The sequence below is a fragment of the Selenomonas sp. CM52 genome, from assembly GCF_000292955.1.
Taxonomy (GTDB): Bacteria; Bacillota; Negativicutes; order Selenomonadales; family Selenomonadaceae; genus Selenomonas.
This window is the reverse complement of the sequence record NZ_ALNM01000028.1, coordinates 57,672-140,107: the sequence shown is the minus strand read 5'-3', so window position 1 is coordinate 140,107 and position 82,436 is coordinate 57,672. Positions and strand designations below refer to the sequence as shown.

General features: G+C 58.8%; 63 protein-coding genes, 1 tRNA gene, 1 pseudogene and 1 riboswitch (1 of these 66 only partly in view). Of the genes and pseudogenes, 58 read left to right on the top strand and 7 right to left on the bottom strand.

The genetic code is table 11. From position 1 onward, the window contains the following. Positions 1-363: 363 nt before the first annotated feature. Positions 364-534: riboswitch (cobalamin riboswitch) on the top strand. Positions 535-700: 166 nt separating this feature from the next. The 18 genes from HMPREF1153_RS07200 to addA all read left to right on the top strand — a co-directional run bounded on the left by HMPREF1153_RS07200 (position 701) and on the right by addA (position 28,837). Then, positions 701-2,677: a TonB-dependent receptor plug domain-containing protein gene (locus HMPREF1153_RS07200; RefSeq protein ID WP_009646271.1), complete on the top strand. Its 1,977-nt coding sequence runs from the start codon at positions 701-703 to the stop codon at positions 2,675-2,677. Continuing rightward, positions 2,661-3,659, top strand: a complete 999-nt coding sequence (locus HMPREF1153_RS07195; RefSeq protein ID WP_009646196.1) for an ABC transporter substrate-binding protein — start codon at positions 2,661-2,663, stop codon at positions 3,657-3,659. Before HMPREF1153_RS07200 ends, HMPREF1153_RS07195 begins: the two co-directional genes overlap by 17 nt. Continuing rightward, positions 3,659-4,741, top strand: coding sequence for a radical SAM/SPASM domain-containing protein (locus tag HMPREF1153_RS07190; protein ID WP_009646187.1), 1,083 nt, complete (start codon positions 3,659-3,661; stop codon positions 4,739-4,741). Before HMPREF1153_RS07195 ends, HMPREF1153_RS07190 begins: the two co-directional genes overlap by 1 nt. Positions 4,742-4,786: 45 nt before the next feature. After that, entirely contained in the window at positions 4,787-5,806 is a 1,020-nt protein-coding gene (locus HMPREF1153_RS07185) for an ATP-binding protein (protein WP_009646245.1), read from the top strand. Positions 5,807-5,816: 10 nt separating this feature from the next. After that, complete coding sequence (locus HMPREF1153_RS07180) at positions 5,817-7,781, top strand: VWA domain-containing protein (RefSeq protein WP_009646217.1); 1,965 nt, start codon at positions 5,817-5,819, stop codon at positions 7,779-7,781. Between the two features lie 9 nt (positions 7,782-7,790). Continuing rightward, entirely contained in the window at positions 7,791-8,936 is a 1,146-nt protein-coding gene (locus tag HMPREF1153_RS07175; RefSeq protein ID WP_009646265.1) for an adenosylcobinamide amidohydrolase, read from the top strand. A gap of 28 nt (positions 8,937-8,964) precedes the next feature. Next, positions 8,965-12,657, top strand: a complete 3,693-nt coding sequence (cobN, locus tag HMPREF1153_RS07170; protein WP_009646274.1) for a cobaltochelatase subunit CobN — start codon at positions 8,965-8,967, stop codon at positions 12,655-12,657. Continuing rightward, positions 12,650-13,651 carry an ABC transporter substrate-binding protein gene (locus HMPREF1153_RS07165; RefSeq protein WP_009646178.1) on the top strand — a complete coding sequence of 334 codons (1,002 nt, stop codon included), beginning with the start codon at positions 12,650-12,652 and terminating at the stop codon, positions 13,649-13,651. The genes cobN and HMPREF1153_RS07165 overlap by 8 nt, the downstream gene beginning before the upstream one ends. 26 nt (positions 13,652-13,677) lie before the next feature. Then, positions 13,678-14,490: a nucleotide-binding protein gene (locus tag HMPREF1153_RS07160; protein ID WP_009646275.1), complete on the top strand. Its 813-nt coding sequence runs from the start codon at positions 13,678-13,680 to the stop codon at positions 14,488-14,490. After that, positions 14,480-15,781, top strand: coding sequence for a nitrogenase component 1 (locus HMPREF1153_RS07155; protein WP_037370163.1), 1,302 nt, complete (start codon positions 14,480-14,482; stop codon positions 15,779-15,781). The genes HMPREF1153_RS07160 and HMPREF1153_RS07155 overlap by 11 nt, the downstream gene beginning before the upstream one ends. Continuing rightward, positions 15,774-17,042 (top strand): nitrogenase component 1, encoded by a 1,269-nt coding sequence (locus tag HMPREF1153_RS07150; RefSeq protein ID WP_009646186.1) that lies wholly within the window; start codon positions 15,774-15,776, stop codon positions 17,040-17,042. The genes HMPREF1153_RS07155 and HMPREF1153_RS07150 overlap by 8 nt, the downstream gene beginning before the upstream one ends. A 106-nt stretch (positions 17,043-17,148) precedes the next feature. Beyond that, entirely contained in the window at positions 17,149-17,982 is an 834-nt protein-coding gene (locus HMPREF1153_RS07145) for an ABC transporter ATP-binding protein (protein WP_198003328.1), read from the top strand. After that, on the top strand, positions 17,979-19,019 hold the full coding sequence (locus HMPREF1153_RS07140; protein WP_009646233.1) for a FecCD family ABC transporter permease: 1,041 nt from the start codon (positions 17,979-17,981) through the stop codon (positions 19,017-19,019). Before HMPREF1153_RS07145 ends, HMPREF1153_RS07140 begins: the two co-directional genes overlap by 4 nt. A 102-nt stretch (positions 19,020-19,121) precedes the next feature. After that, a complete protein-coding gene (locus HMPREF1153_RS07135; protein WP_006192295.1) occupies positions 19,122-19,568 on the top strand; it encodes an Hsp20 family protein in 447 nt (148 codons plus the stop codon). 202 nt (positions 19,569-19,770) lie between these two features. Then, positions 19,771-20,559: a CheR family methyltransferase gene (locus HMPREF1153_RS07130; protein WP_009646228.1), complete on the top strand. Its 789-nt coding sequence runs from the start codon at positions 19,771-19,773 to the stop codon at positions 20,557-20,559. Positions 20,560-20,595: 36 nt separating this feature from the next. Beyond that, the gene (locus HMPREF1153_RS07125; protein ID WP_009646259.1) at positions 20,596-21,564 is read left to right on the top strand and encodes a phenylacetate--CoA ligase family protein; all 969 of its coding nucleotides are present in this window, start codon (positions 20,596-20,598) and stop codon (positions 21,562-21,564) included. Between the two features lie 86 nt (positions 21,565-21,650). Then, positions 21,651-25,085 (top strand): helicase-exonuclease AddAB subunit AddB, encoded by a 3,435-nt coding sequence (addB, locus tag HMPREF1153_RS07120; RefSeq protein ID WP_037370167.1) that lies wholly within the window; start codon positions 21,651-21,653, stop codon positions 25,083-25,085. Then, positions 25,082-28,837, top strand: a complete 3,756-nt coding sequence (addA, locus tag HMPREF1153_RS07115) for a helicase-exonuclease AddAB subunit AddA (RefSeq protein WP_009646202.1) — start codon at positions 25,082-25,084, stop codon at positions 28,835-28,837. The genes addB and addA overlap by 4 nt, the downstream gene beginning before the upstream one ends. Positions 28,838-28,935: 98 nt before the next feature. Here the strand turns inward: addA and HMPREF1153_RS07110 are convergent, their stop codons facing one another. Genes HMPREF1153_RS07110 through HMPREF1153_RS07100 form a run of 3 tightly spaced genes read right to left on the bottom strand, consistent with a single transcriptional unit; the run spans position 28,936 to position 31,613 of the window. Further along, positions 28,936-30,396, bottom strand: a complete 1,461-nt coding sequence (locus tag HMPREF1153_RS07110) for an MATE family efflux transporter (RefSeq protein ID WP_009646269.1) — start codon at positions 30,394-30,396, stop codon at positions 28,936-28,938. Positions 30,397-30,407: 11 nt separating this feature from the next. Next, on the bottom strand, positions 30,408-30,638 hold the full coding sequence (locus HMPREF1153_RS07105; RefSeq protein ID WP_006190798.1) for a hypothetical protein: 231 nt from the start codon (positions 30,636-30,638) through the stop codon (positions 30,408-30,410). Between the two features lie 21 nt (positions 30,639-30,659). Next, positions 30,660-31,613 (bottom strand): magnesium transporter CorA family protein, encoded by a 954-nt coding sequence (locus tag HMPREF1153_RS07100; RefSeq protein ID WP_009646203.1) that lies wholly within the window; start codon positions 31,611-31,613, stop codon positions 30,660-30,662. 364 nt (positions 31,614-31,977) lie between these two features. On the opposite strand from HMPREF1153_RS07100, the gene HMPREF1153_RS07095 reads away from it, so the two are divergent. The 4 genes from HMPREF1153_RS07095 to HMPREF1153_RS07080 are packed head-to-tail and all read left to right on the top strand — an operon-like array spanning position 31,978 to position 40,342. Then, positions 31,978-36,231, top strand: a complete 4,254-nt coding sequence (locus HMPREF1153_RS07095) for an acyl-CoA dehydratase activase-related protein (RefSeq protein WP_009646266.1) — start codon at positions 31,978-31,980, stop codon at positions 36,229-36,231. A gap of 17 nt (positions 36,232-36,248) precedes the next feature. Next, positions 36,249-37,490 carry a DUF445 domain-containing protein gene (locus tag HMPREF1153_RS07090; protein ID WP_009646218.1) on the top strand — a complete coding sequence of 414 codons (1,242 nt, stop codon included), beginning with the start codon at positions 36,249-36,251 and terminating at the stop codon, positions 37,488-37,490. Next, positions 37,490-38,785 (top strand): DUF445 family protein, encoded by a 1,296-nt coding sequence (locus tag HMPREF1153_RS07085; protein WP_009646184.1) that lies wholly within the window; start codon positions 37,490-37,492, stop codon positions 38,783-38,785. The genes HMPREF1153_RS07090 and HMPREF1153_RS07085 overlap by 1 nt, the downstream gene beginning before the upstream one ends. A gap of 18 nt (positions 38,786-38,803) precedes the next feature. Further along, on the top strand, positions 38,804-40,342 hold the full coding sequence (locus HMPREF1153_RS07080) for a tetratricopeptide repeat protein (RefSeq protein WP_009646191.1): 1,539 nt from the start codon (positions 38,804-38,806) through the stop codon (positions 40,340-40,342). Positions 40,343-40,379: 37 nt separating this feature from the next. Here the strand turns inward: HMPREF1153_RS07080 and speD are convergent, their stop codons facing one another. Continuing rightward, entirely contained in the window at positions 40,380-40,847 is a 468-nt protein-coding gene (gene speD / locus HMPREF1153_RS07075; RefSeq protein WP_009646234.1) for an adenosylmethionine decarboxylase, read from the bottom strand. A gap of 136 nt (positions 40,848-40,983) precedes the next feature. On the opposite strand from speD, the gene HMPREF1153_RS07070 reads away from it, so the two are divergent. The 27 genes and pseudogenes from HMPREF1153_RS07070 to ilvB all read left to right on the top strand — a co-directional run bounded on the left by HMPREF1153_RS07070 (position 40,984) and on the right by ilvB (position 69,774). Beyond that, the gene (locus HMPREF1153_RS07070) at positions 40,984-41,778 is read left to right on the top strand and encodes a 5'-methylthioadenosine/S-adenosylhomocysteine nucleosidase (RefSeq protein ID WP_009646193.1); all 795 of its coding nucleotides are present in this window, start codon (positions 40,984-40,986) and stop codon (positions 41,776-41,778) included. A 66-nt stretch (positions 41,779-41,844) separates the two neighbouring features. Then, positions 41,845-45,240, top strand: a complete 3,396-nt coding sequence (locus HMPREF1153_RS07065) for a DNA polymerase III subunit alpha (protein ID WP_009646224.1) — start codon at positions 41,845-41,847, stop codon at positions 45,238-45,240. 20 nt (positions 45,241-45,260) lie between these two features. Further along, positions 45,261-45,452 (top strand): hypothetical protein, encoded by a 192-nt coding sequence (locus tag HMPREF1153_RS07060; RefSeq protein ID WP_006192211.1) that lies wholly within the window; start codon positions 45,261-45,263, stop codon positions 45,450-45,452. A gap of 52 nt (positions 45,453-45,504) precedes the next feature. Then, complete coding sequence (locus tag HMPREF1153_RS07055; protein WP_009646192.1) at positions 45,505-46,233, top strand: pseudouridine synthase; 729 nt, start codon at positions 45,505-45,507, stop codon at positions 46,231-46,233. Next, complete coding sequence (locus tag HMPREF1153_RS07050; RefSeq protein WP_009646188.1) at positions 46,230-47,492, top strand: NAD(P)/FAD-dependent oxidoreductase; 1,263 nt, start codon at positions 46,230-46,232, stop codon at positions 47,490-47,492. The genes HMPREF1153_RS07055 and HMPREF1153_RS07050 overlap by 4 nt, the downstream gene beginning before the upstream one ends. A gap of 27 nt (positions 47,493-47,519) precedes the next feature. After that, positions 47,520-48,836, top strand: coding sequence for a 3-phosphoshikimate 1-carboxyvinyltransferase (gene aroA, locus HMPREF1153_RS07045; RefSeq protein WP_009646278.1), 1,317 nt, complete (start codon positions 47,520-47,522; stop codon positions 48,834-48,836). Further along, entirely contained in the window at positions 48,833-49,498 is a 666-nt protein-coding gene (gene cmk / locus HMPREF1153_RS07040) for a (d)CMP kinase (protein WP_009646209.1), read from the top strand. The genes aroA and cmk overlap by 4 nt, the downstream gene beginning before the upstream one ends. Further along, a complete protein-coding gene (locus HMPREF1153_RS07035; protein WP_009646232.1) occupies positions 49,495-50,100 on the top strand; it encodes a lysophospholipid acyltransferase family protein in 606 nt (201 codons plus the stop codon). The genes cmk and HMPREF1153_RS07035 overlap by 4 nt, the downstream gene beginning before the upstream one ends. Positions 50,101-50,183: 83 nt before the next feature. Continuing rightward, positions 50,184-51,014 (top strand): 4-hydroxy-3-methylbut-2-enyl diphosphate reductase, encoded by an 831-nt coding sequence (gene ispH, locus HMPREF1153_RS07030; protein ID WP_009646236.1) that lies wholly within the window; start codon positions 50,184-50,186, stop codon positions 51,012-51,014. After that, complete coding sequence (gene rpsA / locus HMPREF1153_RS07025; protein ID WP_198003329.1) at positions 51,011-52,132, top strand: 30S ribosomal protein S1; 1,122 nt, start codon at positions 51,011-51,013, stop codon at positions 52,130-52,132. Before ispH ends, rpsA begins: the two co-directional genes overlap by 4 nt. 110 nt (positions 52,133-52,242) lie before the next feature. Further along, the gene (locus HMPREF1153_RS07020) at positions 52,243-53,655 is read left to right on the top strand and encodes a DUF512 domain-containing protein (RefSeq protein WP_009646261.1); all 1,413 of its coding nucleotides are present in this window, start codon (positions 52,243-52,245) and stop codon (positions 53,653-53,655) included. Then, positions 53,652-54,980 carry a ribosome biogenesis GTPase Der gene (der, locus tag HMPREF1153_RS07015; protein WP_009646260.1) on the top strand — a complete coding sequence of 443 codons (1,329 nt, stop codon included), beginning with the start codon at positions 53,652-53,654 and terminating at the stop codon, positions 54,978-54,980. The genes HMPREF1153_RS07020 and der overlap by 4 nt, the downstream gene beginning before the upstream one ends. After that, positions 54,977-55,567, top strand: coding sequence for a glycerol-3-phosphate 1-O-acyltransferase PlsY (plsY, locus tag HMPREF1153_RS07010; RefSeq protein WP_009646247.1), 591 nt, complete (start codon positions 54,977-54,979; stop codon positions 55,565-55,567). The genes der and plsY overlap by 4 nt, the downstream gene beginning before the upstream one ends. 111 nt (positions 55,568-55,678) lie before the next feature. Further along, positions 55,679-56,152 carry an ACT domain-containing protein gene (locus tag HMPREF1153_RS07005; RefSeq protein ID WP_006192226.1) on the top strand — a complete coding sequence of 158 codons (474 nt, stop codon included), beginning with the start codon at positions 55,679-55,681 and terminating at the stop codon, positions 56,150-56,152. Then, positions 56,149-57,471: pseudogene (locus tag HMPREF1153_RS07000) on the top strand (homoserine dehydrogenase). Before HMPREF1153_RS07005 ends, HMPREF1153_RS07000 begins: the two are co-directional and overlap by 4 nt. Further along, positions 57,465-58,388, top strand: coding sequence for a homoserine kinase (gene thrB / locus HMPREF1153_RS06995; protein WP_009646276.1), 924 nt, complete (start codon positions 57,465-57,467; stop codon positions 58,386-58,388). Before HMPREF1153_RS07000 ends, thrB begins: the two are co-directional and overlap by 7 nt. A 34-nt stretch (positions 58,389-58,422) precedes the next feature. Continuing rightward, positions 58,423-59,649 (top strand): HD domain-containing protein, encoded by a 1,227-nt coding sequence (locus HMPREF1153_RS06990; protein ID WP_009646230.1) that lies wholly within the window; start codon positions 58,423-58,425, stop codon positions 59,647-59,649. A 142-nt stretch (positions 59,650-59,791) separates the two neighbouring features. After that, positions 59,792-60,331: a gamma carbonic anhydrase family protein gene (locus tag HMPREF1153_RS06985; protein ID WP_006192234.1), complete on the top strand. Its 540-nt coding sequence runs from the start codon at positions 59,792-59,794 to the stop codon at positions 60,329-60,331. Positions 60,332-60,345: 14 nt separating this feature from the next. Further along, positions 60,346-60,765 (top strand): nucleoside-diphosphate kinase, encoded by a 420-nt coding sequence (gene ndk, locus HMPREF1153_RS06980; RefSeq protein ID WP_009646237.1) that lies wholly within the window; start codon positions 60,346-60,348, stop codon positions 60,763-60,765. A 52-nt stretch (positions 60,766-60,817) separates the two neighbouring features. Then, positions 60,818-61,318, top strand: a complete 501-nt coding sequence (locus HMPREF1153_RS06975; protein ID WP_009646207.1) for a cob(I)yrinic acid a,c-diamide adenosyltransferase — start codon at positions 60,818-60,820, stop codon at positions 61,316-61,318. A 151-nt stretch (positions 61,319-61,469) separates the two neighbouring features. After that, the gene (fusA, locus tag HMPREF1153_RS06970; protein ID WP_009646270.1) at positions 61,470-63,548 is read left to right on the top strand and encodes an elongation factor G; all 2,079 of its coding nucleotides are present in this window, start codon (positions 61,470-61,472) and stop codon (positions 63,546-63,548) included. Between the two features lie 85 nt (positions 63,549-63,633). Further along, entirely contained in the window at positions 63,634-64,164 is a 531-nt protein-coding gene (gene ilvN / locus HMPREF1153_RS06965) for an acetolactate synthase small subunit (RefSeq protein ID WP_006192239.1), read from the top strand. Then, positions 64,145-65,158 carry a ketol-acid reductoisomerase gene (gene ilvC, locus HMPREF1153_RS06960; protein ID WP_009646190.1) on the top strand — a complete coding sequence of 338 codons (1,014 nt, stop codon included), beginning with the start codon at positions 64,145-64,147 and terminating at the stop codon, positions 65,156-65,158. Before ilvN ends, ilvC begins: the two co-directional genes overlap by 20 nt. Positions 65,159-65,259: 101 nt before the next feature. Beyond that, on the top strand, positions 65,260-66,522 hold the full coding sequence (gene leuC / locus HMPREF1153_RS06955; RefSeq protein ID WP_006192241.1) for a 3-isopropylmalate dehydratase large subunit: 1,263 nt from the start codon (positions 65,260-65,262) through the stop codon (positions 66,520-66,522). A gap of 1 nt (position 66,523) precedes the next feature. Next, a complete protein-coding gene (locus HMPREF1153_RS06950; protein ID WP_006192243.1) occupies positions 66,524-67,018 on the top strand; it encodes a 3-isopropylmalate dehydratase small subunit in 495 nt (164 codons plus the stop codon). Then, positions 67,018-68,085, top strand: a complete 1,068-nt coding sequence (gene leuB / locus HMPREF1153_RS06945; RefSeq protein WP_009646210.1) for a 3-isopropylmalate dehydrogenase — start codon at positions 67,018-67,020, stop codon at positions 68,083-68,085. Before HMPREF1153_RS06950 ends, leuB begins: the two co-directional genes overlap by 1 nt. A 27-nt stretch (positions 68,086-68,112) precedes the next feature. After that, a complete protein-coding gene (gene ilvB / locus HMPREF1153_RS06940) occupies positions 68,113-69,774 on the top strand; it encodes a biosynthetic-type acetolactate synthase large subunit (RefSeq protein WP_009646199.1) in 1,662 nt (553 codons plus the stop codon). Positions 69,775-70,117: 343 nt separating this feature from the next. On the opposite strand, the gene HMPREF1153_RS06935 is transcribed toward ilvB, so the two are convergent. From HMPREF1153_RS06935 to dat, 3 genes are all read right to left on the bottom strand, one after another. After that, positions 70,118-70,194: transfer RNA gene (locus tag HMPREF1153_RS06935), tRNA-Pro, on the bottom strand. Between the two features lie 206 nt (positions 70,195-70,400). Next, the gene (locus HMPREF1153_RS06930; protein WP_009646254.1) at positions 70,401-71,795 is read right to left on the bottom strand and encodes a pyruvate carboxylase subunit B; all 1,395 of its coding nucleotides are present in this window, start codon (positions 71,793-71,795) and stop codon (positions 70,401-70,403) included. A 187-nt stretch (positions 71,796-71,982) separates the two neighbouring features. Further along, positions 71,983-72,885 (bottom strand): D-amino-acid transaminase, encoded by a 903-nt coding sequence (gene dat / locus HMPREF1153_RS06925; RefSeq protein ID WP_009646251.1) that lies wholly within the window; start codon positions 72,883-72,885, stop codon positions 71,983-71,985. Between the two features lie 172 nt (positions 72,886-73,057). Here dat and HMPREF1153_RS06920 point away from each other — a divergent pair, with 172 nt between their 5' ends. The 9 genes from HMPREF1153_RS06920 to rpoC all read left to right on the top strand — a co-directional run. Further along, positions 73,058-73,327 (top strand): ACT domain-containing protein, encoded by a 270-nt coding sequence (locus HMPREF1153_RS06920; RefSeq protein ID WP_006190881.1) that lies wholly within the window; start codon positions 73,058-73,060, stop codon positions 73,325-73,327. Positions 73,328-73,368: 41 nt separating this feature from the next. Further along, positions 73,369-74,730: a PFL family protein gene (locus HMPREF1153_RS06915; protein WP_009646239.1), complete on the top strand. Its 1,362-nt coding sequence runs from the start codon at positions 73,369-73,371 to the stop codon at positions 74,728-74,730. A gap of 7 nt (positions 74,731-74,737) precedes the next feature. Next, positions 74,738-75,367 (top strand): endonuclease III, encoded by a 630-nt coding sequence (gene nth, locus HMPREF1153_RS06910; protein ID WP_006190877.1) that lies wholly within the window; start codon positions 74,738-74,740, stop codon positions 75,365-75,367. Between the two features lie 21 nt (positions 75,368-75,388). Further along, positions 75,389-75,862, top strand: coding sequence for an N-acetyltransferase (locus tag HMPREF1153_RS06905; RefSeq protein WP_009646197.1), 474 nt, complete (start codon positions 75,389-75,391; stop codon positions 75,860-75,862). Between the two features lie 19 nt (positions 75,863-75,881). Next, the gene (gene aroF / locus HMPREF1153_RS06900) at positions 75,882-76,895 is read left to right on the top strand and encodes a 3-deoxy-7-phosphoheptulonate synthase (RefSeq protein ID WP_009646182.1); all 1,014 of its coding nucleotides are present in this window, start codon (positions 75,882-75,884) and stop codon (positions 76,893-76,895) included. Continuing rightward, positions 76,892-77,779, top strand: a complete 888-nt coding sequence (locus HMPREF1153_RS06895) for a prephenate dehydrogenase (RefSeq protein ID WP_009646179.1) — start codon at positions 76,892-76,894, stop codon at positions 77,777-77,779. Before aroF ends, HMPREF1153_RS06895 begins: the two co-directional genes overlap by 4 nt. Positions 77,780-77,794: 15 nt before the next feature. Then, the gene (locus HMPREF1153_RS06890) at positions 77,795-78,232 is read left to right on the top strand and encodes a UPF0158 family protein (protein WP_232208234.1); all 438 of its coding nucleotides are present in this window, start codon (positions 77,795-77,797) and stop codon (positions 78,230-78,232) included. Between the two features lie 329 nt (positions 78,233-78,561). Beyond that, complete coding sequence (rpoB, locus tag HMPREF1153_RS06885) at positions 78,562-82,299, top strand: DNA-directed RNA polymerase subunit beta (protein WP_009646256.1); 3,738 nt, start codon at positions 78,562-78,564, stop codon at positions 82,297-82,299. A gap of 44 nt (positions 82,300-82,343) precedes the next feature. Continuing rightward, on the top strand, positions 82,344-82,436 hold the 5' end (the start) of the coding sequence (rpoC, locus tag HMPREF1153_RS06880; protein WP_232208240.1) for a DNA-directed RNA polymerase subunit beta'. Its footprint extends 3,963 nt past the window's final position; the window shows 93 of its 4,056 coding nt (coding positions 1-93); it begins with the start codon at positions 82,344-82,346; its stop codon lies off the right edge, out of view.

Genomic DNA, 82,436 nt, shown 5'->3' with positions numbered 1-82,436 from the left:
ACAGCGTTCATGTGAATCCCTCCAAAACAATAGATTTGTAGCAATGGTAAACCAAACTCCTCATTGCCGATTCGATCTATTGAGGGTTGACACGAACGTGCAGAAGCGCAGTTCTACCTGCATAAAACGAACTGCTGGGAATGGGAGGATGGATGACGGACTTAATTGCGGACGTAATGTTCCAGGAATCACGCGTCAGACCAATGCACTCTCATTCTACAGCTTAGGTAATGAGGTAGACAAGGAGCGGTCGCGTACCGCTTCCCTGATCTATAAATCTATTGTAATAGGAATCACTGATAAATTCAGCCACCCATCTTTACACATCTGCGCCGTCCTCTCGTCGTCGACAAATCCTCGACGTAGCACTGCTACACCTCCGGTTTGTCTCCTCGATAGAACCGGCGCATCTGTGCAAATCCGGGCGACTTCATTTTATCAGTGCTTCCTGAGTCACTGAGGCGAATGCCTTGGGAAGGCGCAGGCGAGTGATGAGCTGAAGCCAGGAGAACTGCCTGATGGACAATCGCCATTTGACCTGCGAGTGATGGGAAGGGGATTAAGGAAGCGCCGTTTGGCGTTTCCTCGGCTGCACGAACGCAATCCTCCCGGCGAAATTGCCGGGGATTTTTTGCGCCGCCCTTATGCGCCTTTTCTGCTTCGCAGGAGGGGCGCTTTATTTTGGGAAAGGGTGATGTAGATGAAAGGCAAGAAACATCTGACATGGGCGGTGTTCGCGGCAGTTGCGGGCATGAGCTTTGCGGGCGAGGCGTATGCGGCGGAAAATGCGGCGGCAGGAAAGGCGGCAGCGAAAACGACGCAGGTGCAGGAACAAAGTGCGGAAACTGCAGAAAGCGGCGGTCATGATTTGCCCGATACGCTCGTGACGGCGCAGCGCAGGCGGAAGAGCGAGCTCGATACGCCCGCGACGACGACGATCATCACGGCGAAGGACATCGAAAAGGCAGGCTATCGCAACGTATTTGAGGCGATCGACCAGCAGATCGGCTCGACGAGCACGTCCTACGGCGAGGCAGGACAGGATTTCGGCTTCAGCGCAGGACGCATCACGCTGCGCGGCTATGACAGGGGCACGCTTGTCATGGTCAACGGCGTGCCGATGAATCTCAAGAACTATCCGAGTACGGAAAATATACCCGCCGCCATGGTCGAGCGCATCGAGATCGTCAAGGGCGCGGCATCGACGCTCTATGGCAGCGAGGCGATGGGAGGCGTCATCAACATCATTTTGAAGAAACCGAAAGCAGGCGAGGAAGCTGTCAAGGCGAGTGTGACGGCGGGGAACTACTTCAAGAAGGCAGAAGTATTTTTCCAAGGCGACCGCTTCATGCTCGATGTGAGCAGGGAGTGGTCGAAGGACATCCCCCATTCCAATGCGTTCGGACTGGATAAGGTTTCCTGGATCGATTGGTGGGTTGGCAAGGGACAGAAGAATCGCTTGGGGGCAAGCGTTGCGCTCACGGATGAGCTGTCCTTGAACTACAACTATACGGAAGGCAATATTACGCGCGGTGGCATCAAGTACAAAAAGGCCGGAAATCATCTTGTGAAGACGGCGACAAAATATGACTATCGCTTCGAAGATTATCGGCATACGGCGAATCTCGTTTATCAGGGCAAGGAAAACGGCATCCATGCAGTCCTTGGCTATAACTATCGCAAGGTTGACGGCTATGATTATGTCAAGCATGCAAAGGTCGACTCCAATGCTGTGCTGGACGGCGAAATTTTCGATGTGCAGAAGACTTGGAAGATGGGAGTCGATTCCTTGATTCTTGGGTATTCTTATAAGCGCGAGGCTGTGGATCTTATCGAGAAAAAGAAGGATGCAACGCGCACGGGCAATGCACTTTACGCTTCCTACAGCAAGCAGTTCACGCCGCGTTTCAACTTCACGCTCGGTCTGCGCGGCGAGTGGATCAACGATCCCGAAAAAGATCAAAGCGTTTTTATGCCGCAGTTCCAGACAGACTACAAGCTTGACAAGGATACGGCATGGTACATCAACGTCGGCAAGGCGTTTCAGATGCCGACGGTGGATGATGTGTTCCGTTACAAGAATATGAATCCGCAAGGATTGAGGCCGGAAAACGGCTGGACGTATGAGACAGGCATCAAGCATCGCCATGGCAACGATACATGGAAAGCGGCTGTCTATCACATGGATATGAAAAACAAGCTCGGTTGGGCAAAGGATGCGAAAGGCGATTATTATGCAGTAAATAAAGGCGATTTCCGCAATACGGGATTTGAAGCTGAATATATGAAGCGCTTCAACGATACGTGGAGCGTCACTGTTGGCGCAGGCTATTCCAATCCCCAAGTGCAGGATCCCGCCGGCAAGAAGCGGGAATGGGTGCAGGATGCAGGACGCATCGAAGGTCTTGTGCGCGTCGACTACAAGAAGGATAAATGGCAGGGGAATCTGAATCTCAAGTACCTCGGCGATCGTGAGTATTACAAGCCGTCGTCTGGAACAGCGCAGGATGTGCCCGACAAGCTGCAGCTCAATATGAATCTCATCTATACGGCGGGAAAGAACGATACCGTGACGCTCGGCGTCTACAACCTCTTGGACAGGGAAAACTACTCGAACCGCTACGGCAACCTCGATCTGCCGCTGAATTTCCGCCTGACCTATGCGCATACGTTTTGACATCGTGCGGCGCGGCGGTGCGCTGGCGCTTCTTTTGGCCGCGAGTTTTCTCCTCTGCGCCTGTGCGCGAGGAGGAACGGCGGCAGAAGAGGATGAGGGCGAGTTTTTCCGCGGCGTCGATGATATGGGGACGAAGATCGTGCTGCACGAGAAGCCGCAGCGCATCGTGTCGCTCAATCTCGGCACGGATGAAATCCTGCTCGCGCTCGCGCCGCCCGAACAGATTGCGGCGCTTTCCTCCTATGTGGACGATGCGGGACTTTCGTGCATGGCAGAGGCGGCGAAAGCCGTACCCGTCAAGCTGCACGACAAGAGTCCCGAGCGCGTGCTCGCACAGCATCCCGACCTTGTGCTCACGACGGACAGCGTGCCGAAGGAACTCGTGGCGAGTATGCGCGATCTGGGCCTGACGGTCTTTGTTTCCAAAACGCCCAGGAGCATAGATGCGGTTTTTCCGCGCATCGAGTCCATCGGCAAGGTGATCGGCAGGGAAGAGGAAGCGGCGGCCTTGACTGGAAGGCTGCATGAACGCTTGGCGGATGTGACGCGGCGCACGGAGGACATTCCCGAAGACGAGAGGCCGATCGTCGTCGCCTTCGCTTTCAGCGGCGTCTTTGGGCGGCGCGACGACCTCTTCGACGACATGTGCCGCCATGCCGCGCTCAGAAACGGCGCAGCGATGGCGGGTCTCACGAAGGACAACAGCATCTCCATGGAGCAGGTCGTCGCGCTCGACCCCGACGTGTTCCTGCTGCCGTCATGGAGCGCCGAGGGGGAAAAGACGGAAGAATTCCGTGAGAAGCTGCGCAATGACCCGTTGTTCAAGCATGTAAAGGCGGTGCGCGAGAACCGTCTCTACTGCGTGCCCGATACGTACCGCTACAGCGCCTCGCAAAATGCCGTCGAAGCCGTCTATGTGCTGGCAAAGACCGTTTATCCTGAGCGTTTTGCCGATGAAGGCGGCGCGAGTGCAGGAAATTGATGCTTGATGTGCAAACGTGCCGGAAAGGGGCGGCGATGGGGCTGAAGATGCTGGTGCTGAGCCTGACGGGAGACTGCAACCTCGCCTGTCGCTATTGCTATGCAAGCGGCCAAGCGAGGCACACGATGGCATGGGAAACGGCGCGGCGGGCTGTCGATCTGGCTGCCTCCTGCGGGGAGCCGTTTCTCCTGCAGTTTTCGGGCGGCGAACCTCTGCTTGCATTGCCTCTCCTTGCACGTATCGCCGCCTATGTGCGCGATCATCGCATCGAGGCGCACATGGCTGTTCAGACGAACGGCACGTTGCTGACGGAAGAGGCGGTGAACATCCTATGCGATTCCAATATTGGCATCGGCGTGAGCCTCGACGGCAGACCTGCGCTGCATGATCGCCAAAGGCAATATTCGGACGGCAGAGGTTCTGCCGCTGACGTGGCGGCGGGCATCGAGCGCCTTGCGCGGCGCGGCGTCGGTATCGGATTGACGTGCGTCGTGACGGCGGAGAATGTCCACAGCCTGACCGATGTCGTCGATATGGCCTATTACTTCGGCAATGTGCATCGCGTCGGTTTCGACCTCCTGCGTGCGCAGGGGCGCGGCACGAACGCCGCTTTGCCGCGAGAAAGCGATATGGCGGCGGCGATGCGCGAGGTTTTCGCTCGGCGCGAGGCGCTTTATCGCTTGACGGGACGCCGCCTCGCCATATCGCAGGAGGAGCAGGCGAGAGACATCGCAGGGCGCTGCGGGAGCGATTTTTCCCACTGCTATGCGATGAACGGCGAAGGCGTCCACGTAGATGCCGATGGCGGCATCTACGCGTGCTCCTCTTTTGTCGGTGATGAGCGCTTCTTCCTAGGCGCTGTTATACAGGGCGTGAATTTGCGTCGTCAGCAGGAAGTATCTGCCAAGATGCAGCGGAGCATGGATTTTTGCCGGCGATGCCCCGATTTTGCCGCCTGCGGAGGCGGCTGCTTCGCGCGCTGGCTGGGAATGGAACAAGAAGGGCCGTGTGGGGCGGAATGTGCGTTGAAGAGAGTGGCAGTATCGGCAGTTTTCGAAAAGGAAGGGTACCGTGCGGAGTAAGGTCTTCAAGATAGATTCCAAAATTTGGAGAAAGGGAAAACCTGCATGATGAAAAAGACGTATCCCTTTTCTGCCATCGTGGGGCAGGAAGAGATGAAGAAGGCGCTTTTGCTCAATATCGTCATGCCGTCCTTGGGCGGCGTGCTGATCAAGGGCGAGAAGGGGACGGCGAAGTCGACCGCCGTGCGCGCCGCCGCGGGGCTGCTGCCCGCCATGCGGGCGGTGGCGGGCTGTGCGTGCCGCTGTGACCCTGCGGCGCCGGAGTTTTTCTGCGACGATTGCCGCAGGAAGGCTGCGGCGGGCGCACGCATGAAGGAGGAGAGCGTCCCCATGCGCGTCGTGGAGCTTCCCGTCAGTGCGACGGAGGATCGCGTCGTGGGCACGCTCGATATCGAGGCGGCGATCCGGCATGGCAGGAAGGAGTTTGAGGCGGGCATCCTCGCGGAGGCAAACCGCAGCATTCTCTATGTCGATGAAATCAATTTGCTCGACGATCACATCGTTGACATCCTGCTCGATTCAGCGGCGATGGGCGTCAATACGGTGGAGCGCGAGGGCATTTCCTATGCGCATCCTGCACGCTTCGTGCTCGTGGGCACGATGAATCCCGAAGAGGGCGACATACGTCCGCAGCTGCTTGACCGGTTCGCCCTTTCGGTGATGGTGAAGGGCGAGCGCGAGGCGAAGGATCGCATCGAGGTGGTGAAGAGGCGCATCGCTTATGAGCAGGATGCGGAGGACTTTGCAGCGTCCTACGAGGGGCGGCAGGAGGCATTGCGCGAGCGAATCGAAAGGGCGCGCTCTCTCCTCAAAAGCGTCGCCGTGGCAGATAGAATGCTGGAAAAGGCGGCGCACATCTCGCTCGCGCTCGGCGTTGACGGGCATCGCGCCGACATTACGCTCATCAAGGCGGCGATGGCGAATGCCGCCTTCTCGGGGCGCACGGAGGTCGCAAAGGAAGATATGAAGGCCGTCAGCCGCCTCGTGCTCGCGCATCGCCTACGCCGCCGCCCCTTCGAGGAGGGCGAGGTCGACTGGTCTGCCGTGGATGATGTACTGGCTTGAGGAGATGGGCATGGAATATCCGCGCTATCCGTTTACCGCTGTCGTCGGTCAGGAGCAGGCGAAGAGGGCGCTTCTTCTCGCGCTCGTGAATCCGCGCACGGGCGGCTTGCTCATTTCAGGCAACCGCGGCACGGCGAAATCTGTCCTCGTGCGTGCGGCAGCGCCGTTCACGCCGACGGGGAGTCTCGTCGAACTGCCGCTCGGCGCGACGGACGATATGGTCTTCGGCAGCCTCGATGTGGATGCGGCCGTGCGGAACGGCGAGCGTCGTCTGCGCCATGGACTCCTGCATCGTGCGGCGCATACGCTCATTTACATGGACGAGGTGAACCTCCTGCGCGAGGAGGTCTTGAAGTCTGTCTTAGAGAGCGCGTCGGCGGGGATGTTTTCCTTGGAACGCGACGGCATATCAGCGGTCGAGGAGATAAGTTGCATCCCTGTCGGGACGATGGATCCCGCAGAAGGCGTGCTCTCGCCCGTGCTGCTCGACAGCTTCGGCATGTTCGCAGCGATGGATGATGTGGAAGAGACGGAGCAGCGTGCTGAGATCGCGCGGCGCGTGCTCGCCTTTGAGCGTGCGCCAAAAGCTTTCTACCGCATGTATGCGCAGCAGGAAGCCGAGCTGCAGCAGAAGACGGCACGAGCGCGAGAGATGCTTCCTGCTGTGGAAGTTTCCCGTGCCATCCTGCATCTCGCTGCGCAGTACGCCGCACGTGCCCTTTGCGTGGGAAATCGCGCCGAAATCTATCTCGTGGAAGCGGCGCGCGCCTTGGCGGCGCTCGCCGGGCGCATCTATGTGATGCCGCAGGACATCGAGGAGGCTGCTCTCTTCGTGCTCGCGCATCGCATGAGCCGAAAAAAGGAACAGCGCGAAGAGAGAAGCAGACAGCAGAAAGAGCCGCAGGAACAGGAACAACCGCAGGAACAGCAAGCTGAGCCGCAGGAAGAGTCGGAAGATGAGGCGGATGATGCGGCGGAGGATGAACGCCCGGACGATAATTTGACGAGAGATGCGATGGGCGGAGAATCGAAAGAGCAGGAAGCCGATACAGGAGGAACGCAGGAAAAAGCGGCGCAGACCGACGAGGAGCGAACGTCGCCTGCAGATGGCGATTCGGGCGGCGAAAATAGAGATGAGACGCACTCCATAGAAACGGTTATGGCGCGGCTTTCTCTCCTGCGCGAGGCGGTGTGCGGGAGGAAGGGCAAGAGCGGCAGACGCGCAATCGTGCAGCTTGACGTGCCGACGGGACGTCCTTGGCGCACATCGCTGCCGCGCAGCGGACGGCGCATCGACCTCGCCTTTGCCGCTACGCTTCGCGCGGCGGCGCCTTATCAGCGGCAGAGGCATGGCGAGCAGGCCGTCGTCATACGCGCCGAGGATCTGCGCGTATGGATTCGGGCGCGTCGTGCCGCCGCGAACATCCTCTTCCTCGTCGATGCAAGCGGCTCTATGGGCGCGAAGGAGCGCATGAAGATGGTGAAGGGCGCGGTGCTCGCCCTCCTGCGCGAAGCGTACCAAAAGCGTGACCGCGTGGGACTGATCGCCTTTCGGCGCACGAGCGCCGAAACGCTCTTGCCGATGACGCGAAGCGTGGAGCTGGCGGAAAAGGCGCTGCGTTCTTTGCCGACGGGCGGCAAGACGCCGCTCGCGGAGGGACTTGCCGCCGCGCTTAAGATGATGGATGAGCTCGGTCGCAAGGAAGGCGCGGAGACGGTGCTCGTGCTCGTGACAGACGGCAGGACGAATGTTTCTGTAGCGGGGAAGGCGAAGGAGGAGGCGCTGCGCGCAGCGGAGGAGATCGCGCGAAGAGACGCGCACTGTATCGTGCTCGATACGGAGAAGAGCTTTCCGAAGGTGGGACTGGCGCCTGAGATCGCGCAGCGCATGAATGCGGGATATGCCACGTTGGAACGTCTTTGTGCCGAAGGTGTATTGGAAGTCATGCGGCGTTTTCGCGATATGCAAGAGTGATGGTGCGTGATGGAGGAGCAAAAGCAGATGGAATTGGCAAGACTGACGACGGGCGACATCGCTTATCGCTATGACAAGAGCATCGTTTTGGTTTTCAGCGGGCCGCGCAAGGTACTGAGCACTTCGCTTTACAATGGCGGCTACCATGAGGATTTCGAGGCGGTGTTCAACCGCGATATGACGCAGGGATCGGGAATGCCCTGCGAGTCCTTCGCACCGACGTACGTCGAGAGCATGAAGATCGTGGCGGAGCGGCTTGGTCTTGCGCCGGAATTGACCTCGGGCATGGGTACGGCGGCGCACATGGAAAACGCCTCTATCGTGTCGCGAAGCTACAAGGAACTGACCGTAACGGCGATCGTAACGGGCGGCGTGGAAACGAACGGCGGGCGCGTCGGCGATCCTGCATCCTACTACAAGACGGCGGAGAAAAAATGCGGCACGATCAACATCATGCTCGTCATCGACGCCGATCTGCCGCCCGGCATCCTTGCGCGTGCTCTCGTGACCTGCACGGAGGCGAAGACGGCGGCGCTGCAGGAACTCATGGCGCCGAGCCGCTATTCCACAGGACTCGCCACGGGTTCGGGCACGGATCAGACGATCGTCGTCGCCAACAGCGAATCGCCGCTCTTCTTCGAGGGTGCGGGCAAACATTCCAAGCTCGGCGAGCTCATCGGTCTCGCCGTCATGGCGGCAGTCAAGGAAGCGCTCAAAAGGCAGTCGGGTCTTACGCCCGCGCAGCAGCACGACCTGCTGCGCCGCCTGCGCCGCTTCGGCGTCACGGAAGAAGCGCTGTGGCAGCGATATAGGGAAGAGGCGGGTGCCGATCCCTTGATCAAGGCGCAATTCATCACTGCTTTGGAAAAAGTGACCGCCGTGCCGGCGCTTTTTCCCTTGGGCGTGCTCTTCATCCATCTTTACGACGAGTATCTTTGGGGGCTTTTGGAAAAAGAAGAAACTTGGGAAGCAGCGGAAACACTGCTGAAAGAGATGGCAGAGGTTCTTTTTCTTTCGTTGAAAGAAAGCGTGTCCATGCAGGACGACTATATGAAGTCGATGGAGCATCTCCTCGTGTATGCCGTCATCGAGCGCGGCCGCGAAACTTTAGGGGAAACGGCGTCGAAGGAAACACATGCCGATGTCGGTGCATGAACGAGGGGAAAGCAGGAGGTGCAGCGAAATGAAAATGACGGTCTATACGAATATTCAGCGCGTGTCTGCGCTCGTCTGCCGCGCATGGGAAAAGTGTGCGGCGGCGCTGCCTGCGCTTGAACTTGTCGTTCGTACGGCAGACGGTATGGAAGCATGGCGCAGTTTCGAGGAAAAGGCTGATCTTTGTCTATTCTTCTGGATGGGCACAGGGTTGGATAACCCCTTCCTGCAGCAGGCGTCGCGCACTTTGCAGAAGAGTCGTGCGCCGCATTTGATTCTCGTGGACAATGCCGAGCATGACAAGGTCAGCTATGGCTTCTCGGCAGAGGAAATCGCTCTCGCCTGGCAGTATTTCCGCTGCGACGGCGAGGAGAATATGAAAAACTTCCTGCTATATCTTGCGCGGAAAATGGGGTTTTCCTGTGCGCCGGAACCGCCGCGCATACTGCCTTGGCACGGCATATACCACCCCGATTGGCACGGCGATTGTCAGGACATTGAGGGCTATCATGCCGCGCATTGTCGTGACGACCGGAGGACGATCGGCGTCATCTTCTATCGTTCGGAGTGGATTGCAGGGGACTTCACCTATCACACGGCATTGATTCGTGCGATAGAGGCGCAGGGACTCAATGCCGTCGCAGTCTTTTCCAATTCCTATCGCGACGAGCGCGTGGAGTCGCCGACGCTCTTTGACGCCATGAAGCGATACTTCTGTCGCGACGGGAAGACCGTCGTCGACGCCATCATCACGACGATGAAGTTTTCCATCAAAGCGGGCGGTACGCGCATAGAAGACCTCTATGCGCTCGGCGTGCCGCTTCTTGAGGCGTATACGGTGCTTGCGCCCAAGGAAGAATGGGAAAGGTCGCCTGCGGGTCTCGACCCGATGGAGGTGTCCTTCAGCGTCTGTATGCCGGAGTTCGACGGCGTCCTTCATGCCGTGCCGATTGCGGCGAAGGTGCTCGATGAGACGGGAACGCCTCGCTATGCGCCGCTTGAGGAGCGCATGGAGCGTCTGGCGCGAAAGGCGAAGAAGTGGGCGAATCTGCGCCATAAGGCGAACGGCGAGAAGAAGATAGCCATCGTCTTTCACAACTATCCGCCGACGAATGCGAACATCGGCAGTGCGGCGGGGCTTGACTCGCCAGAGAGCGTGCGCCGCCTGCTCGCGAGGATGCGTGAGGCGTGCTATCGCGTCGATTTCGTGCCGGAGAGCAGCCAAGAGCTCATGGATATTCTTACGAATCACGCGACGAATGACCGCCGCTTCATGAGTGAAGAGCGGGTAAAGAATGCCGACGGACAGCTTACGGCGGCGCAGTATGAAAGATTCTTCAAGGAGCTGCCGCAAAAGGTCAAGGAACATCTGAGAAAGGATTGGGGCGAAGCGCCGGGCGAGGTGTTCAACTACGACGGCACGCTGCTCGTGCCCGGCACGCTCAACGGCAATATCTTTCTCACGGTGCAGCCGCCGCGCGGCTTCGGCGAGGATCCAGGCAAGCTGCTGCATTCGCCGGACGCCGCGCCCACGCATCACTACATCGGCTTTTATCACTGGCTGCGCGATCTGTGGCAGGCGGACGCCGTCGTCCACGTCGGCACGCACGGCTCCTTGGAGTGGCTGCCGGGCAAGAGTACGGCGCTCTCGAACGAATGCTATCCCGACGTCTCGCTCGGCGATCTGCCCGACGTATATCCCTACTGGATCACGATTGTAGGCGAGGGCATACAGGCAAAAAGGCGCGGCGCAGCGTGCCTCATCAGCCATCTTTCGCCGCCGATGCAGCTCGCGGGCGCTTTCGACGAGCTGCAGGAGCTTGAGCAGGCGCTCGACGAGTACGTTCATTTCCGTGCGGCTCAGCCTGACAATCTGGCAGCGGTACAGGAAATCGTGCGCGAGAAGGCGGCGCTCTGCCATTTCGAGGATTCCATCGAGGAAGGCGAGGACTTCGACGCCTATGTCGCTGCTTTGCACAATTATGTGACGGACATCAAGAACATGCAGATCCGCACGGGACTTCATATCCTCGGGCAAGTTCCGGAAGCTGAAAAACTCTTAGACCTCGTGCTCGCGCTCGTGCGCGTCGAGCATGGCGGCGAGCCGTCGCTCCTGCGTCTCATCGCCAAGGAAGAGGGCTACGATTACGAAGAGCTTTTGGAGCATAGCGAACGCATGACGGAGGACGGCATGACGTACGGCAGAAAGCTCGATGCGGTGGAAGACCTCATGCGCCTGCTTCTCGTGCGCCTCGCCGCGCGCGCCTACATGCCGCAGGCGGCGAGAGAAGCGTTGGCTTTGGAACCGTTCGCCTCGTACAGTGCAGCGGGCAGGGAAGGACTTCTGGCGGCGCTCGGCGAAGTTACGGAGAAGATCGTGCCGCGTCTCCTGCGCACGGAGGAGGAGTTGACGGGCACGCTCCGCGCCCTTTCGGGCGGCTATATCGAGCCGGGACCAGCGGGAGCGCCGACGACGAACGGCGCAGACGTCCTGCCGACGGGACGCAACTTCTACGGACTCGATCCGCGCTGTCTGCCGACGCCCGCGGCGTGGGAGTACGGCAAGGAACTGGGCGATGCGCTCGTCGAGCAGTATATCAGCGAGGAGGGACGCTACCCGGAGGCGGTCGGCATCGTCTTCTGGGCAGGCTCAAACATGCGCAGTCATGGACAGTGCATAGCCGAGCTGTTCTACCTCATGGGCGTGCGCCCCGTCTGGCAGAGACCGTCGCAGCGCGTCGTCGGGCTTGAGGTCATCCCTCTCGCCAAGCTCAAGCGGCCGCGCATCGACGTGACGGCGCGCATCAGCGGTCTCTTCCGCGATGCCGTGCCGAACGCCATTCGCTGGGTCGACGAGGCTGTGAAGCTTGCAGCAGCGCAGGATGAGAACGAAGATGAAAATTTCGTACGCAAGCACATCCTCGCGGACACGGCATGGCTCGAAGAGCAGGGCGAAGAGCATACTCTCGCTTGGGAACGCGCCTCGTGCCGTATCTTCGGCGACCCGCCGGGCGCTTACGGCGCGGGCGTCGGCGACCTTTTGGAGTCGAAGGCATGGCAGACGCTCGACGATCTTGCGGCTGTCTACACGCGCTTTTCGGGCACGGCTTACGGTGCGGACGGCATGGCGCGCGGCTACGATCCCGAGCTTTTCCAGCGGCGCATGAAGGAGCTTGATGTCACGGTCAAGAACGAGGACACGCGCGAGACGCACATGTTCAGCTCGGACGATTATAACGCCTACCACGGCGGCATGATCGCCACCGTGCGTGCGCTCACGGGCAAGGCGCCGCGTTCCTACAGCGGCGATACAAGCGACCGTCAGCGCATCGTCGTGCGCACCGTCGCCGCAGAAGCCGAGCGGCTGTTCCGCGGCGAGGCGATGAATCCGAAATTCATCGAGGGCATGAAAGAGCATGGCTACAAGGGAGCGTCCGACCTTGCGAATTATCTCGCGCACAGCTATCAATGGGATGCGACGAGCGCCGTCATGGAGGATTGGATGTACGAAGGATATGCGCGCAAGTATGTGCTCGATGCGTCGATGCAGGAGTGGCTGCAGGAGGTCAACCCCTGGGCGCTGCACCGCATGGCGGAAACGCTCTTAGAAGCAGAGCAGCGCGGCTTGTGGAAAGCGCGTGAGGAGACGAAAGAGGAATTGCGTGAGCTGTTCCTCTCCATCGAGGGCGATTTGGAAGAGAGGGCGGAACAAATTGTATAAGGCAAAGAAGTATCCGCGATTTGCCGCAGTCGTCACATGCGCCACGCTCCTTTTTGCGCTCTTTCTGACGGGCTGCATGGGCGAAAAGGAGGAGGCGTCGAGCGCGTACCGTGTGACCGATGCGGAGGGAACTGTCGTCGAGATTCCGCATAAGCCCCGGCGCATCTTGACGATCAGCGCGGGCACGGATGAAATGATGCTCGGTCTTGTCGAGCCGGAGCGCATGGCGGCAGTCAACGACTCGCTCGCGGACGAGAAGCATACGAATGTGCCGTGGGTGCGCGGGAAAATTCCCACGGTCATCACGCGCAGTCCGTCTGTCGAGCAGGTCGCCGCGCTCTCGCCCGACCTCATCATCGTCACGCCGTGGCTTCCCCGCGAGAACGCTGATGCCATGCGCGAGCTTGGCGTGCCGGTCGTCGTCTGCCGTGCGGCGGCGACGATGGAGGACATCCATGCCAACATCCGCCTCTTTGCAGCAGCCGTCGATGAGAAGGAGCGCGGCGAACGGCTGATCGCGAAGATGGAGGAAAAGCTCGCGGAGATCGAAGAGAAGATGAAGGATGTTCCCGAGGAAAAGAAGCACAAGAGCATCGCGCTCATCTCCATCATGCCCAACTACGGCGGCGCCGGCTGTACCTTCGACGAGCTTTGCAGCCATACGGCGTCGATCAACGCAAAGGCCGCTGCAGGAAACCGCATGGGACAGGAGATGACGAAGGAGCAGCTCGTCGCGGCGAATCCCGACTACATCTTCCTTCCGAGTTACGAAGACGCAGAAACGCGTGAAGAGAATTACGGCAGGCAGTACATGGAAGATCCGTCTCTTCAGCAGATGACAGCCGTGCGGGAAAAGCAGATCGGCCATCCGTGGGCGCGTTACGTCTACAATCTTTCACAGAACATCGTCTTCGGCGTGCAGGAAACGGCATGGATTCTTTACGGTGACGCTTTTCGCCAATCGCGTCAGGAATTTCTCTCGGCGGTGGAGTAAAGATGTAAAGAAAGGCGGCTTTGAGATTGAAAAAGATTGCGTTTTACGGCAAGGGCGGCATCGGCAAATCGACGACTGCCGCCAATGTATCGGCGGCGTTTTCGCGCGGGGGAAAGAAGGTCTGTCAGATCGGCTGCGACCCGAAGAACGATTCGACGCGGCTTCTCCTGGGGCGCATTGCGCCGCTCACTGTGCTCGATGCAGAGCGCAGCAAGAAGGGCGCGGCACTCTCTCTTGCAGAAATCGCGCATGAGGGATACGGCGGTGTGCGCTGCATTGAGGCGGGCGGCCCCGAGCCGGGCGTCGGATGCGCGGGGCGCGGCATCATCGTGGCGCTCGAAAGGCTCAAGGCGCTCCATGCGTTTGACGATGTCGATGTCGCCATCTACGATGTACTCGGCGACGTCGTCTGCGGTGGTTTCGCCGTGCCGATACGAGAGGGCTATGCCGAGGAAATCTACATCGTTTCCTCGGGGGAGCTCATGTCGCTCTACGCGGCGAACAACATCGCCAAGGGCGTGCGCCGCTTCGCTGCGCGAGGCGTCGTGAAGCTCGGCGGCATCATCGGCAACGGGCGCGATGTCGCACGCGAGAAGGAGCTTTTGGAAGCCTTTGCCGCACGCCTCGGCACAAAGCTCATCGCCTACATCCCGCGCTCTGCCGCCGTACACGAGGCGGAGATCCATCGGCAGACGCTCATCGCCTACGCGCCGGATTCCGCACAGGCGAAGGTTTACGAAGAACTTGCGGCGGCGATTGAGGGAAATAAAAACCTAGTCATCCCCAAGCCGATGGCGTTTGAAGAGTTGGAAGATCTGGTGGAAAGCTATGGGAACTGAAGCGAAACGTGTGGTGATGCGCCGCACGAATTGCAGCTGCAGCATGCCGGGCGTCTGGCGTGCGCTTTCCTTCGTGCGCGGCGCTCTCGTCATCTTCCACAGCCCGCGTCCGTGCGCTCACATCGCCCATGGCATGGATGTGGGAAGTTTCCATCGCCTTCGTGCGGCGGGAACGAAGGTGCGCCTCTCGCCTGTGCCGCTTCTGACAAGCTCGTTGTCGGACGCAGAGGCGATTTTTGGCGGCGAGGGTCGTCTGCGCGAGTGCATACGCTTCGCCGCAGAAAAATATCAGCCGCAAGCGATATTTATCGCCAATTCCTGTGTGAGCGGCGTCATCGGCGACGATACGTACGCCGTGGCTGAGGAGATGGAGCAAGAGCTTGGCCTGCCCGTCAGCGCCGTCTCGGCGCACGGCTTTCTTGACGGCGAGTATTATGCAGGCTACCTTGACGCTGCACGCGTGCTCGTCGATCGCTTCATGAAGCCGGCAGAGCGCCGTGCGGGAAGCGTCGTGCTGCTCGGCGACTGCGGCGGCGTCCACGGCGAGTACGTGAAGGAATTGTGCCGCTTGCTCGGGTTTCTTTCCCTGCGCGTCGAGGGGCAGTTTCCGTCGTATCTCGCCCTGTCTGAGATGGATGTCGTGCCGGCAGCGGAGCTTCTCATCGTGCTCGGGCGGCGAAGCGACGAGAAGCAGGCGCTTCTCGTCGACTTGGCGCGGCACATTCATGAGCGTTTCGGCACGCCGTACCTTGCCGATGTCTATGCGGTCGGCTCGGAGGAAACGAAGGAGTGGCTGCGTGCGGTCGGCAGGCTTTGCGGCAGGGAAAGGGAAGCGGAAGAAGCGATTCGCGCGGAAGAAGCGGCGTTTCAACGCGCCGTGGACGAGGTGCGGCCGACTCTCGCAGAAAGGCGCGTGACATTCGCCATCGGGCGCGACCTCGACTGGTTTCAGCCGAAGATCATCATGCGCCTTCTGAAGAAGGCGGGCGTAGAACTGGCGGGCGTCGTCCTCCTTGATTCGTTCCTGCCCGGGCGGCGCGAGGTCATGGAAGAAGAGGTCGCGCGTCTGACGGATGCGCCGATCGCCCATGAGGGAAGCCGCGAGGCGGAGGCGCTTTTCAAAGCGGCGGATTTCGTCCTGACGACGCACGAGCTTACCGACGCAAGGCTGCGGCAGATCTTCCTCGCGCTCATGCCATCCGTCGGCTGGTCGATGGAAAAGAAGCTCCTGCGCGATATGGTTCATATCGTCTGTCGTCACGAAAGCCGGGGAGGTCTGATCTATGGCTGAGCAGGAAAGGCGTTTCGATGATGTCTGCGCTTGGACGGACAGCTGTGCGCTCGCGGGCGCGATGGCATTTTTTGCCGCCTGGCAAGACGCCGCCGTCATCGTCAACGGCCCCATGTGGTGCCATTACTTCGCGCTGCGCCACGTCGAGCATGGCGTGAGCGATGCCGTGCGACGCACAGGCTGCACGCAGCTCGACAACGATGCCATCGTCTTCGGCGCGGAGGACTATCTGCTGGAAGCCCTGCAGCCCTATATCGCTGAGCCGCCGCGCCTTTTGGCCATCGTCAGCAGCTGTGCCGCAGGACTGATCGGCGACGATGTAGCCGCCATCGCGCGGTCGGCGGGCATTGCAGCGCCCGTCGTCGCCGTCGACAGCAGCGGCCTTGCGGGCAGCTTCGCCGTAGGCTGGAGCAAGGCTGCATGTGCGGCAATCGAAGCGCTTCTGCCCGAGAAGAAGGAGGAGAAGCCGCATGGCGTGAACCTTCTCGGCATGACGGCGAGCTACTGCAACGGGGCGAACGACGCGCGAGAACTCGTGCGCCTTTTGCATCTGGCGGGCTATGAGGTGAACGCCGTCCTCGGCTGCGGCGAGACGGCGGAGGAGCTGCAGCATCTGCCCGCCGCCGCGCTCAACATCGTCGTGCACAGGGAGTTGGGACTCGCTCCGGCAGAGATGCTATTGGAGCGCAGCGGCACGCCGTTTGTCGCGCCGCTGCCGCCTTACGGCAGGGCGGGCACGCGGCATTGGCTCGAAGAGATCGCTGGCGCTTTGCCCGCGCCGCGTGAAAAGGAGGTGCAGGAAGAACTTTCGCGTGTGGAAACGGAAGATTTCCTGCGCCTGAACGAAATAAAGAGCATGTGGGGCGAGCTTTGGTTCGACGAGGCTCTTGTGCGTGCGCCTGAATCTATGGCTTGGGGCTTGGCAAGAGCCTTGCGCACGGAGTGGGCGGACGTGCGCCGCCTCGCCGTGGCGGCGGAGGCAGAGGCAGATGCCGCAGGGATCGCCGACGAGGTTTTTTCTGAGACGCGTACGGCAGAGCTGGCGCAGTTCCTCGCCTCCATGAAGAACGGGCTGCTGCTCGCGAGCAGCAACGAAGCGGCGCAGGTCGCACCGCAGCACGCGCAGTTCCTACCCGTCGCCTATCCTGTGCTCGACCGCATTCAGCTGACGGATGCGCCGTTCATGGGACTGCGCGGCTCGCGCTCCATCGAGGAGCAGCTCTGGAATGGTCACATTCTGCGACGACAATGGATGTTATAGATGTCATAAAGGAAGCACGGATAAATAAATTCGCCCGAATGTGTGAAGACGGGCGACTGGATTTATCCGTGCTTTCCGAGCAAGGGAGCGGTGGAATTTGCAGGAAATGATACGGGTTGCGGGCCTTTATGCGGGCTATGAGCGGCAGGTGATCTTGGAGAACGTCTCGTTCGGTATTGCAGCGGGCGAGATGGTCGGCCTCATCGGGCCGAACGGCGCGGGCAAGAGCACGCTTTTGAAGACGATGCGTGGCATCTTGGCGCCGCTCGCCGGCGAGATCTCTGTCATGGGACGGAGAATCGGCGATTTGCCGGCGAAGGAGTTTGCGAAGAGCGCCGCCTATTTGCAGCAGCATTTGGAGATGACGTTCGATTACTCGGCGCGCGAGGTCGTGCTCTCGGGGCGCTATCCGTATCTCTCGTGGTGGCGGCAGGAGCAGGCGCACGATATCGCCATCGCCGAGGCGTGCATGGCGTACACGGGCGTCGCAGAACTGGCGGAGAAGCCGCTTCAGGCCATGTCGGGCGGACAGCGCCAGCGCGTGCTGCTCGCCAAGGTGCTCGCACAGCAGACCCCCGTGCTCTTTCTCGATGAGCCGGCAACGGGGCTGGACATCATCTATCAGGAGGAGATCTTCCGCTTTTGCCGCGAGCTTTGTGCAGCGGGCAAGACCGTCGTGCTCGTCGCGCATGAGCTTTCCCTCGCCGCACGCTTCTGCTCGCGCCTCCTGCTCATCGGGCGCGGTGCGCTCCTCGCCGACGGCCTGCCGCGCGAGGTGCTGACGGCAGAGCTTCTGACACGCGCCTACGGTGCGCCTGTCAAGGTCGTGGAGAATCCGCTGACGAATCATGCGGAGGTCTTCACGGAGGCGGAGAAGGGTGCAGGAAAGAAATCACATCTCCTGCAGGTCATCTTGGGAAGGGAGGAGGCAGCGTCGTGAAAAGATTCTGCGAGAAGAAAAACTTCTTTCTTTGGCTTCTTCTGCCGTGTCTCGTCATCTTCGCCGTCGTCCTGTCGATGAGCTCAGGGCAGTACGACATCTCAATGGAGTGCGTGCTCGCAGCTTTCTCCCATGCGGCGGGTCTGCCATTCTTTTCCGATGTCACGGTTACGCCCGAGCAGCAGGCGGTGCTCTGGCACATCCGTCTGCCGCGCACGCTCGTCGGCCTCATGGTGGGGGCGGGGCTGGGCATCTCCGGTGCAGTGCTGCAGGGCATCTTCAGCAACCCGCTCGCCGATCCCGGCATCATCGGCGTATCGAGCGGCGCTTCCGTCGGAGCTGTGCTCGCCATCGCGCTCGGCGTCTCCGCTGTCAGCGTCTTTTCGCTGCCTGCTTTCGCCTTCACGGGCTCCATGCTCGCCGTGGGGCTTACCGTGTCGCTTTCCATGCGCCACGGGCGCATTCCTGTCATGACGCTCCTGCTCTCGGGCGTCGTCGTCGGCATGTTCCTCGGCGCGTGCACGGCAGCGATTCTCACGGTCATGAACGAGCAGAAGATGCAGCAGTACCTTTTCTGGACGATCGGCGGCCTCGACTATCGCCGCTGGGATCATGTCCTTCTGGGAATCGCGCCGATCAGCGGCGGCGTCTTCCTCATGCTGCTCCTCTCACGCCATCTGAACCTCCTCGCATTCGGCGAGGTCGAGGCGCGTGCCGCAGGCATGCCCGTGACCTTCTTCCGCCTGCTGTTTCTGGCGCTCGCGTCGCTGACGACGGCGGCGGGCGTCTGCATCAGCGGCAACATCGGCTTCGTCGGACTCGTCGTGCCGCACATGATGCGCCTCCTGATCGGCCCTGACCATCGGAAGCTGCTGCCTGCAAGCCTCCTGGCCGGCGGCATATTCCTCGTCGTCTGCGACTCCTTGGGGCGCATCCTGCTTCAAGGCATGGAGATCCGCGTGGGCATCATGACGGCATTTATCGGTACGCCGTACTTTCTCTATCTGCTGCGCCGCCACATGAAGCTGACCTCTTGATTTTTCCTCGACCACCTTGTCCGTCGCTTGAATTTTTTAGCAAAACACCGTATAATATAAGAAATGAGAATAGGACGTGAGTGTTGATCGGAGGAAAACGTCATGATTCGCAGCATACCTTTCAATTTCCGAAACAATGCGGAGAAGACGCGCGATACGGTGGAGCGCGTGGTGGACTTCATCATGGAGCAGCCGCTCAATCCCATTGGCAAGGTGACGGGGGCGCTCGCTTCTTTTCGCTGCGACATCCTCGATGAAGAAAATTACTATGAGATTGAAGCGGAACTGCCCGGCGTCCTCAAGGAAGACGTCTCTCTGACCTACGAGGACGACAAGTATCTGACGATTGCCGTGGAAGTTCCTGAGCGCGAGAACCACTTGAAGTATCTGATGCGCGAGCGCCGCACGGGTCGCTTCGAGCGTTCCTTCGCCGTCGACGGCATCAAGTGGGAGGAAAGTGCGGCTTCGATGGAGAATGGCATCCTCAAGGTTGTCCTGCCGAAGCTCGGCGTTGAGGACATCAAAAAGAACAGCATAGAGATCAAGTAGGCTGAGGGTCATCATGGGCTGCTGCTCAGTGCAGCAGCCTTTTAGCGCGTTCATGAGAAAAACAGGATTCTTTCCCTTTGTGTAGAATTAAAAAGAGTAAGGTGTGTCATCTCGCTTTGAAAAGCGGCTTGGCACTTTTCGTAGAACGAAATGAGAGGCGGCGGCGTACGCGATGTCCCCGCCGGCAGGAGGTAAAAGGAATATGTTGGACGATCAGGATTGGGGCGCATTTAAGCGGAAGCTCAAGGCGAAGACGGAGATCGACCTTGATCTCTACAAGGAGCCGCAGATGAAGCGGCGTATCGGCAGTCTTGTGACGCGCAAGGGCTACGATTCGTATACGAAGTATTTCGATATGGCGACGCAGGACAAGACGGAGTTTGACGCCTTCATCGAATATCTGACGATCAACGTCTCGGAGTTCTTCCGCACGCCGGAGAAGTTCTCGAAGCTTGAGACGGACGTCATTCCCGATTTGTTGACGCGCTCGCCCAAGCTCAATATCTGGAGCGCGGGCTGCTCCATTGGCGCTGAGCCGTATTCTCTGGCGATGATCTTGAAAGAGATGACGCCGGGCAAGCAGCATCGCATCCTCGCGACGGATCTCGACGTCGAGATCATTGCCAAGGCGAAGAGGGGCGTCTACACGGACAACGAGCTCAAGTGCGTCGAGAGTCCGCGCCTCAACAAATATTTCACGAAGGGAAGCGACGGTACGTTTGCCGTGCATGAGGACATCAAGAAGCTCATCGAGTTCAAGCGTCACAACCTTTTGAAGGATCCCTTTGAGACGGGCTTCGATCTGATTCTCTGCCGCAACGTTGTCATCTATTTCACGGAGGAAGCGAAGTTCGACCTCTACACGAACTTCTTCCGCGCACTGAAGCCCGGAGGCATCCTCTTCGTCGGCGCGACGGAGGCAATTTTGAATTTCCGCAAGATCGGCTACACAAGTTACCAGCCTTTCTTTTATCAGAGACCGCTGGCGTGAGCGAGGCGACATCTTTGAGGAAAGGGGGCGGGGCAGGTGTTTGCAAACGAGAAGATCGAGTGCATGAGCCGTGATGATTTGCGGGATTTGCAGCTTGTGCGCCTGAAGAAGGCGGTTTCTTGGGCGAGTGAGAAGAGCGCCTTTTACCGCACGAAGTTTGCAAACGGCTGCGCGTCGCAGATTGAGAAGCTGGAAGACATCGAGAAATTGCCGTTCACTTCTCTGCCCGACATCCTCGCGACATCGCCGTTCGATTTCCTCACGCTTCCTTTGAGCGGTGTCCTGCGCATCAGCTGCCGCAATCATACGGGCGCTGTCGTCAAGATGTATACGAACGGCGACATTGCGAGAAACGTCGACATGTTGACGCGTGCTCTCGCAGCGACGGGCGTCCATCGCGCTTCTGTCGTCGGCATTCTCGGCGACATGTCGGACGGACAGCTGCTCGATTTGCAGATGGCGGCGGAGGTGATCGGCGCGACGACCGTGCTGCTCGGCGAGGACATGCAGTCGGCGGTCGAACTCGTGCGCCTGACGGGTATGGATACGCTCTTGGCGAGCCAGCCGCTCGTCATGCAGCTCATCGTGCACGCGCAGATGAAAAACATCGAGCCGTCGACCTTGCCCATAAAGACGGTCGTCTGTCTGAACGAGGCGATCTCGAATCCGATGAGACGCCATATCTCGGATCGGCTGCAGACTGAGGTGCATGATCTCTTCGCTTCGACGGAGCTGGGCACGGCGGGACTTTTCTATCCGTGCGGCAAGGGGCAGGGGCATCATGTGCAGGAGGATTACTGCTACACGGAGCTCATTGAGTTCAGCGGCGCGAAAGTCATTCATGAGCCAGGACGCATGGGCGAGCTTGTCGTCACGATGCTTGCCGCAGAGGCGATGCCGCTCATACGCTACCGCACGGGGCAGGCGGTCATGCGGCTCGACGAGCCGTGCGGCTGCGGCCGTGCGTTCGTGCGCCTTGCGACGCCGTTCGGCTTGACGCGCTGAGCCGTTTGTATGACAAAAATGCCGCGGGCATCTTTTATGCCGCGCGGCATTTTTCTTTGGCACGAATGGGAAACGAGGGAGAAGATATGATCGAGTTCATCCTGGGGCGTGCGGGAACGGGAAAGACGCACGCCTGCCTCTCCGGCATGGCGGAGCGCATGAAGGCAGAGCCTATGGGCAGCGCCCTCGTGCTTCTCCTGCCCGAACATGCGACGTATCGCGCAGAGCGCCGCCTCGCCGCCATGATGGCGGGTGCGGGCGAGGGATTCGTGCGCGGTCTCGTGTTTGGCTTCAAGCGCTTTGCGCGTCATGTGCTGCAGGAGACGGGCGGTGCGGCAGCCGCACGCATCACGAGCGTGGGCAGACGGCTTCTGCTGAAGCGTATCCTCGCCGAAGAAGGCGACAGCCTGCAGGCATTCGCGCGTGCGGCGAAGCAGCGCGGCTTTACGGAGACGCTGGAAAGAGCCATGGAGGAGATGCGCAGCTACGGCATCGACGGCGACGCCCTGCTGCAGGCGAAATCTGCGCTCGCTGACGATGATCTGTGCCGAAAGCTCGTGGATCTCGCGCTCATCTACAGCCGTTATCGCGAGAAGATGGCGGGGCGCTACAACGATACGGGCGACATGCTCGACGCGCTTGCCGAGAAGATTCCTTCCTCGCGCCTTTTGGAGGGGGCGGAGGTATGGGTTGACGGCCTCTCCTTCTTCAACCCGCAGGAAAGAAAGATTCTTGCGGCGCTCTTCCAAAAGACGAAGAATGTGCATATCACGCTGACATTCGATCCGACGGACGAGACGGCCATGCAGCGCGAGGGCAGCCTCTTCTATCGGCAGGCGCAGACCTTGCAGCAACTGCGGCGGTTGGCGCAGGAGATGCAGATTCCTGTGCGCGTGCGTAGTTTGGAGGAGAGGCAGCGCTTTCAAAGCGATGCGCTTGCCGCCATCGAGCGCACGGCGTTTTCCTTCCCCCTTGTACCGCAGGCAGGGGCGGTGGGCGTCGCGCTCGTCGAGGCGGCGACGAGGCGGCTGGAAATGGAGGCGGCGGCTGCCGACATCGTGCGCCTGTGCCGCGAGAAGGGGCTGCGCTGGCGCGACATCGCCATCTTGACGCGCGACGAGGCCGCCTACGGCGACATGCTCGCCCTGACGCTTGAGGACTGCGGCATCCCGTACTTTCGCGACAACAAGCGTGCGGGCGTCCATCATCCGCTCGCCGAACTTGTGCGCTCGGCTTTCGAGGTGCTGCGCGGCTGGCGCTACGATGCCATGTTCCGCGCACTGAAGACGGGATTTTTCCAAAAGACGCGCGAGTGGATCGACCTGCTCGAAAACTATGTGCTGGAGTTCGGCATTCGCGGCTCGCGCTGGACGATGGAAGAGGATTGGCATTGGCATCGCCGCCGCAGTTTGGACGAGGAAGAAGAGGGCGCGACGCAGAAGGAAGCGGAGCGCCTCTGTCAGATCAATTCCTGCCGCCGCGCCGTGGCAGAGCCCCTGCAGGAGTTTGCGGCTCAGGTGAAGGCGGCATCGACGGTGCGCGGCTACGCTGAAGCGCTCTATCGTCTGCTGCTCGCGCTCGACGTGCCGCAGACGTTGGAGCGGTGGGCGGACGAGGCGGAGAAGGCGGGTCGCCTCGCTGAGTCGCGCGAGCATCGTCAAATCTGGGACGACGTCATCTCCCTGTTGGAACAGATGGCAGAGACGAGCGGCGACGAGACGATCAAGGTGCGCGAATTTGAGGACGTCTTGGGCGACGGGCTTGACGCCCTGCAGATTTCCTTGATTCCGCCGGGACTCGACTATGTGACCGTCGCCGATTTCGACTGGAACAGTGTAGAAAATGCACGTGCCATCTACATTCTCGGCGCGAACGAGGGCGTCATGCCGCGCCGCAGCCAGGAGAAGGGGCTGCTCTCCGATGCTGACCGGCTGCATTTGAAGGAGGCTGGGCTGGAGCTTCCGCAAGGCTCCGCCGAGGGAAGTTTCAACGAGAGATTCCTGCTCTACAAAGGATTCACGGAAGCGCGTGACTATCTGTGGGTTTCCTACGCGCTTGCCGATACGGAAGGAAAGGCTCTCCTGCCCGCCTCTCTGCTCGGGCAGATCCGCGCCGTCCTGCCCGCTGTTCCTTTGCAGACCGTTCCGTTGGAGGGGGCGGAGCGCCGCCTCTTTGCGGGCGGTCGTCAGGCGGTGACGGCTCTAGCGGCGGCGCTGCGCAGCTACCGTGAGAAGGGGACGCTTGATCCTTTTTGGTGCGACGTCTACAACTGGGCGTTGGGGGAGAAAAAGATGAGCATTGTCCTGCAGAAAGTGCTGCAGGGCATATTTTCGCGTGCTGCGGCGGAGCTTTTGCCCAAGGAGCTGGCAGCGGCGCTCTACACGAAGAATCGCCGTCTGCGCGGCAGCGTCACGCGCTTTGAGTCATTTCGCGCCTGTCCGTTCCAGCACTTCGCACGCTATGGCCTGCATCTGGCGGAGCGCCCCGAGCATGGCTTTCGCACGCTTGACCTCGGCGTGCTACTTCATGCGGCCCTGCGCGAATTTGGCGAGCGGCTGAAAAAGGACGGCAGACGCTGGCGCGACGTAGGAGAAGAGGAGTGCGGCGAGATCCTGCATGAGATCCTTGGCCTGCTTGCGCCGCGGCTGCAGAATGAAATCCTCCTGAGCTCGAAGCAGTACGAGAATCTCCTCGTGCGCATCGAGGAGACGGCGAAAAAGGCGCTCGTGCGCCTCATCGAACTCGATGCGGCCAGCGAGTTCCGCCCCGTCGCCTTCGAGCGTTCCTTCGGACGCGGCGCGGGCAGCCTGCCGCCGCTGACGTATGCGCTCGCTGACGGCTCTTCGCTTGAAATCACGGGGCAGATCGACCGCATCGATATGGACGAGGCGGGGCGCTACTTCCTCATCCTCGACTACAAGACGGGTGTAGCGTACATCAACCTCATCGAGGTGTACTACGGTCTGAGACTGCAGCTTCTGACCTATCTGCTTGTCGCCAGAAATCTCCTCGCGCACACCGAGGAAAGGGAACTTCTGCCCGCAGCGATGCTCTACTGCTTCTTGAAGAATCCGCTCGTCACAGCGCCTCATCGCATAGATGAGGCGGAGGCGAAGAAGCTTTTGCAGGGGCAGCTCAAGATGCCCGGCTGGGTGCTTGCGGACGCCGACGTCATACGCGCACTCGACAGCACCTTCAGCTTCACGAAGGTCGCCCTGACGAAGAAAGGCGAGATCGACAAGCGGAAGCTCGATTACGTCAAGACGGAAGAGGAGTTCGCCATCCTGCTCGACTACATCGCCTACATTCTCAAGGATACGGGAAGGCAGATCCTCTCGGGCGAGGTGCGCGCCCTGCCGTACCGCCTCAAGGACAGGACGGCATGTCGCTTCTGCCCATACATCGCCGTCTGCGGCTTCGACCCGCTCGTGCCGGGCTTTTCCTATCGGCGGTTGCAAAGCCACGAGGATGCGGAATTGATGGACAGCATGGAATTGAAAGGACAGGAGGATGCCGAATGAGCGACGCACGCAAATGGTCTGCGGCACAACTGCGGGCGATCGAGGAACGGGGAAAGAATCTGCTCGTCGCGGCGGCGGCCGGCTCAGGCAAGACCTCGGTGCTCGTCGAGCGCATCATCCGCCGCATCCTGCAAGGGGAGACGGACGTCGACCGGCTTCTCGTCGTCACCTTCACGAACGCCGCTGCCGCTGAGATGCGCGAGCGCATCGAAGCGGCTCTCGCACAGGAAATCGCCAAGGGCACGGTGTCGCCGAAGCTTGAGCGGCAGCTTGCGCTCCTTTCCAACGCCTCGATTTCGACGCTTCACGCCTTCTGCCAGAACGTCATTCGGCGCAACTTTTCCGTCATCGACCTCGATCCGAAGTTCCGCCTTGCAAACGAGCAGGAGAAGCGTCTGTTGCAGCAGGATGCGCTCGAAGAAGTCTTTGAAAAAAAGTATGACGAAGCGCAGGAGGACTTCCTTTCCTTTGCCGCCGCCTACGGTACGGAGCGCGGCGACGAAGCGCTCTATGCCATGGTATTGCGCCTCCACGCCTTTTCGTGCAGTCAGCCCTTTCCCACGCTCTGGCTCGACGCGCTTGCCGAGAGTTTCGACCTCGCAGAGCAGCAGCGTCTTCTCGCTACGCCGTGGGCGCAGTCCGTGCTCGCGCAGATTTCCTTTGAGCTTGCCGCCGGTCTCGCCGCTATCGGACGGCTCGTCGAGAAGGCGGCGGCGCTCGGCTATGAAACGTGCCATGCCGCATTGGAGGGAGACGAGAAAATCCTTAAAGACCTGCTCGACGCCTTGGCGGCAAGGGATTGGGAAGGACTGCGGCAGGCGTTCTCTTCGTATGCTCATGCGAGGATGAGCTTCCCCAAAGGCATGGACGAGGAGGAAAAGGAGGAGGCGAAGCGTCTCTTTACGCAGCCGCGCGATCGCGTGAAACAGCGTCTCAAAAAGCTCAGGGACACGTATTTTCATGCGACGGAAGAGGAGCTTCTCGACGATCTTCGCGCCCTTTCGGGCATGGCTCATGCCATCGTCGATGTCGTCAAGGATTTCACCGCCTCTTTTCAGGCGGCGAAGAAGGAGCGCGGCATCGTCGATTTCAACGACTTGGAGCATTTCGCGCTCGCCGTCCTCTGCGACAAGGATGCGCCGGAGGGAGAGCTTCGCCCCTCGGCGCAGGCGCTCGCCCTGCGCGAGAAGTATGAGGAAGTCATGGTTGACGAGTATCAGGACACGAACGGTGTGCAGGAGGCGATTCTCTCTCTCGTCGCGCGTGCGGACAACCTCTTCGCCGTCGGCGACGTCAAGCAGAGCATCTATCGCTTCCGTCTTGCCGACCCGCAGCTTTTCCTCAAGAAGCAGCGCGAGTATCCGGCCTTGGGCGAGAAGTATGCACGCATTGACCTCTCGGAGAACTACCGCAGCCGCGCGGGCGTGCTCGCGGCGGTGAACTGGATCTTCTCGCAGCTCATGACGCCCGAGGCGATGGAGCTTACATACGATGATGCCGCGGCGCTGCACTTTGCGGCGCACTATCCCGAGGATTCGCCAAAGAGCCTTGCGGGTGCGACCGAGTTGCATATCATCGAGAGCGACGCTGAATCGTCTGTTGAGCCTGAGGAAGAGGACGAGGAAAAGGCGGAAACTTCGGCTGTGGCAGATGGCGGTGCAGAGATGCCGGATGGCGAAGAGGAAGAAGAACTCAAGGGCTTCGCCCTGGAGGCGGCATTCATCGCACGGCGCGTGCGGGAACTAATGGAGAGCGGTGCTCTCGTCGCCGACAAGGACAGCTATCGTCCGCTGCGCTGGCGTGACATCGTGATCCTTCTGCGTGCCGTGCGCAGCAAGGCGGACATCCTCCTCGAAGCGCTGCGCGACGCCGACATCCCCGCGTATGCGACGCTCGATGCCGGCTATTTCCAAGCGACGGAGGTGCGCGTCGTGCTCGCCGTGCTCGCCGTCATCGATAATGCGCGTCAGGACGTGCCGCTCGCGGCGGTGCTCTGCTCGCCGATCGTCGGACTGTCGGTCAGCGAACTGGCGGAACTTCGGCTCGCCGCGCCCGAAGAGGACATCTTCGGCGCGCTCCTCGTCGTCAATGACCCTGCAGCGAAATTCTCCGCATCTTTGCGAGAAAAGGTCGATGCCTTCCTGCGCGTCCTGTGTGATTGGCGCGACCTCGTGCGGCGCGTCAGCGTGCCCGAACTCATCTGGCAGATCTATCGTGACACGGGCTACTACGACTACGTCGGCGGCATGGCGGGCGGGCTTCTGCGCCAAGCGAACCTGCGCATGCTCGCCGACCGCGCGCGCGACTACGAGGAGACGAACTTTCGCGGACTCTTCCGCTTCCTGCGCTTCATCGAGAAGATGCAGCAGATGGAAACCGACCTCTCCGCCGCACGCACGCTCGGTGAAGGAGAGGACGTCGTGCGCATCATGACGATTCATAAGAGCAAGGGGCTGGAATTTCCCGTCGTCATCGTCGCGGGACTCGGCTCGAAATTCAACATGCAGGACGCTTCGCAAGACCTCCTCATGCACCGTGAACTGGGGCTTGGACTCTATCGCACGGAACGCGAGAAGTCGCTCCGCTACTCGACGTTTGCGCGGGAGGCGGTCGCCGAGCGCATCCGGCGCGAGAGCAAGGCGGAGGAACTGCGCGTCCTCTATGTGGCGATGACGCGTGCGAGGGAAAAGCTCATCCTCGTCGGCTCGACGAAGAAGCTCGCTGCATGCGCAGAGGGCTGGTGCAGTTTCGTCACGCAGACGGAGCGTGCGCTTCCCGCCCATGCGGCGCTTGCGGCAAACTCCTTCCTCGACTGGCTCGGCATGACCGTTGCACGTCATGCGGACGGCGCCCCCCTGCGGGAGAAGGCCGCGCTCCTCGAAAAGCGCGTCGCGCCCAAAGGCGAGGACGACTCGCGCTGGCAGGTGGAAATCGTGCCGTCCGCCGTCGTCAAGAGCGTCAGCGCCGCCGTCGCCGAAGACGACGAATTATTCGAGAAACTGCGCAGGGGAGAGCCGCTGGAAGCGAGCGCGGAAAGGGACGCTGTCGAGCGGATGCTCGCTTGGCAGTACGCGCCGCACGGCGTCGATAACGTACCGGCGAAGCTCTCCGTCACGGAACTCAAGCGTCGCTTCTCCGTCGAAGATGCGGCGGAGGAGAAGGTCTATATACCGTTGAAGGAAGTGCATGGCAGTTCCAAGAATGTGTTCAAACGCCCCGATTTCATGCAGGAAAAGGCAGGGTTTTCTGCGGCGGAATACGGCACGCTTATGCACGCAGTATTGCAGCATATCGACCTCGCGGGAGACACTGGCCGCGAGGGTTTGGAAAAGCAGCTGGCGAATATGGTGGAAAAGGAGCTGCTTCTGCCCGAACAGGCGAAAGCCGTCCGTCTGGATGCCGTCGCGTCCTTCCTGCAGTCGCCGCTCGGCACGCGCATGAAGAAGGCACGGCGTCTCTGGCGCGAGCTCCCCTTCAGCCGCCGCCTCGAAGCGCACCGCTTCTATCCTGAAGCTGAGCCCGAGGCACGAATCTTCGTCCAGGGTGTCATCGACGTGCTCTTCGAGGACGAAGCCGGCGCACTCGTGCTCTTGGACTACAAGACGGACAAGAACACGCGTCCCGCAGCCGTGCGAGAGAAGTACCGCCTGCAGATCGAGATCTACACGGAAGCCGTGGAAGCGATCTTGGGTCGCAAGGTGGCGGAGCGTTGCCTCTATTTGCTGCAGGACGGCAGCATTGTGCAGTTGTAGGGAAGAGGATGCAGCAAGAGCTGGGAGTCAAAAAGCAAACAGCCCGACGAAAATCCGTCGGGCTGTTTGCTTTTTGATAGAAAGGCAGCGTTCGCTCTTCATGAGACGCGGCACAACGCTCTTCGGCAGCCGAACCACAGCAATCCTGCCATGACGAAGAAGCTGACGCTGTAGGCGCTGTAGACGATGTGCATGGAGTGGATGCCGATCATGTCCCAGCCCCAGCACCATGCGACGCGGAAGAAGCAGTAGGCGGCGAGTGCGGTCAACATGGGATAGAGGGTGTCCCCCAAACCGCGGATCGCGCCGATGTAGATCTGATTGATGCCATAGAGCCAGTAGAAGGGGAATGTGTAGTAAACGGCGTCAAGCGCATTCGCAGCGACGGCGGGATCGTCTGTGAAGAGCGCGATGAGCGCGGGCGCAGCAAGACCTGCGATGAGCGCCATGCCCATTGCCCCGCCCGCCGCGAGACGAAGGCTTATGCGAAGCCCTGTACACACGCGAGCAAGGTCGTGTGCACCGACATTCTGTCCGATGAAACTTGTGAGCGCGATGCCGAACGCAAAGAGCGGATAGTAGAGGAATCCCTCGATGCGTGCATAGACGGTCATGCCCGCCATCGCCGCGTAGCCGAAGGAGTTGATGTATGTCTGGATGACGAGGGAGGAAAGGCTCATAAAGACGGCCTGGAGGCCGGCGGGAATGCTTGTGCTGAGGATGGGCAGGAGATGCCCCAAAGCGAAGAAGGGGCGGCTAAAGCGCAGTTTCCATGTGCCGTGGAGATGGAACAGTTTCCACAGGGCGAGCAGCGCCGCTGCATACTGCGCGAGGACGGTCGCGGCTGCCGCGCCTGCAATGCCGCAGGGAATGATGATGAGCAGCACGACGTCGAGCGCGATGTTGAGCACGACAGCGGCGGCGAGATAGTGGAGAGCGCTCGTCGTATTGCCGAGCGCTCGCAGGATGGCGCTCGCTGTATTGTAGAGAAGCTGTGCAAGCATACCGTAGAGCACGGTTCGCAGATAGAGGCTCGCTGCCGGGATGAGTTCGGTGGGCGTGGAGAGTGCCGCGAGCAGCTGCTCGGTCAGAACGATGCCGGCCGCCGTAAAGAGAGCGGCGAACAACGCGACGGTGATGAAGATGCTCTGTACGAGTGCGCTGAGACGCGAATAATCCTTTTCCCCGTAGAGGTGGGAGACGAGGACGCTGAGTCCCGCCGAGAAGCCGATGAAGAAATTGACGATGACGGATAGGACGAGGCTCGCCGTGCCCACGGCGGCAAGTGCCTGTGCGCCGAGCACCTGTCCGACAAGGGCGGTGTCCGCAATCGTGTAGAACTGCTGCAGGAGCTGCGAGAGCAGGATCGGCAGCATGAAGACGAGCAGCTGACGCGGGATCGCCCCGCATGTAAAATCCTGCTGATCGGCACTATGGAAGAGCAGGACGTGGAGATGGTGCAGATTGTGATGAAGAAAGTCATAAGTGAGCGGATTGTGCATGCCGTAAATCCGCTCGCGATACCGCAAAGTACGAAGTTTGCCAAGAATCTTGTCCATAAAATTCGATTCTAGCACGAGCTTTTTCCGAGCCTTGGATGTGTGCTCGGGCGCAGGCTGCGGATTCTTATGAGCCGCAGTGCTTCTTTGATGTCTACATCGTCCCGCATATCACCCATTTCGTAGACGCAGACAGGATCTTTGACGCCGATCTCGCTCGCGGGCATGTAGACGTATTCGGCGTTTTCTGCATCACCGAAGATGAGGCCGCTCTTTAGCTCGGATTCAATGAGGGATGCCATACTTGCCTCCGATTCGTAGCTTCAAAACATATTCTTGCGCCATAGGACATACGATGACGCTCCGGCGATGACGGCGGCGAGGATGGCGATGGAGAGGAATGCCGTCGAGTCGTCTGCCAGCGGGACGGGGACGTTCATGCCGAAGAAGCTCGATATGACCGTCGGAATCGCGAGGATGATCGTCATGGCAGCGAGGAATTTCATCACGAGGTTCTGATTGTTCGAGATGATGGAAGAGAAAGTATCCGACATGCGCGCGAGGATCTTGTTATAAAGTTCGACCATCTCGCGTGCCTGCTTGTTCTCAATGATGACGTCTTCCAAAAGGTCCTCGTCCTCTTCGTAGATTTTGATGATGGGCGTCAGACTTTGGTTGGAGCGCAGACGCAGAAGCTTATCGAGAACGGCGCCGTTGGAGCGCAGCGCCGCGCTGAAATAGGTCAAGCCTTTCTGTAGTTCGAGAAGGCGCAGGATGTCGCTGTTTTCCATCGAACGGCGCAGGTTCAGCTCGATTTCGTCCGAGTGTTTGTTGATCTGCCTGAGATAGCGCAAGTAGAAGGTCGCCGACTTGTAGAGGATTTGAAAAAGGAAGCGCGTCTTCTTGAATGTGCGGAAGAGCTTCGCCGTGTTCTCATTGAACTCTGAAAGAACCGGCGTGTCCTCCAAGCAGACCGTGATGAAGTAGTCCGCCGTCAGAATGATGGCGAGCGGCAGCGTATCGTAGCTGTCCTGGCCGCGCATGACAGGGACATTGGTCAGGACCATGACCGAGTTGTCCTCGACGTCCGTATGGGAACGCTCTTCGTCGTCGAGCGCGGAACGCAGAAAGTCCGGCTCGACTTCTGTGAGGTTACTGACAACCTTGAGTTCGTAGGGCGTGGGGTCGATGATGTTGATCCATGCGCCCTTTTCGAGCGTCTTGAGCGTCAGAGTCTGCAGGGGACCGCTCTCAAGGGACTTGAAGATTTTGAGCATAGACAGGGAGTCTCCTTTCGCGGAAGCTCCCCAAAGTCAAATGCAGGATGCTTTGAGAAAAAGGAGGCTTCCGAGCGTTTTCTTTTTATTTGTCGTGCAACTAGGGTGATCTCCGTCCATTTCCTCACCAGCTTTCCTTAAGACAAATACGAACAACGATTATTCTTTTAGCTTACTCCAGAGAAGAGCTTTCGTCAACTGTTTAAGTACGTTTTTGGCGTTTTTGGGAAACAATTATCCTTGAATCCAGAGAGAAAAAGCGTTAAAATACAAGAATAAGTTTGAGACTGAATCATACGTTACGGCAGGTTTTTCTGTCAGATATTTTCAGCATATACTATCCTAGATTTTAGGCGGTGAGTTCATGAATTCTATATTTGATGTGGGGATCGACATCGGCTCGACGACGATCAAGCTCGTCGTCCTCGATCATGAGAAGAAGATCGTGTTCAAAAACTACGCACGCCATTTTTCCGAGATCGGCGCTTCCCTCTGCGAGAATCTGGCAAGCCTCAAGAAGATCGTCGGCGGTGAGAAGTTTTCTTTTGCACTGACCGGCTCGGCGGGCATGGGCGTCGCACAGCATATCGGGCTGCCTTTCGTGCAGGAGGTCATCGCGTGCGCTTCAGCTGTGAGGTCGCTGATTCCCGAGACGGATACAGTCGTTGAGCTTGGCGGCGAGGACGCCAAGGTGACGTACTTCGGCGATGCGCCTGAACAGCGCATGAACGGCGTCTGTGCAGGCGGCACGGGTTCTTTCATCGATCACATGGCGTCGCTTCTTTCGACGGATGCGGCAGGACTCAATGCACTCGCGGAGAAGGGGAAGCAGATCTATACGATTGCTTCTCGCTGCGGCGTCTTTGCCAAGACAGATATCCAGGCTCTGATGAACGACGGTGCGGAAAAGGCGGACATTGCCCTTTCCGTTTTTCAGGCTGTCGTCAATCAGACGATCAGCAATCTCGCGCAGGGGCGTCCGATTGCGGGCAATGTCGCGTTTCTCGGCGGACCGCTGCACTTCCTTCCCGTTCTCAGACAACGCTTCATCGAGACGCTGCAGCTTGCCCCCGAGAACGTCGTCGATGCACCCGATGGGAATTTTTTTGTCGCGCTCGGTGCGGCACTCTCGGAGGAGACTGAGGTCGTCGATATGGCGCGCCTGGAAGAGAGCATGGAGAAGGCGCGCGACGTGGCGGCGAAGGAGACGAGGCAGGCGGACTTCACGCTCTTTTCCAATGCGGCGGACTATGCGGCGTTCAAGGAGCGCCATGACCGCGCGAAGGTGCGGCGCGGCGATCTTGCCGCGTATGAAGGGCCGATCTACATCGGCATCGACGCCGGATCGACGACGACGAAGCTCGCGGCGATTGGTACGGAGCGCGAGCTTCTCTACACGTCGTACGGCAGCAACCAAGGGTCGCCGCTTCATACGGTCATTCGTGAGCTAAAGGGGCTTTACGCTGCGATGAACGAAAGGACGTACATCGCGGGCGCACTTACGACGGGTTACGGTGAGGCGATCGTCAAGGCGGCGATTCACGCGGATGCGGGCGAGGTTGAGACGTTCGCCCATCTGCGTGCGGCGCAGGAGTTTTGCCCCGAGGTCACGTTCGTCATGGACATCGGCGGGCAGGACATGAAATGCTTCTTCGTCAAGGACGGCAGCATCGGCAACATCACGCTCAACGAGGCCTGTTCGGCGGGATGCGGCTCCTTCATCGAGAATTTCGCGCAGGGACTCAACATGACGGCGGGGGAGTTCGCCGCCATGGCGATGGAGTCGAAAGCGCCCGTCGATCTCGGTACGCGCTGCACGGTCTTCATGAATTCCAAGGTCAAGCAGGCGCAGAAGGACGGCGCGGCGGTCAGCGACATATCGGCAGGCATCGCTTTTTCCGTCATCAAGAATGCGCTCTTTAAGGTCATGCAGCTCAAGGATGTCAAGGAGCTTGGCGAGCATATCGTCGTGCAGGGCGGCACGTTCTACAACGATGCTGTCCTGCGCTCGATGGAAAAGCTCATCGAGCGCGATGTCGTGCGCCCCGATATCTCGGGCCTCATGGGCGCGTATGGCGCGGCTATTCTCGCACAGGAGGAGGGGCTTGAGCACTCTTCGATACTCGCTGCCGATGCGCTGGAAGGCTTTTCTGTATCGACGAGTTCGTACCGTTGCAGGCATTGCGGCAATCAATGCCTGATCACCATGCAGAAGTTCAGCGACGGCGGCAAGTACTTCACGGGCAACCGCTGTGAGCGCGGCATTGGCAAGGCGAAGCGCGAGAATCGGGAGACGGCGAACATCTACGATTACAAGTACAAGCGCCTCTTCGCCTACTACAAGCCGCTGACGGGCGCCGCCGCACCGCGCGGTGCAATCGGATTGCCGCGCGGACTCAACATGTACGAGGACTATCCTTTCTGGTTTACATTCTTCACGCAACTTGGCTACGAGGTCGTGCTGTCGGACAAGTCGTCGGCGGCGCTCTACTACAAGGGCATGGCGACGGTGCCGTCGGATTCCCTCTGCTATCCGGCGAAGCTTGTGCACGGGCATATCATGGATCTCGTGGAAAAGGGCGTCCGAAAGATTTTTTATCCGTGCATCCCTTTCAATGTCATCGACGAGCAGCATCCGGGCGACAATCACTACAATTGCCCGGTTGTTGCATCCTATGCAGAGAATATCCGTGCCAATATGGACGTGCTGCGCGAAAAGAACATTGAATTTCTGCAGCCTTTTTTGCCGCTTGACGACAAGAAGCGCATGGTTGAACGCCTTTTTGAGGAACTCGGCGCTTCCGAAGGTCTTTCCGAGGGCGAGATCAAGGAGGCGGCACTCGCTGCCTACGCGGAACTTGAGAACTACAAGCAGGACGTGCGTGATTACGGCGTGAGCATCCTGCGCGAGATCGAGCGCACGAAGCAGCCTGCCGTCATGCTCGTCGGCAGGCCGTACCACATCGATCCTGAGATTCATCATGGCATATCCGACATGATCGCTTCCTACGGCCTTGCCATCCTGTCGGAGGACGCCGTCTATCATCTGCCGGTCAAGGGTGCGGGACTCAACATCGTCAATCAATGGAGCTATCACGCACGCCTTTACCACGCGGCGCATTTCGTCGCCGAGCACGAAAACTTGACGCTCATCCAGCTCAGTTCCTTCGGCTGCGGACTCGATGCCGTGACGACGGGACAGGTCAAGTCGATTCTGGAAAGCCATCATCATATCTACACGATGATCAAGCTCGACGAGGTCAGCAACCTCGGTGCGGCTCGCATACGCCTGCGCTCTTTGATCGCGGCTCTCGCACGCCGCAGGAAGACGCCGTTTCAGCCAACGGCCGCCGAGGAGCGTCCGCGCTTCACGGAGGAGTGCCGCCGCACGCATACGATTCTCGCGCCGCAGCTTGCGCCGATTCATTTCAGCCTCGTGCGTCCCGTGCTCGAAAAGCATGGCTATAAGGTTGTCGTGCCGGCTCTGCCGGACAAGGCAGCGATCGATCTCGGGCTGCGCTATGTGAACAACGACATGTGCTATCCCGCCATCGTCGTCATCGGCCAGCTGCTCGCTGCGCTGAAATCGGGCGAGTACGATCCCGATCACACGTCGATCCTGCTGTTTCAGACGTGTGGACCGTGCCGTGCGACGAACTATATGGCACTGATGCGCCAGGCTCTGAAGTATGCGGGCTATCCGCAGGTGCCTGTATTCGCGTGCTGGGGACTCGAAACGGATGCGTTCTCCCTCGACCGAAGCTGCTTTGTCGATGCGATCAAGGCGTTCCTTTACGGCGACCTGCTGCAAAAGCTGAGAAATGCGACACTGCCGTACGAGAAGGAGCGGGGAGCGGCGGAACGGCTGTATGAAAAGTGGCATGAAAAATGCCTTGCCGAGCTTATGGATGGAAGTTATTTCAAGTATGCGGACACGGTCAGGCGCATGGTGCAGGAGTTTGATGCGCTGCCTCTTGTCGAGGGGATCTGGAAGCCGAAAGTCGGCATTGTCGGTGAGATTCTCGTCAAGTATCATCCCGTGGCGAACAACCACATCGAGGAGGTCTTGATCGAGGAGGGCGCCGAGGTCGTCATGCCGGACTTTGCGGACTTCTTCCTCTACATGGCGTACGATTCCATCGTCGAGCGCGAGCTTTTTGCGGGCAGGCTCAAGGACAAGCTGTTTGCGCAGATGTTCATCAGCCTCGTCGAGTTCTTCCGCCGCCCTATGCGAAAGGCGCTGAAGAAGAGTCGTCGCTTCACGCCGCCGTACAAGATCAGCGAAACGGCACATCTCGCGAAGAAGCATGTGTCGCTCGGCAATATGGCGGGTGAGGGCTGGTTCCTCACGGGCGAGATGGTCAAACTCATCCATGAGGGCGTGCCAAATGTCGTCTGCCTGCAGCCCTTCGGCTGCCTGCCGAACCACATCACGGGCAAGGGCGTCATTCACAGTCTCCGAAGTGATTACAAAGGGGCAAATATCGTGGCGATTGACTGTGACCCCGGTTCTTCGGAGGTCAATCAGCTCAACCGCATCAAGTTGATGCTGGCCGTCGCCAAGGAGCGGAATCCGCATCGCGACTCTGCTTCAGCGAATGATGCTGAGCGGCGCTGACGGTTTCGGTGAGCGATATGGTCTTGCAGAAAAAGTATAAGGCGACGCTCGCGCTTTCTGTCAGCGTCATCGGCACGCTCGCCGTCCTGCCTATGGTCGGCAGCGGTTTCCTCTGGGATCTTCTGGAGGCGGCTTTTCTCGCCTCGACAGTCGGCGGACTTGCCGACTGGTTCGCTGTCACGGCGATCTTCCGAAAGCCCTTGGGCATATCCTACCGTACGGACATCCTGCGCCGGAATCGCACGCGCATCATGCAGGCGCTCGTCGATTATGCTGCCAACGATCTTCTGAGTGCGGCGAACATCATGGCTGTAGCGAGGAAGATTGACATGGCGCAGATGTTCGTCGCCTATCTTGAAGAACGCGGCGGGCGCGAGCGGATCAAGGACATCTCCTTCGCAGTGCTTTTGCGTGCGGCTGAGACGATGGATGCGATGCATGTAGCCGAGCGCATTTGGCCGGCGATTCGCGAGAGCTTCAAGAGTTTTCCTTTGGAAAAATTCCTGCCGCGCTTCTTCGACATGCTTGCTGAAGAGATGAATAGCGCACGCATCCTGCATGTGGCACTTCGCGCTGTGCGCCGAACGCTGCACGACGCGAAGATGCAGGAGGTGCTGCTGGAAAACATTCGTGAGCTGCGCGAGCGGTATGAAAGACAGGCGTCGCTTCGAGCGACGGTCATTCAGGCGATGGATTTGAGTGATGAGCGCTTGCGGGAAATCGCTGTGAGGCACATGGACGCCTATATCACAGCCATGCTCAAGGGTGAGGGAGAGGCGTATGAGCGCCTGGCAGCAGAATTCCGTTCACTGCTGCATTCCCTCGGCAAAAACGATTCGCTGAAACAGGCTATTGCAAAGTGGAAGGAAACGTCCTTCGAACGGATCGATCTTTCGGAACAGTTCGCCCTTTGGCTGGAGCGCAACGCCAAGGGGGAGACGCCCTTTTGGCGCGAACCGTTCTTTCTTCTTGTAGACGGCAAGATTGATGAGTTCATCAAGAGGAAGAGTCTGCAGAGGCGTGCGGACACCATGTTCAAGAATCTTCTTGAAGCGGAGCTGAACGATCATCACGCCTTCATCACGCAGATGGTCAAGGCACGGCTGGAGGATTTCTCCGATGACGAGCTCATCGCCTTCGTGGAGAGCCGCGTCGATGACGATCTGCAGATGATTCGCATCAATGGTTCCGTCGTTGGAGCGATGGCGGGCATGGCGCTTTTCCTCATCGCATACTTTGTGGAAAAGGCGGTGGGCTGATGTTTTGGCGTTCTTGGAACAAGGCGGACAAGACGCTGCTCTTTGCCGCTGTCGTATTCTTCTTGGCGCTCGCGTTGGTCATCGCATATCCGAAGAGTCTCCTGGCGCGCGGCTTTCTCGCCTGTGCCGACGCTGCGCTCGTCGGCGGCATTGCCGATTGGTTCGCCGTGACGGCGCTCTTCAAGAAGCCGTTGGGCTTCCCATGGCATACGGCGCTTTTGCCGCGCCGCCGCGAGTCCTTCATCGAAGCGTCGGTCACGCTTGTGCAGAAGGAGTTTTTTTCACGCCGCAAGATTTTCCAAGCCTTGCAGCACATCGACCTCGTCGCTCGCTTGCTTGAGTTTCTTCGGCGAGAGGATGTGCAGGAAAAACTCGTCGCGCAGTTCCTGCACTATGTGCGCAGTTTCGCCATGCACATCGATCGCGAGAAGCAGGCGAATGCCTTTGCGGACGAGATGCGCAGCGAACTGAAGCGGTCGCGTCCCGAAGAAATTTTTTCTTTGATCGGACGCTGGATGCGCGACGACGAGCGCGACCATGTGCTCGTCGCGCGGGCGGCGCAGTTTCTCGCTGAGAAGGCTGCTGCCCCGGAGTTTTCCCGAAAGGTCGAGGATCTGCTCTTCAACTATGCGAAGGAAAATGCCAGGAGCACTTGGGACAAGTTCCTGCTCGGCATCGGGCAGATCGCGGACGTCGTGAACTTCGCCGATCTCGCTCACCTCGTGCGTCATCAGGCCTTGACCGTACTGACGGAATTGGCCGAAAAGGATTCAGCGCTGCAGAGGGAATTTCTTGCAGTATGCTATGAGAAGGCGGAGGAGCTTTGTGCCGACGAGGAGTTTCGTTCCTTCTCGCTGGAGCTGCGCGACGCCATGCTCAGAGGGCTGCCGCTTGAAGAAGCGATCGAGCGAAGTTTGGCGTTTGTGCAGAAGCATTTCTTCTTGGCGCGGGGCAGGCATAGATTCGACACAGTATTGCCGCTCTTACGCGAGAAATTTTCTGCCGTCCTCGTCGAAGAGCTGCGGCGTGCGCTTGCGCTCGTCGGCAGGGATGAGAAGATGCAGCGTGCGATCGACCGGCTGCTCTACGATCTCGCGGCGCGTTCGGCGCTCGCCGCGCAGGATCTCGTCGCCGTCATCGTGCGCGACGTGCTCGCGCGTCTGACGGACGAGCAGCTCAACCATCTTGTCTACGACAAGGTGGAGCCTGATCTCCTGTGGATTCGCATGAATGGATCTATCGTCGGCGCGGGTCTGGGGCTTGTCATCTTCGTTTTGCTGCAGCTTGTCCATTGAATATAATGAGGTGATTTTGTGAAAAAAGGGATGAAGACGGCAGCTTTGGCTGCTATTCTTGCGGGTTCTGCCGCTTGGTGCGGCTGTTTGCCGGCTGCGGCTTCTGCAGTGGACGATGCGCTCGCGCGTACCCTGGGGACGTTCGCGCCTGCAGCGCCTGTCGAACCGCAGAAGCCGAAAGCGGAGCAGACGGAAGAACAGAAGCAGGTGCAGGAAACGCAGCCGAAGAAAACGCATGAGCAAGAGCAAGAATCCGTGCGTGAGGAACACCGTGAGCAAAAGCCTGCATCTAATGCTGCTGCTTCGCGCGATGCAGCAAAGCCGGCGCAGACGCTGCCGAAGCCGGATGCGGGCAAGATGGCGCAGGAACTTCCGAAAAGGCAGGGGGAAGTTGCCGGACAGTCGCCGGACTTCGCCGCAATTCAGAGCGGCATTGACAGCTACCAAAAGCGCGATCTCGATGCTGCCTACAGAGAATTCAGCAGGGCGATTGCAATCAATGGAGAAAATCCGACGGCTTTCGTCAATCGCGGCATCGTCTTGCGCGATATGAAGCGCTATGGGGATGCGCAGAAAGATTTTCTTACGGCGCAGTCCTTCGATCCTCGGAATGCGCTTATTGAATTCGAGATGGGATTGACTGCGCTTGCTCAAAATGACAGTGGCACGGCGTTCGCGCACATGGATCGAGCCGTTGCCTTACAACCGGACGATATGGGGGCGCAGATGTATCGCGCTTCCTTGCTCTATCGTCTGGGGCGCTTCGATGATGCCATAGATGGCTATACGCATGTGCTCGAAAAAGCCGATGACGTTCTCAAACTGCGCGCCTATATTGAGCGCGGCTTGGCGAAGGAACAGAAGCAGGATCTTGCTTCTGCCGTGGACGATTATACGGCGGCATTGACGCTCGAAAAGGAAAATGTTCCAGCCTTGAGCCGGCGTGGTGTTTGCCTCGAGCGTTTGGGCAAGCACGAAGAGGCAATTGCAGATTTCACGCATCTTTTGGAAGGCGTGCCCGCCGATCAGGCATCGCTCATTTATTTCAATCGTGCGGGAAGTTATCGTGCGCTCGGTCAGCTCAATGAAGCCATTGCCGATTATACGCATGCATTGGAGCATACGTCGGATGTACTTCCCATCTACATCGAGCGCTCGATTTCTTATCGTTTGATGGATCGGAACGAAGAGGCGCTTCTCGATATTGAGAGGGCGCTGGCGATCGAGCCAAAGAATGCGGATCTTCTCAACTTGCGTGCGATTGAAAAGATCCAGCTCAATGATGTTCATGGAGCGCTCGCTGACCTTGATGCAGCAATCGATCTCGAGCCGAAGAATGCCGCGTTCTTTGGTAATCGTGCGGGTGTATTGGAGAATATGGGCGAGAAGGCGAAGGCCATCGACGACTATACGGCGGCGCTTCGGTTGGAGCCGGGCAATGCCAAATTCTATTATCGCCGCGGTTATCTGTATCGTTTGTCGGGTAAGACGGCGGAGTCCGAGAGCGACTACAAGGCGGCGACGGCGATTGAGCCGGATCTTCCCGCCTATAAGTGAAGGTGAAATAGAAAAGGCTGCCGATGGCAGCCTTTTTTCAAAAGTTCTTCTTGCGGTTGCGACGCGCGAGAAGTCGGATAACCTTTGCGCCTGTGTTGTGGATGCGCCGAAGCGGCGCGACGCGCGACTTGATCTTTGGCTTCATATCCTTGGCCTTGCCGAAGTCGCCGCGCTTGAGGAAGGTCGTGCGAATCTTTTCAGGTTTGAAGAAACTCCTAAGCCCTTTGAAGAGCGTTTCAGGCTCGGCATTCGCGTCACAGAGGAAGATATCGCCCGCCGCGTAGCGGAGTTCCGTGTAGGTGTGCAGTGCGAGATGTCCCTCCTTGAGGGCGAGGAGGACGACGAAATGACCCTTTTCAATCACCTGCGTGTCGACCTGCAGAATGTGAAGGCCCGCTTCCTCGGTGAGACGCCTCAAGGAGGCGACGGTCATCTCCATGTCGAGCAGCTTGTTTTCTTTACAGTTGTATAAGTCGGCCGTGAGATGCCGTGCGATGATCTTCAAGAGGGAATCGCTCCTTTGCGGTAAAGTCGAAAAGTTAGTCATTTCCATTATAGAGGATTTAGTTGACAATGTAAAGTTAGAGGCGTATACTATTTCGCATTTGCAGAATTTGAGAGAATTTTACGGAGGGAAGAGGATGGTAGGAGGATTGTCAGATCGGTCGGGCAAGACATACAAGGGGGAGCCGCCCTTGCTCATCCAAGGTGCGATGAGGGTGGAGACGAGCCATATAGTCGAGCAGCTCGACGCTCTGGAGGAATACCGGCTCGGCGAGTGGTACTTCGCCTCGGGCACTTATCATGGCGTGCCTCTTGCCGTTTCGCGCACGCAGTGGGGCTTGGCGAATGCGGCGGCGACGACGGCGCTTGCCATGGAGTTCTTTCACCCCTGCGCCGTCATCAATCAGGGGACGGCGGGAGCGCATGATCCGGTTCTAAAGAATTTCGATATTGTCATAGGCAGAGAGACGGTCAATATATCGGCATGGAAATCTCACTTTCGCGCACGCGGTGAGGGTGTCGATGAAGAGGCACTCGACCAGCTCGGCGTCTTTGCCTACGACAAGGAAGCGCGTCGCTTCACGCAGAAGGTCTTTCACAGAGCAGACGAGGGTCTCTTTCGGACGGCGCTCGCGCTCAAGAACTCCTACAAGAAAGGAAGCGTGACGGAGGGCATCATCGGTACGGCGGACAGCTGGAACTGCCAAGTCGACCGCGTGCTCTTCCTGCATGATTTCTACGGCACTGCGGTTGAGGAGATGGAGGGTGACGCCGTCGCGCAAATTTGCCAGACGTACGATGTGCCGTTCCTCACGATCCGCGTCGTTTCCAATACGGTCTTTGCGGGTGACGTTGATTGGGATCTCGCTGTCGGTACCGCGCTGCAGGAATATGTTCTCGCTGTTGCCGAAGCGTATATGAAGAAGCGTTGAAGGTTCGCTCGTTTTCCTTTATAATAGGAAGAAGCGAAACATAAAAGAGTGATAGAGGAGGCTGCCATGACGAAGATTCCCTTTGCACATTTGCACGTTCATACATGCTACAGCCTTCTCGACGGCGCGAGCCGCATTCCCGAGCTTATCGCACGCACGAAGGAGCTTGGCATGGATTCCGTCGCGATCACCGATCACGGGGCGATGTACGGTGTCATTGACTTTTATAAGGAAGCAAAGAAGCAGGGAATTCGTCCGATCATCGGCTGTGAGGCGTATCTTGCACCTGAGTCGCGCTTTGACCGCACCGAGGTGCGCGGCACGCGCTACTATCATCTGATTCTTCTTGCGGAGAATGAGGAAGGATATCGAAGCCTGGTGAAACTCGTCTCGTTCGCCAATACAGAGGGCATGTACTACAAGCCGCGCGTCGACAAGGACATCCTGCGCAAGTATCATAAGGGCCTCATCTGCCTCAGCGCCTGCGTCGCGGGAGAGATCCCGCAGGCGATCCTGCGTGGCGAGCGCGAGCGCGCGGAAAAGCTCGTCGAGGAGTATATCGACATCTTTGGACGAGAGAATTTCTTCCTTGAGATTCAAGACCATGGAATCCCCGATGAAAAGACAGCATTCGCGGGTGTCATCGAGCTGGCGGAGAAGTTCGGCGTCGGACTCGTGGCGACGAACGACATCCACTATGTGCATAAAGAGGACACGGAGGCGCACGATGTCCTGCTCGCGATTCAGACGGGCAAGGGCGTCCATGATCCGACGCGCATGCGCTATGCCGAAGGGGAGTTCTACATGCGCTCGCCCGAGGAGATGCAGGCGCTTTTTCACGATCACCCGGAGGCGCTCGCCAATACGCAGAAGATCGCCGAGCGATGCAAGGTCGACTTTGAGTTCGGGCATCTTCATCTGCCGAATTTTCCGTTGCCGGAGGGAATGTCGGACGAGGCCTACCTAAAGCAGCTCTGCGAGGAGAATCTGCCCCTTCGCTACGAAAAGATCACGCCCGCTGTGCGCGAAAGGCTCGATTACGAGCTTTCCATCATCCATCGCATGGGCTATGACAGCTACTTTCTCATCGTCTGGGATTTCATCAAGTATGCGCGCGGCGAGGGAATCGCCGTCGGTCCGGGGCGCGGCTCGGCGGCGGGCAGCATCGTCGCCTATCTCCTGGGCATCACGAATCTTGATCCTTTGAAGTACGAATTGCTCTTTGAGCGGTTTTTGAATCCGGAGCGCGTGACGATGCCTGATATCGACATCGACTTCTGCTACATCCGCCGTGAGGAGGTTATCGACTATGTGAAGCGCCGCTACGGCGCCGATCATGTCGCGCAGATCATCACCTTCGGCACGATGGCGGCGAAGGGCGCGATTCGTGACGTCGGGCGTGCGCTCGAAATGACGTATGCGAGCGTCGATCGCGTGGCGAAGGCTGTGCCGTCAGAGCTCGGCATCACGCTCGACCGTGCGCTCGCCGATTCGCAGGATTTTCGCAGCATCTATGAGGAGAGCGACGAGACGAAGCGGCTCATCGACTTCGCGCGCGACCTGGAGGGGCTGCCGCGCCACTCGTCGACCCATGCGGCGGGCGTCGTGATCGCGCGAAATCCCTTGACCGACTATGTGCCCGTGCAGGTCTCCGACGGCACGCTTGTGACGGAGTACGACAAGGATCACGTGGAAGAGCTCGGTCTTTTGAAGATGGATTTCCTCGGCCTGCGCACGCTCACGGTCATCGCCGACGCTTTGAAGAACATCAAGAAGAGCCGCGGCGTCACGATCGACATCGACAAGATACCGCTCGAAGATGAGAAGACGGCAGAGATGCTCTGCCGCGGCGATACGGGCGCGGTCTTTCAGATGGAATCGGCGGGCATGACGAATCTCGTCAAGGATCTGCAGCCAAAAAGCTTCCAAGACCTCATTCCGACGGTCGCACTCTATCGGCCAGGGCCTCTGGGCAGCGGCATGGTGGCGGACTTCATCGCGGGCAGGCACGGCAAGAAGAAGGTGGCGTACCTGCATCCTTTGCTCGAGCCGATCCTTAAGGAGACGTTCGGCGTCGTGCTCTATCAGGAGCAGGTTATGCAGGTCGTGCAGGTGCTCGCGAACTTCACGCTCGGGCAGGCGGACATCCTGCGCCGCGCCATGGGCAAGAAGAAGCATGAAGTCCTGATGTCGCAACGCGAGACGTACATGAAGGGAACGCGAGAGAACGGCATTGATGACGCTTTGGCGGAAAAGATCTTTGATCTTCTGACGCATTTCGCCGACTACGGCTTCAACAAGTCGCACAGCGCGGCATACGCGCTCGTGGCGTGGCAGACGGCGTACTTGAAGGCGCATTATCCGCAGGAGTTCATGGCGGCGATGCTCACGAGCATCATGGATACGAACGACAAGGTCGGCGTCTACATCGAGCTTTGCCGCCGCATGGGCATCAAGATCCTGCCGCCCGACGTCAACGCGAGCGAGGCGAATTTCAGCGTCGACGGTGCGGCCATCCGCTTCGGTCTCGCCGCCGTGCGAAATGTCGGCGAGGCGGCAATCAAGAGTCTCGCCGCCGTGCGCGAGGAAGGCGGCGCTTTCACGTCGCTCCTGGACTTCTGCACGCGCGTCGATATGCGCACGGCAAACAAGCGCGTGCTTGAAAGTCTCATCAAATGCGGTGCGTTCGACTCTCTCGGCGCGCACCGCTCGCAGCTTCTTGCCGTCTTGGAGCGCGTCATCGACGTCGCTGCACGAAAGCATGCGGATGCAGCGAGCGGGCAGATCGGCCTCTTCGGCGAGGCGGCGATGCAGGAGGCCGAGGACGTCGCGCTTCCTGACATCGCTGAGGCAGACGCCGTGCAGCGGCTCGCGTGGGAGAAGGAGAATACAGGCTTCTTCATTACAGGACATCCGCTCGATCGCCATGAGAAGAAGATCAAGAATCTCGTGCCCATCGGGGATATCTTAGACGGCAAGAAGAAGGAGCGCCAGCTCGTGCGCATCGGCGGCCTCGTCTCCTCGGCGAAGCGGATCGCGACGAAGAAGGGCGACACGATGTGCTTCTTGGAATTGGAGGACTACACGCATTCCGTTGAAGTCGTCGTCTTCCCCGCGGTCTTCTACCCGCATGTGAACCTCCTTGTTCCCGATGCGGCCATCGTCGTGCAGGGGCGCGTGAATTTCACGGACGACGGCGTCAAGGTGCTTGCTGACACAATTACTGCGCTCGACGATTATCGGCAGGATTATTACATCACGCTTACCGCAGAGCACGAGGAAGCGGCTGCGCTCGATGCGCTCTACGGCATTTTCGCGATGCACAGGGGCGATCATGTCGTCTTTTTGAATCGGAAGGGACGTTGGCAGAAGTTGGAGCCGCAGTATTGGCTCGACGCATCTCCTGCCGTCGTGCAGGAAATCGAGGCCTTGCTCGGCAAAAACTCGGTGCTGCAGAGATAGCGCCGAAGGAGGAAATTTTCATGTGGACATCGATCTTTGTGGCTGCAACAAAGGGGCAGGCGGAGAAGATCTGCGAAAGGCTGGAGGCGGAAGGCATATTGACGGATCGGAAATCCGTCGGCAGCCAGCGCAAGGCGAACTTCGAGATACGCGTCCTCGCCTCGGAAGTGGAAGAGGCGCGCGACATCGTCTGCAATATGGCGAATCTCTGAGCGCGGTGTGCGTCGGATGCGTCTAATAAGAGTTTACGGGTAAGGGTGAAGTATGGAAGAACGATTGCAAAAAATCATCAGCCGCGCGGGCGTGGCGTCACGCCGCAAGGCGGAGGAACTCATTGCGGCGGGGCGCGTGACAGTGGACGGCGCGGTGGTGCGTGAGCCGGGAACGAAGGCGGACGCGGCGACCGCATGTATTGCGGTGGACGGCGAGCCGCTTCCCGCAGAGGAGCGTCTCGTCTATTTCTTGCTGAACAAGCCCAAGGGCTGCGTCTCGACCGTTTCCGACGAGCGCGGCAGGCGCACGGTGCTCGACCTTCTGCCCGTGAAGGACGTGCGCGTCTATCCGGTGGGAAGGCTCGACCAGAATACGGAAGGGCTGCTCCTCCTTACGAATGACGGTACACTGACGCAGGCTCTTCTTCATCCGCGCTTTCTCGTGCACAAGACGTACCGTGCGAAGGTGGCGGGCGACCTTACGCCAGAAGCCCTGAAGAAGCTCCGAGGCGGCATCGAACTGGCAGACGGCATGACGGCGCCGGCGGAGGTGCGCGTCTACGGCGTGACGGAAAAGGGGCTCAGTGACGTCGAGGTCACGCTGCACGAGGGCAGGAATCGGCAGGTGCGTCGCATGTTCGAGGCCGTGGGGTGCGACGTGCGCGCCCTGAAGCGCACGCGTTTTGCGCAGCTCACGCTGGACGGCGTCAAGCGCGGCGCTTCGCGCCCGCTGACGAAGGCGGAGGTCGAGGCGCTCTATCGCCTCGCAGAAGAGCGATGAGTGCGCGGCGCGTCCTCGTCGTCGGCGCGGGACCGGCAGGCCTCATGGCGGCGGCCAAGGCGGCGGAAGCAGGCGCTTCCGTGCTCCTTTTGGAGAAAATGAAACAGCCCGGCCGCAAGATGATGATCACGGGCAAGGGGCGTTGCAATATCACGAATGTCGCGCCCGTCGCCGAGATCGTCAAGAATATTCCGGGCAACGGTTCTTTTCTCTACAGCGCCCTGCACGCCTTTGACAATGAGGATGTGCGGGACTTTTTCCGAGAACTTGGCGTGGAGACGAAGGTGGAGCGCGGCGGGCGTGTCTTTCCCGTCAGCGACTGTGCCGCCGATGCGGTAGCGGCACTCGTCCGGCACCTTCATGAGCTTGGCGTGAAGATCGAGACGGAGGCGCGCGTCGCTGAGATCCTCGTGGAAGAGGGACATGCGGTGGGCGTCGTGCTCGCGAGCGGTGCGAAGATGCGTGCCGATGCCGTCGTGCTCGCGGTGGGCGGCGCTTCGTATCCGGGCACAGGATCGTCGGGCGACGGCTATGCAATGGCGCGCGCGTTGGGGCATACGATCACGGATGTCTTGCCGTCGCTCGTGCCGCTTGTCACGGAGGAGGACTGGGTCAAAGAGGCGCAGGGGCTGTCCCTGCGCAACGTGCGCGTGACGCTTCTCGCCGACGGAAGGAGAATCGGCGAGGAATTCGGCGAGATGATGTTCACGCACTTCGGCGTGACAGGGCCCATCGTTCTGTCTTTGAGCCGCATGACGGCGCAGGCGCTTGCGGCGGGGAAATTCGTGGAGCTTGTACTCGACTTGAAGCCCGCCCTGACGCCTGAAGTCTTTGCGGCGCGAGTGCAGCGCGACTTTGAAAAATACCGGAACAAGGCGCTGAAGAATGGCATGCGCGATCTTTTGCCCGGGAAACTCATCGCGCCCGTGCTCGATGCGGCGTATTTGTCTCCTGAAAAGCCCGTGCACGACTTGCGTCGTGAAGAGCGCATGAGAATCTCCGAGGTGATCAAGCATCTCGTGCTCACGATTGAGAAGACGCGGCCTCTCGCCGAGGCCATCGTGACGGCGGGCGGCGTTTCGACGAAGGAGATCGATCCCAAGACGATGGAATCAAAGCTTGTGCCGGGGCTTTACCTTGCCGGCGAGGTCGTCGACGTCGACGGCTTCACGGGCGGATACAACTTGCAGGCAGCGTTTTCCATGGGGGCGGCAGCGGGACGCTGGAGCGCCGCTCGTGCGGGAGAGGCAGAAATTTGAAAGCATGATTTTGAGGGGAAGATGTATATGGCTGAAGGAAGAGAAATCCGTCCGGCAAAGAGAGGGCTGACGGGGAAGATCCGCGTGCCCGGAGACAAGTCCGTTTCACATCGCAGCGTGATGTTTTCTGCCATAGCGAAGGGGAAGGTGCACGTCCGAAACTTCCTCGAAGCGGCGGACTGCCTTTCGACAGCGGCGTGCATGAGGGCGCTCGGCGCAGGCGTCGAGCGGCAGGCGGACGCCTCCTTCCTCGTCACGGGTGTCGGCCTGCATGGCTTGAAAGAGCCGCAGGGCATCCTCGATGCGGGAAATTCCGGCACGACGCTGCGTCTTCTGTTGGGGATTCTCGCGGGGCAGCCGTTCTTCTCGGCGCTCTCGGGCGATGCGTCGCTCTCGCGCCGTCCCATGGGGCGCGTCGTCGAGCCGCTCACGCGCATGGGCGCGACGATCCGAGGGCGCGGTGCGGATCGCTTCCTGCCGCTCGCCGTACTGCCGCATGAGGGATCGCTTCGTGCGATGGACTACGAGAGTCCCGTCGCGAGTGCGCAGGTGAAGTCGGCGGTGCTTCTTGCGGGTCTTTATGCGGAAAGAGAGACTTGTCTGACGGAGCCGGCGCTTTCGCGCGACCATACGGAACGCATGCTCAGCGCCTTCGGTGCAAGGATTGAGCGCGAGGGGACGAAGGTGACGATCGAGCCGGCCGACGAACTATTTGCGCCCGAAGAGATCCGTGTACCTGGCGACATCAGCTCTGCCGCGTACTGGCTCGTTGCAGCGTCTCTGATTGAGGGCAGCGACATCATCCTGCAGGATGTTGGCGTCAATCCGACACGCACGGGCATTCTCGATGTATTGTCCGACATGGGTGCGAACATCACGATCGACAACGAGCGTGAGAGCGGCGGCGAGGCGCTTGCTGACATCCGCGTGCGGGCGGCGTCGCTTCGTGGTACATCGTTTGGCGGCGAGATCATTCCGCGCCTCATTGACGAGATCCCAATCCTTGCCGTCGCGGCGCTTTTCGCAGACGGCGACACCGTGATTTCGGGTGCGGCGGAACTGCGCGTCAAGGAGACCGACCGGCTTGCAGCGGTGACGACGGAGCTCAATCGCCTCGCCCCGGGTGCTGTCGAGGCGAAGGAGGACGGCATGGTCATCCATGGCGGGCGCATGCTTTCGCCCGCTTCCTGCCGCACCTACGACGATCATCGCATGGCGATGTCGCTCGCCGTGGCAGGCGCCGCAGGAGTGGGCGTGACGCTCGATGCGCCATCTTGCGTCAATATCTCATATCCGTCTTTTTATCAGACGTTGGATGGACTTGTGCAACAGGGGGAAAGATGATGGCAAAGAAACTCGTGGTGGCGATCGACGGGCCGGCGGGTGCGGGCAAGAGCACGGTAGCTCAACTCGCGGCGAAGGAACTCGGCTACACTTACATCGACACGGGCGCGATGTACCGTGCCGTTGCGTGGAAGGCACTCAAGGCCGGAGAGCCTCTGACGGATGAGAAGATTCTCACAGCCGTCGCCGACATCGTGGTCAGTCTGCGCTATGATGGGAAGCGGACGCAGGTTTTCGTCGACGGTGAAGAGGTTACGAGCGAAATCCGCACGCCTGCGATCAGCGCCGTCGTATCGCAAGTGGCGCGCTTGGGTTCCGTGCGCGAGAAGATGGTCGAGCAGCAAAGGCGCATGGCAGACGCGGGCGGCGTGCTCATGGACGGCAGGGACATTGCCACGCATGTTCTGCCGAACGCTGACGTGAAGATTTTCCTCACGGCCTCCTTGGCGGAGCGTGCAAAACGCCGCTGGAAGGAGATGCAGGAAAAGGGCTACGACATGACGCTCGCAGAGCTTGAAGCGGACATCGCACGGCGCGACAAGGCGGACAGCGAGCGCGAGATCTCGCCGCTCGTGCAGGCGCCGGATGCAGACCTGCTCGATACGACGGGCATGGACATCGCCGCCGTCGTGCGTGCTATCGTAGAAAGGTGCGGCAAATGATTTACGCTCTATTGAAAATCACGTTTGCCATGCTCTTTTCCCTTGTTTTTCGCGCCAAAATCGAGGGCAGGGAAAACATGCCGAAAGAAGGGCCTGTGATCTTGGCGGCGAATCACATGAGCAACTGGGATCCGCCGCTCTTGGCGACGTTTCTTGCGCGCCCCGTCAGCTACATGGCGAAGCAGGAACTTTTCTTCAATTTCATCGCGGATTATATCTTAAGGAGCTGTCATTCGTTTCCCGTAAAGCGCGGTGCAGCAGACCGGGGCGCGATCAAGGCGGCTCTCGCCGAACTCAAGAAAGGACACTGTCTCGGTGTTTTTCCGCAGGGAACACGCAGCCGCCATGGGGAGAGGAAGAAGGCGGAACCGGGCGTCGCGCTGCTCGCGGCCATGGCAAAAGCTCCCGTCGTGCCGGCCGCTATCATCGGCACCGATCATGTTTTTGCCAATGGCGGCTTCCTACCGAAGCTTCGCGTCATTTATGGAAAACCTTTGATTTTTCAAGGAGAAAAGCAGGATAAGCAGGCGCTGCAGGATTTTTCGCAAAAAATAATGGATGAAATTTACGCAATGATAAAAAATGATAGCATAAGCGATTGATTTTATGCTATAATATAAAATAGATTGCAGAAATGGGGAGAAACTGCCTTTCTGCGATACATTGGATATTTGGTGGTAGATATATGGAAGTATTTCTGGCAGAATCCCTTGGCTTCTGCTATGGCGTGAAGCGTGCGATTAAACTTGCGCGCGAACAGGCCGCACCCGACGGAACTTCCTGCACGCTCGGTCCCATCATCCACAATCCTCAGATGGTTTCGCGTCTGGCGGAGGAGGGCGTCGGCATGGTCAATGCCTTGCCCGAGTTGGAGAAGGGGACAGTCATCATACGCTCGCATGGGGTTGGTCCCCTCGTCTATGATGAAGCGAAGGAGCGAGGGCTTTCTCTCGTCGATGCGACGTGTCCGCATGTGAAGAAGGCACAGTCCACGGCGCATGAGCTTTTTCAAGAAGGGTATTCTGTCGTTATCGTAGGGGAGAAGCTTCATCCGGAGGTCAGGAGCATCTTCGAATGGGCAGGCGGCGATGCCGTCATCGTGGATTCCGTCGAGGGAGCCGAAGCTGTCGCACCATGTGCGCGCTTGGGCATCGTCGCGCAGACGACGTTTTCCGGTGCGAAGTTCAAGGAGATTGTACTCCATCTGCTGGACAAGTCGAACGACGTGCGCATCGTCCGTACGATCTGCACGGCTACGGATCAGCGTCAGGAGGCAGCGGTCAAGCTTGCGCGGCAAGTGGATCTGATGCTCGTCATCGGCGGCAAGAACAGTGCGAACACGACGCGCCTCGCGCAGTTGTGCGCCAAGGAATGCCAAACCTATCATATCGAAACTGCGGCGGAGCTGCAGGACGAATGGTTTGATAAAATCAAAAAAATTGGTATTACAGCTGGGGCTTCAACTCCGGACTGGATTATCAAGGAGGTATATCAAAAGTGCAAGAACAGGACATGAAGAGTTTGCTTGAGGCTGAAGAGGAGTCCATGCAGGAGGTAAGGGAACATGATGTCGTAAAGGCTACGGTCGTCGCTGTCGATGATGGTCAGGCTTATGTCAACATCGCTGGCCTCAAGGCGGACATTCCCATCTCGAAGAGGGAGCTTGCCTCACCTGAGCCGGATTCCGCCAAGGATGTCGTGAAGGTCGACGACGAGATCGAGGTCTTTGTCGTGAGCCTCGGCGGTGAGAATGGCGCTACGGTTTCCAAGGTGCGTGCCGACCGTATGGTCGCATGGAAGGAGATCGAGGCGCTGAAAGAAGAAGGAAAGACTGTGCAGGCGCAGGTCACGCAGGTCGTCAAGGGTGGTCTCGTTGCATCCGTCAACGGTCTGCGAGGCTTCATTCCCGCGTCGCAGATGGAGCTTCACTTCGTCAAGGATCTTTCCATCTATGTCGGCCAGACGGTGGAAGCTCTGCCAATCGAGATCGACATCCGCAAGCAGCGTCTCGTTCTTTCGCGCCGCAGCCTCCTGGAGGAAGAGCGCGAGAAGAAGCAGGAAGAGGTCTTCTCGAAGCTTGAAGTCGGGCAGATCATCCGCGGTACGGTCAAGCGTCTCGTCGAGTACGGCGCCTTCATCGACATCGGTGGCGTCGACGGCCTTGCGCATATTTCGGATCTCGCATGGCATCGCGTGAAGCAGCCGTCCGACGTTCTTTCCGTCGGCGATGAGGTCGACGTCTATGTGAAGAACTTCGATCCCGAGACGAAGCGCATCTCTTTGTCCGTCAAGGACACGATGCGCGACCCGTGGCTCGACAAGGCGGAGCGTTATGCAGAGGGAACGCACATCAAGGGCAAGATCATCAAGCTCACGGATTTCGGCGCCTTCATGGAGATCGAGCCGGGCTTCGATGGCCTGATTCCGATGGGCGAGCTTGCCGACCGCCGCATTGCGCGCGCCGATGAGGCTGTGCAGCTCGGCGACATCGTGAAGGTCAAGATCCTGCACATCGACATGAAGCGCAAACGCATTTCGCTCTCCATCACGAGGGCGCAACGTGATGCCGAGGTTTCGGACGTTTCCTACTACAAGGATGAGCCTGTCACCCACGAAGAGGGCGGCGAGGACTGAAGGATCAAGCCTCATAGCTGAATAAGTAAGAAGTCGGGGAGTGATGAATATTCATCACTCCCTTATTCATCAGAGCGGGGTATGTCCCCGGGGAAAGTCAGAGGAACAGCATGTTGTCAGGGGAAATCATACGCGTAGCGCCGGGGAGTCTGGCAGAAGAATTGGAACTTGCGGTGGGAGATAAGATCCTTGCCGTCAACGGGCAGGAACTGCGCGACATCATCGATCTGAGCTTTGCTTTCGCCGAAGAGGAGATCGAGCTTCTCGTCGAACATGCAGACGGTGAGCAGGAATTGCTTGCCTTCGACAAGGACTATGATGAAGAACTTGGCGCAGAGTTCGCTTCCGCCGTTTTCGATGGCATACGCTCGTGCGGCAATCATTGCTACTTTTGCTTCGTCGATCAGGTGCCGCCTGGCATGAGAAAGAGCCTGTCGGTCAAGGATGACGATTATCGCATGTCGTTCCTCTATGGCAACTTCGTCACGCTGACGAATATGCGCGAGAAGGATTTTCAGCGGATCGAACGCTATCACTTGTCGCCGCTCTTTGTTTCCGTCCATACGATGAATCCCGATCTGCGCGCCGCCATGCTCAACACGCGGCGGGCGGCTGAGATCGCGAACCATCTCGACCGCTTGGAGGCGGCGGATGTCGAGTACCATACGCAGGTTGTGCTTTGCCCGGGACTCAACGATGGCGGGGAGCTTGACCGCACGGTGGAGGAATTGATGGCCAGGCGGCCGCACGCGCTGTCGCTCGCCATCGTGCCCGTCGGGCTCACGCGCTTTCGCGAGGGATGCTACCCGCTGCAGATGTTCGATCGTGAGGGAGCGGCTGCCGTCATTCACCAGATTGAGGTTTGGCAGCGGCGTGCGCGAGAGGAAACGGGCAAGAGTTTCGTCTATCTCGGTGATGAATTCTACTTTCTCGCAGGGCTTCCCGTGCCGCCCGTGGAGGAATACGACGGTTTTCCACAGCTCGACAATGGCATTGGGCTTGCGCGAAGTTTCATCGAGGAGTGGAAGAACACCTTGCAGAAGCTGCCTGCGCCCGAGGGATATGAAGAGCCGCTGCATCTCGTGATCCTCTCGGGCACATCTGTCGCACCGCTTTTCGAGGAGCTTGTGGCTGGGCTTTCTGTACCAGGGCTTCGCGTTCGTTGTCTCGGTGTGGAAAACGATTACTTTGGCAGGACGGTCAATGTTTCGGGACTTCTGACGGGTGAGGACATGCTGCGCGCTCTTGACACTCTGCCCGTTGTGCCGCACGGCGTCATCGTGCCTGAATGCGCCTTGCGCACGGGTGAGAACGTTCTGCTAGACGATATGACGCTCGATGCATTTCGCAGCGCCGTGCCGCACCTTCGCGTTGAGACGGCGCAGGGCGGCGGCGATCTCGCGCGCGCCCTTTTCGATTGGGAGCATTATCGAGGGGCGTCGGATGATGAGGCTTCGTATATGTGGCAGAGCAACGCAGCGTATACGAAACCGAGGAAAGAGGAAAAGGAGAGGATGGAATGAGCAAGCCGATCGTAGCGATCGTGGGACGTCCGAACGTGGGCAAGTCCACGCTCTTCAATAAATTGGGCAGGAAGCGCGTGTCCATCGTCGATGATCTGCCGGGCGTCACGCGCGACCGCATCTACCTTGATGCTGAATGGCTCGGCAAGGAATTTACGATGATCGATACGGGAGGCATCGAACTCGATACGAGCGATGCCATCCTGCGCTCGATGCGTCAGCAGGCGCAGATCGCCATGGAGGAGGCGGACGTCATCCTCTTTCTCGTCGACGGCCGTGCGGGTCTGACGCTTGCCGATGAGGAAGTCGGCAAGATGTTGCGCACGACGAAGAAGCCCGTGCTCTTGGCCGTGAACAAGATTGATTCGCCCAAGCAGGAGGCGGACGTCTACGAGTTCTACAACCTCGGCCTTGGCGATCCCGTGCCGATTTCTGCTACGAACGCCATGAACCTCGGCGATCTGCTCGATGCTCTCGTGGCGCTCTTTCCCGAAGGAGCAGAGGAAGAGAAAGAGTCGGATGAGATCAGCATCGCCGTCATCGGCCGTCCGAACGTCGGCAAGTCCTCGCTCGTCAATGCACTCTTGGGTGAGGAGCGCGTCATTGTCAGCGACGTCGCGGGCACGACGCGCGACGCCATCGACACGCACTTTATGGCGGAGGACACGAAGTTCATCCTCATCGACACGGCGGGCATGCGCCGCAAGGGAAAGATCGATGCGCCGATCGAGCGCTACAGCGTCATGCGAGCGCTTCGCGCCGTTGATCGCGCCGACGTCGTGCTCGTCGTGCTCGACGCCACGGCGGGCATCACCGAGCAGGACAAGAAGATCGCGGGCTATGCCCATGAATCGGGCAAGGCGGTCGTGCTTATCGTGAACAAGTGGGACATCTACGAAAACAAGGATGAAAAGTCTACGCTGCGCTTCACGGATGAACTGCGCATAGAACTCGGCTTCCTGCAGTACGCACCCGTCCTTTATACTTCGGCACTCACGCACCAGCGCGTCGCGCGCGTCACCGATCTCGTCAAGTATGTGGCGGATCAGGCGTCGATGCGCGTCAAGACGAGCATCCTGAACGACCTCGTGCGCGATATGATCGCCGTGAATCCGCCGCCTGCTCACAAGGGTAAGCAGCTCAAGATTCGCTACATGACGCAGGCGGACATCCGTCCGCCGAAGTTTATCGTTTTCGTGAACGAGCCTGAGCTCATGCACTTCTCGTATCTGCGCTACATCGAGAACAAGCTGCGCGAGAGCTTCGGTTTCGAGGGGACGCCGCTGCGCCTCATCGTGCGCGGCAGGGAGGAGGAAGAGATATGACGCTTTTCGCCTGCATCATCGCCTACATTCTGGGTTCTGTGCCGAACGGTCTGCTTCTTTGCCGCGCCATCTGGCACATTGACATCCGCGAACATGGCAGCCGCAACATCGGCGCGACGAATGTTTACCGCACGCTGGGCAAGGGGCCGGGGGCGCTCGTCTTCGCGCTCGATTTCCTCAAGGGATTCCTCGCCGTCTATATCGCCATGCTTCTCGTCGGCACGCCGTTTTCCATGGTCTTGGGCGGTATCGCCGCCATTCTCGGACACTCGGCGTCCGTCTTTTTGCGCTTCAAGGGAGGCAAAGGCGTCGCTACGGGGTTGGGCGTCATAGCGATGCTCATGCCGGCGGTGACGGGCGTCGTCTTCCTTGCATGGCTCGTCATCGTGCTCGTCACGCGCTACGTTTCGCTCGGCTCCATCGTCGGCGCGGCACTCGTGCCCGTGCTCGCCTTCTTCTTCGGCTGCCCAACGGAATACACGGTCTTCGGCGTCCTCGCCGCCGTTCTCGTCATCGTGCGTCACCATACGAACATCACGCGCCTCTTGAATGGCACGGAGAGCAAGATCAAGGCGGGGCATCGTTGAGAGGGAGTATTTGAGAATTCTTTTCTCGCAAAATGTCTATAGGGACTGTACAATAGTGTTGGACAATGGTATAATTCCAAGCGTGGAATTTATGCGGCAGGAGGAATTTTTATGCCAAGAGAACGCAAAGAAAACACGGAACAGAAGGCGCAGAGTGGATTCTTCCTCGTGCAGGAGCAGATCTTGCCCGAGGCGATCAAGAAGACAATCCGCGTGAAGGAGATGCTCAAGCGCGGCGACGCACGCACGATCAACGAGGCGGTCGACAGTATGGGATTGAGCCGCAGCGCTTATTACAAGTACAAGGATTATGTCTTTCCTTTCTATGAAGCGAGCCGCAACAAGATCATCTCGCTGACGCTCCTCTTGGAGCATAAGAAGGGCGTCCTTTCGAGCGTGCTCAATACGATCTCGGCGGATTCGGGTAGCGTTCTGACGATCAATCAGGGCATCCCCCTGCAGGGTGTGGCGAATGCGACGGTTTCCATTGAGACGGCGAACCTCTCGGTGGATCTTGAAGCGCTTCTCGACAAGCTGCGCATGGTGGACGGCGTGAAGCGTCTCGAAGTCCTCGGACAGGCATGATGAAAGGTGAAGAGATGAAAGAGATCAAGATCGGCATGCTGGGCTTCGGCACGGTCGGCACGGGCGTCGTGCGCGTGCTTCGCGAGAACGAGCGCGAGATCACGGCGAAGGCGGGCGTGAAGCTCACGCTGAAGTCCGTGCTCGTGCGCGATGCGAAGAAAGAGCGCCCCTATATGGAGGGGCTGCATCTGACCGAGAATGTGGATGAAATCCTAAACGATGAGGAAATCGACATCGTCATCGAACTTCTTGGCGGCATCCATCCGGCGCGCGAGTACATGTTGGTCGCGATGGAGAAGGGCAAGAACGTCGTGACGGCAAATAAGGACGTCGTGGCGCAGTTCGGCAAGGACATGTTCGAGGCGATGGAAAAATACGGCGTGGACTTCCACTTTGAAGCGAGCGTCGGCGGCGGCATCCCCATCGTCATGCCGCTGAAGCAGTGCCTGACGGCGAACCGCGTCACAGAAATCATGGGCATCATCAATGGCACGACGAACTACATGCTCTCACAGATGTCGGAGAACGGCTCAGACTACGACAGCGTGCTCAAGGAGGCTCAGGCGAAGGGCTATGCTGAGGCGAATCCTGCGGCTGACGTCGAGGGGCTCGACGCGGCGCGCAAGATTGCAATCCTCGCGTCCATCGCATTCAATACGCGCATCCGCTTCGAGGATGTCTCCGTCGAGGGAATCACGAAGGTCACGCCCGAGGACATTGAGTACGCAAAGGCTCTCGGCTATGTCGTGAAGCTTCTGGCCATCGGACGTGACTGCGGAGAGGCGGGTGTCGATGTGCGCGTGCATCCCGTATTCCTGCCGAAGGCGCATCCGCTCGCCTCCGTCAACGACGTCTACAACGCGATCTTCGTGCGCGGCAACGCCATCGGCGAGGCGATGTTCTACGGACGCGGTGCAGTCGCGATGGCAGCGAGAACGCCCGGCTCATCATCGACGAGAAGGCGCACATAGTAGGACGCTTTCGTTTCCTCCACGGGGCAAAGCGATTTGTGCGCATAGCACGTGCAGTGCAGTCGCCCGAACGTATCGAGCTGCATGTCGCGCGCGATGTCGATGACGTCGGCGACGACGGCTGAAGCTGTCGGCAAAGAGCCTGCATTCGGCAACCACAAGGTCAGTCTGAAATCCGTCATTCAGACGAGACGATATAAGGAGCGTGCGGAAATCGTTGCGGTTACGCATGTCGTCAAGCATAGAAAGATGCAGGAGGCGGCGGCGGATCTTGAGAAGCTTGCCGTCGTCAGTGAGATCCGCAGCATCATCCGCGTGGAAAATCCGCAGGAGGACGGCGCATGCTGAATCGAACGATCCGCGTTCGCGTGCCGGGTACGAGTGCGAACTGCGGGCCTGGCTTCGACGCCATAGGGGTCGCCTGTACGATCTATAACGATCTGGAGCTTACGCTGAAAGGGGAAGAGGGGCTCGTCATCGAAATCGAGGGAGAGGGTGCGGCCAATATCCCCGCTGATGAGCGCAACATTGTCCTTCGCGCCATTCGCACGATCTTGAAGCGCGCGCACCGGGAAGATGAGGTCAAGGGCTTCCATATCCGCATGACGAACCACATCCCCTTATCGCGCGGTCTTGGCAGCAGTGCGGCGGCGATCGTTGCAGGACTCAAGGCGGCGAACGCCCTCTTAGGCAACCGCTTTTCCAGGCGCGAGCTCCTGCAGATGGCGACGAATATCGAAGGTCATCCGGACAATGTGGCGCCCGCCATTTTTGGCGGCTTCACGATCAGCGTCGTCACGCGCGGCAGAGTCGAATGCTTCTCTTTGATGCCTCGCATGCCGCTGAAGCTCGTCGTCGCCGTGCCGGAGTTTCCGCTTTCGACGCGGCTTGCCAGAAGCGTTCTGCCCGAGCAGGTGAAGATGAAGGACGCCGTTTTCAATGTGAGCCGTGCGGCGCTCCTTGTCGCTGCATTGACGAAGGGACAGCCGCGTTTTTTGCGCAACGCCTTCGCCGATGCCCTGCACCAGCCGTACAGAGAAAAGCTCATCCCCGGCATGAAGGACGTCTTTCGTGCCGCATGCCGGGCAGGCGCGCTCGGTGCAAGCCTCAGCGGCGCGGGGCCGTGTCTCATCGCCTATACGCTGGAGAATGAAGAGGCGGTGGGACAGGCGATGGTTGAAGCCTTTAGAGAGCATGAAATCGAGGCGCACGCGCTGCAGCTTTCTCTCGATGCGCATGGTGCGAGAATTTTGAAACATCGCTGACGCAGAAAAGGCGTCGAAGGTGAAGGAGTCGTGTATGCGTGAGGAGGAGTTCGTCAAGGCAGTGGAAGGGGCGGGCGGTACGGTCTACCTCGTCGGCGGCTGGGTGCGCGATCATCTTAGAGGTGCGAAGCCGCGGGATAAGGATTTCGTCATCACGGGGCTGGAGAGGGAGGTTTTCGCAAAGCTTTTCCCTGCTGCATCCCTCATCGGTCACGCCTTTCCTGTCTATCTCGTAGAAATCGACGGCGTACGCTCGGAAGTTTCCTTCGCGCGTCGCGAGAGGAAGTCGGGGCATGGCTATCGCGGCTTTGCCGTAGATTTTGGGGCGGAAGTCACGATCGAAGACGATCTCTTTCGCCGCGATACGCGCATCAACAGCATGGCTTATCGCCTGCCCGCGATGGAACTCATCGATCCCTACGGTGGACGGAGTGACCTTGCGCATTGCGTGATTCGCGCGACGTCGCATCATTTTTCCGAAGATCCCGTGCGGGCTCTTCGTGCAGCGCGTCAAGCGGCAGAACTGGGATTTGTCATCGAAGATGGCACGCGGACGCTGATGGCGGATTGTGCGGCAGAGCTTGAGGAAGAACCGACAGAGCGCATCGTGCACGAGCTTTCGCGTGCGCTTGCCGCGCCGCAGCCCTCGCTTTTTTTTGAAGCTCTTGCACACGCGAGCCTCTTGGAATCGGTGTTCCCGGAAATCTTCGCCCTGAAGGGAAAGACCCAGCCGCCCCAGTATCATCCCGAGGGTGACGCTTACTGCCATACGATGCAGATCGTCGATGTCGTAGCGCGAAAGACGCAGACGATCGAAGCGCGCTTTGCCGCTCTCGTGCACGACATCGGCAAAGGAAAGACTCCCGAGGAAATGCTGCCGCATCATTACGGGCACGAGCAGCGCGGACTCCTTGTACTCGATGCGTGGAACGAGCGCATGACCTTGCCAAAATCGTGGCTTATGGCGGCGTACTTCGTCATCAAGGAGCACATGCGTGCACCGCTTTTGAAAAAGATGGGCAAGATCGCCGATCTTTTGCTTGCGGTCGAAAAATCGGGGCTTTCCTTCGCCGATTTTCGTCGTATCATCTGCGCCGACCATGGCACTTTGCCGTACTATCTGGTGCATGGGGAAGATCTGTTGCGGAAAATGCTTCAAGTGCGCGGTACGGAGGCGCCGCCCGAACTTCGCGGCGCGGACGTGGGGAAATGGCTGCGTGAAGAAAGGGTGCGACGCTTGGCGCAGCTGCTTCCAACATGAGGTCTGCTATGAAGTGCGCTTTTGAAATGGATTTGTCTGAGGTCTGAGTCGGCATGAATGCGGGCGTCTCCTTTACAAGCGCGAAAAAATTCCTTATAATAGTTCTGTCCGATAAGGGAAGAAGGAAAAGGGAGGGGTTCGCATGGCAGTCATCCTGCCTTACAAAGGCAAAGTGCCGAAGATCGACCCGACGGCGCTCATTGCACCGAACGCTACGATCGTCGGCGATGTGACGATCATGGAAGGGGCGAACATCTGGTTCAATGTGGTCATCCGCGGCGATCTGCAGCCCGTCGTCATCGGCAGGTACACGAACGTTCAGGACAATGCGACGATCCATGTCATGGGCGATGCGCCGACGATTGTCGGCGATTATGTGACGATCGGCCATAACACGCTGATTCACTGCAGCAAGATTGGCAACAACTGTCTGATCGGCATGGGATCCACCTTGCTCGGCTACACGGAGATCGGTGAAAATACGATCATCGGAGCAGCGACGCTTCTGACGCAGCACAAGAAGATTCCGCACGATTCCCTGGTCTACGGCAATCCATCGCGCATCATCCGTGCGCTGCGCGAGGACGAGGTCGAGGCGGTTCATGCCTCGGCGATGAATTACTGCAAGCTGGCCCGAGTCTATCGGGAGGAGCGCGAAGCGCGGGAACATCAAGGGAAGTAAAAGGAGATATGAAGATGCAGGAAAAGACTTTGGTACTCATCAAGCCGGACGCTTTCGAGAAGCAGCACACGGGCGATATCATCGCCATCTATGAAAAGGCGGGACTCAAGATCCTCGCGATGAAGCTCATGCAGATGACGCCGCGCGTGGCGCAGAAGCACTACGCCGAGCATATCGGACGCCCCTACTATGCGGAGCTTGAAGAATTCATGACGTCTGCACCGCTCGTTGCCATGGTGCTCGCAGGTGATGACGCCATCGCACGTGTGCGCGAAATCAACGGCAAGACGAATCCTGCAGAGGCCGCCGAAGGAACGATTCGCAAGCTCTACGCCGAAAGCGTTGGCAAGAACGCCGTCCACGCTTCCGACAGCCCTGAGAGCGCGGCGCGCGAAATCGCCATTTTCTTCAGCGCGATCGAAGTCCTCGACTGATATTTTCCTGCCGCATGATTTCTGAAAGTTTGACAGCATTGAGGTGAAAGAGATGGGCGTTTATACGAAGACAGGTGACAAGGGGCAGACGAGCCTATATACGGGCGAGCGTGTCGATAAGGATGCGTTGCGCGTCGAGACGTACGGTTCGGTCGATGAAGCGGGATCGGCGCTCGCCATGGCGCGCGCTTTTGCGACAAAGGAAGCGGTGCGGGAGAAGGTTCTCGTGCTGCTCAAGAAGCTGCCGCTTCTCATGGCAGATATCGCGAGTCTTGGTGAAAAGCCGATGATCACGCGCGAGGATTCAGAGATGATGGAGAAGGACATCGATGCCATCGATGCGAAGCTGCCGAAGCTCGCTCACTTTCTCATCCCCGGCGATACGCAGGCGGGCGCGATGCTCGATCTTGCACGCACGTCCGTGCGCCGCGCTGAGAGACGCTTCTGCGCTTTGGCGAAAGAGGCCAATCTCCATGAGGAAGACCGCGTCTTTCTCAACCGCCTCTCCGATTACTGCTTCATGCTGATGCGCTTGGAGGAAGCGGAAGATTGAGCAGAGGAACGTGAAGGAAGAAGAGATGCCGCCATCAGGCAAAGGCCGCTTGATGGCGGTATTTTTTTGGAAAATTATCTCGCTGTAAAAAGCAGGATATATCTCATTTTCAGAGAATAAAGAAAACATAAAATAACGAGGAGTTGATCAAATGAAAGAGTACGCAAGCACGAATATCCGCAATATTGCCCTTGTCGGGCACGGCAAGTCGGGGAAGACGAGCATCGCGGAGGATTGCCTTTTCAATACGGGGGCGATCAAGAGGCGCGGCAGCATCGCCGACGGGACGATGGCTTCGGACTATGAGCCGGAAGAGACGCGGCGCGAGCTTAGCATACAGACCTCGCTGCTCGCCTGTGAATGGCTCGATCATAAGCTCAATATCCTTGATACACCGGGCTATCCGGACTTCGTCGGCGAGGTGAAGAGCGCCTTACAGGCGGCGGACAGTGCTCTCGTCGTCATCTCGGCTGTCTCGGGCATCGAGGTGGAGACGGAGAAAGTCTGGCGCTATGCGGAAGCGCTGGATTTGCCGCGCGCCTTCTTCGTCAATAAGATCGATCGCGAGCACGCCGACTTCCAAAGCGTCGTCAATGAGCTGCGCCTGCGCTTCGGTACGGGCGTCGTGCCGATCCAGCTTCCTGTCGGCAAGGAAGCGGCTTTCCAGGGCGTCGTCGATCTCCTCGCCATGACGGTTCGCATCAAGGAGCGCGACAAGAACAACTGCGTGGCGCTCGATGAGATTCCCGAATATATGAAGGACGAAGTGGAAGAGGCGCGGCAGACGCTCATCGAGGGTGTTGCTGAAATAAACAATACTCTTCTTGAAAAATACATCGAGGGCGAGACGCTTGATGAGCGCGAGGTGGCAGAGGCTCTGATTGAGGGCATCGAGACGGGCAAGATTTTTCCTGTACTCTGCGGCTCGGCTTCCTTGAATGTCGGCATGCACGCGCTCCTCAACGATATGGTCGAATATTTGCCGGCGCCAACGGATCGAACGGTCATGGGAACGCTGCCCAGTGGCGAGGAATTGGCGGAGCGCACGCCAGGCGATCCTTTTTCCGCGCAGGTTTTCAAGACGATCGTCGATCCGTTTGTTGGACGCTTGAGCTTCATCCGTATCTTTTCGGGCGAGATGAAGAGTGACGCCTCGTATTGGAATATCTCGACGCAGCAGATGGAGCGCGTGAGCACGCTTTACACGATGCAGGGGAAGAAGCAAATCGCTGTTGCCAAGGCGCATGGCGGCGACATCGTCGTCGCGGCAAAGCTGCAGAATACGCGCACCTCGGATACGCTCGTGGCGAAGGAAGCGCCGCTCTCCTACGATGCCATCGAATTCCCCATGCCGATGCTTGCACAGGCCGTTTATGTGAAGAAGAAGGGCGAGGAGGATAAGGTTTTTGCGGCGCTTGCCAAGGAGTGTGAGGAAGATCCGAGCCTCAAGCTCGAAAAGGATGCGGAGACGAAGGAGACTTTGATTCGCGGCATCGGCGAGGTTCACCTTGAGGTCCTACAGGAGAGGATGAAGCGCAAGTTCGGCATCGAGGCGATATTTGCCGAGCCGCGCATCGCCTATCGCGAGACGATAAGGAAGAGCGTCAAGGCGGAAGGCAAGCACAAGAAGCAGAGCGGCGGACACGGCCAGTACGGTCACGTCATGCTGGAGATTTCGCCGCGCGATGCGGGCACGGGCAACGAGTTCACGGAGAACATCTTCGGCGGCAGCGTGCCGCGCCAATATGTGCCCGCTGTGGAGAAGGGGACAGCGGAGACGCTTGCTGCCGGCATCCTCGCAGGCTACCCCGTCGTCGATGTGCGGGTAAACCTCTACGACGGTTCGTACCATACGGTCGATTCGTCGGAAGTCGCCTTCAAGACGGCGACGGCGATCGCCCTTAGAAAGGGCATTATGGAGGCCTCGCCCGTGCTTCTTGAACCGATTTACGAGATGTGCGTCCAGGCGCCCGAATACTATATGGGTGACGTCATGGGGCAGCTCAATGCGAAGCGCGCGCGCATCCTCGGCATGGAGATGATCAGCAAGGATACGAGCGAGGTGCGCGCGCAGGTGCCGCTCGCCGCGCTGCACAAGTACGCGACGGAACTGCGCTCCCTGACGCAGGGGCGCGGCACCTATACGCTGCGCTTCTGCCACTATGAGGAAGTGCCGGAGAAGACGGCGCGCCAACTCATCGAAGCGGCAAGGGAGCGAAAGGAAAAGTAAGGAAAAAATCTTGTTGACAAACCGAAGCGATGTTGCCATAATGTATACATGTTTACACTAGGGTTATGCGTTGGGAGGATTTCAGATGCGACATGTGCTTTCCATACTCGTGAGGAATCAGTCCGGCGTACTTGTCCGTGTTGCAAGCATGTTTTCGCGGCGGGAGTTCAATATCGACAGCCTGTCTGTCGGTGTGACCGAGACTGCGGAGTTTTCCAGGATCACCGTCGTCGTGCATGGCGATGAGGAGCTGATCGACCAGATGATGAAGCAGCTCGAAAAGCTGCCCGATGTCGTCGAGGTGCAGGCGCTCCTTTCCGCTGCCTCGGTTTTCCGCGGCATGACGCTCATCAAGGTCAGAGCGGACGACACGAATCGTCTCGACGTGCTCAAGATGGCGGAGATTTTTCGCGCACGCGTCGTCGATGTGCAGCCGACAACCTTGATTTTTGAAATCACGGGAGATGATGCGAAGGTCACGGCATTCCTGCAGCTTCTTTCGCCCTACGGCATCCTGGAAACGATCCGCACGGGTCTCATCGCTCTCGAACGCGGTGAGCATACCATTTATCAAGATTGTGAGGAGAGAGAGTATTATGGCAAAAACTTATTATGATCAGGACGCGAACTGGGAGGTCATGAAGGACAAGACCGTTGCCATCATCGGCTACGGTAGCCAGGGACATGCACATGCGCTGAACCTCAAGGAGAGCGGCGTCAACGTCGTCGTCGGCCTTTACGAGGGATCGAAGTCCAAGGCTGCTGCCGAGTCCCATGGTCTCAAGGTTCTGACGGTCGCCGAGGCGGTCAAGCAGGCGGACATCACGATGGTTCTGATCCCGGATGAGAAGCAGGCGGACGTCTACAAGGAAGAGATTGGTCCCAACCTCAAGCCAGGCAGTGCTCTCGCCTTCGCGCATGGTTTCAACATCCACTTCAAGCAGATTGTTCCTCCGGCTGGCATCGACGTTTTCATGGTTGCACCGAAGGGTCCTGGTCATCTCGTTCGCCGCACTTTCGAGGAAGGGTCGGGCGTTCCGGCGGTTTTTGCTGTTGAGAAGGATGAGACGGGCAAGTGCTTTGACATCGCGCTCGCTTATGCGCGCGGGCTTGGCGCAACGCGTTCTGGCGTCCTTCAGACGACGTTCCGCGATGAGACGGAAGAGGATCTTTTTGGCGAGCAGTGCGTGCTCATGGGCGGCGTATGCCAGCTCATGCAGACGGGCTTTGAGGTTCTTGTTGAGGCAGGCTATCCGCCCGAGATGGCATATTTTGAGTGCTTCCACGAGATGAAGCTCATCGTTGACCTCTGCTATGAGGGCGGCATGACGAAGATGCGTCAGTCCTGCTCCGACACGGCTGAGTACGGCGACTACATGATCGGACCGCGCATCATCACGGAAGAAACGAAGAAGGAAATGAAGAAGGTTCTGAAGGAGATTCAGGACGGCACGTTTGCCCGCAATTGGCTGTTGGAGAACCGTGCCGCCGGTCGCGCGAACTTCCTCGCACAGCGTCGTCTTCATCAGGAGCATCCGATCGAGAAGGTCGGCGCAGAGCTCCGCAACATGATGCCTTGGCTTCGTGACAAGAAAGAGCTGAAGTTCTGATTTGAGCAACAACAAACGTTGAATCTTGGAACGGCTTACACTCCTTTATGGTATAATGAGGTGTAAGCCGTTTTCTTTCGACTTATCCAGGAGGAAATTTCATGGGAATGAATATGACGGAGAAGATTCTCGCGCGTCATGCAGGACTTTCGCATGTCGAGCCAGGACAGCTGATTACCTGTCAGCTTGACATGGTGCTCGCGAATGACATCACGGCGCCGCCGTCGATCAAGGAGTTCGAACGCATCGGCCGCCCTGTGTTCGACAACGAGAAGATTGCGCTCGTGCCCGATCACTTCCAGCCGGCGAAGGACATCAAGGCGGCGGGACTCGGCAAGATCGTGCGTGACTTCGCGAAAAAGCACAAGATCAAGAATTATTTTGAGATCGGTCGCGTGGGCATTGAGCATGTCATCCTGCCTGAGTTCGGTCTTGTGGGACCGGGCATGCTGACGATCGGCGCGGACTCGCATACCTGTACGTATGGCGCATTGAACGGCTTTTCGACGGGCGTCGGCACGACCGATCTCGCCGTCGGCATGGCGACGGGGCGGGCTTGGTTCAAAGTGCCCGAGACGATCGAGGTGCATCTGACGGGAGAGAAGCCTGCCGATGTCAATGGCAAGGACGTGATCCTAACGCTCATCGGCATGATTGGTGTCGACGGCGCACTCTACAAGTCACTGGAATTCACGGGTGAAGGAGTCGCCGCACTGACGATGACGGATCGTTTGACGATTGCCAACATGGCGATTGAAGCGGGTGCGAAAAACGGCATCTTCCCGTTCGATGAAAAGACGAAGGAGTACGTTGAAGGCCGCGTCAAAGGCGCGTATGAGCCTGTGACCTCGGACGCTGATGCGAAGTATTGCCGCACCGTCGAAATTGACCTCTCATCTCTGCGTCCCGTCGTTGCTTTCCCGCATCTGCCGGGCAACACGAAGCGCGTCATGGACATCGCTGAGCCGATCAAGATCGATCAGGTGGTCATCGGCTCCTGTACGAACGGGCGCTTGGAAGACCTTGAGATTTCCGCAGGGCTATTGAAGGGGCACGAGGTTCATCCCGATGTGCGCTGCATCGTGATTCCGGGCAGTCAGGCGGTTTATCAGGAGGCGATGCACCTCGGCTACATCGACGTCTTCATCGATGCGGGCTGCGCCGTCGCTGCGCCGACGTGCGGTCCTTGCCTCGGCGGCTATATGGGTATCTTGACGGCGGGCGAGCGCTGCGTTTCTACGACGAACCGCAATTTCCGCGGGCGCATGGGGCATGTCGACAGCGAGGTCTATCTGGCAGGCCCGCATGTGGCGGCTGCGAGTGCCATCTTGGGCAGGATCGCCGCGCCGGAGGAGGTAAAGTGAGATGAGTTTGCAAGGAAAAGTCTGGCGCTACGGCGACAATATCGATACGGACGTCATCATTCCCGCGCGCTATCTGAATAGCTTCGACCCGAAGGAGCTGGCGGAGCACTGCATGGTTGACATTGATGAGAGTTTCGCGAAAAACGTGCAGGAAGGCGACATCATGGTCGGCGGCAAGAATTTCGGCTGCGGTTCGTCGCGCGAGCACGCGCCCGTCGCCATCAAGGCCTCAGGGATCCCCGTGATCATCGCGGCAGATTTCGCGCGCATCTTCTATCGCAACGGCATCAACATCGGCTTGCCGCTCCTGGAAATCGGCGATGATGTGGAGAAGATCAGCGCGGGCGACGAGCTGCGCGTCGATACGGAAACGGGAAAGATCGAGAATCTCACGACGGGCGACGTCTTTCAGGCGCATCCTCTGCCGGGCTTCGTGCAGGAGATCGCCGAAGCGGGCGGTCTGATCAACTACATCAAGGAAAAGGGGGCGCTCTGATGGCAAAGAAGATCGTGGTGATACCGGGCGACGGCATCGGCAGAGAAATCACGGATGCAGCTGTCGCCGTGCTGAAAAAGACAGCGGAAAAGTTCCATCTGGCGCTTTCCTATGAGGAGCATGATGCGGGCGGCACGGCTTACGACAAGTGTGGCACGCCGCTGCCGGAAGCGACGCTTGCCGCCGCGCAGGCGGCGGACGGCGTGCTCTTCGGCGCTGTCGGCGGCGACAAGTGGGATGCGGTAGAGCCTGCTCTGCGCCCTGAAAAGGCGATCTTGGGTCTTCGGAAAGGTCTCGGCCTTTACGCAAACCTGCGTCCCGTGAAGGTCGCTGATGCACTCGTCGAGTATTCACCGCTGAAGCCCGAGCTTGTCAAGGGCGCTGACCTCGTCATCGTGCGCGAGCTGATCGGCGGCATCTACTTCGGCGAGAAGTGCGAGTCGGAAATCAAGGACGGCTACGAGAGAGCATGGGATCTCGAAAACTATTCCGTGCCCGAAGTCGAGCGCATCGCAAAGCTCGCGTTCGAGACGGCGAAGCTGCGCCGCAGCCATGTCACGAGCGTCGACAAGGCGAACGTGCTTGCGACCTCGCGTCTCTGGCGGCGCACGGTGGCTGAGGTCGCGAAGGACTACGCGGATGTCGAGCTTACGAATCTCTATGTCGACAACTGTGCCATGCAGCTTGCCGTGCGTCCGACGCAGTTCGACGTCATCGTCACGGGCAATCTTTTCGGCGACATTCTGTCGGACGAGGCGGCGGTCGTCGGCGGCTCCATCGGCATGATGCCGTCGGCGAGCATCGGCGAAAAGACGAGCCTCTTCGAGCCGATTCACGGCTCTGCGCCCGATATTGCGGGAAAGGGCATCGCCAATCCCGTCGGCACGATTCTCTCGGCGGCGATGCTGCTGCGCTATGCGCTCGCCGAAGAAGAAGCGGCGCAGGCGATTGAAACAGCCGTCGATGCGGCGCTCGCCGATGGCTGGCGCACGGCAGACCTCTGGAAGGACGGTTTCAAGAAGGCAACCACCGAGCAGATGGCAGAAGCGGTGCTCGCGCATATATAAGCGCGGGCAGGAAAGGAGAGGCTTTGCATGAGAGGCGCGAAAGCAGTTGTCGAATGTCTGAAGGAGCAGGGCGTCGACACGATCTTCGGCTATCCGGGCGGCATGAACTTGCCGCTCTACGATGCGCTTTACGATGAAAGAAATATTCGTCAGATCGTCACCTCGCACGAGCAGTGCGCAGCGCATGCCGCCGACGGCTATGCGCGTGCGACGGGCAAGGTCGGTGTCTGTCTTGCGACATCGGGGCCTGGCGCGACGAATCTCGTGACGGGCATCGCCACGGCGTTCATGGATTCCATCCCCATGGTAGCGATCACGGGGCAGGTCGATACGGGGCTTCTGGGGCGCGACGCCTTTCAGGAAACGGACATCCTCGGCATCACGATGCCCGTGACGAAGCACAATTTCAAGGTCAAGGACGCGGCAAAACTCATACCGACTTTGCGCGAAGCGTTTGACATCGCGCGCAGCGGCAGGCCCGGGCCTGTGCTCGTCGACATTCCGCGCGACCTCTTCTTTGCCGATGTGAAGTATGAAAGCTGCATCTATGAGGAGAAGACGCCCGGAAAGCCCGACGCGGACTTCCTCATTTGTGCGGCGGAGGCGGCGGAAGCGATCCGGCAGGCGCGAAAGCCCGTCATCATCGCGGGCGGCGGCGTCATCTATGCAGGAGCCTCAAAAGAGCTGGCCGCCCTTGCTGAGCACTACGGCATCCCTGTCGTGCAGACCTTGATGGGGCTTGGTTCTCTGCCGCAATCGCATCCCCTGTGTGTCGGCTTTGCCGGTATGCACGGACATAAGGCGGCAAATCATGCGATTGCCGAGTCCGATGTCGTCATTGCGCTCGGCAGCCGCTTCGGTGACCGCCAGACGGGCAATGTCGTCAAGTACATGAAGGGCACGACGTTCATCCACGTCGACATCGACCCGGCGGAGATCGACAAAAACATTCCAAGCTCCATCGGCCTTGCGGGCGACATGAAGACGATTTTGCATCTCTTGATGAAGCCGGAATCCCTGCATCGTACCGAGGAATGGCTCAAGAGCATCCGCCAATGGCGCACGAAATACGCCTACGACTACGACGCGGGAGATCTGAGCGTGCCGTGGGCAATGCATCATGTAGCGCTCGCTACGGCAGGCAAGCCGTACTCGTTTGCGACCGATGTCGGACAGCATCAGATGTGGGCGGCGCTTCACTTGCGGATCGAAGAGCCGAGATCGTGGCTGACCTCGGGCGGCCTCGGTACGATGGGATTCGGCCTGCCCGCCGCCATGGGGGCGCAGGCCGCCTATGGCAGGAGCCGCCGCGTCATCCACATCGCAGGCGATGGTGGCATGCGCATGACGGGAAACGAGCTGTATACGATCGCGAGGCTCAAGCTTCCCGTGATTTCACTTGTCATGGACAACTGCGCTCTCGGCATGATCCGTCAGCTGCAGAAGGTCATGTACAAGGAGCGCTACATCGCCTGCGAGTTGGCACATCCGATGGATTTTGTCGCCTACGCCAAAAGCTTCGGCATAGAAGCCGAAGCCGTGCAGACGCAGGAGGAGTTTATCCGCGCGTTCAGCCGTGCCATGCAAGCCAACGAGCCCCGTGTCATCGTGCTGAAACTTGTGAAGAGCTTCGTCGAGCCGATGATTAAGGGCGGCGCCAGACTCAACGAATTTGTGGAATTTAAATAGAAGAAGCCTCATCTCTTATGCTACACGGGATGAGGCTTTTTTGACTTGATCGAGAAATATTTCGTTTTTACTACTGCTATCTATAATGTCAAAGGAGAGAAATATGTACGAGAAGAAGTCTATCTATGTGAAGATTGTACGAGGCATTCCTATGCCGTGTAGTGTAAACTACACGCACAAACGTCCACTTCGCGGACATTGTGCGCCGCCCTTACAGAAGCCTAGCCAATCGGTCTGCACCTTCGGCTTGACCTCTTGGGGCTTCATGGTAAAAAGGGTACGAAAAAAGAGCCGTGACAAAATGCTTTCGCACTATGTCACGGCTCCTTCCTTTTCTGAAGAATGGTCGGGATGACAGGATTCGAACCTGCGACCTCATCGTCCCGAACGATGCGCTCTACCAAGCTGAGCCACATCCCGACAACAATATCTATTATACTATGAGGCTTTAAGAAATGCAATAGGAAATAGGAAAAATTTTAGGGGTAAATTTCCAAGGTGAATTTCTAAAATAAAATCAAAATTGGCAAACAAAAAAGGGGCTGTGACAGAATGTAAGAGCATTCTGCCACAGCCCCTTTTTGTTTGCCTCCCCATAGGAAGGGAGGGTTGCTTACAGTTTTGGCTTATGCCTTGTGGGACATATCGTAAGCGTTCATCGGTGCATAGTGCTTCTTGAAGAACTCTTCTGCGACCTGCGGGAAGAGAGCGTAGGAGAGGATATCCTCTTCCGTTGGGTTGAGGAAGCCCTTTGCCTTCATTTCCTTCTCGAAATCTGCAAGCTTCGGAGCCTTCGCATCCTCGGCAACGATGTCCGTGATGATCTCGCTCTCGGGGATGCCGAGCGTCTTCGTGAGATACTCGTGGCTGACTTCCACCGGCGGCTTGCCGAACTTGCCGCGTGCGAGGTCTTTAAATTCCTTCGGAACGATCTTATAGCGCTCGCCCGTCATGACATTGAACGTGGCCATCGTGCCGACGATCTGGCTGGACGGCGTGACGAGCGGCGGATAGCCGACATCGGCGCGCACGCGCGGCATCTCGTCGAGGAGATCCTGGAACTTGTCTTCCATGCCCTGCTCCTTGAGCTGGTTCGCAAGGTTCGAGAGCATACCACCCGGAATCTGGAAGTCGATGACGTTCGGGTTGACGTCGAAGTAGCCCTTGAGGTTGAATTCCTTGATGAGATCCTGCTTGACCTGCAGGAAGTGCTTGGCGATCGGCGTCATGGCCTGACGGTCAAGACCCGTGTCATACGGCGTGCCTTCCAAGGCGGCGACCATCGTCTCCGTGCAGGGCTGGGACGTATCGAGAGCGAACGGCGAGAGCGCGCAGTCAACGGTGTCGACGCCTGCCTCGATCGCCTTGAGGTACGTCATGCTGCCGAAGCCAGACGTATAGTGCGTGTGGAGCTGGATGGGGATGTCGAGCGCAGCCTTGAGCTTCTTCACGAGGTCTTCTGCGACATACGGCTTCAGAAGGCCGGACATGTCCTTGATGCAGACGGAATGGCAACCCATTTCCTGCAGCTTCTTGGAAAGGTCGACGAAGACTTCGTTCGTATGATAGGGGCTGAGCGTGTAGACGAGGCAGCCCTGTACATGCGGCTTTTCCTTGCAGCCGAGAGCAGCGTTGATCGCCGTCTTGAGGTTGCGAACGTCGTTCAGCGCATCGAAGATGCGGAATACGCCCATGCCGTGCTCGGAAGCCTTCTCGACGAACTTCTTGACGACATCGTCCGAATAGTGGTTGTAGCCAAGGAGGTTCTGACCGCGAAGCAGCATCTGGATCGGGGTCTTGAGACGAGCCTTGAGCTTGTCGAGCCTCTCCCACGGATCTTCGTCGAGGAAGCGGAGGCACGTATCAAAGGTCGCACCGCCCCAAGCTTCCAACGAGTTGTAGCCGATCTTGTCGAGCGCTGCAAGCATGGGTTCCATCTGGGAGTAATGCATGCGCGTCGCACACAGGGACTGATGCCCGTCGCGAAGTACTGTTTCGGTGATCTTTACCTTTTTTGCCATAAAAAAACACACTCCTTCGGGTTATACTACCATAAACATGATGTATTTGCTTCACTACAAGTATAGGTACTATTTTGGATATTGTCAATGAAAAGTTACGATTTTTGCAGGTTTTTTCCAATACGCGAAAAATTCTGCCAACACGAGACAAAACGGCTGACGTACAGCCGCTTTTGTCTCGTGCGTTTCAGTTGAAGCATTCTTTTTTTATCAATCCTTGGAAGGATTCCATGATCTTTTTCGTGATCTCGCCGGGGGCGCCCGAGCCGATCTTCTTGCCGCCGATCTTTATGACGGGCGTGACTTCGAGGCTTGTGCTCGTTTCAAATGCTTCGTCCGCCTTCTGAGCGAACTCCGGCGTGAAGGTCTTTTCGATGACGGTCAGACCGAGTTCCTTGGCGCATTCCTCGACGACGACGGCACGCGTGACGCCCGGCAGTACGAGATGGTCAAGCGGATGCGTCCAGACGACGCCGTCCTTGATGAGGAAGAAGGTGCTGCTCGCGCCCTCGGTGACGAGTCCCGTGTCCCTGCGGTAGAGAAGAGCCTCTTCGCATCCTTCCGCCTTCGCCTTTTCCTTGGCAAAGACGGCGCCGAGGAGGTTCAGAGACTTGATGTCGCAGCGCAGCCAGCGGATGTCTTCGGCGAGCGTGAGCGAGATGCCGCGTTCTTGCTGCTCGCGGTTCGGCGTGCTCTCACGGATCGTCATCGAGAGGTTCGGCGTGGCACGGCCGGGGAAGGGGAAGGCGCGCGCTGCCGTGCCGCGTGTGACTTGGAAGTAGATCGCGCCGCTCTTGATGCCGCTCTTTTCGATGAGGTCGTTGTGAATGGCGGTAAGTTCTTCGTCCATATAGGTGATGGGGATGTGCATCTCGCGCATGGAGCGGCGGAAGCGTGCGAGATGGCGGTCGAAGGCGAAGAGTTTGCCGTTGTAGACGTGCGTGACCTCGTAGATGCCGTCGCCAAACTGATAGCCGCGGTCCTCGATGTCGACCTGCGCCTCGCCCGGTGCATAGAAATGATCGTTGAAAAAGCTGAGTTCCTTCAAAAGAATGGCCTCCTTGATGATGTAAGGATGAATTTTTTGCATTGTGTCAGGAAATGCTCCTCTCATTATAACGGAAACGGATGCAAAAAACAATTTGGGAGACGCGCCCTCTTGGATTTTCAGCATTTGACTGATATAATGAAAAAACATAGCATTTCAAACAGAAAACTGCGGCAGTGCATATCGCATTGTCGGAAAGAATGAGGGGTTGCAAATGAAAATCGTGGTTACGATCGTCGGCAAGGACAGTGTGGGCATCATCGCGGCAGTCAGCACGCTCTTGGCTGAAAACGGCGTCAACATTCTGAGTATCAACCAGAATATCATGGACGGCTTTTTCAATATGGTCATGATCGCTGATATGGCGGGCAGCAAGATCGAGCTCGCTGCTGTGCGGCAGCTTTTGCAGGAGAAGGGCGAAGCGCTCGGCGTCGAGATCAAGACGCAGCATGAGGATATTTTCAACGCGATGCACAAGGTTTGAGGACTTGGACGGTTTTTTTACATGCTGCAGGAGGTCTTTCTGTGATTACCATTGACGATATATTAGAAACAAACCGCATGATTACGGAGAACAAGCTCGACGTGCGCACGATCACGATGGGCATTTCGCTCCGCGACTGCGCGCATCCGAACATCGAGCAGTTCTGCCGCAACGTCTACGACAAGGTCACGAAATCGGCGGAATTCCTTGTGCAAACGGGCAAGGACATCGAGGCGGAGTACGGCATCCCCATCATCAACAAGCGCGTTTCCGTCACGCCGATCGCCATCGCGGCGGACGCCTGCAAGACGGATTCCTACGTTCCCGTAGCCGAAGCGCTCGATCGTGCGGCGAAGGAGATCGGCATCAACTTCATCGGCGGTTTTTCCGCGCTCGTGGAAAAGGGATATACGCACGGCGATCAGGTGCTCATCTCGTCCATCCCGCAGGCGCTTTCTTCAACAGATCTCGTCTGTTCCTCGGTCAACGTCGGTTCGACGAAGGCGGGCATCAACATGGACTGCGTGCGCGAGATGGGCGAGGTCATCAAGCGTACGGCGGAACTGACGCGCGATCAGGCGGCCATCGGCTGCGCGAAGCTCGTCGTTTTCTGCAATGCACCGGGGGACAATCCCTTCATGGCGGGCGCTTTCCACGGCGTTTCCGAGGCGGATAAGGTCGTGAGCGTCGGCGTCAGCGGGCCGGGCGTCGTGAAGCGCGCCTTGGAGGACATCAAGGGCGCAGATTTCTCCGAGGTGGCGGAGATGATCAAGCGCACGGTGTTCAAGATCACGCGCGTCGGACAGCTCGTGGCACGCGAGGCGTCGAAGCGGCTCGGCGTGCCCTTCGGCATCATCGACCTCTCGCTTGCGCCGACGTCGGCAGTCGGCGACAGCGTCGCGCACATCTTGGAGGAGATGGGACTCGAAAGCTGCGGCGCTCCCGGCACGACAGCGGCGCTCGCGCTCTTGAACGATGCGGTCAAGAAGGGCGGCCTCATGGCATCTTCGCATGTGGGCGGTCTGTCGGGCGCGTTCATCCCCGTCAGTGAGGATGCGGGCATGATCGACGCCGTCGCACGCGGCAGTCTCTCGCTGGAAAAGCTTGAAGCGATGACGTGCGTCTGCTCCGTCGGCCTCGACATGATCGCGGTCGCGGGCGATACGTCGGCGGCAACAATTTCGGGAATCATCGCGGATGAGGCGGCGATCGGCATGATCAACAACAAGACGACGGCGGTGCGCATCATCCCCGTGCCCGGAAAGAAGGTTGGCGACGAGGTGGAGTGGGGAGGCCTCTTGGGGCGCTGCCCGATCATGCCCGTTAAGGACGCCTTCAGCTCGGAGGCTTTCGTCGCACGCGGCGGACGAATCCCGGCGCCTGTGCGCAGTCTGACGAACTGAGGGCGCGATGCGAGTCACGAAGAAGATACGCGAAAAGCAGCTGGAAATCCTCGAAGAGACGTACCGCGGCGCCAAGCCTGAGCTGCATTTCAGCAATCCTTTCGAGCTGCTGATCGCCGTCATCCTGTCGGCACAGTGCACGGATAAGCGCGTGAACATCACGACGGCACGGCTCTTCAAGAAGGCGGCGACGCCTGCGGCCATCGTCGCCTTGGGGATTTCGGGGCTTGAAGAGGAAATAAAGGACTGCGGACTTTTCCGCAATAAGGCGAAGAATATCATGGCGACGTGCCGCACGCTCGTCGAGGAGTTCGGCGGCGAGGTGCCGTCCGACTACGATACGCTTCTCAAATTGCCGGGCGTCGGCAGGAAGACGGCGAATGTCGTGACGAGCGTCGCTTTCGGCCGCCCCGCCATCGCCGTCGATACGCACGTTTTTCGCATAGCGAACCGCTTGAAGCTCGCTGTGGGCGAGACGCCGCTTGCGGTGGAGAAGGGGCTGATGAAGGTGATTCCGCGCGAAAAGTGGAGTGCGGCGCACCACTGGCTCATCTACCACGGCAGGCGCGTATGCAAGGCGAATCGCCCGCTCTGCGGCGAGTGTCCGCTCGCGGATGTCTGCCCAAGCCGTGAGTGAGCAGCGAATGGGGGAAAGATTTTGAAGTACAGAAAGGCCGTGTTCGCTGATGTGGAGAGCATCTTTCATCTCGTGAACGACTATGCAGCGGACGGCGCGATGCTCGCACGTTCGCGCAATACCCTCTACGAGACGCTGCGCGATATGATCGTTGCCGAAGATGACGAGGGCAAGATCGTTGGCGTCGGCGGCCTGCATATGATGTGGGACGGTCTCGCAGAGGTTCGCACGATGGCGGTCGACCCTGCGCTTGCACGCTGCGGCATCGGATCAGAAATCGTGCATCGGCTCATGGAGGAAGGGCGTGCACTCGGCGTGCGGCGATTCTTCACATTGACGTACAAGCCGGGCTTCTTCAAGACGCTCGGTTTCCATATCGTTGCCAAGGAGGAGCTGCCGCAGAAGGTCTGGAAGGAATGCATCGACTGTCCGAAGTTTCCGAACTGTGACGAGATCGCCATGGTGCGGGAGGCTGCGGACACGAACAGTCATTGATTTTGCAGGAGGTTGTGTCATGATCATTGTAATGAGTCCGACGTCGACAAAGGAAAACCTTGAGAAAGTGGAGCAGAAAATCACGCGAGCCGGTCTCAAGTACCATCTTTCGGAAGGCGATGAACGCACGATCGTCGGCGTGATCGGTGACAAAAAGATCATTGCAGGACTGCAGATGAATTCTCTCGACGGGGTGGAAAAGACGGTGCGCATCACGGAGAAGTACAAACTTGTAAGCCGCGAGTTCAAGCCCGAAGACACCGTCATCGACGTCGGGGGTGTGAAGATCGGCGCGGGGCACTTGACGGTCATGGCGGGACCGTGCGCTGTCGAGAGCATGGGGCAGCTCATGGAAGCGGCCGAGTGCGTGAAGAAGTACGGCGCCAAGTTCCTGCGCGGCGGCGCCTTCAAGCCGCGCACTTCTCCCTATGATTTCCAAGGACTGGCGGAAGAGGGGCTGAAGATGCTGCGCGAGGCGGCGGACAAGACGGGGCTCAAGGTCGTGACGGAGATCGTGAACATCAACGACGTCGAACTGATCACGAAGTATGCCGACATGATCCAGATCGGTGCGCGCAACATGCAGAACTTCCAGCTGCTCAAAGAAGTCGGCAAGGTGCATACGCCTGTACTCTTGAAGCGCGGCCTTTCCGCGACCATCAGCGAGTGGCTCAACGCGGCGGAGTACATCATGGCCGGCGGTAACGACAACGTCGTATTCTGCGAGCGCGGCATACGCACTTACGAGACGTATACGCGCAATACGCTCGATCTGAGCGCCGTCGCTGCCATCAAGGAGATCTCGCACCTGCCGATCATCGTCGACCCGAGCCACGGCACAGGGCGTTGGCAGATGGTGCCCGCGATGGCGCGTGCGGCAATCGCAGCCGGTGCGGACGGTCTCATCATCGAGGTTCATCCGCATCCTGAAGTCGCGCTTTCGGACGGCGACCAGTCCCTGACGCCCGAGAATTTCCAGAAGACGATGGAAGAGGTGCGTGACATTGCACGCTTCATGGGGCGCGAGGCATGAAGATGAAACTGGCTATCATCGGCGTCGGACTCATCGGCGGCTCTTTGGGACTTTGCTTAAAGGAGAAGCTCGGAGCGGACATCTTCATCACGGGACTCTGCCGCACGCAGAAGTCCATGGATCTTGCCGTAAAGCGCGGCGCTGTCGACATGGCGTCGCCCGACGTTCGCGAAGTCGTCGAGGGTGCTGACATCGTGTTTCTGGCGACGCCCGTGCTGCAGATGACGCCGATGCTGGAACGAATCGTGCCGTATCTCAAGAAAGGCGCGATCTTGACGGATGCGGGAAGCACGAAGGCATATCTTTGGCAGCACATCCAGGGCATTCTGCCCGCGGGCGTCCACTACATCGCGGGCCATCCGATGACGGGGCGCGAGAAGAGCGGCGTCGAGGCGGCGTCCGCCGACCTCTTCCGGCACAAGGCTTACGTCATCGTCGAGGATACGGGAGCGCCGCCCGAGGCGCACGAGAAATTGATGTCGGTGCTTTCGCATACGGAGGCGAACTTCCTGCGCCTCGATATACAAAAGCATGATCGCTGCGCTTCAATCATCAGCCATGTGCCGCATGTGACGGCAGCGGCACTTGTGACGCTCCTCAACCAGAGCGAAGGCGACATGGAATCGTGCCTGAAGCTCGCAGGTGGCGGCTTCAAGGATACGACACGCATCGCATCTTCGAACGCCGATATGTGGGCGGATATCTGCATGACGAACCGAGAGGCAATCACGGGTCACTTGCGCGATCTGCAGGCGATCCTCGGAACGGTCATCGCTTCCATCGAAGCGGGCGATCGTGAAGCCGTGCATCGCTACTTTGCCGCGAGCAAGGAGCGGCGTGACGCCATCCTCGACCGCACGGAAAAGATGTACGATCTCGTATGACGGGGAGGGACATTGTTGGAAATCTCTTTGCAGGAGCTGGCCGCTGCACTGGAAAAGACAGATGTATTGCAGGGCTATGCCGATACGCGTGACGGGCGCATCATCTTGATGGGAGAAGACGAATCCGACGCGCGAACCGAAGCGGCGTCTCGGGAGGAAGAACGCATGGAGCGGCTGCTTTCCATTGAGGAAGATTGGCAGCGCTATGTGCCGCTGCCCGACATCTACAATGCAGAGATTCGCTCCATCATGCAGACTTTTGCAGAAAAGGCGCCGCAGGAGGCGCGTGCTGCCCTTGAGGAAACCCTGCGCGGCGCTTCTGCTCGGCTGCGCTTTCGACGTGCGGTGCAGAGCCTTTCCTTGGCGGCGGCCTGGCAGGCACATCTTTCGTCGAGTCTTCTCGCGCTTGCGCGTGATTGGTGCGAGGAGAATGCGATCGCCTATCGTGAATAAATCTGTGAAAAATTTTCTTAAGGGAGAAAAGACCCATTGAATATTGGATAATCCCATGCTAGAATCACTTATTACAGCGTGTATGTTATTCCAACTATGCGCATTTGCGCGTTTAACGCATTGTTGGACGCATGAGAACTGAATAAACGTAAAGGAATCGCTGCATTTATCAGCGCTTCCCGAATGATAGCGAGCAAGATGGGAGAGAGCGGACAAGGTATCAAGCGACAGTTTTATGCCTTGTCTTTTTTTGGCTTTCCTGTCCTTCGTTGTCTTTTTTGCGTGCTTTTGGTTATAGACCGATATTTGGCTAAGGGGTGAGGGATTTAATGTTTAGTCCTGTGCCGGTGGGCAAGAGAAACAGGTATACCTATGCAAGGATCAAGGAAGTCATGGATATGCCGCATCTTTTGGATATTCAGAGGAACTCCTACGAATGGTTCTTGAAGGAGGGCCTGCGGGAGATCTTCCAGGATATTTCACCGATTCAAGATTTTACTGGAAATCTTGTGCTGTCCTTTGAAGACTTCTCGCTCGGCGAGCCGAAGTACGAGCTTGATGAGTGCAAGGAGAGGGACGTTACGCTCGCAGCGCCGCTGCGCGTCAACGTGCGCCTGATCAATCGCGAGACGGGCGAAATCAAGGAACAGGAAGTGTTCATGGGTGATTTCCCGCTCATGACTGATACAGGAACCTTCATCATCAACGGCGCGGAGCGTGTCATCGTCAGCCAGCTCGTGCGTTCACCGGGCGCTTACTACGGTGAGACGATCGACACCACGGGCAAGAAGCTCTATAACGCGACGATCATTCCGAACCGCGGCGCGTGGATTGAGCTGGAAACGGATGCGAACGACGTCATTTCCGTACGCATCGACCGCACGAGGAAACTGCCCGTGACCATCCTTGTGCGTGCGCTCGGCTACAGCTCCAACAGTGCGATCGCCGAGCTGTTCAACTACGATGAGCGCATCCAGGCAACGTTGGAGCGCGACGGCGCAAGCTCCAAGGAGGAGGCTCTCGTCGAGATCTACAAGCGTCTGCGCCCCGGCGAGCCGCCGACGGTCGACAATGCGCAGCAGCTCCTCGACAGCCTTTTCTTCGATCCCAAGCGCTACGATCTCGCGATGGTCGGTCGCTACAAGCTGACGAAGAAGCTGGGCTGGAAGCGCCGCATTCTCGGCAGGGTGCTCGCGCAGCCCATCGTGGACAAGGATACGGGCGAGGTCGTCGTGCCGGCTGACGTCGCCGTCGACGAGGCGATGCTTGAAAACATCACAGCGGAGCAGGAGGATGCGCTTTTCGGCGAGGATAAGCCCGCCGTCTTTTTTGCGCGCACGCAGACGGGCGACGGCAAGAGCATGAAGGTTTTGTGCTCGCGCACGCTTCCTTACAATCATCGCACGATCACGTGCAACGACATCATGGCGTCCATCAACTATCTGCTGAACCTCATGGACGGCGTCGGTACGACGGACGACATCGATCATCTGGGCAATCGCCGCGTGCGCTCCGTCGGCGAACTTTTGCAGAACCAGTTCCGCATCGGCCTTTCGCGCATGGAGCGCGTGGTCAAGGAACGCATGACGATCCAGGATGTCGACGTCATCACGCCGCAGGCGCTCATCAACATTCGTCCTGTCGTCGCGGCAATCAAGGAGTTCTTTGGCTCGTCTCAGCTCTCGCAGTTCATGGATCAGCACAATCCGCTGTCGGAACTTACGCACAAGCGCCGCCTCTCAGCGCTCGGCCCCGGCGGTCTCTCGCGCGAGCGCGCAGGCTTCGAGGTGCGAGACGTCCACAACTCCCACTATGGACGCATGTGCCCGATCGAGACGCCGGAAGGTCCGAACATTGGCCTCATTGGTTCGCTGTCGAACTACGCGCGCGTCAACCAGTTCGGCTTCATGGAGACGCCGTACCGCAAGGTGGACAAGGCGGCGCACCGCGTGACGGACGATGTGCGCTACCTGACGGCAGACGAGGAGAACAAGATCGTCATCGCGCAGGCGAACGAACCGCTCGACGAAAACGGCTGGTTTGTCAACGAGCGCGTCACGGCGCGTTACAATGAGGAGACGGTTCTCGTGGCGCGCGATCGCGTCGACTACATGGACGTTTCACCGAAGCAGGTCGTCTCCATCGCCACGGCGATGATTCCGTTCCTCGAAAACGACGATGCGAACCGCGCCTTAATGGGAGCGAACATGCAGCGTCAGGCCGTGCCGCTTCTGCGCACGCAGGCGCCTCTCGTCGGCACGGGCATGGAGTACAAGGCGGCGTGCGACTCGGGCGTCATGATTCTCGCGAAGCGTGCGGGCGTCATCGAGAAGGTCACGGCCGATCAGATTCAGGTGCGCACGCACGAGGGCGATCTCGACATTTACAAACTTCAGAAGTACCAGCGCTCGAACCAGGGCACATGCATCAACCAGGTGCCGATTGTCCATAAGGGCGAGGAGGTCTTCGAGAAGCAGCCGATCGCCGACGGTCCTGCGACGGATCACGGCGAGCTTGCGCTCGGTTACAATATCATCGTTGCCTATATGCCGTGGGAAGGTTACAACTACGAGGATGCCATACTCCTTTCGGAGAACCTTGTAAAGCGCGACCTCTACACATCCATCCACATCGAGGAATACGAATGCGATGCGCGCGATACGAAGCTCGGTTCGGAAGAGATCACGCGCGACATCCCGAACGTTTCGGGCGATGCACTGAAGGATCTCGATGAAAACGGCGTCATTTCCATCGGCGCCGACGTGCTGCCGGGCGACATCCTCGTCGGCAAGGTCACGCCGAAGGGCGAGACGGAGCTGACGGCGGAAGAACGCCTGCTGCGGGCCATATTCGGCGAAAAGGCGCGCGAGGTGCGCGACACATCGCTTCGCGTGCCGCACGGCGAAGCGGGAAAGATCGTCGACGTCAAGTCGTTCAGCCGTGAGAACAACGACGAGCTGCCGCCGGGCGTCAATCATCTCGTGCGCGTCTACATCGCGCAGAAGCGCAAGATCTCGGTCGGTGACAAGATGTCCGGCCGTCACGGCAACAAGGGCGTCGTCTCGCGCATCATGCGTCAGGAGGACATGCCATTCCTGCCGGACGGCACGCCGGTCGATATCGTGCTCAACCCGTTGGGCGTGCCTTCGCGCATGAACATCGGACAGATCCTGGAAACGCATCTGGGCATGGCGGTGCGCGCCCTCGGCATGCAGATCAAGGCGGGTGACCCGACGGTGGGCGAGCGCCTGCGCTCGATCGGCTACGATGTCGAGACGCATGGCGTGCCGAAGCCGGACGTCGCGGGCATCCACATCGCGACGCCTGTCTTCGACGGCGCGGGTGATGCCGAAGTGTTCGGCACGATTCGCGCCGCAGGACTGCCCGAGGATGGCAAGACAATCCTCTACGACGGACGCACGGGAGAGCCGTTTGAAAATCGTGTGACGGTTGGCTGCGTTTACATGCTCAAGCTCCATCATCTCGTCGACGACAAGATTCATGCGCGTTCGACGGGGCCGTACTCGCTCGTCACGCAGCAGCCACTGGGCGGCAAGGCGCAGTTCGGTGGCCAGCGCTTCGGTGAGATGGAGGTCTGGGCGCTTGAGGCCTACGGCGCGGCGTACACCCTGCAGGAAATCCTCACGGTGAAATCCGACGATGTCGTTGGCCGCGTCAAGACGTACGAGGCCATCGTCAAGGGCGAGAATATCCCGGAACCTGGCGTGCCCGAATCGTTCAAGGTGCTCATCAAGGAACTGCAGAGCATTGGCCTTGACATCAAGGTACTCACGGAAGACGCACAGGAGATCGTCATCCACGACGATGACGACGATATCAATGCGACGGCGCACGAACTCGACCTCGACGTCGCGGGAGTCGCTGCGCAGAAAGATAAGGAACAGCCGCCTGCGGACGCTGAAGCGGGTGAAGAAACCGAGGAAGAATCCTCCGAGGAGTTGAACGGCGATGAGATCATTGCCGATTTCAGCAGTTTCGAGACTATGGGGGAGATGGATGACATCGCGGACGATGTGATGAGCGATGACGATTTCTCGGATAAGTAGAAGGGAGTGAACCCTCGTTGTTGGATGTAAACGAATTTGACTCGATGCGCATCGGTCTGGCATCGCCGGACAAGATCCGCGAGTGGTCCTATGGTGAGGTCAAGAAGCCGGAGACGATCAACTACCGCACGCTGAAA

Excerpts from the sequence above, each read along its gene's own strand:
- HMPREF1153_RS07200 (WP_009646271.1), top strand. The coding sequence starts at position 701 with ATGAAAGGCAAGAAACATCTGACATGGGCGGTGTTCGCGGCAGTTGCG.
- HMPREF1153_RS07195 (WP_009646196.1), top strand. The coding sequence starts at position 2,661 with ATGCGCATACGTTTTGACATCGTGCGGCGCGGCGGTGCGCTGGCGCTT.
- HMPREF1153_RS07190 (WP_009646187.1), top strand. The coding sequence starts at position 3,659 with ATGCTTGATGTGCAAACGTGCCGGAAAGGGGCGGCGATGGGGCTGAAG.
- HMPREF1153_RS07185 (WP_009646245.1), top strand. The coding sequence starts at position 4,787 with ATGATGAAAAAGACGTATCCCTTTTCTGCCATCGTGGGGCAGGAAGAG.
- HMPREF1153_RS07180 (WP_009646217.1), top strand. The coding sequence starts at position 5,817 with ATGGAATATCCGCGCTATCCGTTTACCGCTGTCGTCGGTCAGGAGCAG.
- HMPREF1153_RS07175 (WP_009646265.1), top strand. The coding sequence starts at position 7,791 with ATGGAGGAGCAAAAGCAGATGGAATTGGCAAGACTGACGACGGGCGAC.
- cobN (WP_009646274.1), top strand. The coding sequence starts at position 8,965 with ATGAAAATGACGGTCTATACGAATATTCAGCGCGTGTCTGCGCTCGTC.
- HMPREF1153_RS07155 (WP_037370163.1), top strand. The coding sequence starts at position 14,480 with ATGGGAACTGAAGCGAAACGTGTGGTGATGCGCCGCACGAATTGCAGC.
- HMPREF1153_RS07150 (WP_009646186.1), top strand. The coding sequence starts at position 15,774 with ATGGCTGAGCAGGAAAGGCGTTTCGATGATGTCTGCGCTTGGACGGAC.
- HMPREF1153_RS07145 (WP_198003328.1), top strand. The coding sequence starts at position 17,149 with ATGATACGGGTTGCGGGCCTTTATGCGGGCTATGAGCGGCAGGTGATC.
- HMPREF1153_RS07135 (WP_006192295.1), top strand. The coding sequence starts at position 19,122 with ATGATTCGCAGCATACCTTTCAATTTCCGAAACAATGCGGAGAAGACG.
- HMPREF1153_RS07130 (WP_009646228.1), top strand. The coding sequence starts at position 19,771 with ATGTTGGACGATCAGGATTGGGGCGCATTTAAGCGGAAGCTCAAGGCG.
- addB (WP_037370167.1), top strand. The coding sequence starts at position 21,651 with ATGATCGAGTTCATCCTGGGGCGTGCGGGAACGGGAAAGACGCACGCC.
- addA (WP_009646202.1), top strand. The coding sequence starts at position 25,082 with ATGAGCGACGCACGCAAATGGTCTGCGGCACAACTGCGGGCGATCGAG.
- HMPREF1153_RS07110 (WP_009646269.1), bottom strand. The coding sequence starts at position 30,396 with ATGGACAAGATTCTTGGCAAACTTCGTACTTTGCGGTATCGCGAGCGG.
- HMPREF1153_RS07105 (WP_006190798.1), bottom strand. The coding sequence starts at position 30,638 with ATGGCATCCCTCATTGAATCCGAGCTAAAGAGCGGCCTCATCTTCGGT.
- HMPREF1153_RS07100 (WP_009646203.1), bottom strand. The coding sequence starts at position 31,613 with ATGCTCAAAATCTTCAAGTCCCTTGAGAGCGGTCCCCTGCAGACTCTG.
- HMPREF1153_RS07095 (WP_009646266.1), top strand. The coding sequence starts at position 31,978 with ATGAATTCTATATTTGATGTGGGGATCGACATCGGCTCGACGACGATC.
- HMPREF1153_RS07090 (WP_009646218.1), top strand. The coding sequence starts at position 36,249 with ATGGTCTTGCAGAAAAAGTATAAGGCGACGCTCGCGCTTTCTGTCAGC.
- HMPREF1153_RS07085 (WP_009646184.1), top strand. The coding sequence starts at position 37,490 with ATGTTTTGGCGTTCTTGGAACAAGGCGGACAAGACGCTGCTCTTTGCC.
- HMPREF1153_RS07070 (WP_009646193.1), top strand. The coding sequence starts at position 40,984 with ATGGTAGGAGGATTGTCAGATCGGTCGGGCAAGACATACAAGGGGGAG.
- HMPREF1153_RS07065 (WP_009646224.1), top strand. The coding sequence starts at position 41,845 with ATGACGAAGATTCCCTTTGCACATTTGCACGTTCATACATGCTACAGC.
- HMPREF1153_RS07060 (WP_006192211.1), top strand. The coding sequence starts at position 45,261 with ATGTGGACATCGATCTTTGTGGCTGCAACAAAGGGGCAGGCGGAGAAG.
- HMPREF1153_RS07055 (WP_009646192.1), top strand. The coding sequence starts at position 45,505 with ATGGAAGAACGATTGCAAAAAATCATCAGCCGCGCGGGCGTGGCGTCA.
- HMPREF1153_RS07050 (WP_009646188.1), top strand. The coding sequence starts at position 46,230 with ATGAGTGCGCGGCGCGTCCTCGTCGTCGGCGCGGGACCGGCAGGCCTC.
- aroA (WP_009646278.1), top strand. The coding sequence starts at position 47,520 with ATGGCTGAAGGAAGAGAAATCCGTCCGGCAAAGAGAGGGCTGACGGGG.
- cmk (WP_009646209.1), top strand. The coding sequence starts at position 48,833 with ATGATGGCAAAGAAACTCGTGGTGGCGATCGACGGGCCGGCGGGTGCG.
- HMPREF1153_RS07035 (WP_009646232.1), top strand. The coding sequence starts at position 49,495 with ATGATTTACGCTCTATTGAAAATCACGTTTGCCATGCTCTTTTCCCTT.
- ispH (WP_009646236.1), top strand. The coding sequence starts at position 50,184 with ATGGAAGTATTTCTGGCAGAATCCCTTGGCTTCTGCTATGGCGTGAAG.
- rpsA (WP_198003329.1), top strand. The coding sequence starts at position 51,011 with ATGAAGAGTTTGCTTGAGGCTGAAGAGGAGTCCATGCAGGAGGTAAGG.
- HMPREF1153_RS07020 (WP_009646261.1), top strand. The coding sequence starts at position 52,243 with ATGTTGTCAGGGGAAATCATACGCGTAGCGCCGGGGAGTCTGGCAGAA.
- der (WP_009646260.1), top strand. The coding sequence starts at position 53,652 with ATGAGCAAGCCGATCGTAGCGATCGTGGGACGTCCGAACGTGGGCAAG.
- plsY (WP_009646247.1), top strand. The coding sequence starts at position 54,977 with ATGACGCTTTTCGCCTGCATCATCGCCTACATTCTGGGTTCTGTGCCG.
- HMPREF1153_RS07005 (WP_006192226.1), top strand. The coding sequence starts at position 55,679 with ATGCCAAGAGAACGCAAAGAAAACACGGAACAGAAGGCGCAGAGTGGA.
- thrB (WP_009646276.1), top strand. The coding sequence starts at position 57,465 with ATGCTGAATCGAACGATCCGCGTTCGCGTGCCGGGTACGAGTGCGAAC.
- HMPREF1153_RS06990 (WP_009646230.1), top strand. The coding sequence starts at position 58,423 with ATGCGTGAGGAGGAGTTCGTCAAGGCAGTGGAAGGGGCGGGCGGTACG.
- HMPREF1153_RS06985 (WP_006192234.1), top strand. The coding sequence starts at position 59,792 with ATGGCAGTCATCCTGCCTTACAAAGGCAAAGTGCCGAAGATCGACCCG.
- ndk (WP_009646237.1), top strand. The coding sequence starts at position 60,346 with ATGCAGGAAAAGACTTTGGTACTCATCAAGCCGGACGCTTTCGAGAAG.
- HMPREF1153_RS06975 (WP_009646207.1), top strand. The coding sequence starts at position 60,818 with ATGGGCGTTTATACGAAGACAGGTGACAAGGGGCAGACGAGCCTATAT.
- fusA (WP_009646270.1), top strand. The coding sequence starts at position 61,470 with ATGAAAGAGTACGCAAGCACGAATATCCGCAATATTGCCCTTGTCGGG.
- ilvN (WP_006192239.1), top strand. The coding sequence starts at position 63,634 with ATGCGACATGTGCTTTCCATACTCGTGAGGAATCAGTCCGGCGTACTT.
- ilvC (WP_009646190.1), top strand. The coding sequence starts at position 64,145 with ATGGCAAAAACTTATTATGATCAGGACGCGAACTGGGAGGTCATGAAG.
- leuC (WP_006192241.1), top strand. The coding sequence starts at position 65,260 with ATGGGAATGAATATGACGGAGAAGATTCTCGCGCGTCATGCAGGACTT.
- HMPREF1153_RS06950 (WP_006192243.1), top strand. The coding sequence starts at position 66,524 with ATGAGTTTGCAAGGAAAAGTCTGGCGCTACGGCGACAATATCGATACG.
- leuB (WP_009646210.1), top strand. The coding sequence starts at position 67,018 with ATGGCAAAGAAGATCGTGGTGATACCGGGCGACGGCATCGGCAGAGAA.
- ilvB (WP_009646199.1), top strand. The coding sequence starts at position 68,113 with ATGAGAGGCGCGAAAGCAGTTGTCGAATGTCTGAAGGAGCAGGGCGTC.
- HMPREF1153_RS06930 (WP_009646254.1), bottom strand. The coding sequence starts at position 71,795 with ATGGCAAAAAAGGTAAAGATCACCGAAACAGTACTTCGCGACGGGCAT.
- dat (WP_009646251.1), bottom strand. The coding sequence starts at position 72,885 with ATGCAAAAAATTCATCCTTACATCATCAAGGAGGCCATTCTTTTGAAG.
- HMPREF1153_RS06920 (WP_006190881.1), top strand. The coding sequence starts at position 73,058 with ATGAAAATCGTGGTTACGATCGTCGGCAAGGACAGTGTGGGCATCATC.
- nth (WP_006190877.1), top strand. The coding sequence starts at position 74,738 with ATGCGAGTCACGAAGAAGATACGCGAAAAGCAGCTGGAAATCCTCGAA.
- aroF (WP_009646182.1), top strand. The coding sequence starts at position 75,882 with ATGATCATTGTAATGAGTCCGACGTCGACAAAGGAAAACCTTGAGAAA.
- HMPREF1153_RS06895 (WP_009646179.1), top strand. The coding sequence starts at position 76,892 with ATGAAGATGAAACTGGCTATCATCGGCGTCGGACTCATCGGCGGCTCT.
- rpoB (WP_009646256.1), top strand. The coding sequence starts at position 78,562 with ATGTTTAGTCCTGTGCCGGTGGGCAAGAGAAACAGGTATACCTATGCA.